This window comes from Curtobacterium sp. SORGH_AS_0776, assembly GCF_031453355.1.
In the GTDB taxonomy this organism is placed as follows: domain Bacteria; phylum Actinomycetota; class Actinomycetes; order Actinomycetales; family Microbacteriaceae; genus Curtobacterium.
Genome location: NZ_JAVIYU010000001.1, coordinates 2,436,222 through 2,549,460, shown reverse-complemented (window position 1 = coordinate 2,549,460; position 113,239 = coordinate 2,436,222). Strand labels below are relative to the sequence as shown.

104 protein-coding genes, 1 tRNA gene, 1 other RNA gene and 1 pseudogene (2 of these 107 only partly in view) are annotated in these 113,239 nt (G+C 72.3%); 44 read left to right on the top strand and 63 right to left on the bottom strand.

Annotation, left to right across the window (positions count from 1 at the left end; all coding sequences use genetic code 11):
* The 4 genes from acnA to dut form a co-directional block, all read right to left on the bottom strand.
* Positions 1–1,392, bottom strand: partial view of an aconitate hydratase AcnA gene (gene acnA, locus QE359_RS12565; protein WP_309779450.1) — the beginning only. It extends 1,425 nt beyond the left edge of the window; only the first 1,392 of its 2,817 coding nucleotides appear in the window; the start codon lies at positions 1,390–1,392; its stop codon lies off the left edge, out of view.
* Between the two features lie 129 nt (positions 1,393–1,521).
* Positions 1,522–2,274 carry a DUF3159 domain-containing protein gene (locus tag QE359_RS12560; RefSeq protein ID WP_261647204.1) on the bottom strand — a complete coding sequence of 251 codons (753 nt, stop codon included), beginning with the start codon at positions 2,272–2,274 and terminating at the stop codon, positions 1,522–1,524.
* Positions 2,275–2,299: 25 nt separating this feature from the next.
* Positions 2,300–3,022, bottom strand: a complete 723-nt coding sequence (locus QE359_RS12555) for a DUF3710 domain-containing protein (RefSeq protein WP_229086592.1) — start codon at positions 3,020–3,022, stop codon at positions 2,300–2,302.
* On the bottom strand, positions 3,019–3,510 hold the full coding sequence (dut, locus tag QE359_RS12550) for a dUTP diphosphatase (protein WP_309779449.1): 492 nt from the start codon (positions 3,508–3,510) through the stop codon (positions 3,019–3,021). The genes QE359_RS12555 and dut overlap by 4 nt, the downstream gene beginning before the upstream one ends.
* 65 nt (positions 3,511–3,575) lie before the next feature.
* On the opposite strand from dut, the gene QE359_RS12545 reads away from it, so the two are divergent.
* The gene (locus QE359_RS12545) at positions 3,576–4,007 is read left to right on the top strand and encodes a DUF3093 domain-containing protein (RefSeq protein WP_070418804.1); all 432 of its coding nucleotides are present in this window, start codon (positions 3,576–3,578) and stop codon (positions 4,005–4,007) included.
* A gap of 139 nt (positions 4,008–4,146) precedes the next feature.
* Here QE359_RS12545 and QE359_RS12540 read toward each other — a convergent pair whose 3' ends face one another.
* The gene (locus QE359_RS12540) at positions 4,147–4,446 is read right to left on the bottom strand and encodes a DUF4193 domain-containing protein (protein WP_031263038.1); all 300 of its coding nucleotides are present in this window, start codon (positions 4,444–4,446) and stop codon (positions 4,147–4,149) included.
* 265 nt (positions 4,447–4,711) lie between these two features.
* Here QE359_RS12540 and sepH point away from each other — a divergent pair, with 265 nt between their 5' ends.
* Positions 4,712–5,737 carry a septation protein SepH gene (sepH, locus tag QE359_RS12535; protein ID WP_309779448.1) on the top strand — a complete coding sequence of 342 codons (1,026 nt, stop codon included), beginning with the start codon at positions 4,712–4,714 and terminating at the stop codon, positions 5,735–5,737.
* Positions 5,738–5,761: 24 nt separating this feature from the next.
* Here the strand turns inward: sepH and QE359_RS12530 are convergent, their stop codons facing one another.
* Entirely contained in the window at positions 5,762–6,913 is a 1,152-nt protein-coding gene (locus tag QE359_RS12530; protein WP_309779447.1) for an alkaline phosphatase family protein, read from the bottom strand.
* Positions 6,914–6,939: 26 nt separating this feature from the next.
* Here QE359_RS12530 and QE359_RS12525 point away from each other — a divergent pair, with 26 nt between their 5' ends.
* Positions 6,940–9,426, top strand: coding sequence for a DNA topoisomerase IV subunit A (locus QE359_RS12525; protein ID WP_309779446.1), 2,487 nt, complete (start codon positions 6,940–6,942; stop codon positions 9,424–9,426).
* Here QE359_RS12525 and QE359_RS12520 read toward each other — a convergent pair.
* Positions 9,368–11,998: a type IIA DNA topoisomerase subunit B gene (locus QE359_RS12520; protein WP_396127735.1), complete on the bottom strand. Its 2,631-nt coding sequence runs from the start codon at positions 11,996–11,998 to the stop codon at positions 9,368–9,370. The genes QE359_RS12525 and QE359_RS12520 overlap by 59 nt on opposite strands.
* A gap of 167 nt (positions 11,999–12,165) precedes the next feature.
* On the opposite strand from QE359_RS12520, the gene QE359_RS12515 reads away from it, so the two are divergent.
* Positions 12,166–12,390, top strand: coding sequence for a hypothetical protein (locus tag QE359_RS12515; RefSeq protein ID WP_070418799.1), 225 nt, complete (start codon positions 12,166–12,168; stop codon positions 12,388–12,390).
* Positions 12,391–12,470: 80 nt separating this feature from the next.
* Here QE359_RS12515 and QE359_RS12510 read toward each other — a convergent pair whose 3' ends face one another.
* The 5 genes from QE359_RS12510 to QE359_RS12490 form a co-directional block, all read right to left on the bottom strand.
* Positions 12,471–13,244 (bottom strand): hypothetical protein, encoded by a 774-nt coding sequence (locus tag QE359_RS12510; RefSeq protein ID WP_309779445.1) that lies wholly within the window; start codon positions 13,242–13,244, stop codon positions 12,471–12,473.
* Positions 13,241–14,500, bottom strand: coding sequence for a MurT ligase domain-containing protein (locus QE359_RS12505; RefSeq protein ID WP_309779444.1), 1,260 nt, complete (start codon positions 14,498–14,500; stop codon positions 13,241–13,243). Before QE359_RS12505 ends, QE359_RS12510 begins: the two co-directional genes overlap by 4 nt.
* A 4-nt stretch (positions 14,501–14,504) precedes the next feature.
* On the bottom strand, positions 14,505–15,773 hold the full coding sequence (locus tag QE359_RS12500; RefSeq protein WP_309779443.1) for an RNA polymerase sigma factor: 1,269 nt from the start codon (positions 15,771–15,773) through the stop codon (positions 14,505–14,507).
* Between the two features lie 192 nt (positions 15,774–15,965).
* Positions 15,966–17,285 (bottom strand): nitrate/nitrite transporter, encoded by a 1,320-nt coding sequence (locus QE359_RS12495; protein ID WP_070418795.1) that lies wholly within the window; start codon positions 17,283–17,285, stop codon positions 15,966–15,968.
* 145 nt (positions 17,286–17,430) lie between these two features.
* Positions 17,431–18,363 (bottom strand): PAC2 family protein, encoded by a 933-nt coding sequence (locus tag QE359_RS12490; protein WP_309779442.1) that lies wholly within the window; start codon positions 18,361–18,363, stop codon positions 17,431–17,433.
* 76 nt (positions 18,364–18,439) lie between these two features.
* Between QE359_RS12490 and QE359_RS12485 the strand changes: the two genes are divergently transcribed.
* The 3 genes and pseudogenes from QE359_RS12485 to sucB all read left to right on the top strand — a co-directional run bounded on the left by QE359_RS12485 (position 18,440) and on the right by sucB (position 23,011).
* Positions 18,440–19,918 carry a leucyl aminopeptidase gene (locus QE359_RS12485; protein WP_071295247.1) on the top strand — a complete coding sequence of 493 codons (1,479 nt, stop codon included), beginning with the start codon at positions 18,440–18,442 and terminating at the stop codon, positions 19,916–19,918.
* Between the two features lie 154 nt (positions 19,919–20,072).
* On the top strand, positions 20,073–21,446 hold the full coding sequence (gene lpdA, locus QE359_RS12480) for a dihydrolipoyl dehydrogenase (protein WP_070418792.1): 1,374 nt from the start codon (positions 20,073–20,075) through the stop codon (positions 21,444–21,446).
* 49 nt (positions 21,447–21,495) lie between these two features.
* A pseudogene (sucB, locus tag QE359_RS12475) lies at positions 21,496–23,011 on the top strand (2-oxoglutarate dehydrogenase, E2 component, dihydrolipoamide succinyltransferase).
* A gap of 73 nt (positions 23,012–23,084) precedes the next feature.
* Here sucB and QE359_RS12470 read toward each other — a convergent pair.
* Positions 23,085–23,873: a hypothetical protein gene (locus tag QE359_RS12470; RefSeq protein WP_309779441.1), complete on the bottom strand. Its 789-nt coding sequence runs from the start codon at positions 23,871–23,873 to the stop codon at positions 23,085–23,087.
* Between the two features lie 126 nt (positions 23,874–23,999).
* On the opposite strand from QE359_RS12470, the gene QE359_RS12465 reads away from it, so the two are divergent.
* The gene (locus QE359_RS12465; protein ID WP_309779440.1) at positions 24,000–24,728 is read left to right on the top strand and encodes a DUF4191 family protein; all 729 of its coding nucleotides are present in this window, start codon (positions 24,000–24,002) and stop codon (positions 24,726–24,728) included.
* A 475-nt stretch (positions 24,729–25,203) separates the two neighbouring features.
* Here the strand turns inward: QE359_RS12465 and QE359_RS12460 are convergent, their stop codons facing one another.
* Positions 25,204–25,671 (bottom strand): RDD family protein, encoded by a 468-nt coding sequence (locus QE359_RS12460; RefSeq protein WP_070418788.1) that lies wholly within the window; start codon positions 25,669–25,671, stop codon positions 25,204–25,206.
* A 141-nt stretch (positions 25,672–25,812) separates the two neighbouring features.
* Between QE359_RS12460 and glnA (QE359_RS12455) the strand changes: the two genes are divergently transcribed.
* Positions 25,813–27,237: a type I glutamate--ammonia ligase gene (gene glnA / locus QE359_RS12455; RefSeq protein WP_070418787.1), complete on the top strand. Its 1,425-nt coding sequence runs from the start codon at positions 25,813–25,815 to the stop codon at positions 27,235–27,237.
* A 329-nt stretch (positions 27,238–27,566) separates the two neighbouring features.
* Here the strand turns inward: glnA (QE359_RS12455) and QE359_RS12450 are convergent, their stop codons facing one another.
* From QE359_RS12450 to QE359_RS12425, 6 genes are all read right to left on the bottom strand, one after another.
* A complete protein-coding gene (locus QE359_RS12450; RefSeq protein WP_070418786.1) occupies positions 27,567–28,985 on the bottom strand; it encodes a UDP-glucose/GDP-mannose dehydrogenase family protein in 1,419 nt (472 codons plus the stop codon).
* Positions 28,982–30,550 carry a glycosyl hydrolase gene (locus QE359_RS12445; RefSeq protein WP_309779439.1) on the bottom strand — a complete coding sequence of 523 codons (1,569 nt, stop codon included), beginning with the start codon at positions 30,548–30,550 and terminating at the stop codon, positions 28,982–28,984. The genes QE359_RS12450 and QE359_RS12445 overlap by 4 nt, the downstream gene beginning before the upstream one ends.
* Positions 30,543–32,141: a glycosyltransferase family 2 protein gene (locus QE359_RS12440; RefSeq protein WP_070418784.1), complete on the bottom strand. Its 1,599-nt coding sequence runs from the start codon at positions 32,139–32,141 to the stop codon at positions 30,543–30,545. Before QE359_RS12440 ends, QE359_RS12445 begins: the two co-directional genes overlap by 8 nt.
* 504 nt (positions 32,142–32,645) lie before the next feature.
* Positions 32,646–35,618, bottom strand: a complete 2,973-nt coding sequence (locus tag QE359_RS12435; protein WP_309779437.1) for a bifunctional [glutamine synthetase] adenylyltransferase/[glutamine synthetase]-adenylyl-L-tyrosine phosphorylase — start codon at positions 35,616–35,618, stop codon at positions 32,646–32,648.
* 22 nt (positions 35,619–35,640) lie between these two features.
* On the bottom strand, positions 35,641–36,978 hold the full coding sequence (glnA, locus tag QE359_RS12430; protein ID WP_070418782.1) for a type I glutamate--ammonia ligase: 1,338 nt from the start codon (positions 36,976–36,978) through the stop codon (positions 35,641–35,643).
* 45 nt (positions 36,979–37,023) lie between these two features.
* Positions 37,024–37,203 carry an SPOR domain-containing protein gene (locus QE359_RS12425; protein WP_070418781.1) on the bottom strand — a complete coding sequence of 60 codons (180 nt, stop codon included), beginning with the start codon at positions 37,201–37,203 and terminating at the stop codon, positions 37,024–37,026.
* 156 nt (positions 37,204–37,359) lie between these two features.
* Here QE359_RS12425 and map point away from each other — a divergent pair, with 156 nt between their 5' ends.
* The 3 genes from map (at position 37,360) to rnpB (ending at position 39,513) form a co-directional block, all read left to right on the top strand.
* Entirely contained in the window at positions 37,360–38,223 is an 864-nt protein-coding gene (map, locus tag QE359_RS12420; protein ID WP_071295240.1) for a type I methionyl aminopeptidase, read from the top strand.
* A 22-nt stretch (positions 38,224–38,245) separates the two neighbouring features.
* Positions 38,246–38,995 (top strand): polyphosphate--glucose phosphotransferase, encoded by a 750-nt coding sequence (gene ppgK, locus QE359_RS12415; RefSeq protein ID WP_309779436.1) that lies wholly within the window; start codon positions 38,246–38,248, stop codon positions 38,993–38,995.
* Positions 38,996–39,152: 157 nt separating this feature from the next.
* Positions 39,153–39,513: RNase P RNA component class A (gene rnpB / locus QE359_RS12410), an RNA gene on the top strand.
* 285 nt (positions 39,514–39,798) lie between these two features.
* On the opposite strand, the gene QE359_RS12405 is transcribed toward rnpB, so the two are convergent.
* The 9 genes from QE359_RS12405 to QE359_RS12365 form a co-directional block, all read right to left on the bottom strand.
* Entirely contained in the window at positions 39,799–40,533 is a 735-nt protein-coding gene (locus tag QE359_RS12405; RefSeq protein WP_309779435.1) for a hypothetical protein, read from the bottom strand.
* A gap of 2 nt (positions 40,534–40,535) precedes the next feature.
* Complete coding sequence (locus tag QE359_RS12400; RefSeq protein WP_309779434.1) at positions 40,536–41,381, bottom strand: Nif3-like dinuclear metal center hexameric protein; 846 nt, start codon at positions 41,379–41,381, stop codon at positions 40,536–40,538.
* Positions 41,382–41,485: 104 nt separating this feature from the next.
* A complete protein-coding gene (locus tag QE359_RS12395) occupies positions 41,486–42,577 on the bottom strand; it encodes a hypothetical protein (protein WP_309779433.1) in 1,092 nt (363 codons plus the stop codon).
* Positions 42,578–42,683: 106 nt separating this feature from the next.
* Positions 42,684–43,247: an alpha/beta hydrolase gene (locus QE359_RS12390; RefSeq protein WP_309779432.1), complete on the bottom strand. Its 564-nt coding sequence runs from the start codon at positions 43,245–43,247 to the stop codon at positions 42,684–42,686.
* A gap of 24 nt (positions 43,248–43,271) precedes the next feature.
* Positions 43,272–44,231, bottom strand: a complete 960-nt coding sequence (locus QE359_RS12385; protein ID WP_309779431.1) for an AraC family transcriptional regulator — start codon at positions 44,229–44,231, stop codon at positions 43,272–43,274.
* Positions 44,232–44,347: 116 nt separating this feature from the next.
* Positions 44,348–44,761: an ATP-binding protein gene (locus tag QE359_RS12380; protein WP_309779430.1), complete on the bottom strand. Its 414-nt coding sequence runs from the start codon at positions 44,759–44,761 to the stop codon at positions 44,348–44,350.
* Positions 44,758–45,096 carry an STAS domain-containing protein gene (locus tag QE359_RS12375; RefSeq protein ID WP_070418772.1) on the bottom strand — a complete coding sequence of 113 codons (339 nt, stop codon included), beginning with the start codon at positions 45,094–45,096 and terminating at the stop codon, positions 44,758–44,760. The genes QE359_RS12380 and QE359_RS12375 overlap by 4 nt, the downstream gene beginning before the upstream one ends.
* A gap of 55 nt (positions 45,097–45,151) precedes the next feature.
* Positions 45,152–46,372, bottom strand: a complete 1,221-nt coding sequence (locus QE359_RS12370) for a multidrug effflux MFS transporter (RefSeq protein ID WP_309779429.1) — start codon at positions 46,370–46,372, stop codon at positions 45,152–45,154.
* A 213-nt stretch (positions 46,373–46,585) separates the two neighbouring features.
* Positions 46,586–49,240 carry a phosphoenolpyruvate carboxylase gene (locus tag QE359_RS12365; RefSeq protein ID WP_309779428.1) on the bottom strand — a complete coding sequence of 885 codons (2,655 nt, stop codon included), beginning with the start codon at positions 49,238–49,240 and terminating at the stop codon, positions 46,586–46,588.
* A gap of 209 nt (positions 49,241–49,449) precedes the next feature.
* On the opposite strand from QE359_RS12365, the gene QE359_RS12360 reads away from it, so the two are divergent.
* Positions 49,450–51,186 carry a BCCT family transporter gene (locus tag QE359_RS12360; RefSeq protein WP_309779427.1) on the top strand — a complete coding sequence of 579 codons (1,737 nt, stop codon included), beginning with the start codon at positions 49,450–49,452 and terminating at the stop codon, positions 51,184–51,186.
* 234 nt (positions 51,187–51,420) lie between these two features.
* Here QE359_RS12360 and QE359_RS12355 read toward each other — a convergent pair whose 3' ends face one another.
* Complete coding sequence (locus QE359_RS12355) at positions 51,421–52,137, bottom strand: biliverdin-producing heme oxygenase (protein ID WP_309779426.1); 717 nt, start codon at positions 52,135–52,137, stop codon at positions 51,421–51,423.
* Between the two features lie 75 nt (positions 52,138–52,212).
* On the opposite strand from QE359_RS12355, the gene QE359_RS12350 reads away from it, so the two are divergent.
* Positions 52,213–53,058 carry a siderophore-interacting protein gene (locus QE359_RS12350; RefSeq protein ID WP_309779425.1) on the top strand — a complete coding sequence of 282 codons (846 nt, stop codon included), beginning with the start codon at positions 52,213–52,215 and terminating at the stop codon, positions 53,056–53,058.
* A gap of 52 nt (positions 53,059–53,110) precedes the next feature.
* A complete protein-coding gene (locus QE359_RS12345; protein WP_309779424.1) occupies positions 53,111–53,683 on the top strand; it encodes a GIY-YIG nuclease family protein in 573 nt (190 codons plus the stop codon).
* A 517-nt stretch (positions 53,684–54,200) separates the two neighbouring features.
* Here the strand turns inward: QE359_RS12345 and QE359_RS12340 are convergent.
* Together QE359_RS12340 and QE359_RS12335 are read right to left on the bottom strand one after the other, a co-directional pair.
* Positions 54,201–55,172: a hypothetical protein gene (locus QE359_RS12340; protein ID WP_309779423.1), complete on the bottom strand. Its 972-nt coding sequence runs from the start codon at positions 55,170–55,172 to the stop codon at positions 54,201–54,203.
* A gap of 47 nt (positions 55,173–55,219) precedes the next feature.
* Complete coding sequence (locus tag QE359_RS12335) at positions 55,220–55,471, bottom strand: DUF4287 domain-containing protein (protein ID WP_309779422.1); 252 nt, start codon at positions 55,469–55,471, stop codon at positions 55,220–55,222.
* Between the two features lie 132 nt (positions 55,472–55,603).
* On the opposite strand from QE359_RS12335, the gene QE359_RS12330 reads away from it, so the two are divergent.
* The 3 genes from QE359_RS12330 to QE359_RS12320 are packed head-to-tail and all read left to right on the top strand — an operon-like array spanning position 55,604 to position 58,529.
* The gene (locus tag QE359_RS12330) at positions 55,604–56,701 is read left to right on the top strand and encodes an amino acid ABC transporter permease (protein WP_309779421.1); all 1,098 of its coding nucleotides are present in this window, start codon (positions 55,604–55,606) and stop codon (positions 56,699–56,701) included.
* Entirely contained in the window at positions 56,701–57,474 is a 774-nt protein-coding gene (locus QE359_RS12325) for an amino acid ABC transporter ATP-binding protein (RefSeq protein WP_309779420.1), read from the top strand. The genes QE359_RS12330 and QE359_RS12325 overlap by 1 nt, the downstream gene beginning before the upstream one ends.
* A gap of 41 nt (positions 57,475–57,515) precedes the next feature.
* The gene (locus QE359_RS12320; protein ID WP_309779419.1) at positions 57,516–58,529 is read left to right on the top strand and encodes a transporter substrate-binding domain-containing protein; all 1,014 of its coding nucleotides are present in this window, start codon (positions 57,516–57,518) and stop codon (positions 58,527–58,529) included.
* Between the two features lie 333 nt (positions 58,530–58,862).
* Here the strand turns inward: QE359_RS12320 and QE359_RS12315 are convergent, their stop codons facing one another.
* From QE359_RS12315 to QE359_RS12255, 13 genes are all read right to left on the bottom strand, one after another.
* Positions 58,863–59,999, bottom strand: a complete 1,137-nt coding sequence (locus tag QE359_RS12315; RefSeq protein WP_309779418.1) for an LLM class flavin-dependent oxidoreductase — start codon at positions 59,997–59,999, stop codon at positions 58,863–58,865.
* Complete coding sequence (locus QE359_RS12310; RefSeq protein ID WP_309779417.1) at positions 59,996–61,618, bottom strand: ABC transporter substrate-binding protein; 1,623 nt, start codon at positions 61,616–61,618, stop codon at positions 59,996–59,998. The genes QE359_RS12315 and QE359_RS12310 overlap by 4 nt, the downstream gene beginning before the upstream one ends.
* Positions 61,615–63,261 (bottom strand): ABC transporter ATP-binding protein, encoded by a 1,647-nt coding sequence (locus QE359_RS12305; protein ID WP_309779416.1) that lies wholly within the window; start codon positions 63,259–63,261, stop codon positions 61,615–61,617. Before QE359_RS12305 ends, QE359_RS12310 begins: the two co-directional genes overlap by 4 nt.
* Positions 63,258–64,148 carry an ABC transporter permease gene (locus QE359_RS12300; protein WP_309779415.1) on the bottom strand — a complete coding sequence of 297 codons (891 nt, stop codon included), beginning with the start codon at positions 64,146–64,148 and terminating at the stop codon, positions 63,258–63,260. The genes QE359_RS12305 and QE359_RS12300 overlap by 4 nt, the downstream gene beginning before the upstream one ends.
* Positions 64,145–65,194: an ABC transporter permease gene (locus QE359_RS12295; RefSeq protein ID WP_309779414.1), complete on the bottom strand. Its 1,050-nt coding sequence runs from the start codon at positions 65,192–65,194 to the stop codon at positions 64,145–64,147. The genes QE359_RS12300 and QE359_RS12295 overlap by 4 nt, the downstream gene beginning before the upstream one ends.
* On the bottom strand, positions 65,191–66,213 hold the full coding sequence (locus QE359_RS12290) for an LLM class flavin-dependent oxidoreductase (RefSeq protein WP_309779413.1): 1,023 nt from the start codon (positions 66,211–66,213) through the stop codon (positions 65,191–65,193). The genes QE359_RS12295 and QE359_RS12290 overlap by 4 nt, the downstream gene beginning before the upstream one ends.
* Positions 66,210–67,565: an NtaA/DmoA family FMN-dependent monooxygenase gene (locus QE359_RS12285; protein ID WP_309779412.1), complete on the bottom strand. Its 1,356-nt coding sequence runs from the start codon at positions 67,563–67,565 to the stop codon at positions 66,210–66,212. Before QE359_RS12285 ends, QE359_RS12290 begins: the two co-directional genes overlap by 4 nt.
* Positions 67,562–68,752, bottom strand: coding sequence for an LLM class flavin-dependent oxidoreductase (locus tag QE359_RS12280; RefSeq protein WP_309779409.1), 1,191 nt, complete (start codon positions 68,750–68,752; stop codon positions 67,562–67,564). The genes QE359_RS12285 and QE359_RS12280 overlap by 4 nt, the downstream gene beginning before the upstream one ends.
* Positions 68,753–68,783: 31 nt before the next feature.
* Complete coding sequence (locus QE359_RS12275) at positions 68,784–69,161, bottom strand: carboxymuconolactone decarboxylase family protein (protein ID WP_070418756.1); 378 nt, start codon at positions 69,159–69,161, stop codon at positions 68,784–68,786.
* A gap of 123 nt (positions 69,162–69,284) precedes the next feature.
* Positions 69,285–70,559: an LLM class flavin-dependent oxidoreductase gene (locus tag QE359_RS12270; protein ID WP_309779408.1), complete on the bottom strand. Its 1,275-nt coding sequence runs from the start codon at positions 70,557–70,559 to the stop codon at positions 69,285–69,287.
* Positions 70,556–71,323: a hypothetical protein gene (locus tag QE359_RS12265; protein WP_309779407.1), complete on the bottom strand. Its 768-nt coding sequence runs from the start codon at positions 71,321–71,323 to the stop codon at positions 70,556–70,558. Before QE359_RS12265 ends, QE359_RS12270 begins: the two co-directional genes overlap by 4 nt.
* A gap of 141 nt (positions 71,324–71,464) precedes the next feature.
* Positions 71,465–72,688 carry an acyl-CoA dehydrogenase family protein gene (locus QE359_RS12260; RefSeq protein WP_309779406.1) on the bottom strand — a complete coding sequence of 408 codons (1,224 nt, stop codon included), beginning with the start codon at positions 72,686–72,688 and terminating at the stop codon, positions 71,465–71,467.
* Between the two features lie 81 nt (positions 72,689–72,769).
* Positions 72,770–74,254 carry a reverse transcriptase family protein gene (locus tag QE359_RS12255; RefSeq protein WP_309779404.1) on the bottom strand — a complete coding sequence of 495 codons (1,485 nt, stop codon included), beginning with the start codon at positions 74,252–74,254 and terminating at the stop codon, positions 72,770–72,772.
* A gap of 111 nt (positions 74,255–74,365) precedes the next feature.
* On the opposite strand from QE359_RS12255, the gene QE359_RS12250 reads away from it, so the two are divergent.
* Both QE359_RS12250 and QE359_RS12245 read left to right on the top strand, forming a co-directional pair.
* Positions 74,366–75,082: an MgtC/SapB family protein gene (locus QE359_RS12250; protein ID WP_309779398.1), complete on the top strand. Its 717-nt coding sequence runs from the start codon at positions 74,366–74,368 to the stop codon at positions 75,080–75,082.
* A gap of 4 nt (positions 75,083–75,086) precedes the next feature.
* Positions 75,087–75,647 (top strand): histidine phosphatase family protein, encoded by a 561-nt coding sequence (locus QE359_RS12245; RefSeq protein WP_309779396.1) that lies wholly within the window; start codon positions 75,087–75,089, stop codon positions 75,645–75,647.
* Between the two features lie 209 nt (positions 75,648–75,856).
* On the opposite strand, the gene QE359_RS12240 is transcribed toward QE359_RS12245, so the two are convergent.
* Together QE359_RS12240 and QE359_RS12235 are read right to left on the bottom strand one after the other, a co-directional pair.
* Entirely contained in the window at positions 75,857–76,666 is an 810-nt protein-coding gene (locus tag QE359_RS12240; protein WP_309779394.1) for a DUF1684 domain-containing protein, read from the bottom strand.
* A 96-nt stretch (positions 76,667–76,762) separates the two neighbouring features.
* Positions 76,763–77,791: a transporter gene (locus QE359_RS12235; RefSeq protein ID WP_309779392.1), complete on the bottom strand. Its 1,029-nt coding sequence runs from the start codon at positions 77,789–77,791 to the stop codon at positions 76,763–76,765.
* Between the two features lie 58 nt (positions 77,792–77,849).
* On the opposite strand from QE359_RS12235, the gene QE359_RS12230 reads away from it, so the two are divergent.
* Entirely contained in the window at positions 77,850–79,076 is a 1,227-nt protein-coding gene (locus QE359_RS12230) for a cobalamin-independent methionine synthase II family protein (protein ID WP_229085342.1), read from the top strand.
* Positions 79,077–79,232: 156 nt separating this feature from the next.
* Here QE359_RS12230 and QE359_RS12225 read toward each other — a convergent pair whose 3' ends face one another.
* The gene (locus QE359_RS12225; protein WP_309779388.1) at positions 79,233–80,480 is read right to left on the bottom strand and encodes a hypothetical protein; all 1,248 of its coding nucleotides are present in this window, start codon (positions 80,478–80,480) and stop codon (positions 79,233–79,235) included.
* A 72-nt stretch (positions 80,481–80,552) separates the two neighbouring features.
* A complete protein-coding gene (locus tag QE359_RS12220) occupies positions 80,553–81,515 on the bottom strand; it encodes an SDR family NAD(P)-dependent oxidoreductase (protein ID WP_309779386.1) in 963 nt (320 codons plus the stop codon).
* A 95-nt stretch (positions 81,516–81,610) separates the two neighbouring features.
* On the opposite strand from QE359_RS12220, the gene QE359_RS12215 reads away from it, so the two are divergent.
* The 4 genes from QE359_RS12215 to QE359_RS12200 are packed head-to-tail and all read left to right on the top strand — an operon-like array spanning position 81,611 to position 85,098.
* Complete coding sequence (locus QE359_RS12215; RefSeq protein ID WP_309779381.1) at positions 81,611–82,591, top strand: HD domain-containing protein; 981 nt, start codon at positions 81,611–81,613, stop codon at positions 82,589–82,591.
* A 26-nt stretch (positions 82,592–82,617) separates the two neighbouring features.
* Positions 82,618–82,878, top strand: coding sequence for a hypothetical protein (locus QE359_RS12210; protein WP_071301920.1), 261 nt, complete (start codon positions 82,618–82,620; stop codon positions 82,876–82,878).
* Positions 82,879–82,927: 49 nt separating this feature from the next.
* On the top strand, positions 82,928–84,238 hold the full coding sequence (locus tag QE359_RS12205) for a PP2C family protein-serine/threonine phosphatase (protein WP_309779377.1): 1,311 nt from the start codon (positions 82,928–82,930) through the stop codon (positions 84,236–84,238).
* Positions 84,239–84,264: 26 nt separating this feature from the next.
* Positions 84,265–85,098, top strand: coding sequence for a family 16 glycosylhydrolase (locus QE359_RS12200; protein ID WP_217637343.1), 834 nt, complete (start codon positions 84,265–84,267; stop codon positions 85,096–85,098).
* A gap of 3 nt (positions 85,099–85,101) precedes the next feature.
* Here the strand turns inward: QE359_RS12200 and QE359_RS12195 are convergent, their stop codons facing one another.
* Genes QE359_RS12195 through QE359_RS12185 form a run of 3 tightly spaced genes read right to left on the bottom strand, consistent with a single transcriptional unit; the run spans position 85,102 to position 85,957 of the window.
* On the bottom strand, positions 85,102–85,320 hold the full coding sequence (locus QE359_RS12195) for a hypothetical protein (protein WP_071294861.1): 219 nt from the start codon (positions 85,318–85,320) through the stop codon (positions 85,102–85,104).
* A 22-nt stretch (positions 85,321–85,342) separates the two neighbouring features.
* On the bottom strand, positions 85,343–85,597 hold the full coding sequence (locus tag QE359_RS12190; RefSeq protein ID WP_071294860.1) for a Rho termination factor N-terminal domain-containing protein: 255 nt from the start codon (positions 85,595–85,597) through the stop codon (positions 85,343–85,345).
* A 24-nt stretch (positions 85,598–85,621) separates the two neighbouring features.
* Positions 85,622–85,957, bottom strand: coding sequence for a DUF3140 domain-containing protein (locus tag QE359_RS12185; protein WP_309779375.1), 336 nt, complete (start codon positions 85,955–85,957; stop codon positions 85,622–85,624).
* Positions 85,958–86,042: 85 nt separating this feature from the next.
* Between QE359_RS12185 and QE359_RS12180 the strand changes: the two genes are divergently transcribed.
* Both QE359_RS12180 and QE359_RS12175 read left to right on the top strand, forming a co-directional pair.
* The gene (locus tag QE359_RS12180; RefSeq protein ID WP_309779373.1) at positions 86,043–86,942 is read left to right on the top strand and encodes an SDR family oxidoreductase; all 900 of its coding nucleotides are present in this window, start codon (positions 86,043–86,045) and stop codon (positions 86,940–86,942) included.
* Positions 86,943–87,030: 88 nt separating this feature from the next.
* Positions 87,031–87,168, top strand: coding sequence for a hypothetical protein (locus tag QE359_RS12175; RefSeq protein ID WP_156794898.1), 138 nt, complete (start codon positions 87,031–87,033; stop codon positions 87,166–87,168).
* Here the strand turns inward: QE359_RS12175 and QE359_RS12170 are convergent.
* Complete coding sequence (locus QE359_RS12170) at positions 87,152–87,787, bottom strand: DapH/DapD/GlmU-related protein (RefSeq protein WP_309779371.1); 636 nt, start codon at positions 87,785–87,787, stop codon at positions 87,152–87,154. The two genes, QE359_RS12175 and QE359_RS12170, sit on opposite strands and share 17 nt — an antisense overlap.
* 152 nt (positions 87,788–87,939) lie before the next feature.
* On the opposite strand from QE359_RS12170, the gene QE359_RS12165 reads away from it, so the two are divergent.
* A complete protein-coding gene (locus QE359_RS12165; RefSeq protein ID WP_309779368.1) occupies positions 87,940–88,887 on the top strand; it encodes a methyltransferase in 948 nt (315 codons plus the stop codon).
* Here QE359_RS12165 and QE359_RS12160 read toward each other — a convergent pair.
* Positions 88,868–89,287, bottom strand: a complete 420-nt coding sequence (locus QE359_RS12160) for a VOC family protein (RefSeq protein ID WP_309779365.1) — start codon at positions 89,285–89,287, stop codon at positions 88,868–88,870. The genes QE359_RS12165 and QE359_RS12160 overlap by 20 nt on opposite strands.
* A 109-nt stretch (positions 89,288–89,396) precedes the next feature.
* Between QE359_RS12160 and QE359_RS12155 the strand changes: the two genes are divergently transcribed.
* Entirely contained in the window at positions 89,397–90,074 is a 678-nt protein-coding gene (locus QE359_RS12155) for a hypothetical protein (RefSeq protein WP_309779363.1), read from the top strand.
* 156 nt (positions 90,075–90,230) lie between these two features.
* Positions 90,231–92,627, top strand: coding sequence for an excinuclease ABC subunit UvrA (locus QE359_RS12150; RefSeq protein WP_309779359.1), 2,397 nt, complete (start codon positions 90,231–90,233; stop codon positions 92,625–92,627).
* Positions 92,628–92,882: 255 nt separating this feature from the next.
* Here QE359_RS12150 and QE359_RS12145 read toward each other — a convergent pair whose 3' ends face one another.
* Positions 92,883–94,031: an epoxide hydrolase gene (locus tag QE359_RS12145; RefSeq protein ID WP_309779356.1), complete on the bottom strand. Its 1,149-nt coding sequence runs from the start codon at positions 94,029–94,031 to the stop codon at positions 92,883–92,885.
* 104 nt (positions 94,032–94,135) lie between these two features.
* Here QE359_RS12145 and QE359_RS12140 point away from each other — a divergent pair, with 104 nt between their 5' ends.
* Entirely contained in the window at positions 94,136–94,813 is a 678-nt protein-coding gene (locus QE359_RS12140) for a TetR/AcrR family transcriptional regulator (protein ID WP_309779355.1), read from the top strand.
* 148 nt (positions 94,814–94,961) lie between these two features.
* Here QE359_RS12140 and QE359_RS12135 read toward each other — a convergent pair whose 3' ends face one another.
* Positions 94,962–95,378, bottom strand: coding sequence for a YkvA family protein (locus tag QE359_RS12135; protein ID WP_396127734.1), 417 nt, complete (start codon positions 95,376–95,378; stop codon positions 94,962–94,964).
* Between the two features lie 112 nt (positions 95,379–95,490).
* Between QE359_RS12135 and QE359_RS12130 the strand changes: the two genes are divergently transcribed.
* From QE359_RS12130 to mgrA, 3 genes are read left to right on the top strand one after another with little or no spacing between them, the layout of a single operon-like run.
* Positions 95,491–95,862, top strand: a complete 372-nt coding sequence (locus tag QE359_RS12130; RefSeq protein WP_254789616.1) for a tRNA-dihydrouridine synthase — start codon at positions 95,491–95,493, stop codon at positions 95,860–95,862.
* The gene (locus tag QE359_RS12125) at positions 95,862–97,169 is read left to right on the top strand and encodes a glutathionylspermidine synthase family protein (RefSeq protein ID WP_309779351.1); all 1,308 of its coding nucleotides are present in this window, start codon (positions 95,862–95,864) and stop codon (positions 97,167–97,169) included. Before QE359_RS12130 ends, QE359_RS12125 begins: the two co-directional genes overlap by 1 nt.
* Before the next feature lie 35 nt (positions 97,170–97,204).
* Positions 97,205–98,248: an L-glyceraldehyde 3-phosphate reductase gene (gene mgrA, locus QE359_RS12120; protein ID WP_071301990.1), complete on the top strand. Its 1,044-nt coding sequence runs from the start codon at positions 97,205–97,207 to the stop codon at positions 98,246–98,248.
* An 87-nt stretch (positions 98,249–98,335) separates the two neighbouring features.
* Here mgrA and QE359_RS12115 read toward each other — a convergent pair.
* Positions 98,336–98,411: transfer RNA gene (locus tag QE359_RS12115), tRNA-Val, on the bottom strand.
* 86 nt (positions 98,412–98,497) lie between these two features.
* Here QE359_RS12115 and QE359_RS12110 point away from each other — a divergent pair.
* From QE359_RS12110 to QE359_RS12090, 5 genes are all read left to right on the top strand, one after another.
* Positions 98,498–99,142, top strand: coding sequence for a SatD family protein (locus QE359_RS12110; protein WP_309779349.1), 645 nt, complete (start codon positions 98,498–98,500; stop codon positions 99,140–99,142).
* A complete protein-coding gene (locus QE359_RS12105) occupies positions 99,142–99,999 on the top strand; it encodes a hypothetical protein (protein ID WP_309779339.1) in 858 nt (285 codons plus the stop codon). The genes QE359_RS12110 and QE359_RS12105 overlap by 1 nt, the downstream gene beginning before the upstream one ends.
* A gap of 184 nt (positions 100,000–100,183) precedes the next feature.
* Entirely contained in the window at positions 100,184–100,711 is a 528-nt protein-coding gene (locus QE359_RS12100; RefSeq protein WP_309779338.1) for a hypothetical protein, read from the top strand.
* A gap of 35 nt (positions 100,712–100,746) precedes the next feature.
* Positions 100,747–101,727 carry an aldo/keto reductase gene (locus QE359_RS12095; protein ID WP_309779337.1) on the top strand — a complete coding sequence of 327 codons (981 nt, stop codon included), beginning with the start codon at positions 100,747–100,749 and terminating at the stop codon, positions 101,725–101,727.
* A complete protein-coding gene (locus QE359_RS12090) occupies positions 101,724–102,284 on the top strand; it encodes a hypothetical protein (protein ID WP_309779336.1) in 561 nt (186 codons plus the stop codon). Before QE359_RS12095 ends, QE359_RS12090 begins: the two co-directional genes overlap by 4 nt.
* A gap of 49 nt (positions 102,285–102,333) precedes the next feature.
* Here QE359_RS12090 and QE359_RS12085 read toward each other — a convergent pair whose 3' ends face one another.
* The 3 genes from QE359_RS12085 to QE359_RS12075 are packed head-to-tail and all read right to left on the bottom strand — an operon-like array spanning position 102,334 to position 105,612.
* Entirely contained in the window at positions 102,334–102,987 is a 654-nt protein-coding gene (locus QE359_RS12085) for a hypothetical protein (RefSeq protein ID WP_309779335.1), read from the bottom strand.
* A 1-nt stretch (position 102,988) separates the two neighbouring features.
* Positions 102,989–104,563, bottom strand: a complete 1,575-nt coding sequence (locus QE359_RS12080; protein ID WP_309779333.1) for a CoF synthetase — start codon at positions 104,561–104,563, stop codon at positions 102,989–102,991.
* Positions 104,560–105,612, bottom strand: coding sequence for a hypothetical protein (locus tag QE359_RS12075; protein WP_309779332.1), 1,053 nt, complete (start codon positions 105,610–105,612; stop codon positions 104,560–104,562). The genes QE359_RS12080 and QE359_RS12075 overlap by 4 nt, the downstream gene beginning before the upstream one ends.
* 103 nt (positions 105,613–105,715) lie before the next feature.
* Between QE359_RS12075 and QE359_RS12070 the strand changes: the two genes are divergently transcribed.
* The 4 genes from QE359_RS12070 to QE359_RS12055 all read left to right on the top strand — a co-directional run bounded on the left by QE359_RS12070 (position 105,716) and on the right by QE359_RS12055 (position 110,224).
* Positions 105,716–106,093, top strand: a complete 378-nt coding sequence (locus tag QE359_RS12070) for a holo-ACP synthase (protein WP_309779331.1) — start codon at positions 105,716–105,718, stop codon at positions 106,091–106,093.
* A 113-nt stretch (positions 106,094–106,206) separates the two neighbouring features.
* Entirely contained in the window at positions 106,207–106,494 is a 288-nt protein-coding gene (locus QE359_RS12065; protein WP_309779330.1) for an acyl carrier protein, read from the top strand.
* A complete protein-coding gene (locus QE359_RS12060; protein ID WP_309779329.1) occupies positions 106,491–107,684 on the top strand; it encodes an acyl-CoA dehydrogenase family protein in 1,194 nt (397 codons plus the stop codon). The genes QE359_RS12065 and QE359_RS12060 overlap by 4 nt, the downstream gene beginning before the upstream one ends.
* On the top strand, positions 107,681–110,224 hold the full coding sequence (locus QE359_RS12055) for an alpha/beta fold hydrolase (RefSeq protein ID WP_309779328.1): 2,544 nt from the start codon (positions 107,681–107,683) through the stop codon (positions 110,222–110,224). Before QE359_RS12060 ends, QE359_RS12055 begins: the two co-directional genes overlap by 4 nt.
* Here QE359_RS12055 and pip read toward each other — a convergent pair.
* Genes pip through QE359_RS12040 form a run of 3 tightly spaced genes read right to left on the bottom strand, consistent with a single transcriptional unit; the run spans position 110,189 to position 112,656 of the window.
* Positions 110,189–111,160 carry a prolyl aminopeptidase gene (gene pip / locus QE359_RS12050; protein ID WP_309779327.1) on the bottom strand — a complete coding sequence of 324 codons (972 nt, stop codon included), beginning with the start codon at positions 111,158–111,160 and terminating at the stop codon, positions 110,189–110,191. The two genes, QE359_RS12055 and pip, sit on opposite strands and share 36 nt — an antisense overlap.
* Positions 111,161–111,169: 9 nt before the next feature.
* Complete coding sequence (locus QE359_RS12045; protein WP_309779326.1) at positions 111,170–112,114, bottom strand: alpha/beta fold hydrolase; 945 nt, start codon at positions 112,112–112,114, stop codon at positions 111,170–111,172.
* Between the two features lie 53 nt (positions 112,115–112,167).
* Entirely contained in the window at positions 112,168–112,656 is a 489-nt protein-coding gene (locus QE359_RS12040; protein ID WP_070418722.1) for a peroxiredoxin, read from the bottom strand.
* A gap of 244 nt (positions 112,657–112,900) precedes the next feature.
* On the opposite strand from QE359_RS12040, the gene aceE reads away from it, so the two are divergent.
* Positions 112,901–113,239, top strand: partial view of a pyruvate dehydrogenase (acetyl-transferring), homodimeric type gene (gene aceE / locus QE359_RS12035; RefSeq protein ID WP_070418721.1) — the 5' portion only. It continues 2,406 nt past the right edge of the window; only the first 339 of its 2,745 coding nucleotides appear in the window; the start codon lies at positions 112,901–112,903; its stop codon lies beyond the right edge, outside the window.

Here is a 113,239-nt window from a genome sequence, read left to right as displayed (position 1 = left end):
GACGGCACCGTGGTCGATCGTGAACGGGTCGGCCCCGTCCATCGCGACCTTCGTCGGCTGCGAGGCCGTCGACGGGGCGCTCGAGACGTAGACGTGCTCGTGCAGCGCGGTGTCCTCGTTCGTGGAACCGGCGGCGATCGGGTCGGAGGCCGGGAAGGTCTCCTCCACCGCGTCGTCGAGGTCTGTCTGCTCGCTCGGCGTCGTGTAGTTGCCGAGGTCGACCTCGAACTGGGTCTTCGCCTTCGAGAGCTCGATGCGGTCCTGGGGGCGCTTCGGGCCGGAGATCGAGGGGACGACCGTCGAGAGGTCGAGCTCCATGTACTCGGAGTAGTTCGGCTCGACCGCCGCGTCGTGCCAGAGGCCCTGGGTCTTGGCGTAGGCCTCGACGAGCGCGATCTGGTCCTCGGAGCGGCCGGTGAGGCGGAGGTAGTCGAGCGTCACGTCGTCGACCGGGAACATCGCCGCCGTGGAGCCGAACTCCGGCGACATGTTGCCGATGGTGGCACGGTTCGCGAGCGGGACCTCGCCGACGCCCTCGCCGTAGAACTCGACGAACTTGCCGACGACCCCGTGCTTGCGGAGCTCCTGCGTGATGGTGAGCACCACGTCGGTCGCGGTCACGCCGGCCGGGATCGACCCGGACAGCTTGAAGCCGACGACCTTCGGGATGAGCATCGACACCGGCTGGCCGAGCATCGCCGCCTCGGCCTCGATGCCGCCGACGCCCCAGCCGAGCACGCCGAGCCCGTTCACCATCGTCGTGTGCGAGTCGGTGCCGACGAGGGTGTCCGGGTAGGCGTAGGTCTCGCCGTCGAAGTCACGCGTGTAGGTGACCTTCGCCAGGTACTCGATGTTGACCTGGTGCACGATGCCGGTTCCGGGCGGGACGACCTTGAAGTCCTCGAACGCGGTCTGGCCCCAGCGGAGGAACTGGTAGCGCTCGCCGTTCCGCTCGTACTCGAGGTCGGTGTTGCGCTGGAGTGCGTCCTCGCGACCGAAGAGGTCGGCGATGACGGAGTGGTCGATGACCATCTCGGCCGGCGACAGCGGGTTGATCTTGTTCGGGTCGCCGCCGATCTCCGCCATCGCCTCGCGCATGGTGGCGAGGTCGACGATGCACGGGACGCCGGTGAAGTCCTGCATGACCACGCGGGCCGGCGAGAACTGGATCTCGGTGTCCGGCTCGGCGTCGGGCTGCCACGACCCGAGGGCGCGGATCTGGTCCTCGGTGACGTTCTTGCCGTCCTCGGTGCGGAGGAGGTTCTCGAGCAGCACCTTCAGGCTGTACGGGAGCTTCTCGTGCCCGGGCACCGTGTCGATCCGGTGGATCGCGTAGTCGACACCCCCAACCGACAGCGTGTCCTTCGAGCCGAAGCTGTTGACTGCAGCCACTGTGCCGCCTCCCTGGTTGATCGGTGTGCCCCCATCCAAGCGGGGCGCGAGGCGTCCCACCAGCAAGGCAAACCTAAACCCGCCAGCCCGGGAAGGGCCGCGGGGAATTATCTCGATGTCGAGACAACTCTACACCCGGGTGGCGTCGCCCTCGCGCTTGAACACCGTCCGGACGAGCAGCCAGGTCACCCAGAGCAGGGCTGCGTAGAGCGGGACGCCCGTGATGAGCTTGATGCCGGCGAGCAGTTCCACCTGGGCGGTCAGGTAGAGCGGCACCTCGATGAGGAGCCGGATCGCGAAGAGACCGACCCAGAGCCAGGTCGCCACGGTGAGCACGCGGCGCTTCGCCGGGTCGCGACGCCAGTCCTGTGGGGTGCCGTCCTCGTTCGGCGGGAGCAGGAACCCGACGACCAGGCCGATGAGCGGCTGCCGGATCGCCAGCGTCACGAGCAGCCCGACGAGCCACACGGCGTTGATGACGATCCCGGGGATGAAGTTGCTCTCGGCCCGCCCGGTGATGAGCGCGAGGCCGGCGGAGATCGCCACGCCGAGGATCCCCGCGAGGCTCATCACGAGCGACTGGCGCTGCAGCAGGCGGAGCACCACGAACACGACGCCGATCGCGACCGGGATCAGGACGCTCGGGACGACCTCCTTCGTGATCGCGTAGACCACCAGGAACGCGAGCCCGGGCAGGACGGACTCGACCAGGCCGCGCACGCCGCCGATGGCCGCGACGAGGGCGTGCCCCGACGGCGCCTCGCCCGGAGCGACCTTGCCGAGCCCGGTGTTGGCGACGGCGGCACGCATCTGGTCGCTGAACGAGGGCAGCGCGTCGGGCGCGTCCGCGTCGGGACGGGTGGTGTCGTCGTGGTCCGGCACCGTGCCTCCTGGTTCGGGTCGCCGGTCAGATCGCCGACTGTGTCGACTTCGGCATGTGCAGCGGGATGAGGTCGCGCGGTGGCATCGGGGTGGTCCCGCGGACCACGACGACGCTGCGGAACAGGTCCTCGATCTCGGCCGCGTCGTCGGGCTGCTCGGCGGCCTTGCCGGCGATCACACCGCGCAGGAACCATCGCGGGCCGTCGACACCGATGAACCGCGCGGGGCGGGCCCCGTCGGTGACGCCCGTGCCGTCGGAGACGACCGGGACCTGGGCGCGGAGCTCGGGGCCGAACGGACCGTCGACCTCGGACACGATGCCGCCCTGGCGCTCGATCTGCTCGGCGATCTGGGCGCGGATCTCGTGCCAGAGCCCGGTGGAGCGGGGTGCGGCGAACGGCTGCACCTGCAGCGTGGACTCGTCGTAGTCGAGCCCGACCGCGACGACGCGCTGCGAGCCCTCCTCCACCTCGAGCCGCAGGTGGAGCCCCTCGCGCGGGAGGACCTTCACGCCGCCGAGGTCGACGTACGGACGGACCAGGTTCGCCTCGGTCTCGTCGTGCGGGCCGCTCTCGGCACGGTCCTCGGGCGCGGACTTGTCGGTCGGCGCGACGGCGTCCACCTCGTCGAGGTCGGCGTCGGCGTCGATCGCGATGTCGACCTCCGGCGTCGTCTCGGCCACCTCGACCTCGTCGGCGACGGCGTCCGCCACCTCGACCTCGTCACGCTTGCGTCGGCCGAACTTCATGCGCGCGTTCCTTCCTGAGCGTTGTCCGCGGCGCCGCTGACGGCACCGCTCCGGTCACCGTAGCCCGACGAGCCGAACCCGCCCTGCCCGCGGACGCTGTCGGGCAGCTCGTCGACGCGGGTGAACGACACGCGCGGGATCGGCATGACGATCATCTGGGCGATGCGGTCGCCGACGTGCACCTCGTGCGCGGCGGCCTGGTCGGTGTTGAGCAGCGCGACCTTGATCTCGCCGCGGTACCCGGCGTCGACGGTGCCGGGGGCGTTCACGATCGTGATGCCGTGCTTGGCGGCGAGACCGCTGCGCGGGACCACGAACGCGGCGTACCCGTCCGGCAGCGCGATCTTCAGGCCCGTGCCCACGAGCCGACGCTCGCCGGGCTGCAGGACGAACGCCTCGGTCGAGACGAGGTCCGCACCGGCGTCACCGGGGTGGGCGTATCCGGGAGCGTTCTCCCCGGTCCAGAGCACGTCGACTGGTTCGGTCACGTGTCGAGGGTAGTGCAGACCGTGACCGTTCCGTGACCTGCCCGGAGTCGTGATCGAATGGTGTCGTGACCCTGTACCGCGAACGACTGTGGGCTCCGCCCGTCCTCTACCTGGCGACGGCGCTCGTCATCCCCGCCAGCCTCCTCGTGTTCCTGCCCATCAGCGTGCTCGCCGGCGTCCTCGTGGCGGTCGGCATGTACCTCGGCGTGCTCGTGCTGCTCTGGGCGCTGGCTCCGACCATCGAGGTCACCGAGACCGAGTTCCGCGCCGGTCGGGCGCACCTCCCGCGGACGCTCGTGGGCGAGGTCGAGGGCTACGAGGGCGCCGAGGCCACCACGCAGCGCGGGCCGAAGCTCGACGCCCGCGCCTGGACGCTCTTCCGCGGCTACGTGCGCGGGGTCGTCAAGGTCGAGGTGCAGGACCCCGCGGACCCGACGCCCTACTGGCTGGTCAGCGTCCGCAACCCGTCGGCCGTCGTCGCCGCCCTGCGGTCCTGAGTCCCCACCTGCGATCCAGGAGGCGCGGTGCGGGCCCGACCCGCGCCTCCTGTCCGGCACGGCGCACGTCCGAACGCCCAGCGCACGCAGAACGGCCCGTCACCTCGCGGTGACGGGCCGTTCTGGTTTCGTGCGTTCCCTAGAGCGCCGCGCACTCCGCGCAGACCGGGCCGAGCTTCGACTCGTGGTCGAGCTGCGAGCGGTGCTTCACGAGGAAGCACTCGACGCAGGTGAACTCGTCGACCTGGGGCGGGAGCACGACGACGTCGAGGTCGACGTCGCTGAGGTCCTGTCCGGCGAGCTCGAAGCTGCCGGGGTTGTCGGAATCATCGTCGACGACCCCCGACATCTTGTCGGGAACGCGCTCCTTGAGGGCCTCGATCGACTCCGAGTCGGAGTTGTCGTCGGTCTTCCGGGGGGCGTCGTAATCGGTGGCCATGCCCATCCATTTCTCGTATCGAGAGGTCGTCGCCGGTGATCGGCGGCGACAGTTTGCACCACGTCTCGCCAGAGCGCAAACCGAAGTCTCCGGCGGGTCGTTCTGGCGCTGCAACCCGTGTACCCGCCCGTCCATTCCCGCTGTCCGGAAACGCTCGCACGGGAGTCCACGGCACGCCCGTGCGCCTCCGCGGGATCGGGTCCGGACGGCTGCATACTCACGGGGTACGAGGCACGACCGTACGCGACGCTCGGAAGGCGGAACCATGCAAGACGTGAGAGTCATCGGGGTGGAGTCCGGGGCACTCCTGCTCGCGACCGACGGCGGGACCGAGTTCCGACTGCCCGTCACCTCGTCGCTGCCCGGTCAGGTCCGGCAGGCGAACCCCGAGTCCGGTCCGCACAAGCGCGTGTCCCCCAAGGACGTGCAGGCGCGGATCCGTGGCGGGGCCGACGCCGCCGAGGTCGCCCTGGCGCTCGACGTCGATGTCGAGTACGTGCGGCGATTCGAGGGCCCCGTCCTCGCCGAGCGTGCCTTCATCCTCGACGCCGCGCACCGCGTGCCGGTCACCTCGGTCGACGACGAGTCGCCCGACACCTTCGGCGAGGCGATCACCGCCAAGCTCGAGGCGGGCGAGGCCAGCGGGATCGCCTGGGCGTCGTGGAAGCACGTCGAGAGCGGCTGGCAGGTCCGCGTGCACTACACCGCCGCCGAGGTCGAGCACGACGCCCAGTGGCGCTTCGACCCGAAGACGTCGACGCTGACGCCCGACAACGGCGACGCGCACCGGCTCTCGCACACCGAGGACGAGGGCATCGCGCCGCGCCTCCGTGCGGTCGAGAACGACCACCAGGACACCGACGGGACGCGGTTCGACTCCGGCGCGTTCCGGGTCGACGAGCCCGACGAGGACGTCACGAACCCCGAGGTGCAGGAGCGTCCGCTCCGCGCGCCGCTCCCCCGCATCGGAGCCGCCGTCGAGGAACGCGCCCCCGGCAACGAGACCGCCGACCTGCTCGAGGCGCTCCGCCGCCGTCGTGGCGAGCGCGAGGCCGCGGCCTTCGGCGAACAGCCGCAGGACGACGGACGACGGACCTCGATCAGCGTCGTCGACATCCCGCTGCAGGGGTTCGAGGACTCGTCGGACACCGCGCCGCAGCCGGACGCCCGACCCACCTCCGCCCCCGAGGCCGAGGCCGGGAGGCAAGAGCGCAAGAAGCGGAACCGACGGTCGATGCCGAGCTGGGACGAGATCGTCTTCGGGACCCGGCCGGACGACGACCCGGCCTGATCCCCGGCGACGCCCGGGCTCGTGCTACTGCGCGAACGCCCCGGCGAGGCGCAGCGGCACCATGGTCTCCTCGTCGGTCATCGCACCGTGCTGGCCGATCATCCGCTTCGGTGACTCGCCGTCGCGCAGCGCCCGGTCGTCGTTGAACGCCCAGGACCCCCGTGCCACGAGCACGACGTCCCCGATGCGCGGGACGACCTCGTCCGAGACGGCGCCGAACCAGCCGGCGGCGATCGCCTCGTCTCGGCTCGCGACGTACGCCTTCTTGCCGTAGCGCGCCCGGAACTGCCCGACGAGGGAGCGGACGTCGGTGCCCGGTGCGACCGTGAGCTGCCGGCAGCGCGGGTCGCCGGCGACCCCGACGACGTCGGTCAGCAGGAGCGGGTCGAGCGCGATGTTCGCGTGGTCGGGGACGTCGAGCACGCCGTGGTCGGCCGTCACGACGATCCCGACGTCGGCGGCGGCACGGGCCTCGAGCCGAGCGAGTTCGCCGTCGAGGAGTTCGAGCGCCGCGGTCCACCGGTCGGACTGCCAGCCGTGCTTGTGCCCGATCGAGTCGAGCTCCGGGACGTAGAGGTAGACGAGCGAGCGACCCGTCGCGGTTTCGGCGAGGGCGGCGTCGACGCGCTGCGGGATCGAGTCGGCCGGGACGTAGCGCGCGCTGCCGAGGACGTTGGCGGTCATCCCCGAGGAGCGGTACCGGGCGGGTCCGACCACCACGGGGTCGACGCCGAGCGCCAGCGCCTCGGTGAACAGCGTGCGGGCGAGCAACCAGTCGGTCGGGACCTCGTCGTCCCAGCCGCTCAGCAGGTTCATCACCCGGCCGGTGTCGGGGTTCCAGCCGCTGTACCCGACCACGCCGTGGGTGCCGGGCGACCGACCGGTCGTCAGCGTGCTCAGTGCGGCCGCCGTCGTCGTCGGGAAGCCGCTGCGCAGTCGCTTCTTGCCCGCGGCGAGCCAGCGGGCGTGTCCGGCGCGCGCTGCCAGCGCGCCGGCACCGAGGCCGTCGACCAGCACGACGATCGCGGAACGGGCGGGGCGGAGGGTGATCCGCGCCTCCAGTCCGGTGGAACGCAACCAGGCGTCGTCCGCAGCGCCGAGCGCGACGAGGCAACTCGGGAAGACGTCGGCGAGGTTCGCGGTGGCGTCGGGGGCCGTCGGTACGCTTGTTCCCATCTCCCCCAGTCTCGCAGAAGGGTGCCATGGCACGCACGGAAGCAGTCGGCCTGCCCGACGGTGAACGCATCGAGGACGTCGACGTCTCCGAGGAGATGCAGGGCTCCTTCCTCGAGTACGCGTACTCCGTCATCTACTCACGGGCACTCCCCGACGCACGCGACGGCCTGAAGCCCGTGCAGCGGCGCATCCTCTACCAGATGGCCGAGATGGGGCTCCGACCCGACCGCGGCCACGTGAAGAGCGCCCGCGTCACCGGTGAGGTGATGGGCAAGCTGCACCCGCACGGCGACGGCGCGATCTACGACGCCCTCGTGCGCATGGCGCAGCCGTTCACGATGCGCGTGCCGCTCGTCGACGGACACGGCAACTTCGGCTCGCTCGACGACGGACCCGCGGCCGCCCGCTACACCGAAGCCCGCCTCGCCGAACCGTCGATGGCCATGACCGAGGGCCTGGGCGAGGACGTCGTCGACTTCGTCCCGAACTACGACAACCAGATCATGCAGCCGGGCGTGCTGCCCGCGGCGTTCCCGAACCTGCTCGTCAACGGCGCGTCGGGCATCGCGGTCGGCATGGCGACGAACATGGCGCCGCACAACCTCGGCGAGGTGGTCGAGGCGGCGAAGCACCTGCTCATGAACCCGCAGGCGACGCTCGACGAACTGATGGAGTTCGTGCCGGGCCCCGACCTGCCGTCCGGCGGCACCATCGTCGGGCTCTCCGGCGTGCGCGACGCCTACGCCAGCGGTCGCGGCTCGTTCCGGACGCGCGCGAAGGTGAGCGTCGAGAACCTCACCCCGCGCAAGGTCGGCCTCGTGGTCACCGAGCTGCCGTACCTGGTCGGCCCGGAACGCGTGATCGAGAAGATCAAGGACGGCGTCCAGTCGAAGAAGCTCGTCGGCATCTCCGACGTGAACGACCTGACCGACCGCAACCACGGGCTCCGGCTCGTCATCGGCATCAAGAGCGGCTTCAACCCCACCGCCGTGCTCGAGCAGCTGTACAAGCACACCCCGCTCGAGGACGGCTTCGGCATCAACAACGTCGCGCTGGTCGGCGGATCGCCCAAGACCCTCGGGCTGCGCGAGCTGCTCGACGTCTACGTGCAGCACCGGCTCTCGGTCGTCACACGTCGGTCGCAGTACCGCCTCGCACGCAAGAAGGAGCGACTGCACCTGGTCGAGGGGCTGCTCATCGCGATCCTCGACATCGACGAGGTCATCGAGGTCATCCGCTCCTCGGACGACTCCGAGGCGGCGCGCTCCCGCCTGCAGACGGTGTTCGACCTGTCCGAGGTGCAGGCCGAGTACATCCTCGAACTGCGGCTGCGCCGTCTAACGAAGTTCTCACGCCTCGAGCTCGAGGGCGAGCGCGACCAGCTGCTCGCCGACATCGCCGCGCTCGAGGAACTGCTCGCGTCCGACGAGCGGCTCCGTGCCCAGGTCGCGCTCGAGCTCACCGAGGTGTCCGACCGGTTCGCGACCCCGCGCCGGGCCCTGCTCACCGAGGCCGACGCCCCGGTCAAGGGTGGTCGCAAGGCCGCGGTCGACCCGGAGTCCCTGCAGATCGCCGACTCCCCGTGCCGCGTGTTGCTCTCGACCACGGGGCGGCTCATCCGCGTCGACATCCCGACGTCCGAACTCGGCATCGTCCGGGTGCCGAAGCGGTCCAAGCACGACGCCGTCCGTTCGTCGGTCGTCAGTTCGGTGCGCGGGCAGGTCGGGGCGCTCACCTCGACCGGGCGCGTGATCCGGCTCTCCCCCGTCGACGTCCCCGCCGTGCCGCCGGCCGCGGTCCGGCTCGACGCCGGCGTCCGGGTGACGGACTTCCTCGGCATCGCCCGCGGCGAGACCGTGGTCGCCCTCGTCGACCTCTCCGGCGCCTCGTCGGACTCGCTCGCCATCGGCACCGTGCAGGGCGTCGTGAAGCGCGTCGTGCCCGGAGCGTGGCCGGACAAGCCCGAGTTCCCCGCGATCGGGCTGAAGCCCGGCGACGCGGTCGTCGGTGCCGCCCAGGCGCCCGAGTCGGACGACCTCGTGTTCATCACCTCGAACGCGCAGCTGCTGCGGTTCCCCGCGTCCGGCGTCCGTGCGCAGGGTCTCCCCGCCGGTGGGGTCGCCGGCGTGGCCCTCGCCGCGGGTGCCTCGGCGATCTGGTTCGGATCCGTCGCCCGCTCCGACGACGCCGTGGTCGCGACCGTCTCGGCGTCGTCCTCGGCCCTGCCCGGCACCGACACCGGGCGCGCCAAGGTCTCGGCCCTGTCGGAGTTCCCGGCGAAGGGTCGTGCGACCCAGGGTGTGCGGGCGCACGCGTTCCTCAAGGGCGAGGACGGCCTGACGGTGGCGTGGGCGGGCATCGCTCCCCCGCACGCGGTCGGGTCGGACGGCGCTGCCCGGACGCTGCCGGACTGGCTGTCGAAGCGCGACGGGTCGGGGGCGCCGCTCGACGCTGTCATCGACTCGATCGGTGGGAGTGCGGCGGCGCTCGACGGCACCGCCGGCGAGGCGTAGGCGCGCGGCGGCGGCGCGCGCGGCGCGCGGCGCGCGGCGCGCGGCGCGCGGCGCGCGGCGGACGCCGAGACTCGGCCCCGCGGACAGTCCTCGCGCCGTCGCGGCGCGAAACCGTCCGCCCAGCCGAGACTCGCCCTCGCGTGGCCGCGCCGGCGGCGACGTTTCGCGCCAGGCGACAGTTCACGGGGCTCTCGCCGCGTGAACGGTCGCCCAGCGCGTGAACACGCGGACGGGAGGCGCGGGACGGCCCCGCACCGCGCCTCCCGTCCGCCCATGGTGACGACCACCGGACCGCGCTGCGAACTTTCGCGCCCAGCGCGTGAGGACGCGCCGCACGGCGGCGCCGAGACTCGGCCTGGCGGACAGAACTCGCGCCGCCGCGGCGCGAAAGTGTCCGGTGAGGCGAGACTCGGCGGCGCCGCGCCGCCCCGCGCGCGCAGCGCGCAGCGCCGCCTACGCGTCGATACGGTCGCGGTCGAGGCCCTCGCCCGCGAGGATGAACTCCTTGCGCGGCGCCACGTCGTTGCCCATGAGCAGCTCGAAGACCTTCGCAGCACCCTCGGCATCGGTGATGTTCACCCGGCGGCAGCGTCCGGTGCGTGCGGTCCATCGTGGTCTCCGCCAACTGGTCGGCGTCCATCTCACCGAGGCCCTTGTACCGCTGGATCGGCTCCTGGTACTTCTTGCCCTGCTTCTCGAGCTTCTTCAGCACGGCCTGCAGCTCGGCCTCGGAGTACGTGTACAGCGTGTCGTTCGCCTTGCCGCGGTTGACTACGACGACCCGGTGCAGCGGCGGCACGGCAGCGAACACCCGACCCTGCTCGATCATCGGCCGCATGTACCGGAAGAACAGCGTGAGCAGGAGTGTCCGGATGTGAGCGCCGTCGACGTCGGCGTCGGACATGATGATGACCTTGCCGTAGCGGGCCTGGTCGATCTCGAACGTCCGACCGGAGCCGGCGCCGATGACCTGGATGATCGAGGCGCACTCGGCGTTCGAGAGCATGTCCGAGACGGACGCCTTCTGCACGTTGAGGATCTTGCCGCGGATCGGCAGCAGCGCCTGGTACTCGCTGTTGCGCGCGAGCTTGGCGGTGCCGAGCGCGGAGTCGCCCTCGACGATGAAGAGCTCGGTGCCCTCGGCGTCCTGCTTGCGGCAGTCGGCGAGCTTCGTCGGCAGCGAGGAGTTCTCGAGCGCGTTCTTCCGGCGCTGGGTCTCCTTGTGCGCCCGGGCCGAGATGCGCGTCTTCATCTCGGCGACGACCTTCTCGAGCAGGGTCGCTGCCTGGGCCTTCTCGGTGCGCTGGGTCGACGTGAGGATCTCGGTGAGGCGCTTCGACACGACCTGGTCGACGATCTTGCGGACCGCCGGGGTGCCGAGGACCTCCTTCGTCTGACCTTCGAACTGCGGCTCGGGCAGGCGGACGGTGAGCACCGCGGTCATGCCGGCGAGCACGTCGTCCTTCTCGAGCTTGTCCTGCCCGACCTTGAGCTTGCGGGCGTTCGCCTCGACCTGGGCGCGCACGGCCTTGACCACGCCGGACTCGAAGCCGGCCTGGTGCGTGCCGCCCTTCGGCGTCGCGATGATGTTGACGAAGCTGCGGAACACCGTCTCGTAGCCACTGCCCCATCGCAGCGCGAGGTCGACCTCGCATTCACGTGACACGGAGGTCGACACCATGTGGCCCTTGTCGTCGAGCATCGGCACGGTCTCGGTGAAGGTGCCGGTGCCCTGGATGCGCCAGACGTCGGTGACGGCGGAGTCGAGGGCGAGGTGCTCGACGAACTCACCGATCCCGCCCTCGTACCGGAAGCGCTCGACGACGGGACCGGGCTCGACAGGAGTGCCCGTGGCCTCCGCCCGCGCGGCCGCTGCCTCGATCGAGGCGGGCCGCGCATCCGTGATGGTGATGCCGAGCCCGGGCACGAGGAAGGCCGTCTGGCGCGCTCGGCTGATGAGGTCGCTGGTGCTGAACTTCGCGTCGGAGGTGAAGATCTGCCGGTCCGCCCAGTACCGCACGCGGGACCCGGTCACGCCCTTCTTCACCTTGCCGGCGACACGCAACTCGCTGCCGGAGGTGAAGGGGGTGAACGGCGCGTCCGGCCCGTCGCCGGCGAACGTGCCCGGCTCGCCGCGGTGGAACGACATCGCGTAGGTCTTGCCGCCCCGGTCGACCTCGACGTCGAGGCGCTCCGACAGCGCGTTCACGACCGAGGCACCGACACCGTGCAGCCCACCGGACGCGGCGTACGACCCGGAGCCGAACTTGCCACCGGCGTGGAGCTTGGTGAACACCACCTCGACCCCGGTCAGACCGGTCTTCGGCTCGACGTCGACGGGGATGCCACGAGCGGTGTCGCGGACCTCGACCGAACCGTCGGGGTGCAGCAGCACGCCGATCTCGTCACCGTGCCCGGCGAGGGCTTCGTCGACGGAGTTGTCGATGATCTCCCACAGGCAGTGCATGAGCCCGCGGGAGTCCGTCGACCCGATGTACATGCCCGGACGCTTGCGGACCGCCTCGAGCCCTTCGAGGACGGAGAGATGGCGTGCGGAGTAGTCGGAGCTCACCTTCCGATGCTAGCGATCCGCACCGACACCACCGCGCGGACACTCGGACTGGGGACAGCCGATCCGCGCTGAGCGAAACGGGCGATCACAATGCGCCACTCTCAGGCATCACGTGTTGAAATAGGTGGACCAAGCCGCACCACCTGCGATCCGTGAGGAGCACAGCAATGACCCAGACCGTGCAGGACCTCTCCATCGACGAAGTCAGCAGCCACCAGCTCACCGCTGCCGACCGTTGCGACAGCTGCGGCGCGCAGGCGTACATCCGGGCCACCATGGCCAGCGGTGAGCTGTACTTCTGTGCGCACCACGGCGCCGAGTTCAAGGACAAGCTCGCGGCGACCGCCATCGAGTGGCACGACGAGAGCAGCCGACTCTACGAGTCGAAGTAGCGCCCACAGACGCGAGCGCTGAACGGACAGGAGGCGCGGTGCCAGCTGGCACCGCGCCTCCTGTCTGTCTGCGGGTCGCGTCAGGCGATCCGCTTGAACGCCTTGTCGACGTAGCGGTCGACGGTTGCCCGCGCTTCACGCGCGTAGCGGTCGATCGACGCGGTGCGCTCCGGGTCCGGTGCGTACTCGCGGCCGAGCCGAGCGGTGACCGCGGCGAGGACGCCGTCGGTCAGCTGCGGGTTGAGCGGCAGGATCGGCCCCTGCGTGTGCGTGCCGAAGGAGTTGCCGACGATCGCGCCCTCGACCGGGGCGCCCGCCTGGTTGCCGCCGCCGGAGACGACGTCGGCGAACGGCCGGACACCGGCACCGAGTTCGATCCGCGTCGCGTGGTCCTCGAAGCCGGCGAGGCGCGTCGGGGCTCCGGGGAGCAGCGGGTACGCGGTCTCGAGCACGAAGTAGTTCACCCGACGCTCGGCGCCGCGGACGGCACGTGCGTCGAAGACCCCGAAGCCGGACACGGGAGCACCGTCCGTCGGCACGACCTCGGTCGTGGCGAGGTCGAACCCGCCGCCGACGGCCACCACGGGCACCCCGGTAGCGGCGAACTCGCGGAGCGGCGCACCGATGCGTGCGATGTCGTCACCGAGCGACCGCATCGCGCTGAGCGGTCCGTTGCCGATCACGACGACGTCAGCCGTGGTGGGGAGCTCGTCACCCGGCGCGTACTCGAGCACCTCGGTGGCGATGTCCGCGGCTGCGGCCCGACGGACCAGAGCCGCCACGTTGCCGCGGTCGCCCGAGACGCCCATCTGGCGGGGGTAGACGTGCAGGATGGTCAGCCGGTCGGCCGTCATGCGGTCTTCTCCATGTCCGGGTGGCCGAGGGCCTTGCGGGCGATCATCATGATCTCGTAGTTGACGATGAAGTTCTTCGTCCCGGAGGTCGTCGAACCGAGCTGCTCCATCTGCTTGATCGCGGCCTCGACGTCGGGCTCGACCCGGCCGATGCGAACACCGGCGTGCTCGAGGGCGATCGCGATCTGCCAGGCCTTGTCGCCGGAGACGACGTCGACGTGGTCGAGCTTCGAGAAGTCGATGTCGTAGATCCAGGAGATGTCCGGCGTGCCCTCGTCGATCGCCATGAGCACCTGTTCCGGGTGGTCCGGCAGGGCGTCGAGGTTGAGCTGGAGGCTCGCGGCGTTCTTGAACATCGTGAACTCGGCGGACTCGCCCGCGATGGGGAGTCGCTCACCGCGTCCGTACGCCGGCTTCATCGTGCCGAAGGCCGACGTCACGGCGTCGGCGCGGAACTGCGCACCGAGTGCGGCACTCGCCGTCGCGGTGGCCGCTGCCGCGTCGACGGCGTAGTGCAGCCCGCGAGCCGGCAGGCGGACGGAGATCTCGGCGCCGTCGAAGCGGATGGTCGCACCGTCGCCGGTGTTCACCACGACCTCGGCGTCGGCGACGTTCGGCACGGCGTCCTGCCGGTCGAAGTCGTCGGCGTTCTGCAGGCCGTTCGGTGCGGCGGCGACGACCTCGGCGCTGGCACCGAAGCGCAGCACGCGCTGGCCGTCGGTGCCGACGTAGGCGTCGAGGAACTGGTCGTCACGGTTGGTGATGACGTTCGCGGTCGACAGCGCCGCGGTGTCGAGCATCATCGTCGCGACGCGCTCGGTCTCGAAGAACCGGTAGAGCTGGTCGACCTGGACGTTGAGCATCGTCACGGTGGACGGCGACAGGATCCCGGCGAGCTCGACCGCGAAGGCCTCGTCCACCTCGAGGATGCCGATGTCCGCCTTGAGCTTGCCGGTCAGCGACACCTCGGACAGCAGCGCCGAGGCGATGCCCTGCGGCAGGTTCGCCCCGGACGGGTTCGTGAAGACCCGCAGCCCGTGCGCCCGCACGATGTCGGAGATCATGTGGGTCGTCGTCGACTTGCCGTTCGAACCGAGCACGAAGACGACGCCGTTCGGGAACTGCGCGGTGACGTGCTGGAGGAAGTTCGGCACCAGCTTGAGCACGATGTACCCGGGGTAGGCGGATCCCCCGCCCCGCGCACGTGCGAGGGCGCGGAGGATCCGCCCGACGAGGATCGGGATGACGAAGCGCATCGGCCTACTCGAGGTAGTCGCGCAGCGACTGCGACCGCGACGGGTGGCGGAGCTTCGCCATCGTCTTGGACTCGATCTGACGGATGCGCTCACGCGTCACGCCGAACGTGTCACCGATCTGGTCGAGGGTCTTCGGCTGGCCGTCCCCGAGACCGAAGCGCATGCGGATGACGCCCGCCTCACGCTCGGACAGCGAGTCGAGCAGGCTCTCGAGCTGCTTCTGCAGCATCGTGAACCCGACGGCGTCGGCCGGGACGACTGCCTCGGTGTCCTCGATCAGGTCGCCGAACTCCGAGTCGCCGTCCTCACCCAGCGGGGTGTGGAGCGAGATGGGCTCGCGGCCGTACTTCTGCACCTCGACGACCTTCTCCGGGGTCATGTCGAGCTCGCGGGCGAGCTCTTCCGGGGTGGGTTCGCGACCGAGGTCCTGCAGCATCTGGCGCTGGACGCGGGCCAGCTTGTTGATGACCTCGACCATGTGGACCGGGATGCGGATCGTGCGGGCCTGGTCGGCCATGGCACGGGTGATCGCCTGACGGATCCACCAGGTGGCGTAGGTCGAGAACTTGAAGCCCTTGGTGTAGTCGAACTTCTCGACCGCACGGATCAGGCCCAGGTTGCCTTCCTGGATGAGGTCGAGGAACTGCATGCCGCGGCCGGTGTAGCGCTTGGCGAGCGACACGACCAGGCGGAGGTTCGCGCCGAGCAGGTGCGACTTCGCGCGCTGACCGTCACGGGCGACCCAGCGCAGCTCGCGCTCTTCCGGCTTCGAGAGCCCGGTCGAGTGCTGCAGCTTGTCCTCGGCGAACAGGCCGGCCTCGATGCGCATCGCGAGCTCGACCTCCTGCTCGGCGTTGAGGAGGGCGACCTTGCCGATCTGCTTGAGGTAGTCCTTCACCGGGTCGGCGGTGGCACCGGTGATCGTCGTGGAGTAGACCGGCGCCTCGTCGTCGTCGGACTGCGAGATGACCAGCGCACCCGCGGCGACAGCTGCTGCGGCGTCCGGCTTGGTGTCCTTCTCGTCGGTCTCGGTGTCGGCGTCGTCGGTCGCGTCGGCCTCGGCGACCGGGGTCTCCTCGTCGATGTCCTCGTCGTCGTCGGCCTTCTTCTTCGCCTTCGGGGTGGCCTTCTTCGGGGCGGCCTTCTTGGCGGTGGTCTTGGTGGCGCGCTTCTTCGGCGCGGCCGTCCCCTCGGCTTCCGCAGCGCTCTCTGCTGCGGTGCCCTCGGGCTCGGTGTCCTTCGTGGGATCGATCGTCGTGCTCCGGGCAGCCATGCGATCACCTCTCTCGTCGTGCCACGTTCGTGGGGTCGTGGCCTCCCTCGCCGCCCAGGGCCTGCGCCGCGGTCTCCCGCGTCATCAGGTCCTACCGTTCCGGGCAGCACTAGGACCCATGTCAAGTCCCCCGGTTTCTGCGGCGCACTGGAGTGCTCCGAGACACAGGAGGCCCGAACGGGTCCGCGTTCATTATTGCACGCTCCGCTTCCGCAGGCGCGCAACGAGTGCAACCCAGAGCGGCCCCACCCGTATTCCGTCCTGGGCGTGCAGCACCCGGCGCGTGCGACGACGGGCGTGCAGCAGCATCACGACGCCGATCCCGACCACGACGTACTGCACGGTGAGGGCCAGCCGGAAATTCGTCCACGCGAACACGGTCTGCCCCGACGCCGACGACGCGAGGTCGAGGATCGTGCCGATCAGGAACATCATCACGAACGCGGCGAGGAACCCGCCGACGTTGACCACGCCGTTCGCCGACCCGAGGGAGCCGACGGGGTTGAAGGACCGCGCGAAGTCGAACCCGATGAGCGACCCCGGCCCGCCGATCCCCATCACGACGACGAGCACGACGAGCAACCACGTGGGCGGCTGTCCGGGCCACACGAGCACGGCGGTCCACACCACGGCGAGGGCGACGACGATCCCGAGCACCAGGTTCGACCGCCGCAGCGGGAACCGGGCGCAGAGCACGCCGAGCACCGGCCCGACGACGAACCCGGTGACGACGATCACGGTGAGGAAGCCGGCCGCCTCGGACGGGGAGTACCCCAGCCCGCGCAGCATCGGGACGCCCCACAGCAGCGAGAAGACCGTTCCGGAGGACTGCGTGACGTAGTGGGACCAGAAGCCGAGCTGGGTACCGGGACGCCGCAGCGCGTGCCCGAAGGTGTGGAACGCGCCCCGCCAGGTGTGCGGCAGCGGGATCGTGTCGGTACGGACCGGCACGGGGCCGTTCCGGACGAAGACGAACGCCAGCACGAGGCCGACGGCACTCGCGGCCGCGGCGACGCCGAACGCCGGCGACCACCCCGCGGTGTGCAGCAGCACGGCGAAGGGGAACGCCGACAGGATCTGCCCGACCTGTCCGAGGTTGCCGGTCCACTGCGAGATCTGCGGCAGGATCGGCCCGCTGAACCACATCGGCACGAGGCGGATCACGGAGATGAAGGTCATCGCGTCCCCGGCGCCGACGAGCACACGCCCCGCGATCGCCGGCCCGATGGTGGGCGACACCGCCACCACGGCCTGGCCGGCGACGAGCAGCGCGGCCCCCAGCAGCACGAGTCGGCGCGGCCCGACGCGGTCGAGGGCGATCCCCACCGGGATCTGGAGTCCGGCGTAGACGGCGATCTGCACGACCGCGAGCGTCGACAGCACCGCCGCCGACACCGCGAAGCGGTCCTGCGCGTCGACCCCGGAGACCCCGAGCGAGGACCGCTGCACGACCGCGAGGACGTACGCGAGCACCGCGACGCCCCACACGAGGAAGGCGCGGCGGGAGTTCACGTCACCAGGCTAGCGGGGGCGGCACCGCCGCCAGGACGGGCTGTGGAGAACGTGACGAGCGGGGCGGACGGGTGTCGCGCCTCCCGTCCGACGGCCCAGGAGGCGCGACCCGCCTCCGCCATGTCGGTGCGGCTGGTCGGTACGGCTAGTCGCCGCTCGCGTCGCCGTCGGTGCGGCGGTCCGCCAGGAAGCGTTCCAGCTCCGCGGCGATCGCGTCTGCAGTGGGGACCTGCCCGTCGACGCCGGTGAGCGGCGACGCGATCGGGTTGCCCTCCATGTAGGTGTCGTGCCGTTCCTCGAGCACCCCGACCAGACGCTGCAGCTCCTCGTTGCCGGCGACCTGCTCGTCGACGCGGGTGCGGAACTCGCGTCCTTCTTCGCGCAGCTCGTCGGAGGGGAAGATGAGGCCGGTGGCAGCGGAGATGCCGGAGAGCGCCGCGACGGCGGCGTCCGGGAACTCGGTGTCGGACAGGTAGTGCGGGACGAGCAGGACGAGTCCGGTGACCTGTTCGCCGAGCTCGGACAGCCGGTGCTCGACGAGGTGCAGGACGTTCGCGGGCGCCTGGGTCTCGGGCTTCCAGACGCTCATCTGCTCGACGAGGTCGGCGCGCGTGCCGGAGACGGTGAGGCTGATCGGGCGCGTGTGCGGGACGGGCATCGGGATCGACTGGACCCACGTGGTGTCGGCGACCCGGAGCTGGGCGGCGAGGTCGGTGACCGCGCGGACAAAGCGGTTCCACTGGAAGTCTGGCTCGTACCCGGAGAGGAAGAGGAACGGCTGGCCGATCTCGTCGCGCACGAGGTGCAGTCGGAGCCGCGGGGGCTCGACGGCGGCGATGTGGTCGTGCTCGAAGGTGATCACCGGGCGGCGTGCACGCCAGTCGAGCAGGACGTCCGGGTCGAACTCGGCGACGAGCTCCGTCTCGAGGTCGTCCAGGACGGCGGCCGTCACCTGCGCCACGGCCGAGCCGGCGTCGGCGAACCCGGTGAGTCCGGCGACCAGGTGCAGCCCCTCGGGGACGGACGGCGCGTCCTCGGCGAAGGTGTAGAGCTCCTCGGGGTGGTTCACCGTCCCCATGCTAGGCGGGGAGCCGGTGTCCCCCGGTGCCGGGCGACCACGCCGACAGCGAACACCTGCTGGATAGGGTTGGGGCATGGTCCGACCGACGCTCTCCACCGACTCCTCCGCTCCCGCCTCGATCTCCGCCGACGTCCTCGTGCTCGGTGTCCGGCCCGGGTCCGACGGCGCTCCCGCGACCATCGCGACGCCGGCCACGACGCCGTTCTCCGCGCTGGACGGCATCGACCTCGCCGCCATCGGTGCGACCGGTGCGAAGGACCAACTCGTGCGCATCCCCGCCGTCGGTGTCGACGCGCAGGGCATCGCGCTCATCGGGCTCGGCTCCGGCACCGACGCAGCGGCACTCCGCTCGGCCGCCGGCAGCGCAGTCCGCCAGCTCCCCCTCGCGTCGTCGATCGTCCTCGCGCTGCCGACCGACACGACCGAGCTCGTCGACGCCGCGCTCGAGGGCGCCGCGCTCGGTGCCTACTCGTTCACCCGGCACAAGGGCGCCGGCACGACCGGTCCCGCCCGCGGGGACCAGCAGGTGACCGTGCTGGCACCCTCCGCCGCGGCCGACGCCACCGTCCGCCCGGCGATCGTCGGCGACGCCGCCACGCTCGTGCGCGACCTCGTCAACACGGCCGCCGGTGACCTCGGCCCGGCGGACGTCGCCGACGTCGCCCGTGCGCAGGCCGAGGGGCTCCCCCTCACCGTCGAGGTCCTCGACGAGACCGCGCTCGAGGAGCAGGGCTTCGGTGGCATCCTCGGTGTCGGTCGCGGCTCGGAGCGACCGCCGCGGCTCGTCGTCGTCCGGTACGCGCCGGAGTCCGCGACGAAGCACCTCGCACTCGTCGGCAAGGGCATCACGTTCGACTCGGGTGGCCTCTCGCTCAAGCCGGCCGCATCCATGCTCGGCATGAAGACCGACATGACGGGTGCCGCCACCGTCCTCGCCGCGACCGTCGCCGCCGCGCGTCTCGGACTCGACGTCCGCGTCACCGCGTGGCTGTGCCTGGCGGAGAACATGCCCTCCGGCTCGGCGACGCGCCCCGGCGACGTCCTCACGCTGAAGAACGGCAAGACCGTCGAGGTGACGAACACCGACGCCGAGGGCCGACTCGTGCTGGGTGACGGCATGGCAGCCGCGTCGCTCGAGCAGCCCGACGCCATCGTCGATGTCGCGACGCTGACCGGGGCGCAGGTCGTCGCGCTCGGCGACCGCACCACCGGCCTCATGGGCAGCGACGACCTCGTCGCGCAGGTCCGCGCGGTCGCCGGGGCCGTTGCGGAGCCGATCTGGCCGATGCCGCTCCCCGAGGAGCTCGACGCCCGACTCGCGAGCGAGGTCGCCGACATGGTCAACGCCACCGTCGGCAACCCGGCGGGCGGCATGCTGCTCGCGGGCAAGTTCCTCGAGCGCTTCGTCGGCGAGGGCATCCCGTGGGCGCACCTCGACATCGCCGGTCCGTCGGAGAACAAGGGCGGCGGCTACGGGTGGCTCGGCAAGGGCGCGACCGGCGCCATGGTCCGGACGCTCATCTCGCTCGCAGAAGAGCTCCAGGCCAAGTAGTAGGTTTGACTCCGGCGGGACGGCGCGCTCGACGCGCCCCCGCCGGAAACCAACGGGACGGGACCGGAACCATGCGGTCCGACCGTCGGACGCCGCCGCCGCGGTGTCCAGTGGGGCCCGATCGGTCCCGACACGCACGAGGGAGTTGCACCAGGTGACGGAACAGACTTACGACGTCGTGGTCCTCGGTGGCGGCAGTGGTGGCTACGCCGCTGCGCTCCGGGCCGCCGAGCTCGGCATGAGCGTCGCGCTCATCGAGGGAGACAAGCTCGGGGGGACGTGTCTGCACCGCGGCTGCATCCCGACGAAGGCGCTGCTGCACGCGGCCGAGGTCGCCGACGCGACGCGCGACGCCGAGAAGTACGGCGTCATCGCCGAGTTCGCCGGTGTCGAGGTCCCGAAGGTCATCGAGTACCAGCAGGGCGTCATCTCGTCGAAGTACAAGGGCCTCCAGGGGCTCATCAAGGCGCGCGGGATCACCGTCGTCGAGGGCTGGGGCCGCCTCACCTCGCAGAACACCGTGCAGGTCGGCGACCAGACCGTGACCGGCAAGAACATCGTGCTCGCGACCGGCTCCTACTCCAAGTCGCTCCCCGGCCTCGAGATCGGTGGTCGCGTGATCACCTCCGAGACCGCCCTGCGCATGGACTACGTGCCGAACAAGGTCGTCATCCTCGGTGGTGGCGTCATCGGCGTCGAGTTCGCCAGCGTCTGGAAGTCCTTCGGTGCCGAGGTGACGATCGTCGAGGCGCTCCCCCACCTCGTCCCGGCCGAGGACGAGTCGATGTCGAAGCAGCTCGAGCGCGCGTTCCGCAAGCGCGGCATCGAGTTCTCGCTCGGTGTCCGGTTCCAGGGCGTCGAGCAGCACGAGAACGGCGTGGTCGTCACGCTCGAGGACGGCAAGACCTTCGACGGCGACATCCTGCTCGTCGCGGTCGGCCGTGGCCCCGTGACGCAGAACGTCGGCTACGACGAGGTCGGCGTCGCGATGGACCGCGGGTTCGTCACCACGAACGAGCGCCTCGCCACGAACATCCCGAACGTGTACGCCGTCGGCGACATCGTTCCGGGCCTGCAGCTCGCGCACCGCGGCTTCCAGCAGGGCATCTTCGTCGCCGAGGAGATCGCCGGGCTCAACCCGGTCATCATCGAGGACAAGAACATCCCGAAGATCACGTACTCCGACCCCGAGGTCGCATCGGTCGGTCTCTCGCAGGCCAAGGCCGAAGAGCAGTACGGCGCCGACAAGGTGGACTCGTACGAGTACAACCTCGCCGGCAACGGAAAGAGCCACATCATCGGCACGTCCGGTTCGGTCAAGGTCGTCCGTGTGGTCGACGGCCCCGTCGTCGGCGTCAGCATGATCGGCGCCCGGGTCGGCGAGCTCATCGGCGAGGCACAGCTCGCCGTGAACTGGGAGGCCTACCCCGAGGACGTCGCGCCGCTCGTCCACGCGCACCCGACGCAGAACGAGGCACTCGGCGAGGCGTTCCTGCACCTCGCGGGCAAGCCGCTGCACGCACTGTGAACACCATGACCACCACCACGAACCACCCCTGCGAAGAGGAGTCCACCCGATGAGCGAATCCGTCAACCTCCCGGCGCTCGGCGAGAGCGTCACCGAGGGCACGGTGACTCGATGGCTGAAGAACGTCGGTGACCGGGTCGAGGTCGACGAGCCGCTGCTCGAGGTCTCGACCGACAAGGTCGACACCGAGATCCCGTCGCCGATCGCCGGCGTCGTGGAGGAGATCCTCGTGCAGGAGGACGAGACCGTCGAGGTCGGCACCGCGCTGGTGAAGATCGGCGACGGGTCGTCCGACGGTGGTTCCTCCGACGGCGGCTCCACCGAGTCGGACGAGTCCTCGAACGAGGCCGCCGCCGACGCCGAGGAGCCCGAGGCGGCACCGAGCACCGAGCAGGAGTCCGAGACCCCTGCCCCGGAGCCGACCGAGCCCGAGCCGGCCCCCGCCGGTCAGACGCAGCCCGCTGCGCCGCAGGCCCCGGCAGCACCGCCCGCCGCCGCCCCGGTGCCGCAGGCCGCTCCGGTCCCGCCGCCCGCCGCTGCCCCGCCGGCAGCGGTGCCGGCTCCGGGCCGCTGCTCCGGCTCCGGCTGCCGCCTCGGGTGGCTCGGCCGCCAGTGCCTCGGTGCCGAACCCGACGCAGGACGCCTCGGCCTCCGGCTACGTCACCCCGCTCGTGCGCAAGCTCGCGAACGAACAGGGTGTCGACCTCTCGACCGTCACCGGCTCCGGCGTCGGCGGACGCATCCGCAAGGAAGACGTCCTCGCCGCGGCCGAAGCCGCTGCGAAGGCCCCGGCCGCCGGGGGTTCCGCCGCTGCGGCCCCGGCCGGTCCGTTCGTCGCCGAGGTCTCGCCGCTGCGTGGCACCCGCGAGAAGATGACCCGCCTCCGCAAGGTCGTCGCCGAGCGCGCCGTGCAGTCGATGACCTCGACCGCGCAGCTCACCAGCGTCGTCGAGGTGGACGTGACGAAGGTCGCGCAGTTCCGTGACGCGCACAAGGGAGAGTTCCTCGAGAAGACCGGTTCGAAGCTCTCCTTCATGCCGTTCTTCGCCCTCGCGGCGTCCGAGGCGCTCAAGGCGCACCCGAAGATCAACTCGACCGTCGAGGGCGAGGAGATCGTCTACCCGGAGACCGAGAACGTCTCCATCGCGGTGGACACCGAGCGCGGCCTGCTCACCCCGGTGATCAAGGACGCGGCGTCGCTCAACCTGGCGCAGTTCTCGCAGTCGATCGCAGACCTCGCCGAGCGCACCCGCAACAACCAGCTCAAGCCGGACGAGCTCGCGGGTGGCACGTTCACGCTGACGAACACCGGTTCGCGTGGCGCGCTGTTCGACACCCCCGTGGTGTTCCTGCCGCAGTCGGCGATCCTCGGCACGGGCATCGTGACGAAGCGTCCGGCGGTCGTGAAGGTCGACGGGCAAGAGGCCATGGCGATCCGTTCGTTCGTGTACCTCGCGCTGTCGTACGACCACCGGATCATCGACGGCGCCGACGCGTCGCGCTACCTCGTCGCGGTGAAGAACCGCCTCGAGGAGGGCAACTTCGGCCCGAACCTCGGGTACTGAGCCCAGCGCTCGTCGTACTCCGGACGGCCCCGATCCCACCGTGGATCGGGGCCGTTCCCCGTTGCTGGCGTGTTCAGCCGATCGTGAAGACCACCGCCGCGGTCAGCCCCGCCGCGACCACGACTCCCACCAGCGCGCGTCGGAGCGGCAGCCGTCTCCCACCGCCGATCGGGAGGCCGTGCTCGACGACCCCGCGCAGCGCCGTCTCGAGGGAACCAGCCGGCCCCGGTGGCATCGCCGTGCGCTCGGGCAGCCCGACGAGCAGGTCGTCCGACGGCCGTTCCCAGCGGACCGGGCGCGGCGCCGCGGCCGCTCGGACCACCGCCAACGCCGCACGCACCGCCGTCGTGTCGCCGTCGAGGGCCTCGGCGAGGGCGCCATCGACGGCCGGACGGTCCGGCGCGCGTGCGTCGATCCGCTCCCACACCAGCCGGGCCGCGAGGACCAGGACCCTCGCGCCGCTCTGGTCGGACCGACGGACGCCGTCCGACCCGGGTGGCCGGTCGCACAGCACGACCGCACCGGCATCGTCCACCAGGACGTCGTCGAGCCCCGCGGAGCCGATCTGCACCGCGCCGGAGCGTTCGGTCACCGCGAGCTCGAGCATCGGGACGGTGAGCGTCACGGCGACACCGGTGGTCGGCGTGCCGAGGGTGTCGAGTGCCGCGGACAGCACCGTCCCCGCGGGACGGAGGACGTCGACGGCGAGCCGTCCGTCCGCCAGCCGGCCGACGTCGACGACCGGGACGAGGTGCCGTGCCGAGGGATCCGGGGCGATGGCGGCGCGGTCGGCGACCCAGGCGAGGAACGGCTGCTCGTCGTCCACCGCGTGCCACCGGACGTGATCGGAGAGCGTCTGCATCCGGACAGCCTGGCCGGGCCCGCCCATCCTCCGGCGGACGGGACGCCGTCCTGTGGAGAACGCTGTTCGCCCACAGCCAGAGCATCGACGGTCCTCGGAAGTCGGGACAGGCCGTATCCTGGTCGCATGGCACGCAGCAGTTCTCAAGGTACGACGGCGAAGGAGCCGGGTCGTCTCAAGCAGATGTACCAGGTCTTCACGATGACCCGTCGGGCGGACCCGAGCTCCGTCTGGTGGTTCGCCCTGGCGTTCGTCGTCCCGGTGGTGCTGGGCGTCCTGCTCGCCCTGCTGCTGCCCGGGCAGAACTGGCTCGCGGTCATCCTCTGGATCGTGGCCGGCGTGCTGCTGGGTGTGCTGCTCTTCCTGATCGTCCTCGGTCGGCTGGCCGAACGTGCCGCCTACTCGCAGATCGAGGGGCAGCCCGGTGCCGTCGGTGCCGTGCTGTCGAACTCGCTCCGCCGCCAGTGGCGCTCGAGCGAGATGCCGGTCGCGGTGCACGGTCGTTCGCAGGCCGCTGTCTACCGGGCCGTCGGCACCCCGGGCGTCGTGCTCATCACCGAGGGTCAGCGCGGCAACCTCAACCGCCAGGTCGACGAGGAGCGCCGCAAGGTCCAGCGCATCGTCCCGAACGTCCCGGTGCACGTCGTGCACGTGGCCAGCGGCAAGGACGGCGACGGTGACGACTCCGTGACGCTGCACAAGCTCCCCCGTGCCATGAACAAGTTCAAGAAGGCGCTCAACCGCAACGAGGTCCTGGCGGTCGCGAACCGGCTCGACTCCCTCACGCAGAGCCCGGCCGCGGCGATCCCGAAGGGGATGGACCCGATGCGGGCCCGCGCGGGACGTCCGCGCTGACGGACTCCCCCGCAGACGACGAACGCCCCCGACCGTGCCAGGTCGGGGGCGTTCTGCGTCCGCGGGGCGCGGGGCAGGGCGGGCGGTGGCGCGGTGGGGTCGGCGGCGTCGCGCAGTGCGGCGGCGCGCAGTACGGCGTCCGCGCGGCGTCATGCGACGTCGGCGGCCTCGCACGGTGCGGCTCTCGCCAGTCGGTGCGAGGTCGACCAGGCGGTGCGGGCTCGTCGTGCGGCGCCGAGTGGGCAACTCCACGCCCGGCGAAGCACCTCGCACCGTGCAGCGCGGGTCCCGTGCGCTGGCGGTCCGAACGTCGGCGATGGGTCGATCGCGCACCGTGCGAGGTTCGGCGCACCGTGGGACCGGTGCCTGCTCGCACTGACGACGGAACCTCGCACCGTGCTGCGCCGCGCTCTCGCGCCGCCCGCGCCACGCGCTCCGCACGGCCGCGCTCTCGCCCCTCCGTGCCACAGCCCCCTCAGCGCCGCACCAACACCGTCCCCGCGATCCGGTCGTGCGCCCCACGGCTGTCGCGGTCGATGATCAGCGCCGGCACGACGAGGCACAGCAGCACCGTCCGCACCACCGGCCGCCAGACCCCGACGTACCCGCCGCGCATCGGCACCACCCGGAGTCCGACGCACACGTGCCCGAACGACCCCGACAGCAGGCAGATGAACAGGATCTGCAGCACGGCGAAGATCGCGATCTGGATCCACGAGTGCGCGATGTCCCCCGAGCCGTTCACCGGCGACCACACACCGGTCACGTACGCCACAAGGTCGGCCAGCGCGCCGTCGATCAGCAGGGCCACGATCCGGCGGCCGATCCGCCCGACGCTGCGGGGCCCCTCTTCCGGCAGACCGAGGTCCTTGCCCGGCCAGCCGTCGGGATGCCCCGATCCCCCGGAGGACGACGCGGACGACGAACTGGTGCTGCGGGCCATGGTCCCAGCGTAGGCGAACGGGTCGACGTAACACGCACGAAACAATCCAGTCATGTCCGGGAAACTCGGTGTCAATAGCCTCGTCGGAGGGTGCCGAGATGGACCCTCCGACATCACCCAACCCATTGGAGATCGGCCCACATGTTCAGCGATTCCTCCGAGGTCCTGGCCTTCATCAAGGACACCGACGTCAAGTTCCTCGACATCCGGTTCACGGATCTGCCGGGTGTGCAGCAGCACTTCAACATCCCGGCCTCCACCGTCGACGAGGACTTCTTCTCGGTCGGCCAGCTCTTCGACGGCTCCTCGATCCGCGGCTTCGCGTCGATCCACGAGTCCGACATGCAGCTCATCCCCGACGTGACGACGGCGTACATCGACCAGTTCCGCGCCGAGCGCACGCTGATCATGATCTTCGACATCTACAACCCGCGGAACGGCGAGATCTACGGCCGTGACCCGCGTCAGGTCGCCAAGAAGGCGGAGAAGTACCTCGCGTCGACGGGCATCGCGGACACCGCGTTCTTCGCCCCCGAGGCCGAGTTCTACATCTTCGACGACGTCCGCTACTCGGTCACCCAGAACAAGTCGTTCTACTCGGTTGACTCCGAAGAGGGCGCCTGGAACACCGGTCGCGAGGAAGAGGGCGGCAACCTCGCCAACAAGACCCCCTACAAGGGCGGCTACTTCCCCGTGTCGCCGGTCGACAAGACGGCCGACCTCCGCGACGACATCACCCTCAAGCTGATCGAGGCGGGCTTCGAGCTCGAGCGCTCGCACCACGAGGTGGGCACCGGCGGCCAGCAGGAGATCAACTACAAGTTCGACACGATGGTCCACGCCGCGGACGACATCCTGAAGTTCAAGTACATCGTCAAGAACACCGCCGACCAGTGGGGCAAGGTCGCCACGTTCATGCCGAAGCCGCTCTTCGGTGACAACGGTTCGGGCATGCACACCCACCAGTCGCTCTGGAGCGACGGCAAGCCGCTGTTCTACGACGAGAACGGCTACGGCGGCCTGTCCGACCTCGCCCGCTGGTACATCGGCGGCATCCTCAAGCACGCCCCGGCGCTGCTCGCCTTCACGAACCCGTCGATCAACTCGTACCACCGTCTGGTGAAGGGCTTCGAGGCCCCGGTCAACCTGGTCTACTCGGCCGGCAACCGCTCCGCCGCGATCCGCATCCCGATCACGGGCACGAACCCCAAGGCCAAGCGCATCGAGTTCCGCGCGCCGGACGCCTCGGGCAACCCGTACCTCGCGTTCGCCGCGCAGCTGATGGCGGGCCTCGACGGCATCCAGAACCGCATCGAGCCGCACGAGCCGGTCGACAAGGACCTCTACGAGCTCCCGCCGGAAGAGGCGAAGGGCATCCCCCAGGTCCCCGGCTCCCTCGACGAGGCGCTCGAGGCGCTCGAGGCGGACCACGAGTTCCTCACGAAGGGCAACGTCTTCACCGAGGACCTCATCCAGACCTGGATCGACTACAAGCGCGAGAACGAGATCCTCCCGCTCGCGCAGCGCCCGCACCCGTTCGAGTACGAGCTCTACTTCGGCGTCTGACACGCACCGCACCACGAACGCCCCCGCACCGGTTCTCCGGTGCGGGGGCGTTCTCGCTGTGCCGACACTCGCCTGCGGGCCCGGCCACCGGGTGAGAACGTGCCTGCCTGGAGGCGCGGAGCACGCCCGGCGGGCCGGCACCGCGCCTCCAGGCGGTCGCCTCGCACGTTCCTTCCCATCACACGCGCGCTGCCATGACGAATCGGGCGTACCTGGTCGGAAGTTCCGACCAGGTACGCCCGATACGACCAGGTGCGCCCGAACGAGCAGGGCACACGAGAACGGGGCCCGTGCCGCCCCGGCACAGACCCCGCTTCGCGTCCGGGTGACTACCGCGCGGTGGCCACCGCGTCGTTCGTCCCCGCAGCGACGCTCACGGGTGCACCCGTGACCGGAGTGGGCCGTCCCAGGGAACGGACGGTCCAACCCGCCTTGACCCAGTCGGCGACCGGGAGGCAGTTGCGGGCGTCGATCACCGTGCGACGCCCGACGATCGAGGCGAGCGCCGCGGGGTCGGCAGCGATGACCTCGTCCCACTCGGTGAGGACGAGCACGACGTCGGCGTCCTCGATCGCACCCTCCATCGACGACGAGTAGGTGAGCGTCGGGAAGGAGCGGCGGGCGGTCTCCATCGCCTCCGGGTCCCACAGGGTGACCTGGGCGCCGCGGAGGTGCAGCGCAGCGGCGACGTTGAGTGCCGGCGAGTCGCGGACGTCGTCGGTGAGGGGCTTGAACGCCGCCCCGACGACGGCGACGCGACGGTTCAGCACGGAGCCGCCGAGCGCGTCGATCGTCATGTCGATGACGCGCTCACGCTGGCCCATGTTGATCTCGTCGACCTGCTGCATGAGGCCGACGACACGACCGGCACCGAGCTCGTTCGCGCGGTGCATGAGCGCCCGGATGTCCTTCGGCAGGCAGCCACCGCCGAATCCGAGGCCGGCGTTCAGGAACTTGCGGCCGATGCGGGCGTCGTGCCCGAGAGCGTCGGCAAGGGTCGACACGTCCGCACCGGTGATCGCACACATCTCGGAGATCGCGTTGATGAACGAGATCTTCGTGGCGAGGAACGCGTTCGCGCTGACCTTGACGAGCTCCGCCGTGGCGAGGTCGGTCGTGATGACCGGGGTGCCCTCGGCGATGGGAGCGGCGTAGACCTCGCGGATCACGGCGTCGGCCGATGCGGAGGCACCGCCCCAGACGAGCCGGTCCGGGTGCAGCGTGTCGTCGACGGCCTTGCCCTCGCGCAGGAACTCCGGGTTCCAGATGAGCTCGGCGTCGATGCCCGACGGGGTGAACTCGCGGACGATGCCGCGGAGCCGCTCGGCCGTGCCCACCGGGACCGTCGACTTGCCGACGATGAGGCCGGGGTGCGTCAGGTTCTCGGCGACACCGCGGGTGGCGTTCTCGACGTAGGTGAGGTTCGCGGCGTGCGACCCGGCGCGCTGCGGCGTCCCGACGCAGACGAAGTGGACGTCGGCCGCGGCCACGGCCTCGGGCAGCGACGCCGTGAAGCGGAGCTTGCCGCTGGCGACGTGCTTCGTGATGAGCTCCGGCAGTCCGGGCTCGTAGAACGGGACCTCACCGGCGGACAGGGCCGCGAGCTTGGCGGGATCGACGTCCACGCCGATGGTCTCGAAGCCCATCTCGGCCATGGCGGCCGCGTGGGTGGCACCGAGGTAGCCGGTGCCGATGACGCTGATGACGGGTGCCGGACGGGAGTCTGCGGTCTTCTTCTGAGCGGTCACTGCTTGACCTCCTGCAGGTCGTAGTCGGTGTCGGTGCGCGAGATGCCGGCCACGAAGGCCTGGAGGCTGTCGGCGCGGGAGTTGAGTCGCCAGTCGTTCGTGGTGCGGACGCCGTCCACGACCGTGGTCGCGGTCTCGCTGAAGTACGAGAAGCCGATGACGTCGTCGTTCGCCGGTTCCGCGAGGCCGTCGAAGAGCGACGTGATCCACTTCGCCTTCTGCCCGTTGGTCACGCTCGTCCCGGTCTCGGTCGCACCGATCTCACTGAGGAGGATCTTCTTGTCCGGTGCGATCTGGCGGAGCTGGGCGAGGGTCTTGCCGAACGTGTTGTCGAAGGTCGGCGACTCGGAGGCGGTGCGGTAGTACCCGCTCATCCCGACCCAGTCGACGTACTTCGACTCCGGGTAGTACTCACGCAGGTAGTCGAGCTGCATGTACTTGTCGTTGCCGAGCTTGTCGATGCGGCTTGGTGCCCAGTTCCAGATGACGTACTTGTTCGCGCCGCTGGCCTGGAAGACGTCGTGCACGTGCTGCCACATCGCCACGTAGGACCCGGCCGCGTTCTGCTGCGCCGTCCCCTCCGACCAGTTGTACCAAGAGCCGTTCATCTCGTGGTCGAGCCGGATGACCATCGGCTGCCCGTTCGCCGCGAGGGCCTTCGCGTACTTCGTGAGGTAGGCGTCGAACTTGCCGGAGACGATGTCCTCGTTCGTGTACCCGGGGACGTACTTCGCGTCGTTGCCCGTCTCGGCAGGTGCGGACTCCCAGGTCATGAGCGGCAGGCGGCCGTTCGCCCACGCGCGCTGGACGGCGGTGGCGTTGAAGTCCTGGTCGAAGCCCTGGAAGAAGCCGACCATGTTCGTGGCCTTGCCGACCTGCTGCGAGACCTCGTCGTACTCCGCCCAGTTGAAGGGCGACTGCGCGGTGTAGAGGCCGTACCAGCGAGCCGGCTGCGCCATGATCTGCGCCTTGGTGGGGACGGCGATCGGGGTCGTGCCGGGGTCCTTCGAGGGGCCGCCGTTCGGGTTCGTGACGCCGTGGTTGCCGGAACCGGAGCCGGAGCCGGAACCGTTGCCAGAGCCGCCGGAACCACCCGAGCCACTGCCCGAACCGTCGCCCGACCCGGAGCCGCCGGAACCGCTGCCGGAACCGTCGCCCGACCCTCCCGAACCCGACGCGCCGTCACCGGACCGTGCCCCGGCGGCCTTGGCAGCACCGAGGTCCGACTGCAGCGAAGCGATCTGCGCCTTGAGCTCGGCGATCTGGTCGGCACGCGAGCCGGACTGCGCGGTCGAGGAGTCGAGCTTGCCCTCGAGCGCCCAGATCTTCTCCTGGGCGGCCGTGAGCTTCGTCTGGAGCTCGGCCGCCGAGATCTTCTTCTTCGGCGGCGTCACACCGAGCGCCTGGTGGACCGCGGTGGACACCGAGCCCGCCGGAGACACCCAGACGTTCCAGGTGATGAGTCCGAGGACGAGGACGATGGCGGTGGTCCCGACCGCGGTGAGTCGTGCGTGCTTGCTGGACTGGGCCCACCAGGCACCTGAGGAGCGGATGAGGTCAGACAATGAGGAAGGCCTCCAGGGCGAAGATCGCGAAGCCGATGCAGTACGGGATCGCGGCGTACGGGTTGTACCGACGGACGCGTGCCGGGGCGGGGGCCGCCGCGGTCGCCGACTGCGACTGCGCCGCAGTGGCTGCCGAGCGGCGGGTCGCGAGCACCGTCGCGGTGGAGTTGGTGGTGGCGTCCGGGCCGAACAGGTCGTCGAACGCCCGGTCCACGGCGCGCTGGTCGTCGCCGTAGCCGGCTCCACCGGCCGGGGCCGGGGCAGCCGCGTCGATCGGGCTCACCGGGGTCTGGGTGGCGACGGCCGAGGGCTGCACCGCGTCCGCGGGGTCCTCCTCCATCGGTCCACCGGCGTACGCACCGGCACGGGTCCCCCAGCCGGACGCGTGCGCCAGGCGGAAGAAGCCGATGAGCCGGATCGGCATGAGGAAGAACGTCGACACGATGATGAACATCGGCAGGCGGAAGAAGTCGCTCGGCTTCTCGGCGAGATGCCGCATCTGCCGGATCGCCATGCTGAGCACCGACGAGACCACCATGAGGGCCGCGACGTAGACGAAGCCGGTGGAGAAGCCGTACTGCTGCAGGATCCCCTGGTAGAGGTTCTCGCCCTGTCCGGTGAAGGCGCGGTAGATCCAGCCGGCGATCACGCCGAACAGCATGAACGGCAGGATGATGTCGGTGAGGAAGAACACCGCGAGGATCGGCGCGTGGCCGAGCATCCACGGGAGCATCCGGAGCGTGTTGTACTGCGAACCACGGGCCCAGCGGAGCTGCTGCTTGAACAGCTTCTTCACCTGCAGCGGAGCGTCCGTGTAGACCAGCGACGTGTACTGGTAGACGGTCCGGTACCCCTCCTTGAGCGTGAGGTTCGTCAGCGTCCGGTCGTCGGACACCTCGAGGAACACGCCCATGAACTTCTCGTGCATGAAGCGGTCCATGACGCGCACGAGGATGTCGCGGCGGAAGGCGATCGTGCGCCCGGGCAGGCAACCGATCTGACCGAGGACGCTCTGCGCGGGCATCGAGTACAGCGCGCGGGAGTTCTCCAGCCAGTCCGCCCAGCGGGTGATCCAGCTGCGGGTCGGCTCGAGGATGCGCTGGCGCGTCGTCACGCCACCGACCGAGGCGTCCGCGAACGGCTTGAGCAGCTCGTCGAGGGTGCCGGGCGTCCACACCGTGTCCGAGTCGACGAGCACGGTGATGTCGCCGTTGGACATCTCGGTGCCGACCTTGACGGCGTTGCGCTTGCCCGGGATGGGCGTGTGCGTCCAGCGGACGAGTGGGGCGAACTCGTCACAGACCGCTTCGAGGGCCTCGTTGCGGGCGCCGTTGATGACGACGATGATCTCGCCGGGACGCTGCTCGACCATGCGGCCGATGACGTCGCGGAAGAGGTCGAGCGGTTCGTCCACGACGGGGACGACGACGCTCGTGGTGCCGGTGTAGGTGCCGGTGTAGGGGCGGTAGCGGGCGGACAGGATGACCTTGAGCAACCAGAGCAACCAGATCACCGCGGAGTACACGGCGAACAGGTAGAACTCGGGGTGCCCTTCGACCATCTGCCTGATCTGCAGAATGAAGGTGAACATCGATCCCTGCTTCAACGTTCGAGGTGGAGATTCCGCTTCGTTGGGGAATCAGGGCCGGTTCGGGTGACCCCATTGATGCAGAACCGTGACCCGGTGCGCAACGCGACCCCCGACCGGGGGCGTTACGGGCACGTTACGGGGTACACCACGGTCCCCCTCCGCGTGTGGTCATCGTGTCCGCACTGGTGCTGACAGCACTCCGGTGGACCACGTTCACCGCGCAACGCGCGTTCTGCAGACCTCCCGGGCCCGGGAGGCGCGACTCACCTCTGCAGGAAACCCCCGGTCAGCGGATGGTCACCTCGGACCGCGTTGCCTCGCCTGCCGGGCACGTTCCAGTCACCCCGGATGCTCGGTAACGACCAGGTAACGAGCGCTCATCAGTGCGCCGCCGGGGTACAGGCAGATGTCGAACGGGGGACGCTGCACGTTACGGGGAATTCACTTCCGAGGACGTGTCAACTCGCTGCGAAACACGTCGGTCCGGGCGTGTCGCGACGGGCGTCAGGCGCCGTAGAACTCGCGCTCGAAGACCTGACGTGCCCGACGGGTGACCCCGAGGTAGTCCTCCTCGAGCTCCGAGGCGGACCCTGGCGGGTACTCCATCAGACGTGCGATGCCCTCGAGCTGCACCCGGTCGACGGGCAGCACGTCCGTGGTCTTGCCCGACCAGAGCACGAGCGCGCTCCGGGTCCGCGAGGCGAAGCGCCAGGCGGCACCGAGACGCTCGGCGTCGTCGGGGGCGACGAGGCCGGCGTCGCGGGCGGCGTCGAGCGCCTCGAGCGTGGACGTCGTCCGGAGGCCCGGGATCGTCAGCGCGTGCTGCAGCTGGAGGAGCTGGACGAACCACTCGACGTCGCTCAGGGAACCGCGGCCGAGCTTGAGGTGCCGGGCGGGGTCCGCACCGCGCGGGAGGCGTTCGGACTCGACACGGGCCTTGATGCGTCGGACCTCGCGCACCTGCTGGTCGTCGATGTGCTCCGGGTAGCGCGTGCGGTCGGCGAGGTGCTCGAAGTCACGCAGGAGCTGCGCGTCCCCGACCGCCCCGCGGGCCCGGAGCAGCGCCTGGGCCTCCCACGTGAGCGACCAGCGGGCGTAGTACGCGCCGTAGGAGTCGAGCGTGCGCACCACGGGGCCGTTCTTGCCCTCGGGGCGGAGGTCGATGTCGAGGTCGAACGGGTGGATCGCGTCGTCGGTCAACCGGGCGAGCTCCCGCACGATGGTCTGCGCCGCGCGCGAAGCCTGTTCGGACGGGACGTCCTCGGTCGCCCGGTACACGTAGAGGACGTCGGCGTCCGAGCCGAAGCCGAGCTCGCGGCCGCCGTACCGCCCCATCGCGATGACGCCGAACTCCATGCCGGCCGGGGCGTCCCGTCGCGCGAGCGTGAGGGCACCGGCCAGGGTCGACTCCGTGACGTCGCTCAACGCCGGGCCGAGGGCATCGACGTCGAGGTGTCCGAGCACGGCGGCCATGCCGAGCCGGAGCGTCTCACGCCGTCGGGCGGACCGGACCAGGGCGGCCGCGCCGTCCACGTCGTCCCCGTGCCGTGCCGTCGTCGCCGTGACCTCGGCGAGCAGCGACTCGATCGGCCGGGGGCGCAGCAGCGCCTCCGGTTCGTCGAGCCAGGCCACGGCCTCGGGGAATCGTTCGAGCAGCCCGGACAGGAACGCCGACTCGGAGAGCACGGTGGTGAGCGAGTGTGCTGCGCCGGAGGAGTCCCGGAGCATGCGGAGGAACCAGCTCGACTCCCCCAGGGTGTCGCTCAGCCGACGGAAGGCCAGGAGCGCCCGGTCCGGTGCCGGTCCCTCGGCCATCCAGCGCAGGAGCACCGGCAGCAGGTTCCGCTGGATCGCCGCCCGGCGGCTGGTGCCCTGCGTCAGGGCTCGGATGTGGCCGAGTGCCCCGGCGGGGTCCGCGAAGCCGATCGCGCCGAGCCGGTCGACCGCCTGGTCGCTGGTGAGCACGATGTCGCCGTCGCTCGCGGCTACCGCGGACAGCAGGGGCCGGTAGAACAGGCGCTCGTGCAGGCCGCGCACCTCGAGCTTCACCGCACGCCACCGTGTCTCGAGCGCCGCAGCGGACCGTGCGAGACCGCTCGACCGCGCGAGGACCCGGAGCTCGTCCTCGTCGGACGGCATGAGGTGGGTGCGCTGCAGGCGGCGGAGCTGGATGCGGTGTTCGAGCAGGCGGAGCAGGGCGTAGTCCGGCCCGAAGCGGGCGGCCTCGGCACGGCCGACGTAGCCGGCGTCGGTGAGCGCGTCCATCGCCTCGAGCGTGGACCGGACCCGGACGGTCTCGTCGTCGCGGCCGTGCACGAGCTGCAGCAGCTGCACGGTGAACTCGACGTCGCGCAGACCGCCCGGCCCGAGCTTGAGCTGCCGGTCGACCTCGTCGTCGGGGATGTTGTCGGTGACCCGCTGCCGCATGCGCTGCACGGACTCGACGAACCCCGGTCGTTGCGCGGACGTCCACACGAAGCCGGCGACCGCGGTGGCGTAGCGCTCCCCCAGGTCGACCGACCCGGCGATCGGCCGCGCCTTGAGCAGGGCCTGGAACTCCCACTCCTTCGCCCAGCGCTCGTAGTACGCCACGTGGGAGTCGAGCGTCCGGACGAGTGCGCCGTCCTTGCCCTCCGGCCGGAGGTTCGCATCGACCTCCCACAGCGCCGGTTCGGCCGCGAGGTCGGTGATGGCGTGCGTGGCCGCGATCGCCAGCCGCGTGGCGATGAGCACGGCACGGTCGGTCCCCACGCCCGTGCCCGCCTCGTCGTCGTGGGTCGGTTCGGTGACGAAGATGACGTCGACGTCGCTGACGTAGTTGAGTTCGCGGGCCCCGGCCTTGCCCATCGCGATGACGGCGAGCGGCGTCGCCTCGACGTCGGCCGCGGGGAACGGGACCTCGCGTCGGGCGACGTCCACCGCGGCCTCGAGCGCGGCACCGGCGAGGTCGGCCAGCCCGGCCGCGACGGCGGGGAACGCCTCGGTCGGCGCGGCGTTCAGGACGTCGAACAGCGCGATCTGGGCCAGGTGCCGGCGGTAGCGCACCCGGAGCCGGAGCCGGGCGTCCTCGCCCGTGGCACCATCGATCGCGGCGAGCAACGAGTCGGTGTACTCCTGCTGCGACCACGGGGCCGTCACCGGCGCCAGGAGCAGGTCGATCTCCGCCGGACGTCGGTGCAGGAACTCGCCGAGCCCGACCGACGCCCCGAGGAGCCGCACGAGCCGTTCGGTGGCGGCGTCGTCGGCGAGGACCGGACGCAGTTCGTCCGGCGCGCGCTCGAGCAGCCGCTCGAGCGCGCGGAGTGCGCCGTCGGGATCGGCCGTGGACTCCCACAGTGCCGGGGACCCGCTCACCGGCACCTGCAGGTCGGGGCCGAACCGCGCCTCCAGGTCGGCGATGCGTTCCAGGGTCTCCGACAGCTCCGCGAAGCCCAGGCGGGCCAACTCGGAACGCGACGTCGTCGTCCGACCGGTCATGTGGTGCGTGCCCCCGGTGCCGTCAGAGCGCGCCGAGGTTCGTGTCGAGCTCGAACGGCGTGACCTGGTCGCGGTAGGCCTTCCACTCCTGGCGCTTGTTCAGCAGCACGAAGTTGAAGACCTGCTCGCCGAGCGTCTCCGCCACGAGTTCCGAGTCCTCCATGAGGCTCAGCGCGTGGTCGAGGCTCGCCGGCAGCTGGCTGTACCCGAGGGCACGGCGCTCGGAGTCGGACAGGCTCCAGACGTTGTCCTCGGCCTCCGGCGGGAGCTCGTAGCCCTCGTCGATGCCCTTGAGCCCCGCGGCCAGCAGCAGCGAGTACGCGAGGTACGGGTTCGCCGCCGAGTCGATGCCGCGGTACTCGATGCGGGCGGACTGGCCCTTGTTCGGCTTGTACAGCGGGACGCGCACGAGGGCCGAGCGGTTGTTGTGGCCCCAGGTCACGAACGACGGGGCCTCGTCACCGCCCCAGAGGCGCTTGTACGAGTTCACGAACTGGTTCGTGACGGCGGTGATCTCCGGCGCGTGCTTGAGGACGCCGGCGATGAAGTGCTTCGCGGTGTCGGACAGCTGGTACTGACCGCCTGCCTCGTAGAAGGCGTTCTGGTCGCCCTCGAACAGCGACACGTGCGTGTGCATGCCCGAGCCCGGCTGGCCGGAGATCGGCTTCGGCATGAACGTCGCGTAGACGCCCTGCTCGATCGCGACCTCCTTCACGACGGTGCGGAACGTCATGATGTTGTCCGCCATCGTCAGTGCGTCGGCGTAGCGGAGGTCGATCTCGTTCTGGCCGGGGCCGGCCTCGTGGTGGGAGAACTCCACCGAGATGCCGAGGTCCTCGAGCATCCGGACGGACCGGCGACGGAAGTCGTGCGCGCTGCCACCGGGGACGTTGTCGAAGTAGCCGGCACGGTCGACGGGCTGCGGGCCGCCGTCCTTCCAGTCACGGCTCTTCAGCAGGTAGAACTCGATCTCGGGGTGCGTGTAGAACGTGAAGCCGCGTTCGCTCGCCTTCGCCAGCGTGCGCTTGAGCACGTTGCGCGGGTCGGCGACGGCGGGCTGACCATCCGGCGTCGTGATGTCGCAGAACATCCGCGCGGTCGGGTCGATCTCGCCGCGCCACGGGAGGATCTGGAACGTCGACGGGTCCGGGTGGGCCAGGACGTCCGCCTCGTACGAGCGCGTGAGTCCCTCGATCGCGGAGCCGTCGAACCCGATGCCCTCGGCGAACGCGCCCTCGACCTCGGCCGGGGCGATCGCCACGGACTTCAGGGTCCCGATGACGTCCGTGAACCAGAGTCGGATGAACTTGATGCCCCGCTCCTCGATGGTGCGGAGCACGAAGTCCGTCTGCTTGTCCATTGACGCCCTTTCCGTGGTGCAGCTGGTCCAGCTGGGAGTCTCAGCCTATTGGTCTTCGTCGTCCCAACGCTCGTTGTTCGCCTTGATCCGGTCCAGGGCGTGTTGCGCTTCCTCACGCGAGGCGAACGGGCCGATCCGGTCGCGCTGCGGCGACTGCGGGCCCTGCTCGACGGCGTGCGTCTTCTCGTTGAACCACCACTGGGACTCGATGCGTTCGTCACTCATGCCGCCACCGTACCCAGGTGGGACGGCGGCGGTGCGGCCGCGCCGCGCCCCGCGCGCTGGGTGACCGCCTGGAGGCGCGGTGCCGGTCCGGCGAGCCGGCACCGCGCCTCCAGGCCCTCGCGTCCGCACCCCGCGGCCCCGGCTAGAGTGGTCCGCATGCCCCGGGACGAACACGGACACCTGACCGCCGGCCGCATCTCCCCGTTGCGGTCCGTCCCGAAGGAGATCGAGCGCCCGGAGTACGTCGGCAAGGCCGAGCCGCACGAGCACGGACTCGGCGACACGTACACCCCGGACGAGGTCGAGCGGATCCGGACCGCCGGGCGCATCGCCTCCCAGGCCATCGACGCCGTCGGCGCAGCGATCCGGCCCGGTGTCACGACGGACGAGCTCGACCGGATCGGCCACGAGTTCGTCGTCGCGCACGGCGCCTACCCCTCGACGCTCGGCTACCGCGGCTACCCGAAGTCGCTCTGCTCGAGCCTCAACGAGGTCATCTGCCACGGCATCCCCGACGACACCGTCCTGCAGGAGGGCGACCTCGTCAACATCGACATCACCGCCTACAAGGACGGGATGCACGGCGACACGAACCGCACCTTCATCGTCGGGCAGGCGTCGCAGGAGGTCGAGGACCTCGTGACCCGCACGCGACTCGCCCTCGAGCGCGGGATCAAGGCCGTCGCCCCTGGTCGGCAGGTGAACGTCATCGGCCGTGCCATCGAGGCGTACGCGAAGCGCTTCGGCTACGGCGTCGTCCGCGACTACACCGGCCACGGCGTCGGGCGGGCGTTCCACTCCGGGCTGATCATCCCCCACTACGACGCCCCGCGCTTCGACGACGTCATGGTGCCCGGCATGGTCTTCACGATCGAGCCGATGCTCACGCTCGGCGGCATCGACGCCGACATCTGGGCCGACGACTGGACCGTCTCCACCCGGGACAAGTCGTGGACCGCACAGTTCGAACACACCCTCGTCGTCACCGAGCGCGGCGCGGAACTCCTCACGGTCTCCTGACCTCCACACCGAAAGGCTCCTCATGACCACCCTCGCAGTCGGCGTCGACATCGGCGGCACGGGCATCAAGGGCGCGATCGTCGACGTCTCCACCGGCGAACTCACCACCGACCGGATCAAGAAGGCCACGCCCGAGGGCGGGAAGCCGCACGACATCGTCGCCGTGGCCGCGTCCATCCTCGACGAGCTCGCTCCGGCGTCGGACGTGCCCGTCGGGGTCTGCTTCCCGGCGATCGTCCGCGACGGCAAGACCATGTCCGCGGCGAACGTGTCGAAGAAGTGGATCGGCTTCGAGGCCGAGGCGCTCTTCGAGAAGGAGCTCGGCCGCTCCATCCACTTCGTCAACGACGCCGACGCCGCCGGGTACGCCGAGCAGCAGTTCGGTGCGGCGAAGGGCAAGGACGGCCTGGTCGTCGTCACGACGCTCGGCACGGGCATCGGCACGGCGCTCATCAACGACGGCGTGCTCATCGTGAACTCGGAGCTCGGGCACCTCGAGATCGACGGGCACGACGCCGAGTCGCGCGCCTCGTTCGCCGCGAAGGAGCGCGACGACCTGTCGTGGAAGCACTGGGCGAAGCGGCTGCAGAAGTACTACTCCACGCTCGAGGCCCTGCTCTCCCCGGAGCTCTTCGTCGTCGGCGGCGGGGTGTCGAAGCAGTACGAGGAGTTCCTGCCGCTGCTCGACCTGCAGGCGGACATCATCCCGGCGACGCTCCGGAACAACGCGGGCATCATCGGCGCCGCGACCCTGGCCGCGCGGAGCGCCTGACGCGTCGGACGCGCCTGCGTGGGCTCGCCCGGACGCCGAGGTCGCACAACACGCCGCGCGCGTCCTGCCGAGGTCGCACAAGGTGCCGCGCGCGTCTCGTCGGGACGGCACTTCGCGCGACCTCGGCGTCCGCGCCCGGTAGACTCGTGCTCGCGAATGGGTCGGTGAGACGGTCGCGTCACTCCCCCGGGAGTGCCGAGGAACGTCCGGGCTCCACAGAGCAGGGCGGTGGGTAACACCCACCCGGAGCAATCCGCGAGACAGTGCCACAGAAAGCAGACCGCCGGCGGCGACGTCGGTAAGGGTGAAACGGTGGTGTAAGAGACCACCAGGGGTCCGGGTGACCGGATCCGCTCGGTAAACCTCGCCCGGAGCAAGGTCAGACAGAGGACGCTGAGGCTGCTCGCCGAGTCCTCGGGTAGACCGCTGGAGGCCGACGGCAACGTCGGTCCGAGAGAGATGGCCGTCACCGCCGCGCGAGCGGCGGGACAGAACCCGGCGTACGGCCGGCCCATTCGCACCCCACGCCCCGGCGCGCGGGCGCCGCGGGCGCCGACCGCGGCACTGTGCGCGGGCGCACGGTGCGCGGAGGGCGAACCCGTGCCGGGTTGCGCACTCGGTGCGCCGCTTCAGCGCGCCACCGCGTGACCGACACCGCACCAGGTCGTGTGCGCCGCACCGTGCGCCCGGCCCGCGGCGGGTCGCGCGGTGCGGCCGGCCCGCCCCCGCCAGCGCACGCACACGACGGACGGGAGGCGCGGTGCCAGCCGGCACCGCGCCTCCCGTTCGTCGTCTGGTCGCGTCTAGAGCCCGGACTCCGCCGTCCGCACCAGGATCGCGTCGCTGTCGGGGCAGAGCACGACGTCGTCGGGCGCTGCCCGCCGGATCGTCTGCAGATCGGAGTTCGTGAGCGTCACGCCGGACGCCGTGGACACCCCGCCCTGCAGCAGCGAGGCACCGAACCCGTACCGTGCCCGCTGCCGGTCGTACAGCGCGAGGAGGTCCGCCGGCACCTTCGCGGCGACGGCGGTACGGCTCTGCGTGGCCGATTCACGGTCGGACTCGAGCCGGGCGATCTCGGCGTCGCGCTCGGCCACGAGCCCGGCACGCGCGGCTTCGACGTCGGCGAGCTGCGCCTCGATGTCGCCGACGCGGGCGCGGAAGCCGTCGAGGTTCTCCATGACCTCGAGTTCGGCCGTCTCGAGGTCCCCGATGCGGCGCTGCAGCGACTCGAGCTCGTTCTGGAGACCGGCGGCGTCCTTCGCGCTGGACACGTTCTGGAGCATCGTGGTGTCACGCTCCACACGGGCCTGCGCCGTGGCGGTGTCGGACTCGAGGCGGGCGAGTTCGCGCTCGGCGTCCTCGACCTCGCCGGTGGCCGCCGCGAGCTGGGCGCGCAGCCCCGCCGCCGTGGTGCCGAGCTCGGTGAGCCGGTCCCCCTTCTGCAGCGACGTGATGCGGTGCGCGATCCGGGTGACGTCGTTGTCGAGACGCTGGACGTCGAGGAGGATGACCTGGTCCTCGGGTGCTGCCTTCATGGTCAGACTCCTTGTGTGTCGGTGGTGGGTTCGGCGGCCGGCAGGACGGCGAAGTCCCACGGGTCGGTGCGGAGGTCGCTCACGGTGACGCGGACGCCCGCGGCGCGGCGGAGTTGCTCGGCGGCGACGTCGAGCCAGAGCCACTCGGTGGCCCAGTGCGAGGTGTCGATGAGGGCGGGCCCGCCGACGAGCATCGCCTGCTCGCGGAACTCGGACGCCGGGTGGTGCCGGAGGTCGCTCGTGACGTAGACGTCGGCCCCGAGCACGTCGGGGTGCCCGAGGTACGCGTCACCGGCGCCGGCGCAGAGTGCGACGGAGCGGACGGGCCGGTCGAACTCCCCCGAGACCCGGACGCCGGTCGCGGTGCCGGGCAGGAGGTCCACCAGCGCCCGGGCGAGCGCGCCGAGCGTGGTCGGTTCGGCGAGCACCCCGACGCGGCCGATGCCCGTCGACGGGTCCGCACCGGGCTCGAGCGGGCGCTGGTCGGTCAGGCCGAGCCGGTCGGCGAGCACGGCCGAGGTACCCGTCGTCACGACGTCGGCGTTGGTGTGCGCTGCGACGAGGGCTGCCCCGCCGCGCACCAGGTTGGCGAGCACGCTGCCCTTGTAGGTCGACTCGGCGATCGTGGTGACGCCGCGGAGCAGCAGCGGGTGGTGGGTGAGCAGCAGGTCAGCGCCGAGCTCGACCGTCTCGCGGGCGGTGGCCGGGACGGCGTCGACTGCGAGGTGCACGTGCTCGATCGTCTGGTCGGGGTCCCCCGCCACGAGCCCGACGGAGTCCCAGGACTCGGCGCCGGCGGCGGGCCACAGGTCTTCGATCACGGCCTGGAGTTCGCGGAGCGTCGGCATCCCGTCAGTCTACCGAGCCGCCCGGGTCGGTCCGGGCGCCCTGTGGACGACGACGGCACCGAGCAGCACTGTGGACGACGGGTGATGCGCCGCTGCCCGGTGGATCAGCGGCGACCGAACGCGCGCAGGACGACGGCGACGAAGCGCGTCCACCACCCGGCGGAGGCACGGTCCTCGGACGCGACGTCGGCTGCGTGGGCCGGGTGCCCGGCGGGCGTGTGCGCGGCGGGCGCGTGGGCGGCGGTCTCGGCGGTCGTCGGGACGACGGCCTCCGGGAGCACGACGGGCGTGCTCGCGGTCGCGCCGGCGTGCGCCGTCAGCGCGGCGGCGAACGCGGCACGGTCGATCACGGTCGGCCCGGTCGCGGGCTGGACGAGCGGCGTGGGTCGCGTGTTCGCGGACACCGGTGAGACGACCGGGAGGGACAGCACCGGACGAGCGGGCTCGTCGCGTCCCGGCGTGGTCGCCTCGGGGGCGTCGATCGCGTCCACGACCTCGGTCGCGTCCACGAGCGCTGGAGCGGGCGCGGAGCCCGTCGGGGCGACGACAGCGGTGACGACGGCGGGTGCCGGGACGGCGGCCGACGCGGGCGCGCCGGCGACCGGCACGCTGCCCGTCGCCGCACGCCGCGCCGCGGCACGGTCACGACGATCGGCCTCGAGCGCGGCATCGGCCAGCAGGTCCGCGAACACGGAGTGGGCGAACGCCCGAGCGGCCTCGACCTCGGGGTCGCGCTGTCCGGCGACGGTGGCCTCCCACGCGGCGAGGCGAGCGAGGTCCTCGTCACGACGACGGACCTCGTCCTCGAGGATCACGATGCGCTCGATCGTGCTGCGGCCGCTGGACGAGGACACCTCGACGGCGAGGTCCTCGATGCGGAGGGCGAGGCGCTCCGGCGGTTCAGGGAAGGACGGCGCGCAGACCGCGGCGTGCCGAGCACGGTCGCGGGGGCGACGGAAGGCGGAGTCGTCGGCCGGCACACCGGCGTCGACGACGGCCGCGGCGCCGCTGGTCGTGGCGGGCTCGACGGGGGCGTCCGACGCTGCGTCCGGACGCTGCACGGGCCCGGTGACCGGCGGGACCACGAGGTCCGACAGGTACGGGGCGCGCGTCGCCGGGGCGTCACGGAGCCACTCCTCGAGCTCGCGACCGAACGGGTCGACGAGGGGGGTGCGTGCACCGGACTGCGTTTCCATGATCGAAGGATAAATATCGCAACGCTCATCTCGGCGGACATCCCCGGTGTGTCGCCGGAGTCCCTGCCATATCGCCTCGAAGGTGAACGGCGTGTCGCGGGCGGGGTCAGAGCGTGCGCTCGAGGTCGTCCACGAGTGCACGGCCGGCCGACCAGGCACCGAGACCACTGGCGACGTTCACGTGGCCGAGCGCGCCGACCCGGACGGCTCCGGCACCGAGGACGTCCGCGAACGCCAGGGCCCGGTCGAGCGTGCAGTACGGGTCGTCGTCGCTGACCACCAGACGCGTCGGGACCGCAGGGGCCGCCTGGGCCACCGGCTCGACGAACCCGGCCGCTGCGGCGGGGAACCCCGGCGCGAGGGGGTCCGGCGGCGCCACGAGGAAGGCACCCGCGACCTCGGCGTGTCCGCGCTGCCCGAGCCACGCGGCGACGGCGAGGACGCCCAGGCTGTGCGCGATGAGCACCGGCGGTTCGTCGACGGCGGCCACGGCGCTGGTGATCGCGCGGGACCAGTCGTCCGGGTCGGGCTCGCTCCACGACGCCGGCGCGATCCGGACGACCGCGCCCGGGTCGTCGGCCAACCGGTCGTCCTGCCACAGCGACTGCCAGTGGTCGGGGTCGGAGTTCCAGATCCCGGGGACGATCACCCACGGTCGAGGTCTGCGCACCCTCGAAGCGTAGTGGGGGTCGGATCAGGCGTGCAGCGTGTCGCGCGGGTACTCGCCGAAGCGCGAGGCGTACGCCCCGGAGAACCGGCCGAGGTGGGCGAAGCCCCACCGCACGGCGATCGCGGCGACCGTGACGTCACCGGGCGACGAGCGGCGGAGTTCCTCGCGGACGCGGTCGAGCCGGATGCCCCGCAGCATCGCGTTGGGCGCCGTACCGACCTGCCGCTGGAACGCCTGCTGGAGCCCGCGCACGCTGAGCCCGACGTGCTCGGCCACGTCGGTCGTGCTGATCGGTGTGTGGGCGAACGCGTGCATGTACTCGACGGCCTCGCGGACCCGGCCGGTGGCGCCCTGCGGCAGGGTGATGTCCGGCGCGAGCACGGTGTGCGGGAAGGTGCGGAGGAGCGCGAGGGCGGTGTCCCGGGCGGTCTCCGCGAGGACCAGCCGTGACACCGGTGCCTCACCGAGCACGGTCTCGGCGGCCCGGCGGACCTGGGCGTTCCACCCGCGGAGGTCCTCGCGCCGCGGCGGCTGGGTGTGGTCGAACACGAGTGGGGCCGGCTGCGTCCCGTGCTCCTCGGCCGCCACGCCCTCGAGGAACGTGCGATCGAACTGCACCAGGCTCTGCCGGAGGTCCTGCAGGTCGAAGGCGAACGGTCGACCGGTCGGGAACATCATCGGCGTGCCGGGCGTGAAGGCGACCTCCTGCCGCCCGACGTCGACGGTGCCCCCACCGTCGGCGAGCCACATCACGACGTACTCGTCACCGGACTCGAGCTCGCCCTGCATCCGGGCGTCGAACCGCGTGGAGCGGAAGGACATCGTCTCGTCACCCGTGACCCGGAAGCGGTAGCTGAACGGGCGTTCCGTGCGCTCCGCTTGGAAGCCCACGCTCGCGTAAGCGTCCTCGTACATCTGGATCGCCGCCTCGAGGTCGGCCCCGGACGTCTCGAAGCTGATCCTGGGGTCGGGCTCGACGTTCATCGACTGGATCGTGACACGGCGGCACGGAACCCACGGGATGTATGCGCACGCATTGCGGATACCGGCCCACGGGCTGCGCGAAGCGGACGAACCGTTCCGTCAGACACGAGCGGCTCTCAGTGGCGCCCGCGCCGGACCGTCCACAGGTTCCGGTCCGCGACCCGTTCGTAGCGCAGGTCGTCGACCACCATCTGGACGAGCGCCAGCCCTCGCCCGCTCTCGGCCAGCGCGTCGGGGAGCTGCGCGGCGGACGGGTCGACCGGCACCGGCACACCGTCGTCGGTCAGCTGCGCCTCGACCGCGTCGGAGCCGACGTCGAGGTGGAGCGAGCACGAGACGCCGCGACCGGCCGCGCCGTGCTCGATCACGTTCGAGGTGAGTTCGACCAGCGCGAGCTCGAGGGCCATCCGGTCCTCGGCCGAGACGGTGGGCTCGGTGTCCCACACCGTCGCGAGGAACGTGTGCACCGCCGTGACGTCGTCCGGCGGGCACGCCAGGTCGAGGCTGTGCCCACCCACGGCGGCGTTCATGCCCAGTCGGTCACCGCGGCGTCCCCGTCCGGGTACGTGCGGAGGATCTTGTCCATGTTGGAGAGCTTCAGCACCATCTCGACCTGGTCGGACGGCGCCGCGATGCGGAGGTCTCCGCCGGCCTGTCGCGCGGCCTTGAGCGACCCGACGAGCGCGCCGAGACCGGAGGAGTCCATGAACTCCACCCCGGACAACTCGACGACCACGCGGGGTCGCCCGTCGCCGACGACCTTCGCGACGGTCTCGCGGAACGTCGGGGCCGACACCATGTTGAGTCGGCCGCTGCACTCGAGCACGGCGGCGCCGGCGTCCGCTTCGTGTACGACGATGTCCATGTCGGTGCCTCCTGGGATCGGTGCGGGGTGCACCCTGCAACCTACCGGGTCCGGGTCACGAACTCGTCGAGGCGCGTCCGGTCCGTCGCGTCGCCAGCAGCTGCACGACCACGGCGGCCGCCATGAGCACCGCCATCACCGACCCCATCGCGACCGCCGTCCCGCCGAGCGCTCCCGCGAGCGGCGTGCCGAGGCCGCCGAGCCCGAACGTCAGCCCGCCCTGCAGTGCTGCGGCGGTCCCCGGGTGCGCGGCACCGACGTGCTGCGTTCGGGTCATCGCCGCCGGCAGGACGAACCCCCACGCCGCGGTCACGACGGCGAGCGAGACCCAGACCGGCACCGCGCCGGCCCCGAGCAGCGCGGACACGAGGACGCCCGTCGCGCCGAGGGTCCCGAGCGCCAGGCCGAACGACAGCAGCGCGTCCTCCGAGAACCGACCGACCACGCGGCGGAACACGAGCGTCGTGACGATCATCATCGAGGCGTTCGTGGCGAACACGAGGGTGTACATCCCCTCGGAGAACCCGAAACCGGTCTGGAACACGAACGAGCTCGTGGCGATGTACGCGAAGAAGCCGATGGTCGAGAGCACCCCGGTCAGCACGTACGCACGGAACCTCGGGATGCCCATGAGCTCGCGGATGCGTCCCCAGTTCGCACCGAGGCCCACCCCGCCGCGGAACGCCCGCGGCAGGGTCTCGTGGAACCGGACGACCACGGCGACGAAGAACGCCGCACCGAGCACCGCGAGGACGACGAACATGAGTCGCCAGGTGCCGATCGTCAGCACCGCTCCCCCGGCCAGCGGGGCGACGACGGGGCCGATCGCGTTGATCGCCGCGAGGGTCCCGAACACCTTCGCCATCCGTGGCCCGTCGACCACGTCCGAGACCATCGCCCGCCCGGCGACCGCCCCGGCAGCACCCGCCAGCCCCTGGAACACCCGCGCCACGACGAGCGTCACGACGTCCGGCGCGAGCGCGCACCCGACGGAGGCGACGGCGAAGACCGCCGTGCCGACGAGCATCAGCGGACGCCGCCCGATGCCGTCGCTCACCGGTCCGGCGAGCAGCTGCCCGACGGCGAACGCGACGAGGAACGCCGTCAGGGACAGCTGCACGGCACCGGGCGTCGTGCCGAGGTCGTGCGCGATCGCCGGCAGGGCCGGGATGTACATGTCGGTCGCGAACGGCGAGACGCCGACGATCAGGGCGAGCGGCAGGATCGGTGGGAGGGCGGTCGTCCGGCTGGTCGGTCCTGTGCGCTCCGTCGTCACGTCGGCCACGCTACGCGCCCCCGAATCGATTCGACAAGGGCGGTGGTGTCGCGCTGCCGACACCGAGACGGCCAGGAGGCGGGCCCCACCAGCCGGTACCGGCGCACCGCGCCAGCGGGACGACGGCCGTGCTTGGAGGGACGGTGCCAGCTGGCACCGCGCCTCCTGGGCCCGAGGCGGTCGCGTCGACGACCGACGGCCGGTCCGCGTGGATCAGCCCGTGTTCTGCAGGCCGGCCGCGATGCCGTTCACGGTGAGGAGGAGCAGCCGGTGGTCACCGTCCGTCGGGTCCGTGCTGCCCGAGGTGCGGATCGCGCGGAGCGCCCGGAGCTGCAGGTGCGAGAGCGCGTCGACGTACGGGCTGCGGAGCCGCACGGCGCGTGCGAGGACGGGACGGTCCTCGAGGACGTCGCTCCCGCCCGAGACGCGCAGCACCCACTCGCGCGTGCGGAGCATCTCGTCGAGGACCTTCGCGGCGAGGTCGTCGCGGTCCGCGAGCTCGAGGTACCGGCGGGCGATGTGCTCGTCGGTCTTCGCGAGCGACATCTCGACGTTCTTGATCATCGCGCCGAAGAGGGGCCACTCGGCGTACGCGGTGCGGAGGAGCTCCACGTCGCCGACGGCCTCGAGCGCGGAACCGAGGCCGTACCACCCGGCGAGGTTGATGCGCGCCTGCGTCCACGAGAACACCCACGGGATCGCCCGGAGGTCCTCGAGCGACTCGACGCTCAGACCGCGGCGGGCCGGACGGGAGCCGAGCGGGAGCAGACCGATCTCCTCCATCGGGGTCACGCGCGCGAACCACGGCGCGAAGCCGTCCGCCTTCACGAGGCCGTAGAACGCCTCGCGCGAGACGTCGTCGAGCTGCTGCGCGAGGTCGGCGAAGCGCGTGGCGGCGACGGCCGTGCGGTCCTCGTTCGACGGCGAGGACGCGAACAGCGTGGCCGAGGCCATCTGCTCGAGGTGCCGCGCGGCGATGTCCTTGTCGCCGTACTGGGCGAAGATGACCTCGCCCTGCTCGGTGAGCTTGAGGCGTCCGTCGATGGAACCGCGGGGCTGCGCCAGGACGGCCTCGTTCGCCGGGCCACCACCGCGGCCGAGCGAGCCGCCGCGGCCGTGGAACAGCGTGAGCTCGACGTCGTTGTGCTTCGCCCAGTCGGCGATCCGGGCCTGTGCGTCGTAGAGCGCGAGGTTCGCCGACACCGGACCGACGTCCTTCGAGGAGTCGGAGTAGCCGAGCATGACCTCGAGGCGGCGACCGGTCGCTGCGAGGCGACGCTGGAACGGCTCGGTGCGGACGGCCTCGTCGAGGATGTCGACACTGGCGTGCAGGTCCGCGAAGGTCTCGAACAGCGGGATGACGTCGAGCACCGGGGCGGCCTCGGGTGACCCGAGTGCGGCGACCGCGAGCTCGTGGACGTTCGCGAGGTCGGCTGCCGACTGCGTGAACGACACGATGTAACGACTGGCGGCGCGGACGCCGTACCGGGCCTGCAGCGCGGCGATCGTGCGGAAGACGGCGAGGACCTCTTCCGTGGTCTCGCTCAGCTCTCCACCGGCGCGGATCTCGGCGAGGGCGTTCCGGTGCACCTGCGAGTGCTGCCGGACCTCGAGCTCGGCGAGGTGGAACCCGAAGGTCTCGACCTGCCAGACGAGGTTCTGCAGCTCGCCGTTCGCGGGACGGGTGGCCCCGGCCGCGACGAGCGAGGTCTGGATGGTGCGGAGGTCGGCCAGGAGCGCGTCCGGCCCGGGGTAGGCGAGCTCGGCCTCGCCCCGGCGTGTGGCGTCGATGCGGGCGGCGACGAACAGCAGCGCTCGACGGTGCGTCTCGTTCGGTGCACGGACCCCGATGCGCTCGGCGATTCCGGGGTCGAGGGACTCCTGCGCGGCGACGAGCGCGGTGAGACCAGCGTCCGCCGGGGTCTCGCTCGCGTCGAGGGTCAGGGTGCTGCCGATGCGGGTGGCGGCACGGGAGAGCCCGAGCAGGATGTGCTCGGCCGCGATCTCCGCCGCCTGGCGGGTGACGTCCGCGGTCACGTGCGGGTTGCCGTCGCGGTCGCCGCCGATCCAGGTGCCGAAGCGCACGAAGGCCGGTGCGGTGACCGGCACGCGGCCGGCGTCGTCGCCGAGCAGCCGGTCGTCGAGCAGGCGGTAGACCTGCGGGACGATCTCGAACAGCGTCTGGTCGAACACGCTCATCGCCGTGCGGACCTCGTCGAGCGGGGTCGGGCGGGTCGTGCGGAGCGGCGAGGTGCGCAGGAGGGTCGTGATCTCCTCGAGCAGCCGGCGCTCGTTCTCGGCGAGCCCCGTGGCGTTCGTCGTCCGGTCGCGCTCGTCGATGAGGTCGGTGATGCGCCGCACGGCCGTGGTCACCGCGCGTCGGCGGGCCTCGGTCGGGTGCGCCGTGAGGACCGGGTGGAACCGGAGTTCGCGCAGCCGGGCCGCAGCGGCCTCGTCGCCGACCTGCTCGACGAGCGAGGCGTAGGTCGCCGGGAAGGAGTCCCCCGCGAGTCCGCCGTCGTCGCCGCGGTGCCGGAGCACGCGGACGCGGTGGTGCTCCTCGGCGAGGTTCGTGAGGTGGAAGTACGTGGTGAACGCCTGGGCCACGGCCTCGGCCCGCTCGGCGGACAGCTCCGCGACGATGGCCTCGGCACGCGCGGCGCCCTCGGCCTCGCCGCCCTCGTACGCGTCGATGACCGCGGCACGGAGGCTCTCCACGTCGTGCAGGAGGTCCTCGCCGCCGGTCTCTCGCAGGACGCGTCCGAGCAACTTGCCGAGGTACCGCACGTCGGAGCGCAGGTCGCTGTCGACCGCGCCACTGACGTCGTCCCGCGCGCGTCCGTGGCGGGTCTGACCGTCGATCGTCATGTGGTCCTCTCCGGGTCTCGGCCGGGAAGGTCGTCCCGGTATCCCAGCAGCGTATCGGCCCGTCGGGACCGGTGACGACAACCGTCCGGACGGACCGCGGCGGGCGGGTGCGCGGCCTCGCTTCGTGAGCATCGCACCCGGACGGACCACGGCGAGCGTTCGTAGAATCCGGCCAGGGATGCTCCCGCATCCGTGGGTGGAGGGACGCCATGGACGAGACGGCCGAGCCGGCAGACCACGAACCCGCCACGGTGCGGGCGCAGGACGACGTGGGGACGGGATCCGCGCCTCCTGGCCCGCCGGCCGACACGGCGGTCCGGAAGCCGCCCGTCGAGCGCTGGGTCTTCTGGCCGGCCGCGGGGATCGTGCTCGCGTTCGTCGCCGTCGCGCTCGCCGCGCCGCGGGCCACCGAGGACGTCTTCTCGGCCGTCCAGGGGTGGATCGTGCGGGACTTCGGCTGGTACTACGTGATCGCCGCGGCCGCGTTCGTCGTCTTCGCGATCTGGATCGGCTTCAGCCGGTTCGGCGACATCGTGCTCGGCCAGGACGACGAGGCGCCCGAGTTCTCGACGCTCTCGTGGCTCTCGCTGCTGTTCGCCGCGGGCATGGGCATCGGGCTCGTGTTCTACGGCGTCGCCGAGCCGCTCAGCCACTTCGCCGCACCACGGCCGGGGGTGACGGGCGACGACGACGCCCTCGCACAGCAGGCGCTCACGCAGACGTTCCTGCACTGGGGTCTGCACGCGTGGGCGATCTACGTCGTGGTCGGGCTCGCCCTGGCGTACGCGATCCACCGGCGGTCGCGACCGGTGTCGATCCGCTGGGCGCTCGAGCCGCTGCTGGGCAAGCGCGTGGTGGGCGGGTGGGGCAACCTCATCGACGTCCTCGCGCTGATCGGCACGCTGTTCGGCGTCGCGACGTCGCTCGGGCTCGGCGTGCTGCAGATCGGGTCGGGGCTCGAGTACACCGGGGCGGCGGAGAACACCCGGGGCCTGCAGATCGGGTTGATCGTCGTCGTCACGCTGATCGCCGTCGGGTCGCTGCTGAGCGGCGTCGGCAAGGGCATGAAGATCCTGTCGAACATCAACCTCGTGCTGGCGGCCGTGCTGCTCGTCTTCGTCCTGTTCGTCGGGCCGACGCAGTTCCTGCTCGGCGAGTTCGTGCAGTCGATCGGGCAGTACGTGCAGGGGTTCGTCGGGCTGGCGTTCGACACGAGCGCCTTCGCGGGTCGGGCCGGGCAGGAGTGGCAGGGCGCGTGGACGACGTTCTACTGGGGCTGGTGGATGTCGTGGGCGCCGTTCGTCGGCATCTTCATCGCGCGGATCTCCCGCGGACGGACCGTCCGGCAGTTCGTGCTCGGCGTGCTGTTCGTCCCGACGCTGCTGACCTTCCTCTGGTTCGCGATCATGGGCGGGACCGCGCTGTACGACCAGCTGCACGGCGCCGGCGACCTCGTCGGGGCGGACGGCAGCGTGTCCGTCGAGCAGGTCCTGTTCCAGCTGCTCGGCGGGATGCCTGCCGGATCGGTGCTCGTGATCGGGGCGATCATCCTCATCGGGGTGTTCTTCGTGACCTCGGCGGACTCGGGTGCGCTCGTGATGGGCATGATCGCGACCGGCGGGCAGATCGAGCCGAAGAACTGGATCCGGGTGTTCTTCGCCGGGGTCACGGCCCTCGTCGCGGTGGCGCTCCTGCTCGCGGGCGGGCTGAACGCGCTGAAGACCGCGGCGATCACGACGGCGCTCCCGTTCAGCGTCGTGATGGTGCTGATGTGCTGGTCGACCGTGATCGCCTTCACGCGGGAGCGTCGGGCGTACGCGCGGGCGGAGCGTCGGGCGCTGATGGCGAACCTCGCGGACTTCTACCAGCAGGAGGTCGTCGAACCCGCGGAGCGCGCGCCGAAGACCGGCCCGATCCAGAAGCTCGCGCGCCGCATGCGGCACTGAGGCGGGGGGCGGCGGGCGGCGCTTCGTGAGCAGAAATGGTCGCGTGGGCTGCCCGCACCCGACAGTTTCTGCTCACGAAGCGCCCGCGGCGGACGGCGCGGCGCGGGCGCGGGCGCCGGCGAGGGAGCGCCGGGATCGCGGCGCGTGGCGGAAGCACCCCTGCGAAGCGACGCGCTCCGCGATCCCGGCGGGTCTGGTGGGCGGCACGTGGCCGCTCGGGTCAACTCGGCTCGGTCACGCGATCACGGCCACGTCGTCGCCCGCGCCCTGCGGCCCGTCGTCGTCGGACCACGCCCCGGGACGGCCGAGCACCGGCCCCCGCGTCGCGTCGAGCCCCGCGAGCAGCCCGCTGTCGAGCCGGTGCGCCAGCTCGACCTCGGCGATCACGCGTTCGCGTTCCTCGGCCGACCACGGAGCCGCGTCGAGCTGCGCCCGGTAGGTCTGCTCGAACGCGCTCGGGTCGGCGACCTGGTCGAAGATGTAGAACAGGACGCCGTTCGTCTCGAAGCCGAACTGCTCCGCGAGCAGCCGCCCGATGAGTCGCCCGCCGGACAGGTCGCCGAGGGACCGCGTGTAGTGGTGGGCGACGAACCCGCCGGGCCACGTCGCCGCGACCTCGTTCAGTCGTCGGACGTACGCGGTGGTCTCGGGCAGCGGGCACACGAGCTCGGACCAGTCCGGTCCGATGAGGTACTCGAGGTCCGCCCGGATCGCCGGCATCCGCGTCAACTGCGACGTGACGAAGGGGGCAGCCACGGGGTGCTCCGCCATCCGCTCGGCCGCGCGCTCGAGGGCGTCGTACACGAACGCGTACTGTCCGAGCAGGGCCGCGTACTCGCCGACGTCGCACCGGCCGGCGAGCAGGTCCTGCATGAACCCGTCGCCACCCGACCCCTGCGAGCGACGCGTGCGCCGGCGCAGCAGCTCGGAGAACGGGATGACGGTGTCCATGGAGGTAAGGCTAACCTTACTGAGCGGTACGTCAAGCACAGCGCACCCAGAAGTCGAGAGAGGAAGCTCGCACCGATGAGCTCGAAACCCAAACGCCCCCAGCACGTCTTCGTCGTCGACCGCACGGAGCGTCTCTCGCCGCACATGGTCCGCGTCCACCTCGGCGGTCCCGCCTTCGACGAGTTCGTCGCGGCGGCGGACCCGGAGCGGCTCGCCACCACGGACAAGTACGTCAAGCTCCTGCTCGCGAAGCCGTCGCTCGGGCTCACGCCGCCGTACGACCTCGAGTCGCTGCGCGAGTCGCTCCCGAAGCACGACCGGCCGGCGCGCCGCACCTACACCGTGCGCGCCGTCGACCACGAGGCGAAGGCCATCGCCGTCGACTTCGTCGTGCACGGCGACGACGGCCTCGCGGGTCCCTGGGCGGCCTCGGCGCAGCCCGGCGACCTCCTCGCCCTCTCGGGTCCCGGCGGCGGGTACACCCCGTCCACCGACCCCGCCGTCACCCACGTGCTGCTCGGCGACGACAGCGCGCTCCCCGCGATCTCCGCCGCCCTCGAGGGCATGGCCGACACCGCCACGGGCGTCGCCCTCGTCGAGGTGGCGGGTCCGGTCGACGAGCAGGACGTCGCGCACCCGGCCGGGGTCGACCTGCGGTGGCTGCACCGCGACGCCACCGGCGCCGAGCCGGGCACGCTGCTGCTGGAGGCGGCTCGCTCGCTCGAGCGCGCCTCCAGGCCGGTGCAGGTGTTCGCGCACGGCGAGCGGACCGCGATGAAGGCGATCCGTCGACTGCTGCAGGACGACTGGGGACTCGAGAAGTCCGAGATGTCGCTGTCCGCGTACTGGGCGCTCGGGCGCGCCGAGGACCGGTTCCAGGAGGAGAAGCGCGAACCGATCGGCGTCATCTTCACCGAGTAGCGCCGGCCTGGAGGCGCGGCTGGCGTCGGTGGGTCGGGCTAGCGTTCCCGGCATGGTCGCCCTCTCGTGCTGCGCGCCCGGTTGCGACGCCGGTGCGGTCGCCGGGTCGGCGGTGCCCGCGGTGCCGCTGTGCGCCGGACACGTCGCCCTCGTGGTCGACGCCGCCGCCGAGCACGTCGGCGTCGAGGACGTGCTGCCCGGCCCGTGCCCGGTGTGCGGGTCGCGGGTCGGCGTGCGCTTCCCGTCGGGTGCGGTGTGTGCGACGTGCGAGTGGCGCTGGGGCGACGTGCCGGACGGGGACCTCGCTCCCCCGCGGGTCGACGTCGTGTACTACCTGCGGATGCGGGACGACTTCGGCGACCGGATCAAGATCGGGACGACGGCGAACCCGCGGCAGCGGCTCGCGGCGATCCCGCACCAGGACCTCCTCGGCTTCGAGCGCGGCGACCGGACCCTCGAGCGGCGGCGGCACGCGCAGTTCGCCGGGTCGCGGTACCCCGGTACGGAGTGGTTCCGGGTGACGCCGGAGTTGCTCGAGCACGTCGGGGTCGTGGCCGCGGGCGTGAGCGACCCGTGGGAGCTGCACGCCCGGTGGCGGAGCGAGGCGCTGGCGCTGCGCGGGTGAGGCGCGGCGCGGTGGCCGCGGCCGGCGGCGGCCGCCGGGTGCTGCGCACAACGCAAGGCACGCCGAACCACGGGGAACCGCGGTTCGGGCGCACTTCGCGCGGCGGGCGAGCGGGCGTCGCCAACGGGCGCCCGCGCACGTCGAACCACGAAAGCGACGTCGCACCAGCCGTCGCACGCGGTTCGACGTCGCTTTCGTGGTTCGACGCGGCGCCGCCACCGGCGCGCCGGTGCTGCGCACAACGCAAGGCACGCCGAGCCGCGGGGAACCGCGGTTCCGGCGCACTGTGGTTGCGCGGCAGGCGAGCGCACGCCGCCAGCGGGCGCCCGCGCACGTCGAACCACGAAAGCGACGTCGCACCAGCCGTCGCACGCGGTTCGACGTCGTTTCCGTGGTTCGACACGGCGCCGCCGGCGGCCGGCGGGTGCTGCGCACAACGCAAGTCACGCCGAGCCGCGGGGAACCGCGGTTCCGGCGCACTGTGGTTGTGTGGCGCCGACGCCCGGGCGCCCGGGCGTCAGCGCGCGTAGGCGTCGACGAAGAGGGCGCCGCGGACCTCGCGCAGCGTGTCGGCCAGGCGGGCGATCGTCCGGCCTGAGATCCCGGAGACCTCGAGGTCGTACGGCCCCAGCGCCTGCAGCCGCCCGGTCCGGATGCGGACGACCTCCCACCCGACACCGCGCACGGCACGGTCCTTCCGGCGGTCCGTCTCCTGCCGGGGTCCGACGTGCTCGAGACCGTGACGTCCGGTGGAGTCGTACTCGATCGCGACGCGGAGCTCCGGCAGGATGATGTCCGGCCAGACCTCGACGTGGTCGAAGAACGGTCGGTCGAGGCGGATCGCGGAGTGGTCGAACGTGAAGGCGAACCGCTCGGCGAGGGCGGCCCGGAGCTCGGCCTCGACCGCGGAGGCCGTCGCCGGGGCGCACGCGCTCGTGAACGACTCCCCCGAGGGCAGCCGCGGCGTCTTCGGGCAGATCGACCGCGGGACGGCCGGGGGCCGGGGCCGGCGGGGTGCACCGGGCTCCGGGCGACGAGGGCGGGACCGCGTCGACGCCACAGCACCGGCCGGGGTCCCTCGAGCCGGAGCCGCGGGCAGCGTCTGCCGACCGGTGACGCGCACGACCCGCTGCGGGACCGGCACCGCGGCCGGCCAGTCGGACGGCAGCACGGGCCAGCGCTGCGGTTGGGCCTGGACGGCGCACTCGGGGCACCAGACCGACCGGCGTCGTTCCCGACCCGGACGGGAGCGCTGCTCACCCGGGGTCGCGACGAACACGTGCCCGACGTCGCACTCCCACGTCAGCAGGACCTCGGCAGCTGGTGGCACCTGGCTGAGGACGACGCCGTGGTTCCACTCCGGGTGGTACTGCCGGACGAGCACCGGGTACGAGGACCACTCGGCACGGAACTCCCCCACGGCGTAGGGCACCGCCACGCCGCGCGACCACTGTCGGCGGCGCCACCACGCGTCGACGGGTTCGGCCACGCTGTCACGCTAGGCAGCACCACCGACAACCGCGACGGCGAGGGGGTTCAGTTCGCGAGGGCGTTCCGCACGTAGCCGACGAGGGCGTTCGCGTGCCCGTGTCCCATGCCGTGCTCGGTCTTGAGCCAGGCGACGACCTCCATGTGCTTCTGGCCGTCGAGCCGGTCCGCGACGAGGTCCAGCCACTCCTGCACGGGGCGCCCGTAGGTCTTCTCGATGCTCGGGAAGTACGACGCCGGCCCCTTCGGCTTGCTGCCGTCGGCCGGGGGCTCCGGTGCGGTCACGCGGTGTGCGGTCATGGGGGTCACGATAGCCGCCGTCCCGCGTCACAGAGCGTCATCCGATCCCCGCGTGTGACGCCGGGTTCCCTCCCGTGCCGATGTGTTTCGCGCGGCGTTGTCGCGCCTCGGCGCACCTCCTACGGTCGCGACATGACCCAGACCACCGACACGGAGCGCCCGACCGGAAGCCCCGCCGGAACTCCGACCGGAAGCCTGACCGACGCGACCATCGACGCCGCCGGCCGCGCAGCGCTCGGCCGCCCCGTCGTCCCGCTGCGCCACCCGCCGCGGTGGATCGCCGCGGCGGTCGTCCTCGTGGTCCTCCTGAACTTCGTCGAGACGCTCTTCACCAACGAGCAGTGGGGCTGGCCGGCGGTCGGCAAGTGGCTGTTCAGCCCGGCGATCCTGACCGGCCTGCAGCTCACCCTCGTCGCGACGGCACTGAGCGCGGTGATCAGCTTCGCCGGCGGCATCGTCGTGGCGATCGGCCGGCTCTCGCGCAACCCGGTGCTGTCCGGGCTCGCCTGGGGCTACGTGTGGCTGTTCCGTTCGGTGCCGCTCATCCTGGTGCTCGTCTTCCTCTACAACCTCGGGTCGCTGTACCCGACCATCGGCATCGGCGTCCCGTTCGGACCGCAGTTCGAGGTCCCGACCGCGAACGTCCTCAGCGACCTGGCGATCGGCGTCATCGGGCTGAGCCTCAGCGAGATCGCCTACGCGTCCGAGATCGTCCGCGCCGGTGTGCTCGCCGTCGACCACGGCCAGCACGAGGCCGCGCAGGCCCTCGGGCTCCCCCGCCGCCGCCAGTTCGTGCGGGTGATCCTGCCGCAGGCGCTCCGCTCGATCGTGCCGGCCTTCGTCAACCAGATCGTCGGCCTGCTCAAGGCGTCCTCGCTGCTGTTCTACGTGTCGCTCCTCGACCTGTTCGGCGTGGTGCAGAACCTGTCGAGCACGTACCCGACGGACATCATCCCGCTGCTCGTCGTCGCGACGATCTGGTACCTCGCCCTCACGAGTGCGGTGTCGATCGTCCAGTACTACGTCGAGCGATGGACGGCGCGCGGCTCGATCCGCGCCCTCCCGCCGACGCCGTTCCAGCGGCTCCGGTCCGCGGTGCGCCGCGGTGCCGGGCGCGGCCGGGGAGGCCCAGGAGGCGCGGATCGCCCCTCCTCGTCGGCACGCGCTGCACAGGTGCTCGCCGCCAACCGCGTGGTCGCGTCCGGCCAGAACGACGGGAAGGCCATCTGATGAGCGCCACCATCGGCATCCACGGCGCCGTGAAGGCGTTCGGCGACAACGTCGTCATCGACGGCGTCGACCTGTCGCTGCCGTCCGGGAGCGTCACCGTGATCCTCGGCCCGTCCGGGTCCGGCAAGTCCACGCTGCTGCGGGCGATCAACCACCTCGAACCCCTCGACCGCGGTGTCGTCACCGTCGGCGGCGAGACCATCGGCGTCCGGGTGCGGACCGGGCGCGACGGGGTCCCCCGCTACAAGGAGCTGCCCGAGCGCCTGATCCTGCGGCAGCGCTCCCGGATCGGGTTCGTGTTCCAGCACTTCAACCTGTTCCCGCACCTCACCGCGCTCGAGAACGTGGCCGAGGGCCCGATCGCCGCCGGTGTCCCCGCCGCCACCGCGAGGGCCCGGGCCCAGACGCTGCTCGAACGCGTCGGCCTCGGCGACCGCGGCGCCACCCGCCCGCGCCAGCTCTCCGGCGGGCAGCAGCAGCGCGTGGCGATCGCCCGGGCGCTGGCGCTCGAGCCCTCGGTGGTCCTGCTGGACGAACCGACCTCGGCGCTCGACCCGGAACTGGTCGGCGAGGTGCTCGGCGTGATCACGGACCTCGCCGAGTCCGGTACGACGCTCGTCATCGTCACGCACGAAGTCGCCTTCGCCCGCGAGGTCGCCGACCACGTCGTCTTCCTCGACCACGGCCGCATCGTCGAGCAGGGCCCGCCCGCACAGCTCATCGACGATCCGCAGCACCCCCGCACGCGCGACTTCCTGTCCCGCGTCCGCTGAACTCCCCACCCGTTCCGACCCGACCCGACCCCTGGAGAACCATGTCCGCGATCACCCCCTCCCGCTGGCGGCACCGCGCCGGCGCCCTCGTCCTCGCCGCCGGCGTCGTCGTCGCCCTCGCCGGCTGCGCCGCCAACGCCAGCGCCGGCACCGGCTCGGACGACGGCACCGTCACGATCGGCGCCGCCTCGAACGGCGCCGCGACCGAGACGAAGGTCTCCGTGCAGGAGGACTCGAAGCTCCACGACGAGCTCCCCGCCGACGTCAAGCAGTCCGGCAAGCTCGTCATCGGCATCGGGGCCCTGCCGTCCGGGTACCCGCCCCTCGCCTTCACCGGCGACGACCAGAAGACGCTGACCGGCTCCGAGCCCGACCTCGGCCGTCTCGTCGCGGCGAAGCTCGGCCTCGAGCCCCAGGTGAAGAACGCCACGTGGGACAACCTGTTCGTCGGCATCGACGGCGGGTCGGTCGACGTCGGCCTGTCGAACATCACCGTGACGGAGCAGCGCAAGGAGAAGTACGACTTCGCCTCGTACCGCCAGGACAACCTCGCGCTGCAGGTGAAGGAGGGCAGCTCCCTGCGGTTCGACGGAGATCCGTCCGTGCTCGCCGGCAAGACGATCGCCACCGACTCCGGCACGAACCAGGAGAAGATCCTGCTCGGGTGGAAGGCCGACCTCGCGGAGCAGGGCAAGACCATCACGGTGAAGTACTACCCGGACGCGAACGCGAAGCTCCTCGCCGTGCAGTCCGGCAAGGTCGACGGCTACCTCGGCCCGAACCCGACGATCGCCTACCAGAACAAGCAGAACGCGGGGACGGCGAAGGCGACGACGACCGCGGGCACGTACTCGGGTGCCGGCGCCGACCTGCAGGGGCTCATCGCGGCGACCACCAAGAAGGGCGACGGGCTCGCGAAGCCGGTCCAGGAGGCCATCAACGAGCTCATCGACGACGGCACGTACGCCAAGTGGCTCACGGCCTACAACCTGTCGAGCGAGGCTGTGAAGCAGTCCGAGCTCAATCCGGAGGGCCTGCCGCTCGACGCCAGCTGATCCGGCACGCGCTGTCCGACACCCCCGTGGCCGATCTGGCCGCGGGGGTGTCGTCGCGCGTGCCCTCGGGGCGCGGTGCGGTGCGGTGCGATGCCGTGCCGTGCCGTGCCGTGCGACAAGGTCGACGTCGTACGACAGCAGTCACGTCGCTCGTTGCGCACGCGGGCATCCGCGGACGCACGACAGCGACACGGTCGACGTCGTACGACAACGACGATGTCGCGTCGGGCCGAGTCGGCAATGGACCAGCCGTGCGCGGGACGCGCGCACACGACGGACGGGAGGCGCGGTGCCAGCTGGCACCGCGCCTCCCGTCCGTCGGCCGGCCACGTCTCAGACCGCGGCCGGCACCGCCTGCTCGGCACGCCGCGCCCACTCGGCCGCGAGCAGCTCGTAGGAGCGCACCCGCGCGTCGTGGTCGTGCGTGATCGTCGTGACGAGGAGCTCGTCCGCCCCGGTGGCGCGGCGCAGCGTCTCGAGCTGGTCCGCGACCCTGCCGGCATCGCCGACGAACCGCGTGGCGATGCGGTCCGCGACCGATGCCGCCGCCGCGTCGTCCAACGGGTGCTCCCGGGCCCACTCGGGCGTCGGGTACTCGATCGCCCCGACACCGGAGCGGATCGAGTGCACCCACTGGCCGTAGCCGAGGGCGAGTCCGGACGCCTCGTCGGTGTCCCGGCCGACGACGACGTCCGCCGACACGATGACGTGCGGCGCGTCGAGCACACCGGGGCGGAACGCGTCGCGGTACGCCTCGACCGACGCCAGGACCGTGCCCGGCGACGTGTGGTAGTTCGCGCCGTAGGGCAGGCCGAGCGCGCCGGCCGCCCGTGCGCTCGCACCCCCGGTGGAGCCGTGGATCCAGAGTTCGACGGGGGTGCCGGCGGCGGGCGGCGCCTCGACGACCGCGCCGTCGTGCGACCAGGTCCCGTCGAACAGCGCCCGGATCAGGTCGAGTTCGCCCTCGAACCGGTCGACGTCGCCCGGCACGCGACCGAGCAGCTCGCCCTGCAGCGCGAACCGGCTGCGCGGGGCGATCCGGAAGTCGAACGGTGCCGGGATGAGCAGCCCGTCGACGACCTCGTCCTCGCGCGGGGCGAGCGACGGCGGCTTCGGGGCACCGGGTGCGGGGGCACCGGACCGGCCGAGACCGAGGTCGATCCGCGGCCCGTACACCGCGGCGAGCGTGCCGAAGGCCTCGGCGATCTGCAGTCCGCGGACGTTGCCGACCAGTGTCGCCGCGCTGCCGACGCGGATCGTCGAGGTCGCGGCGGCCACGGCCCCGATCACGATGTTCGGTGCGCTGCCGGCGACACCCGGGTTGAGGTGGTGCTCGGCGAGCCAGTACCGGGCGTACCCGGCACGCTCGGCGTGCTGCGCGAGGTCGATCGTGCGGTGCAGCGCCTGCGCGGCGGTGGACCCGGCGCTGACCGGGACGAGGTCGAGGACGGACAGGGGGACGGCGGTCATGCTGCGTTCGTCCAGGCGCCGGTGAGCTGGTCGAGGCGGGTGTCCGCGCCGAACGCGATGCCGTGCACGTCCTTCGTGGTGGCGATGATGCTGGTGAGTTCGTGCACGGGGACGAAGTCCACCTGCGACGCGATCCGTTCCTGGATCGCCGCGAACGTGGCCGCACGCTCGGTGGAGGACGACTGCGAGAGCTCCTTCGTGAACAGGGCGTCGAGCGTGCCGTCGGCGGCGCCGATCGACTGGGCGCCGTCGCTCGAGAACTTCGAGCGGAGGACGTCGCCGTCGGCGCGGGAGCTGTTGTCCCACGCGAGGTCCCAGTCCCCGCTACTGGTGTTGGCGAGGTACTGCGGGACGGTGCCGCTCTCGAGGGTCAGGCCGACGCCGACCTTCCGCAGCTCCTGCTGGATGAGTTCGAGCGAGGTCTGGTTCGGCCCGAAGTTCGTGATCCAGATGAGCTTGAGCCGCAGCTCCTGGCCGTCCTTCGCGCGGATGCCGTCGGAGCCGGTCTTCCACCCGGCCTCGTCGAGCGCCTGCTCGGCCGCGGCCGGGTCGTACGAGATCGCCGGGGAGGTGTCGGTGTACCCGGGGGTGGTCGAGCCGAGCACCGACGTCGCGACCTCGAACAGGTCGTTCAGGGACGTGTCCCGGACGGTCTTCGGGTCGACGGCCTGCGCGATCGCCCTGCGGACGACGAGGTCGGACACGAGCGGGCGCTTCTGGTTGAACGTGAGCCCGAACACCTGCCCGGGGTTGGCACGGGTCACGAGCTCGTACTGCGACTCGAGCGTGTCGACGTCGCTCGGCTGCACGCTGCTGATCGCGTCGAGCTGGCCGGACTGCAGGCTGCCGGTGCGGACGCTCGCCTCCGGGACGACCTGGAACGTCACCTTCGACAGGTGCGCCGCGCCGGTGTTCGACCGCGCGGCCGGGCCCCAGTCGTAGTCCTTGCGCTTCGTCAGGACGGTGGAGGTGTTCTTCGTGTACGACGACAGCGTGAACGGCCCCGTCCCGATGACGGCCGTGCCGTCGGCCCGGTCCTCGAACGGCGTCTCGGTGGTCTTCGGTGCGACGATGCCGAGCGCGACCGACGCGGTGGCGTTCGGGAACGCGGCGTTCGGCGTCGTGAAGTCGACCTCGACGGTGTCGTCGTCGACGACCTTCGTCTCCCGGTACCCCGAGAAGTACGCGGCGGCGGTGCTGGACGCCCCGGCCTTCGCGATGTCGTCGAAGGTGTCCTTCACGGCGGTGGCGTCGAAGGCCGACCCGTCGGAGAACGTCACACCGGAGCGCAGGTCGAACGTGAACGCGGTCGCGTCGGCGTTCGCCGAGTACTTCGTCGCCAGCCAGGGCTTCAGCGAGCCGTCCGACGGGTCCTGCCAGAGCAGCGAGTCGACGAGCTGCCGGGTGATGGCGAGGGTGTCGTTGCCGGCGCCGGTCCCGGTCGGGTTGAGCGTGATCGGGTCGTTGGCGATCGCGTAGGTCAGAGAGCCGCCGTCGACGGGCTTCGACGAGGACGACGACGCGGTGCCGCCCGACGAGCAGCCGGCCATCACCAGGGCCGCCGCGGTGCCGGTCGCGATCGCGACCACCAGACGGATCGGGGTGCGGTGGATGGTCATGAGACTCCTTCGGAGGGGGTGAGGGGTGCGACGCGCCGGGATCGTCCGGGGATCGCGTCGAGCAGGGCACGGGTGTACTCGTGCTGCGGGTGGTGGAGGACCTCGGCGACAGCGCCGTGCTCGACCACGCGCCCGCCCCGGAGGACGGACACCTCGTGGGCGATGCGGCGGACGACGGCGAGGTCGTGCGAGATGAACAGGTACGAGACGCCGAGTGTCTCCTGCAGCGACGCGAGCAGGTCGAGGATCTGCGCCTGGACGGACACGTCGAGCGCCGAGACCGGTTCGTCCAGGACGACGAACGACGGGTCGAGCGCGAGCGCCCGGGCGATGGCGACGCGCTGCCGCTGGCCGCCCGACAGCTCCGACGGTCGCCGCCCCGCCGCCGATGCCGGCAGTGCCACGAGGTCGAGCAGCTCCGCCGTACGGGCCGCACGCGACCGCCGGGTGCCGATCCCGAACGCCGCGAGGGGGTCGGCGATGATCGACCCGACCGACAGCCGCGGGTGCAGGGCCGCGTACGGGTTCTGCTGCACGATCTGCGCGCGTCGCCGGTACGCCCGCAGCGCCGCACCGCGGGCGGCGCTCACGTCGTCGCCGTCGAACCGGACGGTGCCCCCGTCGGCGCGCTCGAGACCGAGCACGAGGCGCGCCGTGGTCGACTTCCCGGACCCGGACTCCCCCACCAGCGCGAGGGTGCGGCCGCGCGGGACGGTCACGTCGACGCCGTCGACGGCGGCCACGCGGGCGAAGGACTTCCGCAGGCCCGTCGCGACGACGAGCGGGTCGTCACCGCCGGACGGGAGGCGCGGGTCGGCCCCCACGGACACGGTCACGTCGTCGAGACTGGGCGCCGCGGCGATGAGCGCGCGCGTGTACGCCTCGCGGGGAGCGCCGAGCACCTCGGCGGGGGTGCCCTGCTCGACGATCCGCCCCTCGGACATCACGACGATCCGGTCCGCCCGGTCCGCGGCGACCCCGAGGTCGTGCGTGATGAAGAGCACGCTCGTCCCCCGCTCGGCGACGAGTCGGTCGAGGTGGTCGAGGATCGTCCGCTGCACGGTGACGTCGAGGGCGCTCGTGGGCTCGTCGGCGACGAGGAGCTCCGGGTCGCCGATCAGTGCGATGGCGATGAGCACCCGCTGCCGCATGCCGCCGGAGAGTTCGTGCGGGTACTGCTCCGCGCGCAGTTCCGGACGGTCGATCCCGGCGCGACGGAGCTCCTCCACGGCGCGCTGGCGGGCGTCGGTCCCGGTCGCGATCCCGTGGATCTCGAGCACCTCGGCGACCTGCCGACCGATGCGCGTGACGGGGTTGAGCGAGACGGTCGGGTCCTGCGGGACGAAGCCGATCCGGACGCCGCGGACACGACGGACCTCGGCGTCGGACGCGGTGACCAGGTCGAGGTCCGCGGAACCGGCGGCGGTCCCGGAGAGCCGCACCGTGCCTCCCGTCAGCTCGGCCGCTGCGGGCAGGAGCCGCAGGACCGCGTGCGCCGTCGTCGACTTGCCCGAACCGGACTCGCCGACGATCGCGACGCGCTCGCCGCGACCGACGTCGAGGGAGACGCCGTGCAGCGCCGTCCGCGCGTGCCGGCCGTGGTCGTACGCGACCGTGAGGTCACGGATGCTGAGGAGGCTCATCGGACGGCCCGCCGTTCGGTGTCGAGTGCCCGGGCGACGCGGTTTCCGGCGAGGACCGTGACCGCGATGACGAGACCGGGGATGGTCGTCAGCCACCACGAGGTGGCGATGAAGTCGCGGCCGGTCGAGACGAGCGAGCCCCACTCCGGTGCCGGCGGCTGGGCGCCGTAGCCGAGGAAGCTCAGGCTGGAGACGGCGAGGATCGCGGTGCCGAACTCGAGCGCGGCGAGGACGAGCACCGGGCCGGCCGCGTTCGGCAGCACGTGCACGAGCAGCACCCGCCACCAGCGGTTCCCGTTCGCCGTGGCCGCCTCGACGTACGGGGCGGTGCGGACCCGGACGACCTCGGAGCGCATGATCCGGGCGATGGTGGCGATGCTCGCGACGCCGACCGCCACCGCGACGTTCACGGTGCCGAAGCCCAGGACGGTGACGATCGTCAGCGACAGCAGCAGGCTCGGGATGGCGAGCAGGACGTCCGCGATGCGCATGAGCACGGTGTCGACCACCCCGCCGACGAACCCGGCGAGGAGCCCGACCACCGAGCCGCCGACGAGCCCGATGAGGATCGCGAGGATCGCCGCCTGCAGGGTGAGCGCCGTGCCGTGCACGACGCGGGCGTACAGGTCGCGGCCGAGCTGGTCGGTGCCGAACCAGTGTGCGGCGTCGGGCGCGGTGAGCTTCACGGCGGGTTCCGCGGCGAGCGGGTCGAGGTGGGTCAGGGCGCCGGGGAGCAGCGCGGCGAGGACGACCAGGGCGAGCCAGAGCACGGCGAGCGTGAGGGTCGGCCGGGCGACGACGCCCCGGAGTGCGGTCGCGCCGCCGGGGACGCGGTCGGAGACGAGCGAAGCGGGACGGCCGATCGCGAGCTGCGTGGTCTCGGTCATGCGGGGACTCCCTGGGGTGTCGGGGCGGTGGTGCCCGTGGTGGCACCGGGGCCCGCGGCGTCGCCCGTGCCGCCGCCCGGTGTCGGGCCGTCCTGCTCCCGGAGCTTCCGGCGGCTCCCGGCCAGGACGACACGCGGGTCGAGGAGCGGGTACACGAGGTCGACGACGAGGTTCGCGACGACGAAGATCGCCGCGGCGACGAGCACGATGCCCTGGACCACGGGGATGTCCTGCCCCTGCACGGCGGTCGCGGTGACGCGGCCGAGGCCCGGGCGGGAGAACACCGTCTCGGTGACGACGGTGCCGGAGAACAACTGTCCGACGATGAGGCCGGTCACGGTGAGGGCCGGCAGCGCGGCGTTCTTCAGCGCGTGCCGGAGCTGCACCCGCCAGCGTCCGGCGCCCTTGGCGTACGCGGTGTCGACGTACGGCTCACGGAGCGTCGCGACCAGGGACTTCGACAGCAGCTGGGCGATCGTCGCGCCGGTCGGCAGCGCCAGGGTGATCGCGGGGAGGACGACCGACGACGGTCCCTCGCCGCCGAACGCCGGGAACACGTGCAGGCCGAACGAGAACCACTGCACGAGCAGCAGGGCGAACCAGAAGCCCGGGACGGCGACACCGACCGGCGGCAGTTGCAGCAGGAACTGCCCGAGGGCGCGGTTCCGGGTCCACGTGGCGAGGACCGCGAGCCCGCCGCCGAACACGATCGCGAGCAGCAGGCCGACGACGGCGATCTGCGCGGTGGGACCGACGGCCTCGCCGATGACCTCGGTGACGGGTCGTCCGACGCCGATCGAGCGGCCGAGGTCGCCCGTGAGCAGCGAACCGAGGTGCTGGAGGTACTGCACGAGCACGGGCTGGTCGAGTCCGTACTGGTGGCGGAGGGCGTCGAGCTGCGCCTGCGTCACGTCGGTGGCGTCCGGACCGAGCATGATCCGGGCGGGGTCGCTCGGCAGGACGTAGAGGACGAAGAAGGAGATCGTCCACGCCGCCCAGAGCACGAGCACCGCCTGCCCGATGCGCGAGAGCACGTACCGGGTCACGCCGCCACCACCGTCCGCGCTGGTGCCCACCCGAGGGCCGGCGCGACCCTCGACACGACGTCCGAGACGATCTGCTCGTACTCGTCGCCGGCGAACTCGTACGGCAGCTCGACCCGGAACTCGTCGACCTCGGCGAGCGTGGCGTCCCGGACGAGCTGCTCGACGATCTGCTCGGCCGATCCCACGAGGTCCGCCGAGAACAGGGTGCGCCGGGGACCCTGCGGTGCCCTCTGCCGGTCGAGACGCGACTCGTACCAGGTCCGGTAGCGCTCACGCGAGACGCGGTCGGCCGAGTCCGTCGGGACGACGCATCGTCCCCAGGCGACGCGGGGTGTCCGGCCGGACGGGAGCGCGGCGCGGTAGGCGGCGAGCTGGTTCCGCTGAGCGGTGCCGTAGTCGTTCGTGCCCTCGCCCGAGGTGAGGTTGCCGATGAGCAGGTTGAGCCCGGCGCTGCCCGCGAAGGCGGCCGACCGGAGCGATCCCCCGCCGTACCAGACCCGGTCGACGAGCCCCGGTGCGTACGGCTGCAGCCGCGGGCGCTGGACGTTGCCGGGGCTCTGGATCACGGTGTCGTCCCCGCCGAGGAAGTCCCCGCGCAGGTTGTCGACGAAGCGGGTGACCCGTCCGTAGCCGCGGTCGAAGGAGCGCCAGTCGCCGTCGAACACCAGGTCGCCGAGGATGCCCTCGTGCGGGGCGCTCGTCGACAACCCGACCTGGACCCGCCCGTGCGACAGGACGTCGGCGAGCGAGAAGTCCTCGGCGAGGCGGAACGGGCTCTCCCACCCGATCGGCACGACGGCGACGCCGAGCTCGATCGCGCTCGTGCGCTGCGAGGCCGCGGCGAGGAACACCGCCGCCGACCCGATGCCGTGCTCGAGGTGACGGTGCCGGACCCAGGCGCCGTCGACGCCGAGCCGCTCCGCCGTGGCGAAGAGGTCGAGCGTGGCCTCGAGGCCGTCGACGGGTGCGTCGTCCGCGAAGTTCCCCGGCACGAGGATCGACAGGCTGCGCACCGTCACGCGAGCACCCCCCGGCGGTCCCGGATGGTCCCGGGCAGACCGAGCGTCTCGCGGAGCGTCGCGCCCTCGGTGTAGGACTCCCGGTACACGCCGCGCTCCTGCAGCAGCGGGACGACCGTGTCGACGAACTCGTCGAGGCCGTACGGGTTGGTGTGCGGGACCACGACGAACCCGTCCGTCGCGCGTTCCTGGACGTACCGGTCGATCTCGGCGGCGATGTGCGAGGGCGTCCCGACGAACCCGCCGCGCGTCGACACCGCGATGACGAGCTCGCGGATGGACAGGTGCTCGGCCTCGGCGCGGTCGCGCCACGACCGCACGAGCGCCGGCACGTCGCGGGTGTGCCGTGCGCGGCCGCGGGTGATCGCGGCGCCCTCGAGGTCCGGCTCGACGTCGGGCAGCGGGCCGTCCACGTCGTACCCGGACAGGTCGCGGTTCCACACCTGCTCGAGGAATGCGATCGCCGTTGCCGGGCTGACCTGGGCGCGCTGGATCGCCCGGGCCCGCTCGGCGGCGTCCGCGGCGGTGTCTCCGAGGACGAACGTCGACGCGGGCAGGATGTGCAGCTCGTCCTTCGAGCGGCCGACGCGCTCGAGGCGCGCCGTGATGTCGTCGTAGTAGGACTTCGCGTCGTCGAACTCGGTGTGCAGCGAGAAGATCACCTCGGCGTGCGCCGCAGCGAGGTCGCGCCCCTCGTCGGAGTCGCCGGCCTGCACGACCACCGGGTGCCCCTGCGGGCTCCGAGGCACCGGGAACGTCCCGGTCACGTCGAACTGCGGCCCGTGGTGGTCGACGTCGCGGATCCGGGAACGGTCGGCGAACACGGCCGAGGCCACGACGGCGTCGGACTCCCACGAGTCCCAGAGCTCGCGGGACAGCTCGATGAACTCCGCCGCCCGCGTGTACCGGTCGGCGTGGTCCAGGAACCCGCCACGACGGAAGTTCGCGCCGTGGAACGCGTCCGAGCTGGTCACGACGTTCCAGCCGGCGCGTCCGTCGGTGAGGTGGTCGAGCGTCGCCAGCTGCTTCGCGAGTTCGAGCGGCTCGTTGAACGTGGTCTGCAGCGTGCCGACGAGCCCGATGTGCTCGGTGACCCCGGCGAGGGCGGCGAGGACCGCGAGCGTGTTCGGGCGCCCGACGACGTCGAGGTCGTGGATGCGCCCCTTCTGCTCGCGGAGCCGCAGGCCCTCGGCGAGGAACAGGTAGTCGAACAGCCCGCGCTCGGCGTTCCGGGCGAAGTGCTCGAACGACGAGAACGCGATCTGGCTCTCGGCCCGGTCGTCGCTCCAGATCGTGGTGTTGTTGACGCCCGGGAAGTGGGCGGCGAGGTGGACCTGACGCTTGGCGCTCATGCTGAGACCTCCACGGGGGCGGATGCGGACGCGTACCGGCTGGCCGCCGGGGCGATGCCGAGCCGCGTGCGCAGGTCGGCGGTGGGACGCGAGGCCACGTCGGCACGGAGGCCGGCCGTGACGAGCGCGGGGACGAGCTCGCGGGCGATCGCCGTGGAGTCGAGCGGGATGCGCAGCGGGCGGAGCCGGACACCGGCGAACCCGAGGTCCCGCAGGTCTCCGATGAGCGTCACGAGCTCGGGCACGGTCGTCGCCAGCACGGACGTGTCGGACGTCGACGCGTACGGGGCACCGGCAGCCGTGTCGAGCGAGGCCAGCGCGTCGGCGGCGGCGGCCGACGACGACCCGATGAGCACCGCGAGGTCGGCGAGGACCGGACGACGGACGTCCGAGCCGGCCTCCTGCTCGAGGTGACGGATCTCCGACAGCAGGTCCCGCGCCTCCCGTCCCTCGTACCCGGGCGTGACGAGCACGACGTCCGCAGCGTCCACCGCGAACGCGGCCGCGTCCGCGCGGTGCGCCAGCGAGAAGACCGGCGGACGGCCCTGCGGCGACCGCGGCACGATCGACGCGCCGTGGACCGAGAGGAAGGACCCCGCGAACTCGGCGTTGTGGATGCGGTCGCGGTCGATGAACCGGCCGGTGGTCACGTCGCGGATGATCGCGTCGTCGTCCCAGCTGTCCCAGAGTCGCGACACGACCTCGGCGACCTCGCGCGCCTCGTCGAAGAGGACGGACGCCTCGTCGCCGCCGGGACGGCGCCCGAAGAGCGCTGCCTCGCGGGGCGTCGGGCTCACCTGGATCCGCCACCCGGCTCGCCCCTGCGAGACGTGGTCGAGGGTCTGGAGGCCCGTGGCGACGTGGAACGGTTCGGTGTGCGTCACCGAGACGGTCGGCACCAGACCGAGCGCGCGCGTCGCGGGGGCGACCGCGTTCGCGACGAGGAGGGCGTCGAGGCGGCCGACGACCGTGCTCGTGTCGAGGTCGCCCGCCGCGTCCACCGGACCGGCGGTGAAGGAGTCCTCGATCGTGACGGCGTCGACGCCGAGGCGGTCCTGCTCCACGACGACGTCGCGCCAGTGCCGGAGGCTGGTGAGGCGCTGCGCCGCGGGACCGGCGGTGCGCCAGGCGGCGGGGTGCCAGCCGGCGCCCTGCAGGGCGGTGACGAGGGTGATGCGGTCGGGCATGGGGTGCGCTTCCGTCGGGTGTGGTCGGTGGTCAGTGCTGGTGCGACGCGGAGGTCGCGGAGTCGGAGGGAGCCGCGGCGTCGGCGCCGAACTTGAAGCCGAGGCGGCCGTGGGCGAACCCGCCGCCGGCGCGGATGGCCGTGGCGACCCAGGCGGCCTCGGCGAGCTCGGCCTCGTTCGCGCCGGCCGTGACCGCGCGCTGGCTGTGGCCGTCGATGCAGTAGACGCACTGCGTGGTGATGCCGACCGCCAGTGCGATGAGCTCCCGGTACTTCAGCGGGATCTCGCGACCCTCGGCCCGGAACACCGACTCGTCGAACTGCACGAAGGCCGAGAGGATGTCCGGGGTCTGCTGCTTGTAGACCTTCGTGAAGGTCTTGTCGTGCTCGCGGTCGAGGTAGTCGGTCATGGTGGCGACGCTATGACCGACCGGGCCCGGGCACGACGGGTGTTGCGGAGCGTGACCGGGCGTTGCCCCGTGTGACGCGGCGGGCCCGGTCGCCACGTCACACGGCGTCACGCGGCGGGCGCCCTACAGCCCGCGCGCCCGCGCACCGAGCCGCCCGCGCAACGTGACGTCCTCGTACTCGCGGTGGAACACACCGTGCCGCTGCAGGATCGGCACGAGCTCGTCGACCACGGTCTCGAGGCCGCGCGGGAACTCGTCGATCATCAGGTTGAAGCCGTCGGCGGCCCCGGTCCGGTACCACTCCTCGATGGTGTCGGCGGCCTGCTCCGGCGTGCCGACGACGATCCGGGCGCCGTACCCGCCGAAGCCGCGCAGGACCTCTCGCAGGGACGTGTTGTGCGCGCGGACCCAGCGCACGACGGTCTCGTGGTACCCGAGCGAGGGGCCGTAGGTGACGGGGTCGACCTCGCGGTCGAGGATCGCCGCGGGGACCGGCGCGTCCGGGTCGAGGTCGGTGAGGTCGGCGTCGAGGTGCGTCCCGAGCGCCCGCAGGGAGTAGCCGTCCGGGGCGAGTGCCTCGAGCTCGTCGAACCGCTGCTGCGCCTCGGCCTCGGTGCTGCCGAGCACGAGCGACAGCCCCGGGACGATCGCCACGTCCGCCGCCCGCCGGCCGTACGTCCGGGCCGCCTGCTTGACGGCGCGGTAGTGCTCCCGGGCGGGCTCGGGTGTCAGCTCGACGGCGAACACGCCCTCGGCGACGCGCGCGGCGAGGTCTCGTCCGTGCGGCGATCCCCCGGCCTGGAACACCACCGGGTGTCCCTGCGCCGACGGCGGGACGGTGATCGTCCCCGCGAACTCGGTGAACTCGCCGTGGTGGTCGACGGGCAGCCCGGTGGCGGCGGACCGCCAGAGCGCCTGCACGAGGTCGACGACCTCGCCGGCGCGGGCGTACCGCTCGGGTCGCTCCGGGTTCGTCGCGACGCCGAAGTTCGCCGACACCGACCGGTCGTAGGTCGTCACGGCGTTCCACGCCACGCGGCCGCCGGAGACCGTGTCGAGGGACAGGAGCCGCTCGGCGAGGTCGACCGGGTCGTTGTAGGTCGTCGACGCCGTCCCGACGAGTCCGAGGTGCGTGGTCGCGGCGGCGATCGCCCCGAGCGCCACGAACGGCTCGAGCAGCCCGTACGCGCGGACGTTCGGGTCGCCGAGCGCGGGGTGGTCCGCGAAGAACACCATGTCCAGCAGCCCGCGTTCGGCGGTCCGGCCGAGGTCCTCCCAGAACCCGGCGGTCAGCAGGTCGGTCGGCTCGACGTCCTGGGTCCGCCAGGCCGCCGGCCGCTGTCCGAAACCCTGCAGGTTGACGCCGAGGACGAGCCCGGCATCGGTGTCGGCGCTCATGCGCCGACCGGCGCGGGGACCGGCAGACCGAGCAGGTCGCGCAGCGTCCGCCGGTGGGCACCGGGGCCGGTCGGGGTCCGGGAGGCGCGACTCGGCTCCGACGCACCGGCCCCGCCCGGCAACGGGACGAGCGGGCGCGCGGCCCCGCCGAGCACCAGGTCGGCACCCTCGTGTGCGACGTCGTGCCAGACCGCGAGGACGGGTTCGCCCTGCCGGCTCGACGGCGTCGTCAACGGCCCCCGGACCCGGTACCCGTCCGGCCCGCCGTCGTGGTCGAGCGGGAGGATCCGGGTCGTGTCGGCGAACCGGCCGGCTGCGCGGTCGCCGACGATGCTGTCGAGCGGCCACGTCCGCCAGAGGCCGCGCACCACCTCGGCGAACTCGGCCGGGTCGTGCTGCTCCCCCGTCGCCGGCAGGCCGTGGTCCCGCGCTCCGACGACGAGTCCGACCCGGGCGTCCAGGACGTGGTCGAGGGACAGCACCCGGCGGGCGACGTTGTACGGGTGCTCCCGGGTCGGGGCCGCGGCGACGAGCAGCCCGTGCGTGGGCAGTGCACGGCCGAGGGCGAGCGCCGCGGTGGTCGGGTCGAGCCGGTGGCCACGACCGCGTTCGGCGTCGAACCGGTCGGTGCCGATCGCGACGACCGCGGCGCCCGAGGCCCGGATCCGGTCGGCGAGCCGGGCGATCCCACCGGGTCGGGCGACGGCGGCGGCGAGGTCGCCGTCCGGCACGGCGACGATGGTCGGTGCGGGTGTCTCGGTCACGGTGGTCCCTCCGTACGCGTGCAGAGCGGCCCGCCACCGTCGCCTCCCCAGCGTCCGTGGCGGGCCGGTGCCGACGACCGTACGGGGCAGCGCGGTCCCGGCGGGTGCAGGTGTCGTCCGGTTTCGCCTCGTGACGGCGGGTTACACGCGGTCGAGCGGGCTGGCGCCGTTCACGAGCAGGTCCCCGACGATGCGCCGCTTGTGCACGCGCGGGTTGTGCGACGCCAGGGTCCGGGCGTTCCGCCAGTGCCGGTCGAGCCCCAGGGAGCGGAACGTGCCGCTCGACCCGAGGGCGTCGAACACGAGCGTCGTCGCGTCGAGCACGGCGTCGGTGACCACCGTCTGCGCCTGGGCGACCGCGATCCAGCTCCGCTCGAGCGCGTCGCGCAGCACCGGGTCCGTCGAGGGGTCCGCCCCGGCGGCGCGGAGTCCGGTGTGGCGGTCGACGGCGGCGTCCACCGGTCCGAGGCTCGCGGTGAACGCGGCGTCGGCGGCGTACACCCGGGCCGCGACGGTGCCGATCGTGCTGAGCAGCTCGGGGTCTGCGGTCGGGTCCGTGGTCGTGCCGTTGTGGTGCCCGCGCTGCCGGGAGCGCAGCGCCTCGATCCCCTCGCGGAGGGCCGCGCGCCCGATGCCGACGAGGATCGCGTGCATCACCGTCTGGTAGTACTGCTCCTGGTACGGGTAGCGCGTCGTGTACGGCAGGACCCGCTCGTCGGGCACGTGCACGTCGGTGTACGTCACGCTCCCGCTGCCGGTGATCCGCTGGCCGAACCCGTCCCAGTCGTCGCCGATCCGCACGCCCGGGTCGCGGGCGTCCACGAGCGCGACGAACCGTGCTCCGGCGTCGTCGAGCGCCAGCACCGTGATCCACCGGGCGTAGATGCTCCCCGTCGAGTAGAACTTCCGGCCGGTGACGCGCCAGCCGCCGTCCGGGTCCGGGGTGAGCCGCGTGCTGATGTCCGCTCCGGCCGGGTTCGGCGTCTCGCTCCACCCACCGCCGACGAACTCCCCGCCACCGAGTCGTTCGACGATCGCCCGGTCGGAGGCGCTCCCCTCGGCGTGCACCCGGTCCTCGATGAACGAGAAGTGGTTCCGCCACACGTGCGCGAGGTTCGGGTCGACCTCGGCGATCTCGGCGACCGCCCGGAACACGTCCGACAGCCGTGCCCCGACCCCGCCCCACGCGACCGGGGTGCGCCAGCGCGCGAACCCGGCGTCGACGAGCCACCCGAGCTGGTCGGTGGCGAGCTGCTCCTCGCGCTCCCGCTGCCGGGCGTCGAGGGCAATCCGCTCGATCACCGGTCGCAGCGGCGCGATCAGTTCCTCGTAGCGGGCGTCGGCCGGGATCTCACTCGGGCACATGGCGGCACGCTACCGGCGGTCGGGCGTCGTGCCCGTGCCCGCTGCAACCCGGCGTCACACCCGCACGGGGACGGCCCGGGATCACCACGCGATGCGGGCGAACTCCTCGCGCAGGCGCCGTGCGCGTCCGGGGTGGACCTGCTCGACCCACCCGATCCGCCCGAGCAGGTGCGCCCGGAAGTCGGGGTGCCCAGCACGGTTCTGCGACGCCGGACCGTGCTCGGCGGCGTTGTGCAGGATCGCGTGCAGCCGGTCGACCTCGTGCCGACCCGGTGACGTCCGGTCGTTGACGACGACCCCGGTGACCGACTGCCGCGTGCCGCGTCGCCGCACCCGGGTCTTCGACGGGTTCAGCCGGAGTCCCTGCTCCGTGACGATCCGGTCGACCCCGCGCAGGAACGCGTCCGGTCGGGCCGCGAGCCGCTCGTCGCCGCTGAACGTCAGGTCGTCGGCGTACCGGGTGTAGACCGCGCCGACAGAGGCCGCCCACCCCGCGAGCCGTGCGTCCAGGTGCCGGAGTGCGGTGTTCGCCAGCGCCGGTGACGTCGGGGCGCCCTGCGGCAGGTGGGCTTCCCGGAGCATCGCGCGCAGCGCCTGCCGTTCCTCGGGGCTGCCGCCGTCCGGCATCGCGCTGAGGACGTGCACCGGCACCCGGTGCGTGCACACGCCGGTGAGGACGTGTGCGAGCGGCTCCGCGAAGCCCGCCGCGCGGAAGACCCCGTACACGGTGGGCGCGGAGACGCTCGCGAAGAAGGACGTCAGGTCGGCCGTGACGACGATCTGCCGCCCGGTGTGCGCCGCGGCTCCGGTCACGACGCTCCGACCGCCGACGAAGCCGTGCGCCGCGTCGTGCACCGGCAGCGCGGTGAGGAGCTCGTCGAGGATCGTCCGCTGCGTCCGGCGGAGCATGTCCATCGGCTTCTCGAGCAGGCGCGGCGTGCGTCCGGGTCGACGGATCCACTCGCAGCGGTGGTGGTGGAGCGAGCTCGACGACCCCGGTCGCCGGTTCCACGAGCGGGTGTCCGCGAGCCAGAGCAGCCGCCCGACGGTGAGGTCGAGCTCGCGCGCGAGCTCGGGCAGCGTGTCGACGAGCAGTCGGCTCGCGGTCTCCGGACGCGCCCGGACCGCGGTCGCCCGGCGCGCGACGACCCGGACCGGTCGGCGCGCCTCGCGTGCGCGGTGCAGCTCGGCGAGGCGCGGCGACGCCTCGAGCACCGCCGCGAGCTGTCGCGGTGCGTCGACCGGCGGTCGCGGGTGGGCCGCGAGGGCCGCCGCGACCGCGAGCCCGACGTAGGCGCGCTCGACGCCGACCACCGCCCAGCCGGCGGCGGTCAGGTCGTCCGGTCCCCAGTGCTCCGCGGTCAGGAACGCGTCGGCGAGGGCACCGGCGACGACGGTCAGGGGCGTGGGGTTCCCGGGGGACCCGTCGGTGCCTCCGTGCGGCGTCGCGCGCGGAGCGCGCCGTCCCGCTCGGGGCGTGTCGTCCTGCTGGTCCTGCGTGCCCCGGGGTGACCCCGGAGAGGTCGACGCGTCACGCGCGTCGGCCGCCTCCCCCGGGAACTCCACGCGCTCACTCTACGGCGACCCGCTGACGGACGGGAGGCGCGGGTCGGGCCCGCACCGCGCCTCCCGTCCGCCGGGTGCCGGGTGCCGGGTGCCGGCGTATCGTCGGTCGGCGTGACGATCCAACAGCTCACGGAGCCCCTCGCCGGACAGGGGTGGGTCCAGATCGGCGAGGTCCTGCTCGCGTTCGCCCTCGCGTCGCTCATCGGCCTCGAGCGGCAGCTCCGGTCGAAGAGCGCCGGCATCCGCACGCAGGCGATCGTCGGGACCGCGTCGGCCCTCATGCTGCTCGTGAGCAAGTACGGGTTCAGCGACGTCCTCGTGCCGGACCACGTCGTGCTCGACCCCTCGCGCGTCGCGGCGCAGATCGTCTCCGGGGTCGGGTTCCTCGGCGCCGGGCTGATCCTCACCCGACGTGGAGCCGTCCGGGGCCTCACCACGGCCGCCGCGGTGTGGGAGACCGCGGCGATCGGCATGGCCGCGGGTGCCGGGCTCTGGCTGCTCGCACTCGTCGTCACCGCCCTGCACTTCGTCGTCGTGTTCGGCTACACCGCGATCGTCCGCGCGCTGTCCCGCTCCGCCGAGCAGTCGATGACGCTCGACGTGGTCTACGACGCCGGCCGCGGGGTGCTGCCGGACGTGCTCGCCCTCGCGACGGCCGGCGGGTGGCGGGTCGCCCGGCTCGTGCGGCAGGACACCGACCGGGTCGACGCCACCGCGGTCCGGATCGACGTCGCCGGCCGTGCCGAGGGGACCCTGCTCATCGCCCGGATCGGCGAGGTCGACGGTGCGCGGGTCGTCGACCCGTCGGCCGCCGACGACCTGGAGTGACGCCGTGCCCTCGTTCTTCCTGACCCACGCCGAGGTGGTCGTCGACCCCGCGCGGCCGATCGAGTCGTGGGGGCTCTCCCCCGACGGGCGTGCCCGCGCTGCCGGAGCCGCGGCCGTCGCCTGGGGCCCCGGGGTCCAGCGGATCGTGTCGAGCACCGAGCAGAAGGCGGTCGACACGGCAGCGATCCTCGCGGAGGCCGTGGGGCTCGTGCCCTCGACGGACCCCGCGCTCGGCGAGATCGACCGGAGCGCGACGGGCTACCTGCCGCCCGCGGAGTTCGACGGGGTCGTCGACGCGTTCTTCGCCACGCCGGAGGACTCGGTGCGCGGGTGGGAGCGCGCCGTCGACGCTCGGGACCGCATCGTCCGTGCCGTGCGGGCGCTGACCGACGCCGGCGACGTCACGATCGTGTCGCACGGTGCGGTCGGGGCGCTGCTGCTCGCCGACCTGCGGGGTGTGCCGGTCACCCGTGCGCTCGACCAGCCGGGGATGGGCAGCGTGTTCTCGTTCGAGCCGGGCGCGTGGCGGGCGACGAGTGGTTGGGCCCGCGTCGAGGTGCCCTGAGCCGGGCGTCGCGCGCGGGTGTTTCGTGTGCCGCGGCCGCCGTGCGCGTGCCGACCCTGAACGACATTGTCGATGTCGTACGACAGCGGGCTCGTCGCAACCTGGCGTGCGCAACACCCCGCGCACGCAATCAACGACACCACCGACGTCGTACGACATCGACAACGTCGTACTGAGTCCGCGCCGCCGCGCCGCGCCGCGCCCGCGCTTCACGCCGGCAGCTGCTCCCCCGCCTCCACCGCGACGTCGAGCCGGTTCTCCGCGGGCGGCAGCGGGCACGTCGCGTGCGGCGTGTACGCGCACGGCAGGTTCGTCGCCCGGTTGAAGTCGATCGTCGTGGCGCCCGACGCGTCCGGCGCCGGGACGTCCAGGCTCCGGTTGGCCGCGTACGTCGTCACGCCGCTCGTCCGGTCGGTGAACAGCACCAGGAGCCCGTCGCCGTACCCGTTGAACGCCAGGAGCGACCGCGGCCCGTCGAGGTCGAACGTCAGCACGCCCGGCGCCTCGTACACGTGCTGCAGCCCGTCGACGACCGACCCGACGGTCACCGAGCGCGGCGCGTCGAACGGCTCGAAGTGCGCCGCGACCGCGAACGACAGGTCCGGCGAGTACGACGGTGTCCCGGTGTACCCGGTCCGCGTCGGGTTCGAGGGGTGCCGCGGTCGGAGGACGTCACTGCCGCCACGCCGGGCGACCTCGATGACGACCCGCTCGTCGCCGTCCTGCCACGCGATGGTCGTGCTCGACCGCTCGGGGAGCGGACCGAACCGGTACGTACCCGTCACCGCGACGCCGTCGACCTCGATCGACTCGCCGTCGTCGAGGGTGACGACCGGTCCCTCCTCCGAGGTCGACCACTCCCCGGGCGCGTCGTCGAAGCGCTCCGGCGTGCCCGTCAGCCACCGGATGCTCGTGATCGCGAGGAAGCCGTGCGCACTCGCGCGGGCCGCCTCGTGGGCGTCGTGCCACGCGGCCCACTCGGAGCGGAAGTCGGCTGCGGTCGGCGTCGTCGTGGTCATGCCACGACGGTACGTCGTGTCACGGCCGGGTGGCGACGCACGTCGTCTCCGGACGTCACGCGGTGCGCGCGACCGGCTCGGGAGGCGCGGTCACCTTCAGACCGTCCGGGTCGCGCCCGTCACGGGGCCCGGCTCGGCGTCCTCGTCGTCGGCGGCCTGCAGGATGCCCTCCGCCTGGGGCAGCAGGTGCCGCACGGCGAGCGCGATCGACCGCGACCCGACGACCGCGACCAGCACCGAGAGCAGGGCGAGCACCCCCGCGGTGGGGATCCACGCCCACCGCACGTCGAGCACCCGCAGCCACTCGATCGCGGCCGTCGCGACCGCCGCCGCCGGGAACACGAACGACCAGAACCCGAGCGAGAAGGGCAGCCGCACGTACCGCGGCAGCAGGGCGACCTGCACCGCGACGAGCAGCACGCCGAGCCCGGTGATCGCCTGCACCGGAACCGTGAGCACGTCGTCCGTCAGCGCGAACACCGCGACCGTGGCGACCGACGGCGGTGCGACGAGGATCGCCATCGTCGGCACGAGCGGTGCGGGCAGCGCGGGGCGGAAGGACAGCCGGATGAGCAGCAGCCCGGTCATCACGACCCAGAAGAACACGCCGACGCCGAAGCAGGCCCAGGAGAGCCAGGTGAGCCCGACCTCGTGCGTGGCGACCGAGCCGACGAGCGCCGCTGCGACGGTCGACAGGAGGTAGCCGCCGTGCACCGACTCGAGGGCGAGCCGACCCTCGAACCACGTCGCGAGGAGCCAGGCGGCGAACCCGGCGGCGACCGCCACGGCGACGAGGACGAGCACCCTCCCGCCGTCCGGCCAGCCGTGCGCGAGGTCGACCCCGAGCAGCATCGCGGTCGCCGGGACCAAGGCCGCGAGGGGACCCTGCGCGGGGTGCCGCAGTTGCTCGACGAGCCGGTCGTGCGCGCGCACCCGGACCCCGCGGACGGCGTGCGCGGCGAGCAGCCAGGTCCAGGCGACGGCGGCGATGCCCCAGAAGACCTGCGGGAGGACGGCCGGCAGGTCGAGGACGGGGGCGGCGTACGACCAGGTCTCGGCGAAGCCGGCGAGGCCGAACGGGACGGCGAGGGTAATGAGCGGGATGCGGGTGGTGGGACGGGGCACGGTGTCCCATTCTCCCGAGTCGGACCGCTCCCGGGGCCCCCGTGCCAGATTGGGCAGCATGTCCTTCGAGAACACCGACCACGTCCAGGCCACCACCGCCGGCTCGTTGCCCCGCACGCCGGAGCTCATCGCCGCGAACGCCGCCCGGCCCCTCGCCGCCGACGGCTTCACGCTGGAGACCACCGACGAGGTCCGTGCGCTCACGAGCGCCGCGGTCGACGACGTCGTCGCCCGCCAGACCGCCCTCGGCATCACGCAGCCCGGCGACGGCGAGTTCGGCAAGGCGATGTCGAACAGCGTCGACTACGGCGCCTGGTGGGGGTACTCGTTCCAGCGCGTCAGCGGCCTCAGCCTGACCGAGGAGGACATCTTCACGCAGGAGCCGGTCCGCTCCGAGCCCGGACACGTCCGGCTCACGAGCTTCCCGGACCGCCGCGACTGGACGATCTTCCGCGAGGCCTACACCGACCCGGGCTCGGGCATCGGCACGGGCAAGAACGCCACCGCGTTCCCGACGACGACCGGCCCGATCGCGTACACCGGGCACGAGGCAGCCCGGACGGACGCCGCCAACCTCCGGCACGCCGTCGAGGCGGCCGGCGCCGCGAACGGCTTCATCACGGCGCTCTCCCCCGGGTCCGCCGCCCGGGTCGCGAACGAGTACTACGCCACCGACGAGGAGCACATCTGGGCCTGGGCCGACGCCCTGCGCGAGGAGTACCGGATCATCCTCGACGCCGGCCTCGTCCTGCAGATCGACGACCCCTCGATCGCCGAGAACTGGGACCAGATCAACCCGGAGCCGAGCATCGAGGACTACCGCGCCTTCACCCGCATCCGCGTCGAGGCGCTCAACCACGCGCTGCGCGGCCTCGACACCTCGCGGGTGCGCTTCCACCTCTGCTGGGGCTCGTGGCACGGCCCGCACACGACCGACATCGAGCTCCGCCACATCGTCGACCTCATGCTCGACATCGACGCCGGCGCGTACTCGTTCGAGGCCGCCAACGCGCGCCACGAGCACGAGTGGACGGTCTGGCAGGACGTCGCGCTGCCGGACGGCAAGGTCATCGTGCCCGGCGTGGTCGGCCACGCCACGAACGTCGTCGAGCACCCGGACCTCGTCGCGCAGCGCATCGAGCGGTTCGCCTCGGTCGTCGGCCGGGAGCGCGTCATCGCCGGCACCGACTGCGGCCTCGGCGGCCGCATCCACCCGCAGATCGCCGCCGCGAAGCTCGAGTCCCTCGGCGAGGGCGCGCGCCGGGCGAGCGCGACGCTCTTCTAGCGGTCGCAGCGTGCGAGGTTCCGCGCTCGGTGCGGCCCGCACGGCCTGTCACGGTGTGCGGACGCTCGCACGGTGCGGCCTGGAGGCGCGGTGCGGGCCCGACCCGCGCCTCCGGGCCCGCAGGCGGTCGCGTCTCTCCGAGAGTGACGCCGGAGCTCAGGAGGTCTGCCAGAGCACCGACGCCCGCGCGCCGTCGCTGAAGACGTACGCCCGGCCGGCGTCGCCGAAGTCGAACCCGAGCAGACCCGGCTCGATCGACGCGACGAACTCGGTGCCCGCGGGGGTCTCGTCGTCCTGGATCCACTCCGGCAGGCCGCCGTACTGGCCCGCGACGAGGACCCCCTCGGCGGCCGCGGCCGCGAGCACTCGGTCGGGGTCCTCGTCGTCGTGGACCATCGGCACCGGCACGTGCCGGAGGAGCATCGCGTCGGCGAGGAGCGGTGGGGACGCCGGCTCCGGGTCGTCGGGATCGCCGTGCGGTGAGACGGGTCCGGCCGCGAGGTGCAGCCCTCGGAGGGAGAACACGAACGCCGCGTTCGCGCCGCTGTCGGGCTCCCACGAGGCACACGTCCCCGGGTCGAACTGACACACGAACACGCTGACGAGCGTCTCCCGGTGTTCGATCTGGGCGGTGAACTGCATCGGTTCGTCGTGGTGGGCGCACAGCGGCCACTCCCATCCCTCGGGCACCGCGGGGGCACCGCCGATGCGCGAGGCGGTGAACGGGGCCGGCGCGTCAGGTCGGTACGCCCCGAGGACGATCGTGCCGAGGTGCTCCGCCACCGACGGCGCCGTCCGGGGAACTGGGGGCTCGGTCGGATGCTCGACCAGCGTCAGCACGGTGCGCTCGGGTCCGCTCCCACGCTCGGGTCCGCTCCTGCGCTCGGCGACGACGAACCGACCGGGCTGTCGCGGCGCGAGCGGCAGTTCCCAGCGGAGGAGCGGCCAGTCGGGCATCCCACGCTCGCCGGTGCCCGGGTCGGGGCCGTTGTCCGCCGATCGGAGCATCCGCACCACGGCTGCGACGTCGAGGTCCGGGAACCCCGCCGCACGCGATTCGGTGACCACACGGGCCGCGGCGCGGTCGAAGGGGGCGTCACGACGGCGGGCGCGCGGACCGCCGGGACGGACGACGGCGGCGTGGGTGCCGTGCAGGACGAGCAGCGGCGGGAGTGTCCACGCCGATGCGATGAGGAACGAGGCGCCGACCGCCCGGTACCGGAAGGCGTTCTCGAACACCGAGATCGCGACGAAGGCGACGACGAGCACGATCCACGCGGTGACGAGCACGGTGGTCCAGGGTCCGCTGCCCGCCTTCGAGCCCGCGCGGTGCAACCGTGCACGTGCCCGGGCAGCGTCCTCGGTGTCGACCTCGACCCGTGTCGCCGGTCCTGCGTCGGCCATGCGGTCCCCCGATCCGCGAGCACCCGACGCGCTCGCGTGCAGCAGGTTAGCGGTCGGACGCGGCCGCTCCGGTCACCGGCGGGAGCGCCCGAGCAGCACGGCGCCCACGACCGCAGCCGCGCCCGCCCAGGCCAGGGGCCGGGTCACGCGGCGGCGCTTCGCGACCCAGCCGCCGTTCGTCGCGTTGCCGGCGTCGGCCGGGGTCCAGAGGTTGCCGTCGGTCGGTGCTCCCGTGCCGCGGAGCGCGAACGTCTGCACCATCGGCTTGGTGATCTTGTGGAACAGCCCGGGGAAGACGTACTGCAACGGCACGAGCGACGCCTGGATCCGGCCGACGAACCGGTAGCGCTTGGGGTGCAGTGCCGTGCGGACGACCGCGCGGCCGGCACGCTCGACGGACGCCGTCGGCGGCAGCGGGTGCGAGGTCTTGCCGGTGTAGTTGGCGCCGTTCTGGTAGATCGGCGTGTCGATGGTCGACGGCAGGAGCGCGGCGAAGCGGATGCCCGTGCCGGCGAACTCGTCGCCGAGGACGTCGACCAGGCCGAGGGCAGCGTGCTTGCTCGTCACGTAGGCGGACTGGTACGGCGCGGACAGCAGCGACTGGATCGAGCCGACGAGGACGTAGGTGCCCTCGCCCCGCTGCTTCCAGTGCGGGAGCAGGGCGGTGATCGCGTGCAGGTGGCCGTACAGGTTCGTGTCGACGACGCGCTTGAAGGCCTCGGTCGGGGTCTGCTCGAAGAGGCCGTAGACGAACAGGGCGGCGTTCCCCACGAAGACGTCGATCCGTCCGAAGCGGGTCGTGGTGGTCGCGACGAGGTCGCGGACGGCGTGCTCGTCGGCGACGTCCGTGGGGATCGCGACTGCCTCGGCCCCGAGCGCCCGGCACTCGGCGGCGGCGGCCTCGAGCGAGTCGTGGCTGCGGGCGGCCAGCACGAGCGTCGCGCCCCGCCGTGCGAACTCGTGCGCGGCGGCCCTGCCGATCCCGCTCGATGCTCCGGTGACGACGACGATCTTCCCGCGGAACCGATGTGCCATGGGTCCTTGGTACGCGGTGGCGGCTCCGTCCCCGCACAGGGCGCGTGCTGCACGGCGGGCCGGTAGCGTCGAGGGGCAGGCGACGAGGGGGAACGGTGCACGGGGACGCGGTGGACACGCTCGGGATCGACGGGGTCTGGTTCGATCCGCTCTGGCGGGTGGAGGTGCGGCTCACCCCGCTCGAACGACGACTGCTCGAAACGTGGACGGTGCGGCGGCTCGCGTTCGTCGCCCACGCCGGCGGTGCCGCGCTCACGACGACCCAGTCGTACTCGCGGCTCGAACACTCCCTCGGGGTGCTCGCGCTCGTCACCGCCTTCGCCCCGGACGACCACCTCGCCCGCACGACCGCACTCCTGCACGACGTCGGGCACCTGCCGTTCAGCCACACCTTGGAGGGCCTGGGCGGCCTCGAGCACCACTCCCTCGGACGAACCGCGATCCGGCACCTCGCGGACGAGGTCCCGGGCATCGACGCCGACCAGGTCATCGCGGTCGACGAGGGCCGCGTGCCGTCGGTGCTGACGTCGGTCCCGGGCGGACTGAAGCTCGACCACCTGGACTCGTTCCTCCGGAGCGGTCAGGCGCACGGACGGACGCAGACGCCGCCGCACGTGCTGCTCGGTCGCCTGCGGCTCGTCGGCGGGACGGTCGACGCGGATCCGGACGACGCCCTCGAGCTGGCCGACCTGGCCGTCCGCGAGGCACTCGCGCAGCGCTCCGCGGCGAACCTCGTGCCGGTGACCGTGCTCCGCGACCTCGTCGGGCGGCTGCTGGACCGCGGTGCGCTGTCGCCGACCGACCTCGCCCGGAGCACCGAGGACGAGGTCTGGGCGCGCCTCGTCGCCGACCCTGAAACCTCCTCCGACGCCGACCTCCTGCGCCGCCGACCGCAGGCGTGGCGTATGCGCACCGGCGACGGACCCGTGCCGACCGGTGCGCTCCGGCACACGGTCAGCCGTGGCTACCTCGACCTGCCGACGGTCGGAGGGCGTGCCCTGCGCGATCCGCGTGTCGAGGCGCTCGCCGCGGGCCTGCCGCTCCGGGTGGCCGTGACGCGCGACGGGGTGCGCTGACGCGGGCCGCCTGCCACGATGGGCCCATGCGCAAGGACGACCTCACCGTCGACGAGGCGACCGTCATCGCCCAGCACGCCCGCGACGGCGTGTTGGAACTCGACGACCCCGAGGTGCGCAAGGTCGTCGAGCAGGCGAACCGGGTCCTCGTCCGCGCACAGATGTGGGGCGACGAACCGAGCCCGAGGCTCCGACGCCGCCGACGGTTCATCGCGATCGGCGCCCTCGTGATGGTGCTCGTCTGGGTCGCGGGGCTGCTCGTGCCGCTCGCGGTCCGCTTCGGGTGACCCGCGCACGGGCTTGCCCTGTCGGGCCGGAACGGCTTGACTCGACCCGATGACCAGCACGGCCGGCTCGACCGCGACCCCCAGGACCTGGACCGTGACCGCACGGGAGGACACCGGGCCCATCGTGCTCGTCGGGATCCGCGCCTCGTGGGCGCCCCTGGCGAAGCAGTCCGTCGTCGCCGCCCTCGTGGTCGCCGCCGCGGTGACCAGCACGCTCACCCCCTGGCTCCCGGTCACCGACGCGCCGCGGATGTGGAACGGCGTGGCACTGGCCCTCGGCGGGCTGCTGGTGGCAGCTGTGATGGCGCGCTGGCCGGGCGCCGCCCGCGCCGAGCTGGTCGTCCCGGCGATCGACTTCATCGCGATCGGGCTGCTCCGGTACGGGACGGGTGACACCCGTTCGGTGTTCCTCGCCGTCGTCGTCCTGCCGGTGATCTGGATGGCGGCGAGCCCGGGTCGGCGCCACGTGCTGTACCCGCTGCTCGGGACCTGCGCCACGCTGCTGCTGCCGTACGTGCTGGAGCCCACCGAACCGCGTCCGAGCGAACTCGTCCGGCTCGCCTTCGCGGTCGTCGTGTACGGCGCGACGGCGGCGGTGACCAACGAGCTCGCCCGACAGGCGGACGTCCGGCTCAGCACCGCACAGCGTCGTCGTCGCTTGGCCGAGGGTGAGATCGACCGCGCCGCCCTCGTCCAGCAGTCCCTGCTGCCCGCGTCCACGGAGGGACTCCCACCGGAACTCCACGCACTCGGGGTGTGCATCCCGGCGCGGACCGTCGGCGGTGACTTCTACGACTGGTTCCCGACACCGGACGGCGCGGCCTTCACGCTCGGCGACGTGATGGGCAAGGGCGTCGGCGCAGGCATGATCGCCGCCGCGGTCCGGTCCCTCGTGCGCAGCACCGTCGACGAACCGGACGCGGCCACGGCGGTCCGTCGAGCGGCCGCCGGCCTGGCGACCGGGACGTCCGACGTCGAGAGCGCACAGTTCACGACGTGCTTCCACGTGCGGATCGACCGCGACGGCCATGCCCGCTGGGTCGACGCCGGCCACGGGTTGAGCCTGCTCCGGCGTGCCGACGGCGCCGTCCGGTCGCTGCGGTCCGGGCACCTGCCGATCGGCGTCGGGACCTCGTGGTCGAGCGAGACGACCGACCTCGAGCCCGGCGACGTCGTCGTGAGCGTCAGCGACGGTGTGCTCGACCTGTTCGGCGGGGACCTCGATGCGCTCGACCGCTTCGAGGCCTGGGTCGCCGAACGCTCGCACCCCCAGCAGCTCGTCGACGGGATCACCGAACTCGCCCACCGCGGCGAGCACCCCGACGACGTCACGGTGCTCTGCATCGCCTACCGTCCCTGACCACACCGACACACGAGGAGCACCGCATGGACGACCGCATCGACCGTCGCCGGTTCATGACCGCCGGCATCGCCGGGACCACCGCCGCGATCGTCGGCACGAGCATCGCGAGCCGCTCCACGCCGGCCGTGGCGGCAGCGGGCACCCTGCTCGCCGCGGACGAGTTCGACGGGCCAGCAGGCAGTGCACCGAACAGCGCGGTCTGGCGGTACGACCTCGGCGCGGGCGGGTGGGGCAACGGGGAACTGCAGACCTACACGGACTCCCGGCGGAACGCGGCGCTCGACGGTGCCGGCAACCTCGTGATCACCGCCCGGCGTGAGGCCGACGGTTCGTTCACCTCGGCACGACTGAAGACCGAGGGCACGTCGACGGCGCAGTACGGCCGGATCGAGGCGCGCATCCGGATCCCCCGGGGGCAGGGGATCTGGCCCGCGTTCTGGATGCTCGGCGCGGACATCGGGTCGGTCGGGTGGCCGGCCTGCGGCGAGATCGACGTGATGGAGAACGTCGGGTACGAACCGACCGTGGTCCACGGCACGGTGCACGGCCCGGGGTACTCCGGCGCGCAGGGCATCTCGGCGGCGTCCACGAACCCCACGGGGGCTCCGTTCGCCGACGACTTCCACGTGTTCGGCGTCGACTGGCGTCCGGACTCGATCACGTGGTCGGTCGACGGCACGGCGTACCGGACGCTGACCCGCGCCGACGTCGGGGCGAATCCGTGGGTGTTCGACAAGCCGTTCTTCGTCGTCCTCAACGTGGCCGTCGGCGGCTCGTGGCCCGGGTCACCCGACGCGTCGACGCGCTTCCCGCAGCAGATGACGGTGGACTGGGTGCGCGTCTTCGCGAACGCCTGAGCCTCAGGGGCGGCCGCGGCCGTTCCGCGCGACCAGCCACAGGTACGTGCTGTGCCCGATGAGGGCGAGGCCGAAGAACACCGCGGCCACGGCGTACACGCGGTCGAGCTTGCCCTGTCCGATCACGAGCATCACGACGCAGAACACGACGGCCACGGCGAGCACGCCCACCTGCACCGTCGACCAGATCCGTCGGAAGCGCGGCATGCCCGTCTCGTTCACGACTCCATGGTGCCAGATGCCGTCAGTGCTCCCGGAGCGCCTCGACGAGTTCGGCCTTCCGCTTCGACGAGTACCCGGTGATGCCGAGCTCCTTCGCGCGTCGCTTGAGGTCCGCCACGGTCCAGTCGTCGTACGACCCGGACTCGCCGCCCTTCTTCGCCACGGCGTGCTCGCCCCGCGCCGCCGCGGCGTTGCTGATGCGGGCGGCCTTCTCCTTCGAGTTGCCCTCCTTGCGGAGCTCCTCGTACATGTCCGGCTTCTTGAGTTGGTTCGGCATGGCGCACACCGTACGCCGAGACAGTCAGCCCTTCTCGGGGTCATTGCCCCAGTTCATCAGCGAGTACCGCCACGGGGTGCCGTGCACGTCGCCGCTCGGACGTTGCTCGGCATGTCGCGCGACGTAGCCGACCACCTTGCGCATGTGGGCGTAGTCGGCGTCCGTGTAGTCGCCTTGCTTCTTCTCGAGAATCCGGACGATGTGCCGCCCGCTCTCGTGCCCGGTCGATTCGCCGCCGCCGGCGGGCTTCTGTCCGACCTGCTTCGACTCGTCGGTGTCGAGCCACTTCCTGAGTTCCGACGCGGTCATGTTGACCGCCTCGTCGAAGTCCTTCCGGGTCTGCTGCTCGTCGTCGCTCATGGCCTCGACCGAACACCGCACTTCTGGGAACCGGTCCAGAGCGGGTCCGGTTTCGTGGGAGGGAACCGATGAGAGGACCCGCACCATGCCCCGCGACCAGTACGAGCCAGCCGACCCGCGTACCCGCTACCCCGACGTCCAGCCGGAGCCGCAGACGCAAGCCGAGCCGGGCCTCCAGAGCCGCATGCGGCCGGTACCGGACCTCGGTGAGGAGACCTACCGGGGAACCGGCCGGCTCGCCGGTCGGAAGGCGCTGATCACCGGCGCGGACTCCGGTATCGGTGGCGCCGTCGCCATCGCGTTCGCACGCGAGGGTGCGGACGTCGCGCTCGCGTACCTCCCGGAGGAGCAGTCCGACGCGGACCACGTCATCGAGCAGATCCGCGCCGCGGGCCGGACGGCCGTCGCGGTGCCAGGTGACCTGCGGGACCGGTCCTACGCGACCACGCTGGTGGAGCAGGCCGTCGCGGGGCTCGGCGGCATCGACGCGCTCGTGAGCGTGGCCGGCAAGCAGCGTTGGCAGCCCGAGGTCGAGGACCTCACCGACGAGCAGTTCGAGGCGACGTTCGACGTCAACGTGTTCGGGCTGTTCCGCCTGGTCCGCGCTGCGCTCCCCCACCTGCAGCCGGGGTCGACGATCACCACGACGGCGTCGATGGAGGCGTACAAGCCCGCTCCGGACCGGCTCGACTACGCGGCGTCGAAGGGCGCGATCAACAACCTCTCGAAGGGGCTGTCGCAGGCACTCGTCGAGCGCGGGATCCGGGTGAACATCGTGGCGCCCGGACCCACCTGGACCGTCCTGCAGCCGAGCGGCGGCGTCGACCCGGAGTCGCTCCCCGAGTTCGGGTCGAGCGAGTCGCCGATGGGCCGCGCGGCGCAGCCGGCCGAACTCGCGCCCGCCTACGTGTTCCTCGCCTCGCACGAGTCGAGCTACGTCGCCGGGGAGACCCTCAACGTGAACGGCGGCATGGTGACGCCGTGACCGGGCACGGCCCACGGGCTGCACGCACCCGGGAATGGAACGGGCGTCCCGGGTGTCTCATCCACCACCGAACGCGAAGGAGCACACCATGAGCCACGACCTCCACGAGAGCACGGCCGTCGACGTCCAGCGGAGCTGCACGCCGGCGACGACGGTCTCCGTCCTGCACGACGAGCGCAAGCCGTCGTTCGGCCGCTGGCTGGGCCAGATCAACCGGCAGGACTGACCGCCGGAGCGACGCTCGCGGTCGAGGCCGCGGGCGTCGCCGCCGCGGCGGCCGCAGGTGCGGGGGCTGCGCCCGGGACGCCGAGTTCGCGGATCCGTCGCGCCGGCACCCCGGCGTAGACCCCGTGGGAGGTGAGCCGCCCCCGGACGACCGCCCCGGCCGCCACCACCACGTCGTCCTCGATGACCGTCCCGGGCAGCACGACGGCACGCCCACCGATCCAGACCCGCTCGCCGATGTCGACCGACCGGCCCGAGGCGGTCTCGCTCCACGCCCCGTCGTCGCCGATCTCGTGGTGGCTCGTCATCACGAGCACCTGCATCCCGATCGCGGTGTGGTCGCCGATCCGGACCGGCGCGACGGCCTCGACCGTGACGTTCCGGTTGAAGTACACGCCCCGGCCGACCACGAGGTTCTTCGGGTCCCCCGTCAGTGAGAACAGCGGACCGGGGCTCGACGCGAGGTCGGCGCCCGCGGCGGACGCGATCAACCGGCGTACCGCACGCGGCAGGAACGGCGACCCGAGCAGCAGCGTGAACAGCGTGTACTCGCGGGCGTGGATCGCGTCGTCGCGCAGCCGTGAGCCGAACGTGGACGGAGATGCGGTGCGTGCGGACATGCCGCCTCCAGGTCTCGCAGGGGGACGTGTGCGTCCTCGCACACAGCCGGAACGGTAGGTCGGCTCGAGCACGGTCGACAACGCGGGGACCGGGGCGTTGCGCGATTCTTGCGGTGTCTGCTGCCGGGATCCTCCACTGCTACCGTGCTCGCATGTCCTGGGGCCGACGGTACTTCGCGGTCCAGTCGGTCGCGGGGGCCCTCTGGTGGATCGCGGTGTGCACCCTCCCCGGGGTCCGGTCGGCGACCCTCGGCTCGCTCGACCCCGTCGTCGTCGCGGTGTTCGACGTCCCGCTCTTCGTCGTGGCATCGGCGCTCGCAGCGGCCGGCAGTCGCGCATCCGCGGTGGTCACGACCGGGTGGACCGCGCTGGTCATGGCCGCCCTCGCCGTCTGGGCCACCGCGACGACCGAGGCCGGTGCCGGAGTGCTCGTGATGATCGGCGCGACCGTCGGGTCCGCCCTCGCCCTGGCGCTCGTCGTGCTCGGCCGGGTCCCGACCGAGTGGCTGACGACCGGCCCGCTGCGGTTCCGGACCGCCGACCCCGACGCGGGTCGCCGCCGCCATGTCCTCGGCACCGTCCTGCAGATCACCGTCTTCTGGGGGCTCTTCCTCGGGGTGCTGCCGCTCGTGATCGCCGCCGCCGAGCACCACTGGCGGCTCCACCCGACGCTGCCCGACGGCGTCGTGACCACCGCCGTCGTCACCGGAGCCGTCGCACTCGTCGCCGCGAGTGCGCTCGGCATCGCCTCCGCAGCGGCGATGTCGACGCAGGGCGCCGGGACCCCGCTGCCGTCCGCGATGCCGAACCGGCTCGTGATCGCCGGTCCGTACCGCTCGGTGCGCAACCCGATGGCGCTCGCCGGCATCGCCCAGGGCGTCGCCGTCGGACTCCTGCTCACCTCGTGGATGGTCGTCGTGTACGCGCTCGCCGGGTCGATCGTCTGGAACTGCGTCGTCCGCCCGCTCGAGGAGGCCGACCTCGACCACCGGTTCGGCGACGACTTCCGGCGCTACGCCGCACGCGTCCGGTGCTGGGTCCCCCGGTGGCCGGTCCCGGCGAGCGCCCCGGCGGACGCGATCAGCCCGCCGCGCCGCTGATGTTGACGAGCCAGGTCACGCCGAAGCGGTCGGTGACCATGCCGAACGTGTCGCCCCACGGGGCTTTCGTGAGGGGTTCGATGATCGTCTTCGCCCCGTCGGCGAGCCCGTTCCAGTAGCGCGTGAGGGCTTCTTCGTCGTCACCGCTGAGGGACACCGAGATGTTGCTGACGTCGGGGCCCTCCATGCCGGTCGGTGCGTCGGAGGCCATGAGCAGCAGAGCGTTCTCGCCCTCGAGCTGGCCGTGCATGACCTTGTCGGCGTCGGCGGGGTCCTGTGCCATCCCGGCCTCGCCGAAGGTGTTGACGGTGAGTTCGCCGCCGAAGACGCCGTGGTAGAAGTCGAGCGCGTCACGGGCCTGGTCGCGGAGGCCGATGTACGGGTTGAGTCGGACGGTCATGGTGGACTCCTCGCGGATGGTGCACGGGCGCCGTCGTCCGTGTCGCGTCGATCGTCCCAGACCGTCGGCGCGCGCGGAAGCCCGTGGGCGGGTCGTGCAGGATGGGGCGGTGGACAGCGACGACGCGTACGACGAGCACCTCAGCGCCGAGATGCCGTGGACCGAGGTGGTCCGGACACTCGAGGGCCTCGGGTGGACGCCGTGCGGCACCGGGGACTGGGCGTGCGCGTTCCGTTCTCCCTCCGGTCGGCTCGCGGCGCGGGTCAGCCCGTTCGACCCCGCCGGGCCGTACTCGGCGATGCTCTACCGGGTGGCGGCGCACACCCGTCAGGTCCCCGTGCTGGTCGACCACCGCGTGCTCGAGGGTGGGTCCGACCTCACGGTGATGGAGTACCTCGCGGCGGTGTCCGCGGCCGAAGGGGCGGCCTTCCATCGGTCGATTCGTGCCCGCGAGCCGGACGTGGCGGCGCTCGCCGAGCACATCGACGCCGTGCACGCGCGTGGCGCCCGGGAGCAGCCGTGGTGGGGTCCGCTCGACGACAACCCGGCGAACGTGATGCGTGGCTCGGACGGCCGGCTGGTCGTCGCCGACCTGTTCTACGCGGACGGCCCCGCGCTGTACGCCACGGTGCGGGACGACCCCGACCGGGTCGTGCGGGACTACCCGGAGCACCTGCGTCGGCACATGACGGAGTTGCCGCTGGCGAGTTCCGGTGGGTGGGCGGCCGGCGACGCGGAGCGGATGCGCCGGGCACTGGCGGCGGCTGACCGACGCCGGTCGGGATGACGTCCGGACGGTCCCCACACACCACCGGCACCGGGCGCTCCCCGCGCACGACCAGCACCGGACGGTCCCCGCCCACCACCAGCACCGGTCGGTCCCCGCGCACCACCAGCCCCCGAGCACCCGAGCACCCAGCCGCTTCGGCCTAGCATCGTGAGGATGCCCGACCCCCGCCCCGACGAGTTCATCCGCGTCCGCGGCGCCCGCGAGCACAACCTGCAGGACGTGGACGTCGACATCCCCCGCGACCGCATCGTCGCCTTCACCGGCGTCTCCGGCTCCGGCAAGTCGAGCCTGGCGTTCGGCACCGTGTTCGCCGAGGCGCAGCGCCGGTTCCTCGAGTCCGTCGCCCCGTACGCCCGGCGGCTCATCGCGCAGGGGTCCACCCCGCACGTGGAGTCGATCACGGGACTCCCCCCGGCCGTCGCCCTGCAGCAGCGCCGCGGTGCCCCGAGCGCCCGCTCCACCGTGGGCACGCTGACGACCCTGTCGAACTCGATGCGCATGCTCTTCTCCCGCGCCGGCACCTACCCGCCGGGAGCCGACCGGCTCGAGTCCGACTCGTTCTCGCCGAACACCGCCGCCGGGGCCTGTCCCCGCTGCCACGGACTCGGCACCGCGCACGAGGTCACCGAGGCGTCCGCGGTCCACGACGACTCGCTCAGCATCCGCGACGGCGCGATCACCGCGTGGCCCGGTGCCTGGCAGGGCAAGAACCTCCGGGACGTGACGGCGGTGCTCGGCTACGACATCGACCGGCCGTGGCGGGACCTCCCCCGCGCCGACCGCGACTGGCTGCTCTTCACCGAGGAGCAGCCGGTGGTCGAGGTGCACCCGAAGCGCGACCGGGTCGCCAAGCCCTACCGCGGTCGGTTCTGGAGCGCCCGGCAGTTCGTGCTGCACACCCTCGCGGACTCCCAGAGCGAGACCCAGCGCACCAAGGCCCTGCAGTACGTCGAGTCCGGACCGTGCGGCCTGTGCGGCGGCACCGGGCTCACCCGGGCGGCCCTCGCCGTCACGGTCGGCGGGCACAGCATCGCCGACCTCAACGCGCTGCCGATCACGGCGCTCGCCGACGTGCTCCGGCCGATCGCCGCGATCACGGACGCCTCGGCGGCGACGTCCCGTGCGTCCTCGGGCGAGCACACCGAGGTGGCCGTCGCGATCGCGGGTGACCTCGTCACGCGCCTCGACGTCCTCCTCGGCCTCGGGCTCGGGTACCTCGCGCTCGACCGGTCGACGCCGACGCTCTCCCCCGGTGAGACGCAGCGGCTCAGGATCGCGACGCAGCTCCGCTCCGGGTTGTTCGGTGTCGTGTACGTCCTCGACGAGCCGAGCGCCGGTCTGCACCCCGCCGACGCCGAGTCCCTCGTGCAGGTGCTCGACGACCTGCGCGCCGGCGGCAACAGCGTCTTCGTGGTCGAGCACGACATGAGCATCGTCCGCCGCGCCGACTGGATCGTCGACGTCGGGCCGGGCGCGGGCTCCGGTGGCGGCACCGTCCTGTACAGCGGTCCCGTCGACGGTCTCCAGCACGTCGAGGAGTCGGTGACGCGGCGGTTCCTCCACCCGGCCGGCCCACCTGCCGTCCGCACACCGCGGGAGCCGGTCGCCACCCTGGCGCTCCGCGACGTGACGCTGCACAACCTGCACGGTCTCGACGTCGACGTCCCGCTCGGGGTCCTCACCGCGGTCACGGGGGTGAGCGGCTCGGGGAAGTCCTCGCTCGTCGGTGGCGTCCTGGCCACCGAGGGCGCCTCGCACCCGCTCGTGACCCGGGTCGTCCAGGTCGACCAGAAGCCGATCGGCCGCACGCCCCGGTCGAACCTCGCCACCTACACGGGCCTGTTCGACGCCGTCCGCCAGGCCTTCGCCGCCACCGATGCCGCACGGGAGCGCGGCTGGGGCGCCGGACGGTTCTCGTTCAACGTCGCGGGCGGCCGGTGCGAGGTGTGCCAGGGCGAGGGCTCCGTCTCGGTCGAGCTGCTGTTCCTGCCCGGCAGCTGGGCGCCGTGCCCGGAGTGCCACGGTGCCCGGTACAACGCCGAGACGCTCGAGGTCCGGTGGGACGGCGCGAGCATCGCCGACGTGCTCGGCATGACCGTCGACGAGGCGGCACCGTTCCTCGCCGGCCTCCCGGCCGCGGCGCGCGGGCTCGAGACGCTGCGCCAGGTCGGTCTCGGCTACCTCCGACTCGGCCAGCCCGCCCCGGAGCTGTCCGGCGGCGAAGCGCAGCGGATCAAGCTCGCCACCGAACTGCAGCGCGCCCGGTCCGGCCACACGCTCTACCTGCTCGACGAGCCGACCACCGGCCTCCACCCGGCCGACGTCGAGCTGCTGTCCGAGCAGCTGTCGCGGCTCACGGACGCCGGCAACACGGTCGTGGTCGTCGAGCACAGCATGGACGTCGTCGCGGCGGCCGACCACGTCATCGACATGGGTCCCGCCGGCGGGGACGCGGGCGGGCAGGTGGTCGCCGCCGGCACACCGGCCGCAGTCGCGGCGTCCGCCACGAGTCGGACCGCGCCCTACCTGCGCGCGCAGCTGGGGCGGTGAACGCGACCGGGTGACGGCCTGGAGGCGCGGTGCAGGCCGGAACCGCGCCTCCAGTCCGACCCGGTGCGGGTCGCGAGCCGCAGCGCTCGCTGAGTGGCCATCAGCTTTTCATCCCTCAGGAGGATGCACCTGCGGGGCGACCGGAGCATGCTGAGCGGTGTGTGGGGAGTCCGGTCGTCCGCGACCGCGGTCGTGGGGGCCGCGGTCGCGACGCGACGGACCGTCTGATCCGACCCGGTCGGGGTCGATCCGTCCTCAGCGACGCAGCCCGCGCAGCCCGCTGCGGAGCTCGTCGACGAGGAGCTCGGGCTGCTCGAGTGCCGCGAAGTGCCCACCGCGCGGCGCCTCGCCGTAGTGGACGAGGTCCGGGTAGGCGGCCTCGATCCACGTGCGCGGCAGGAGCGGGATGTCCCGCGGGAACACGGTCACGGCGACGGGGAGGTGCAGCACCGGTCCCGCCATCGTGACGCTGCGGTTCTCCCAGTAGATCCGGGCGGACGACGCGGCGGAGTTCGTGAACCAGTACAGCGAGATCGTGTCGAGGATGTCGTCGACGTCGATGGCCTGCTCGGCGAGGCCCTGGTTGTCCGTCTTCGACTGGAACTTCTCGTAGATCCACGCTGCTTGCCCCACCGGTGAGTCCGCGAGGGCGAACCCCGGCGTCTGCGGCTTCGTGCCCTGCAGGTGGTTCGACCCGCCGAGCGGTCCCGCATAGCGCGCGAGGGTGTCGACCGCGTGCTGCTCCTCGGGCGTCCGCTCGTCCGAGATCGTCTCGGGGACGGCGTACGGGGTATTCAGGTGGATGCCCGCCAGCCCCTCCGGGCGCGCCGCCGCGAGTGCGGTCGTCACCACGGATCCCCAGTCCCCGCCGTGTGCCACCCACCGGGTGTACCCGAGTCGCCGCATCAGCTCGGCCCACGCCGTGGCCGTGCGATCGGCGTCCCACCCCGTGGTCGTCGGCTTGCCGGAGAACCCGAACCCGGGCAGCGACGGCACGACCACGTCGAAGGCGTCCGCAGGGTCACCACCGTGTGCGGCCGGGTCGGTCAGCGGACCGATGACGTCGACGAAGTCCAGGACCGACCCCGGCCAGCCGTGGCTGAGGAGGAGCGGCATCGCTCCGGGTTCGGCGGACCGGACGTGCAGGAAGTGGATGTCGATTCCGTCGATCTCGGTACGGAACTGCGGGGTGCGGTTCAGCCGTTCCTGGAACCGCACGGGGTCGTGGTCGTGCACCCAGTGGTGCACGAGGGCCCGCAGGTTCTCCGACCGGACGCCCTGCGACCAGTCCGGCACGGTCTCCGGGTCGGGCCACCGGGTCCTGGCCAGACGGGCGCGGAGGTCGTCGACATCCGCCTGCGGGACGTCGACGCGGAACGGGCGGACGGCGGTGGATGCAGTCATGGTCTGCGGTCCTCACGATGGGTGTGCGGCAGATCGTTGCACACGGTTGCGCAACGAACACCGGAACCGTAACCCATTGCACAGCAGTGTGCAATGATCGGTGCATGGCTTCCGGATCCGCACGCGACCTCGCGATGGACGAGACACGGAACCGGATCCTCGACGTCGCCCGCGAACTCCTCGGCCGGCGACCGGATGCCGGCATGGGCGAGATCGCACAGGCCGCCGGAGTGGTCCGCCGCACCGTCTACGGGCACTTCCCGGCCCGCACCGACCTCGTCCGCACGCTGGCCGAACGAGCGGGAGCGGAGATCGGTGCCATCCTCGAGCGCGCCGACGTCGACGGATCGCCCGCCGACGCCGCGTGGGCGCAGTTCGTCACCGACCTCTGGCCGCTCGCTCACCGGTACCGGGTGCTGTTGGCGCTCCGCCGCGGGCAGCAGGGCGACGAGATCCACGCCCTGCTCGGGGCGGTGGACCGGCGTCTCGCCGTGCTCGTCCAGCGGGGTCAGGACGACGGGGTCTTCGGGCGGCACCTCCCGGCGATCCCCCTCGGGCAGATCGCCTCCGCGACCGTCTTCGCCATCGCCGACGACAGCCGCTCGACGGCACCGGACGCGCCGGATGCCGGCGACGGAGCGGACGACGGCGATGCAGCGGGTGCCGCCGATGCAGCGGGTGCCGCAGATGCACTCGATCTGCGGGCCGCGGTCACCACCAGCCTCCTCGTCCTCGGCGTCCCGGCAGCACGGGCGCAGGAACTCGCTCCCGCGTCGGACTGACGGGGTCGATCGGGACCACCGTCGCCGCGCAGCACCGCCGCCAGCGACTCCGCCGCGCCCACGCCCCCACGCCCGCGCCAGCGCGCGTTCCCACGTGCACGTCCGGGCCCCGGGCCCCGGGCCCGTTCCCGGCCGGGTCTCGGCCTGGTCAGGACACCGACAGCCCCACCGCGGCGCGCACTGCACGCAGCCCCTCCGGCGTACCCGGCCAGTGCCGATCCAACGCCACCGCACCGGCCCGCCGCGTGACGAACCGGAGTACGAGCGCGACGACGATCGCGTCGTCGAGGTACCCGATGACCGGCAGGAAGTCCGGCACGAGGTCGATCGGCAGCAGCAGGTACCCGAGGAGCGCGACGAGGGCGATGCGCACCCCCCTCGGCACCGTCAGGTCGGCGACGAGCCGCCGGACCAGCCGCACGACGTCGGGGACGAGCCGGAGCGCCTCGACCAGCCGGAGGCCGTCGCCCGATCGACGTGCGGCGACCACCAGGGCGATCACCACGACGCCCCACACGATGACGAACCCGCCCAGGATCGCGATGACGACCGACCACCACTCCATGCCCCGAGCATGGCGGACACGGTGCCGCGGAAGCTGAGCGAACGGACAGGTCACGCTGCGAAGGCGGTGTCGAGCCGGAACGGTGCCGCCCGCCCCGGTACTGTTCCCGTTCGTGAGTGTTCGTCGTCGCGCGTCCCGTGTCGTCTCGATCGGGGTCGTCGCAGCCCTCGCCGCGTCGTTGACCGGCTGTGGGGAGGGGTCCGGGGTCGACAGCGACTACGCGAAGATCTGCCGCGACAACTCGACACAGAAGCGCCTGCCGGACGACGACTGCAACAACCACGGCGGGCACGCCGGCTGGTACTACCTCCCGCTCAGCGGCAGCCGGGCGACGAAGGTCCCCGCCGTCGGCGACGCCGTGTCGGGCGGCACCGCCAGCCTCCCGTCGGGCAAGACCGCGGAGTCGGGCATCTCGTCCCGCGGCAGCTCGGTGACGAAGGGCGGCTTCGGCGGGTCCGGCGAGCACGGCGGGTTCGGCGGCTGATGGAGCGCGTCGAGTTCACCGAGCGCCCGGACTGGCAGCGACGGATCCAGCAGACCGGCCTCATCTACTCACGGTCGGTGCGCGAGGACGGCACCGCGGTCGAGTACTGGAACGACGGCGCGGCGTACGTGTTCACGCTGCCCGAGGTCGAGGCGCTCGAACGGCAGACCGAGGAGCTGCACCGCATGTGCCTCGAGGCCGCCCGGTACCTCGCCTCCGGCGAACTCGGCACCCTCGGGCTCACCCGCGAGGGCTTCGACCTCGCCGCGTGGTCGCTCGAGCAGCGCGAACCGGACGTGTACGCCCGCTTCGACCTCGCGTACGCGGGCGACGGCTCCCCCGCGAAGATGCTCGAGTACAACGGCGACACCCCCACCGGGCTCATCGACGCCTCGGTGACGCAGTGGCACTGGCTGCAGGACCGCATCGCCGACGGGACGCTCCCCGCCGACACCGACCAGTGGAACGGCATCCACGAGGCGATGGTCGCCCGCTGGCGCACCCTGCTCCACGCATCGCTCCGCGCCGAGGAGGGCGGTCGGCTCTTCGTCGCCCACTCCGACCTCGACACCGCCGGCGAGGACTGGAACACCGTCGCGTACATGCGGGACCTCGCCGGCGAGGCCGGGTGGGAGCACACCGGCATCGAGATGAAGGACATCGGGTGGCACGCGGTCGCCCGGCAGTTCGTGGGCAACGCCGAGCCCGTCGGCTCGTCCCGGAGCGTCTTCACGCTGCCCGGCGACGAGGACGGCACGCAGTACCCGGTCATCCGGAACCTGTTCAAGCTCTACCCGTGGGAGGACCTCGTCTCCGGGGACGACCGCGCCCGCGGTGACCAGGAGTTCGGCGCGTTCCTCGTCAGCGACCGTGGGCGCCTCGGCCGCTGGTACGAGCCCGCGTGGAAGATGTTCCTGTCGAACAAGCTGCTGCTGGTCGCGCTCTGGCGGCTGTTCCCGGGCCACGAGAACCTGCTGCCGGCGTTCGCCGACGGCCCGAACAGCATGACGGACTTCGTCGTGAAGCCGGTGTTCGGGCGCGAGGGCGACGGCATCGCCGTGCACCGCGCGGACGGCTCGGTGACGACGAACGGCTCGGAGTACCGCCGCGCCGGCACCGGCGGCGAACGGGTCTGGCAGCAGTACCACGAGCTGCCGGACTTCCCCGGGTCACGCGGCCACAACCACCCGGTGCTCGGCTCGTGGGTGGTGGACGGCGAGTCGTACGGCGTCGGCATCCGCGAGTCCGACGGCCCCATCACCGACTACTGGTGCCGCTTCGCGCCGAACGTGATCACCGCGTCCTGAACGACGGGGCCGCGCGTCCTGCCACGATGGACGGCATGACCTACACCGCCAGCAGCGACCGCTACGACACGATGCCCTACCGCCGTACCGGGAACTCCGGCCTCGACCTGCCGCTGCTCTCGCTCGGCTACTGGCACAACTTCGGCGACGACGTCGCCTTCGAGACGCAGCGTGCCGTGAGCCGCCGCGCCTTCGACCTCGGCATCACCCACCACGACCTCGCGAACAACTACGGGCCGCCCTACGGCGCCGCCGAGGTCAACTTCGGGCGCCTCATGCGTGAGGACTTCCGGCCGTACCGCGACGAGATGATCGTGTCGACGAAGGCCGGCTGGGACATGTGGCCCGGTCCCTACGGCCAGGGCGGCGGCTCCCGCAAGTACGTCCTCGCATCCCTCGACCAGTCGCTGCAGCGCACGGGCCTCGACTACGTGGACGTCTTCTACTCGCACCGCCTCGACGCGTCCACCCCGCTCGAGGAGACGATGGGCGCCCTGCACACCGCGGTCCAGCAGGGCAAGGCGCTCTACGTCGGCATCTCGTCGTACGACGCCGAGCGCAGCCGCCAGGCCGCCGCGATCCTGCGCGACCTCGGCACGCCCCTGCTCATCCACCAGCCCTCGTACTCGATGCTGAACCGCTGGATCGAGACCGAGGGGCTGCTCGACGCCGCGAGCGAACTCGGCTTCGGCGTCATCGGCTTCACCGCGCTCGCGCAGGGGCTCCTGACCGGCAAGTACCTCGACGGCGTCCCGGAGGACTCCCGCGCCGCCGCCGGCAAGTCCCTCGACGCGTCGAGCATCACACCGGAGGTGGTCGCTCACCTCCGTGCCCTGAACGACGTCGCCGCCGCACGTGGCCAGTCCCTCGCGCAGCTCGCGCTGGCCTGGGCGCTCCGCGACGAGCGGGTCACGTCGCTCGTCATCGGCGCCTCGCGCGTGTCCCAGGTCGAGGACAACGTCGCCGCCCTGGCGAACACGTCCTTCACCGACGAGGAGCTCCGCACCATCGACGAGCACTCCGTCGGGATCGCGGACGTCGACCTGTGGGCCGGCGCGCGCGCCGGTCAGGTCTCCTGAGCGGGAACCGTCACCAGGTGGCGGACGGGAGGCGCGGTGCGGGGCCGCGCTGCGCCTCCCGTCCCGCAGGCGGTCGCGTCTGCATTCTGGTGGGCCCTGCCGGGATCGAACCGACGACATCCACGGTGTAAACGTGGCGCTCTACCAGCTGAGCTAAAGGCCCTCACGTGGAGTCTACGGCGTCGAACACCCGGCCCGATGTTCAGCCACAGGCTTACTTTCGGCGATGTGAAGTCGTATCCTTAACACGTGCACTCCGACCCCGTGATCGCGGTGATCGTCGACCTCGTCGACTCCCGCACCCTCGACGACCGCGCAGCGGCCCAGCTCGAGGTCGCGCGCGCCTTCGACGGTACCCCAGCGGTCGAGGCGGTCGATCCGCTGCGCGCCACCGTCGGCGACGAGTTCCAGGCGATCTACGCCACGCTGACCGACGCGCTCGTCGCGACCACGGCCGCGATCCTCGCCCTCCCGCCGACCGTGCAGATCCGGTTCGGGATCGGGCGCGGCACGGTGCAGACGATCGGAGCGGGTGCGGTCGGCCCCCTGCAGGACGGGCCCGGGTGGTGGTCCGCACGCGACGCCATCAACGAGACCCACCGGCGCGAGGACGGCCGGACCGCGTTCCTCCGGGCCTGGTACCACGACGCCGAGGACCGCCACGGACCGACGGAGCGACTCGTGAACGCCTACTTCCTGAGCCGCGACCACGTCGTCTCGCGCCTGACCCCGCGTGCACGGCGGATCGCCCTCGGGCTGGTCCAGGGCCGGACCCAGGCGCAGATCGCTGCTGACGAGGGCATCACGCCGTCGGCAGTGTCCCAGTCCGTGCAGAAGTCGGGCGTCGCCGCACTGGTCGAGGGCCTGCGGGTCCTCCGGGACGGGGGCCGCTGATGCTCGCCGGGGTCCTCCTCGCCCTCATCGGGACGGCCGACGTCGTGCGCACCCGGACCGGCACCGACGCCGCCCCACGCCGCGTCCTGACCGTGATCGTGGTCCTGCTGCTGTGGATCGGGGTGGCCGTCGTCGCCGTGCCGGGCCTCGGCCTCCCCGTCGGGGCGGTGGCCACCGCGATCGTGCTCGCCGCCCTGTGGATCGCCACGACGACGCCGGTGCGGCCGACCGACGCCCGGCCGTCGACCACGCCGCGACGGGTCTGGTGGCGGCGTTCGGGCTCGTGGCCGTCGGTCCTGCTCGCGGTCGCGCTCGCCGTGCTGCTGCTGACGGTCCCGTCCGTCGATCCCTCGGGGTTCGTCGTCGAGTGGCAGCGTGGTTCCGCGCCGGCCTTCGTCGCCGCCGTCCCGCTCGCCGCGATCGTCGGCGGCGTCGGAGCGGCACTGTTCCTGGTCGACTCGGCCAACGTCGTCGTCGCCCAGGCCCTCCCGCCGGGGCTCTCCCCCGACACCGTCAGCCAGTCGGTCGAGGGCGGGCCGGCGTGGCGGCTGTTCGCCCGACGACCCCGTGGCGACGCCCGTACCGCTGCGGACGGCGACGGCAGCGAGGGCACGGTCCTGCTGCAGGGCGGCCGCATGATCGGCCCGATCGAGCGTCTGCTGCTCGCCGGTTTCTCGCTGGTCGGGGCGTTCCCCGTGGTCGCTGCGCTGATCGCGGCCAAGGGCATCGTCCGCTTCCCGGAGATCCGCCGCGAGACGACCGGGTACCAGGCCGAGTACTTCCTCATCGGCAGCCTGGTGAGCTGGGCGATGGCGTTCGCCGCGGCCGGCATGTGCTGGTTGCTCGCACAGGGCTGAGGCTCGCGCTCCCCGTCGAACCGCGAATCCGACATCGAACAACCGCCTGGTCCCGGTTCGATGTCGGATCCGTGGTTCGACGCCGCCAGCGCACCGCTGTCCGGCCACGCACCGCCGACGCCACGGGTCGATCCACAGCGACCGCCCCGGGAGATCCCGGTCCTCGCCGGGTAGCGTCATCCCCGTGAACGGAGTCGGAGTCCTCGACGAGGCCGGCCGCCTGCGGCTGCTCGGGGCCGGTGCGACCGGTGCCGCCTTCGCCGTCGTGCTCGTCGTCCTCGTGGCGTCGTCGTGGACGGAACCGACCCCGGCGCTCCTCGTCGGCCTCGGCGTCCCCTCCGCAGCGGTGGGCATCGCGATCGCCGTCGTCCTGCAGCTCCGCTCCTGGCGCGCCGAGGGCGGGTACGACCGGAGCGTCGTCGTCCGCAACTGGGTGCTCGACGGCGAGGTGCCCCCGACCGTGCCGGCCGCCGAGTGGATCCCCCTCGTGCAGGCCCAGGCCGAGCGCGAGGTCGCCGGCTGGGGCAAGATCGTGCTCTCGACGATCTGGATCCTGATGACGTGGTCGATGCGGGACCAGCACGGACCGGTCATCACGACGATGCTCATCCTGCTCTGGATCGGCCTCGGCCTGCGGAGCGCACTCTGGGTGATCCCCCGCGCCCGGGCCGCCAAACGACTGCTCGGCCGCGGCGTCGCCACCCCCACCTGATCCCGCCCGGCACCGTCCTGGGTACGCTCGCCGTCATGCAGAGTCGCACCCTCGGCCGTACCGGCCGCTCCGTGTCCGTCGTCGGCCTCGGGACCTGGCAGTTCGGCGGTGACTGGGGCCCGGTGTCCGAGGCCGACGCGAACGCCGTCATGGACGCGTCCGTCGAGTCCGGCGTCACGCTGTTCGACACCGCCGACGTCTACGGCGACGGTCGGAGCGAACAGCTGATCGGCGCGTGGCGGGCGGCCAACCCCGACGTCCCCCTGACGATCGCGACGAAGATGGGTCGGCGCGCCGACCAGGTCCCGTCGAACTACATCGCCGCGAACTTCCGCGAGTGGGTGGACCGCTCGCGTCGGAACCTGCGGCAGGACACCCTCGACCTCGTCCAACTGCACTGCCCGCCGACCGAGGTCTTCTCCGACGACGCCGTGTACGACGCCCTCGACGGCCTCGTCGCCGACGGTTCCGTAGCCGCCTACGGCGTCAGCGTCGAGACCGCCGACCAGGCGCTCACCGCGATCGCCCGCCCCGGCGTCGCCACGGTCCAGATCATCCTCAACGCGTTCCGCTTCAAGCCGCTCGACCGCGTGCTGCCGGCGGCCCGGGAGGCCGGGGTCGGCATCCTCGCGCGCGTCCCGTTGGCATCGGGGTTGCTGTCCGGCAAGTACACCGCCGACACCTCCTTCGCCGAGGGCGACCACCGCAACTACAACCGCCACGGCGAGGCGTTCGACCAGGGCGAGACGTTCAGCGGCGTCGACTTCGAGGACGGCGTCCGTGCCGCACAGGTCTTCGCCGCGTCGTTGCCCGATGCCGTGTCCGTCCCGCAGGCGGCGATCGCGTGGGTCGTCGCCCAGGACGGCGTGACCGCGGCGATCCCCGGCGCCCGCAACCCGGAGCAGGCCCGGTCGAACGCCGGAGCGGGCTCGCTCCCCGAGGTGCCGGGCCTCGACGAGACGGTCCGCGAGCTGTACGACGAGTGGTTCCGCGCCGCCGTGCACGACCGGTGGTGAAGCCGGCGGCCGTCGGCGCAGCGCTCGCGGCCCTCACGGTCCTGGCGCTCGTCGCGGGCGGGACGGCACCTGCGGACGGCACCTCACGGTCCGCTCCCCCGTGGCCCGCGCCGACGGCCCTCGCCGAGCGTGCCGACGATGCCGGACTGCGCAACGTCTGGGGCGAGCGGCTCGCCGAGCACGTGCACACCCACCTGACGATCCTCGACGGCGACGTCCCCGTGACGGTGCCGGCGAACGTCGGGCACTCGGACGCCCGACGGTTCGCCGCGCAGCTGCACACGCACGACACCTCGGGCATCCTGCACGTCGAGTCCCCCACCCGGCAGACCTTCACGCTCGGGCAGTTCTTCGACGAGTGGGGCGTCTCGCTCGGCCCCGCGCACGTCGGTGGGCTCCGAGGGGAGCTGACGGTGTGGGTCGACGGCCGACGGTTCTTCGGCGACCCGCGTTCCATCGCGTTGACGAACCGCCGCGAGGTCGTGCTCGACGTCACGACGATCGGCGAGGTCCCGCACCTGCCGCCGCCCTTCGACTGGCCGCCGCAGTACCGCTGACCCGCGCCGCGCCCGGCGACGCCGCGTCAGGCGACGCCGCGCCGCGCCCTCAGTCGCCCGGTAGCCCGAGCGCGCTCCCCCGCGGGACCGGTCGCGGCTCTGGAGGGTGCACAGCCCGGAGCGCGCGAACCAGCTCGCGGTCGTGCCGGTCGGAGCCGCCGCCGACGCTCCCGAGGCCGTACCGCGCACGCAGTCGGACCGGCCCGTGGACGGTCTCGAGGCGGATGCACGACATCGTGAACGTCGGGTACCACGGAGGCCGGTACTCGCCCACGTCGATCGACGTCACGTCCACCCACCGCACGGTCGACACGGGTTCCGGTTCCTCGGGCGCCCACCCGTGCAGGCCCGCGTCGTCGACCGTCCACACCACCGGCAGCGACGTCGGCACCCCGACGGCGCGCTGTCCGGATGCCCAACGCCGCACCGGCAGCCAGAGCCGGATCGGCAGCCCACCGACCTCGTGCACCCGTCGCGCCGTCGCGCGGTCGGCATACGGGAACCACAGGTTCGGCACGACCACCACCACGCCCGTGATGATGACGGAGGCCGCGATCGCGCTGATCGTCGGTTCGGTGTGGAACGCGACGCACGCTGCGGTGCCGACCGCCACCGCGACGAGGCTCGCCACACGGAGCGGCACCGGGTCGACGAACCGGCCGTCCCGCAGCCGCTCCAGCCACGCACGAGGGTCCCCCTGCACGTCAGGCCTCCTTCGGGGCGGTCCACGCCAGGTCGAGGTCCCACGCGTCCACCGAACCGGCCGGCAGCTGCCACACGTACTCGTTCTTGAGCTTGCGGCCGTCCTCGCGGAAGGGTCCGGTGCGGTACGGGTAGAACGCCACGGTCGGCAGCGTGCCCGGTGGTGCCGTCCGGATCGCGTTCGAGAAGTCCCTGTTCAACCGCCGCAGCTCGGCGACCACCGCGCCTCGAGCACCGTCGGCGTCGAACCCCGATGCGCCGGACGCGAGCTGGAACGCGATGTGCAGCTGCCGGTCGCCCCGGTCGTCCTCGTAGCTGATCAGCCGGTGGTTCTCGACGGCCTCGAGCAGTGCCGGGTCGCCGTAGACCACGTCGCGTACGACGTCCGGCGCGACGACCGCCCCGTTGTAGTCGACGGACAGGTCGGACCGCCCGTAGTGGAACAGCAGCGGCAGGTCGAGCTCGGCGGCGTCGGCGAGCTCGTCGAACCCGTGCTCGCGCAGGGTCCGACGCAGCGAACGCATCCGCACCACGTGCCCGCGGTCGTGGATGTTGTACCGGATGCGGGGGCTGATGTTCTCGGACCGGGCGATCGTCACGACCAGCTCCCCGAGCTCGTTCGTCTCGATGAGGTACCCGAACGGGTTGAACTGGAACACCATCGGCAGCACGCCGTACTCGGCTTGCTTCGTCAGCGCGGCGGAGAGCTCCGGCGACGCCGCGATCGCCCGACGCAGCTGCACGCTGAACGGCGTCTCGATGCCGAGGTTGATCTCGAGGTCGCTCGCCCCGTACGACCCGAGCACGGCCTGCGCGTACTGCTCGATGTGCGCGCGCATGTTCTCGCTGATGCCCTCGCCGCCGAACGCCGCGACGATCGTGTACTCGCTCCAGTCCACCCGGTCGTCCTCGAACAGTGCCTTCAGGAACGGCGGGTAGCTGCAGATGATGTACGTGAAGTCGGTGCCGAACTCGCGCATCGTCTGCACGATCTTGTCGCGGTCCGGCCCGATCGACTTGATCATCGACGACTCGGTGAGCGACGCCGTCACGTTCATGCCGGTGGCCCAGGCGCCGAGGGAGAACGCGTTGAGCACGAACGGCTGCTTCGGCAGGTCCTTCGCGGTCCGCGAGAACCCGAGCTGCAGCAGCTGCCGGGTGGCCTGCCGTTCGTCGGGGCCGCGCACCCAGCTGGTCGGTGTTCCGCTGGACCCGCTCGACTCGTCGACGACGACCCCGCGCCGGGGCAGCCGACCGTCGATGCAGCGCTCGGGGATGCTCCACCGCTTGACGTACGACTCCTTGTCCATCTCGGGTAGCCCCGAGATCGCTGCGGCGATGCCGCCGCGTGTGTCCAGACGGGAGGCACGCCCCGCCTCCGCCAGGAACGCCCCGTAGGCGGGCACCCGCTTCGCAGCCCGCTCGGCCGTCCGCCACGCACGCCAGCGTCCGAGGGTCCAGCGGAGCGGCTCGATGCCCGGCGTGAGCAGGAGCTTGTGGGTGCCGACACGCGGCATGAACAGCGCCACGACCGTCTCGACGACCCAGACCACCGAGAACACCGCCGCGCGCTTCACCGGGCACCCCCGATCGTCATCGCCGCCGCGGGTCGACGGTGCGCCGGCGGTGGCGGTGCGCTGTGGCCCAAGCGGAAGAGCATCCACGCCATCCGGCCATCGGACTCGTCGACGCCCGCGCGCTCGACGAACGCGACGTGCGACCGCGGGTTCGTGATCACGGTGCCGAACGGGTGCAGGGCGACGCCCCGTGCCGTGAGCTCGAGCCAGATCCGCATGAAGGTGCGACCGGCCTCGACGTAGTCCGCCGGCGACGAGAACGGTCCCTCGAGCCACCCGAGCTGCCGGACGCCGCGCATCGTCGACAGGTACACGCGCTTGAAGACCCCGCCGAGGACGGGTGCCTCCCAGAGCCCGCGGTGCTCCATCGCGAACCGCAGCACCGGTCCGGGCATGAGCATCGTCTCCGCCGACAGCCCGTCACCGGACTCCGCCGCCTGCCGCTTCGAGAACCGCAGCCAGTGCAGGATCTCGTCGTGCACGGCGTCGTGCTGCAGGTCGTCGAACAGGGTCTCCTGGTTGACCCGGACGATCTCGTCGACGACGGCACGGTCCGAGGTGGTGCGGAAGCGGTGGCCGGCCGCCGACGCGATGGCGGACGCGGCCTCGATCGCGGACTCGTCCACCAGGGTCGCGTCGTAGGGCCTGCGCGAGGTGCGCCGTGCGAGGAAGCGGGCCAGCGCCTCCCGGTCGTCCGCCGTCGCGGCTCGCGGGCGCAACGCGACCGTGCCCAGTCGGTGCAGGTGGTCGTCGGCCGCGCCGGAACCGGCGCCGGCGTCCAGCCGCCCGAAGTCCATCTCGGCGTGGTCCAGCCGTTCCTGCACGGTGAACCCGTGCGCCCGGGCGACCACGTCGAGCCCGGCCAGGAACACCCCGGCGCAGACGTGGCCGAACGGGATGCCGAAGGACTCGGCCGGCAACCCCCTGCGCAGGTCGTAGAACACGGTCGCGGTGCGGTCGTCCTCGACGCGCACGACGATCGGTTGCGAGTTGTGCGGCGACGGGTAGTGCCGCGCGTCCTCGATGATGCCCGTCCACGGTGATGCCATCGGTTCCCCCTCGGTGGTCTGTGCCGTCGATCATACGAACGCCCGGTGACGCCCATGCCGTCCGGGGAATGCAGTGCTGTCCGAGCCCGCGTACGCTCGGCCCATGGCCACGATCCGGACCGGCACCGACCTCGCCGCGGTCGAGGACGTGATCGCCGGGATCACCGCGCACGGCGAGCGCTACCTCGCCCGGGTCTTCACCCCGCAGGAGCGCGCCGACGCCGGGGACGACCCGGAGCGCCTCGCCGCCCGCTTCGCCGGCAAGGAGGCCGTGCTGAAACTGCTCCGGCCGGAGCGTTCGGACGCCGTCCCGCTGACCGACGTCGCCGTCGTGCTCGACGCCGTCGGCGCCCCCGTCGTCGAGCTGACCGGTCGTGCGGCGGAGCTCGCCGAGGCGGTCGGCTGCACGTCGATCGCGGTCTCGTTGTCCCACGAACGGGGACTGGCGATCGCCACCGCCGTCGCCCTCTCCGAGCGCTGACGCAGCCCCCTGGGCCGCTCTCTGTCAGGGCACTCAGGTCCGGCGCGGCGCGTGCGGTTTCACGCACCCGCACGGCGGCTTTCCGGGCCGCCGTCCTCCTTATCGTTGCCAGCATGCACCAGGACCCGACCTCCGCAGCGACCGCCGTCACACTCGTCGCCCCGACGACCGAACTGGCCGTCCGGCGAGCCCTCGCCGACCACGGACGGCTCGTCGTCGACGCCATGGACGTGGCGTCGATCGCCGACCTCTACGCCCTCGGGCTGACCTCGCACGCCACCGTGAACGTGATGCTCGCGGTCGAGAACGAACTCGACGTGGAGTTCCCCGACGCCGCGCTGCACCGGTCGACCTTCGCCACCATCGAGTCCATCGCCACGGCAGCGGAGACGGCGGCGTGATCACCGAGGAGCGTCCGGCGAGCGCCGGGACGACCGTCTCCGCAGTCGACCGGTTCGCCGAGCGAACCGCCCTCGTGGTCGACATCGCCGCCCGCTACGCCGACGAGGTCGACCGTGACGCCCGCCCCCCGCGCGAAGCGATCGCCGCGATGAAGGAGCACGGTCTCCTCGCCGCGGCGGTCCCGGTGGAGCACGGCGGTGAAGGGGCCACCCTCGCCGAGCTCTCCGTCATCGCGACCGAACTCGGACGTGCGTGCGCCGCGACGGCCATGGTGTTCGCGATGCACCACGGCCAGGCCATGGCGCTCTGGCGGCACGGCGGCGTGGCCCTCGGCGTCACCGCGATGATCGAGGCCGTGCGGGACGGCGCCCTCGTCGCGTCGTCCACCACCGAGCGCGGCATCGGCGGCGATGCCCGTCGGAGCACCTGCGCGATCGAGCCCGACCAGGCCGGACGCATCCGGCTCCGCAAGGACGCCCCGGTCATCTCGTACGCGACCGAGGCCGACGCGATCCTCGTCACCGCCCGGCGCGACCTCGACGCGCCGGCGTCCGATCAACGGCTCGTCATCGCGCTGCCGGCGGAGACCACGCTCACGCAGACCTCGACCTGGGACACGCTCGGGCTCCGCGGCACGTGCAGCAACGGCTGGCTGCTCGACACCGAGACCCACGAGGACCGCGTCCTCCGCGACGACTACGCGACGATCTCCGCCCGCACCGTCCTCCCCGTGTCGCACGTGCTCTGGGCGTCGGTGTGGCTCGGCATCGCGGCGGACGCTGCGGACCGTGCCCGTCGAGCCGTCCGCAAGCAGGCGCGTGCCGCCGTCGGCCAGACCCCTCCTGGAGCCCTCCGGCTCGCCGAGCTCCTGGTCGACCTGCAGACCATGGCCGACGCCGTCCGGCACGCCGCGGCCCGGTTCGACCAGGTGGCCGACGACCCCGAGGTGCTCGAGTCGACGGCGTACGCGCTGGCTGTGAACGCGCTGAAGATCGGCTCCTCCGAGCGGGTCACCGACCTCGTCACCCAGGCGCTGCGGATCGTCGGCATCGCCGGGTTCGCCGCCACCGGGGAGCTCAGCATCGCCCGGCACCTCCGAGACGCGCACGGTGCCGCCGTGATGGTGAGCAACGACCGTCTCCTGCAGAACGACGCCGCACTGGCACTCATGACCGGAGCCATCCTGTGACCATCACCGAACCGACGACCACGACGCAGTCCGCACCCGCGTCCGACCTCGACGCCGCCCGCGCCGCGCTGCGTGCACGGCTGCTCGCCGACGGCGTGCTCATCGACCTCGGGTCGCCGGGGCTCTACGGCCGCACCGGAGTGTTCGAGCGCGTGTACACGGCGGTCGACACCGCGGCCGTGGCCAGCCAGCGGGACCTCGACGCCGAGGTGCTGCGCTTCCCGCCCGTGGAGCCGCTCGCGGCGTTCGAGCGCACCGACTACATCGCGTCCTTCCCGGACCTCGCCGCGTCGATCTCCGGCTTCACCGGTGACGACCGCACGCACCGTGCCCTGCTCGCCGCCCGTGAGCGCGGAGAGCGGTGGGAGGGCTTCCTCGAGCCGGCCGACCTGATGCTGACCCCGGCGGTCTGCCACCCGGTCTACGGGCTCGTCGGGGACCGCGTCCCGCAGGACGGCCGCACCTTCGACATCGTCGGCGACTCGTTCCGGCGCGAGCCCTCGCTCGACCCGATGCGGCTGCAGGCGTTCCACATGCACGAGTTCGTGCACATCGGCACGCCCGGCTCGGCCCAGCACCACCGTGACGACCGCATCCCGGTCATGCGCGCGCTGCTCGAGTCGTTCGGCCTCGAGATCGACGTCGTCCCCGCGAACGACCCGTTCTTCGGACGGGTCGGGCAGATGCTCGCCCGGAACCAGGTCGAGCAGGCGCTCAAGTTCGAGTTCGTCACGCCCGTCTACGGCCCGGAGCACCCGGCGACCGCGATCGGCTCGGCGAACCTGCACGAGGACCACTTCGGCACCTCGTTCGGCATCCGCAACCGCCGATGGCGAGGTCGCGCACAGTGCCTGCGTCGCCTTCGGCCTGGAGCGCATCACGATCGCCCTCTTCGCCGCACACGGCACCGACCCCGACGCGTGGCCGGCTCCGGTCCGCGCGGCCCTGGCCCTGTGAGCACCCACCACGGCTGGACGGGTCGCCCGGCCCTCCGCGTCGCCGTGCAGCTCCCCGTCGCGGCGCGCGCCGGCGTCGTGATCTGTCCGCCGCTCGGGCAGGAGGGCGTCATCGCGTACCGGACCCTGCGCCTGCTGGCGGACCGACTGGAGGCGCGTGGCGTGGCCTCGGTGCGCTACGACCCGTCCGGACGTGGTGACTCCGCACCCGACGGCGATCCCGACGCACAGGTCCGGTCGGCACGTCGCGCCGCAGCGGTGCTGCGTGGTGCCGGGGTCGAGCGGATCGCGTACGTCGGCCTGGCCTCCGCCGCGCCGATCGCCGGCGCCGCAGCCTCCGACACGGACGGCCTGGTCCTCTGGGACGCGCCCGCCTCCGGCCGCGCCTGGCTCCGGAAGCAGCGAGCACTGGCGACGATCACGATCGGCGCCGACCGCGTGGTCGACGGCGTGGAGAGCCTCGTCGGCATCGACGTCGACCCCACCGAAGCTGCAGCGCTCGGTGCGCTCACCTACCGGGCGCGCACCGGCCCGACCATCGCCCTCGTGCGCCCGGGCAGCAGCGCCCCCGCAGCGCTCGGCGACGTGGCGACGACCGAGGTCACCGGGAGCGCCGAGCTCCTCGACGGAACGAGCATGGTCGCCCGGATCCCGGGCTCCGCCGTCGACACCGTCGTGGCGTGGACGGACGCGTGGGCGCCGACGGTGGCCCTGCCGGTCCTGCCGCCGGCACTCGACGAGGTCCTCGACGTGGACGCCCGCACGTCGGAGCGCATCGTCCGGATGGGCCCGGAACGGCTCTTCGCCATCGAGACCGTCACCTCCGGCCAGCACGAGGACGCCCCGGTCGTCGTGCTGCACAACGGCGCCGCCGAGCACCACGTCGGCGCGTCCGACTACCAGGTCGCCCTCGCACGGACCCTCGCCCGCGACGGTGCCCGGGTGGTCCGGGTCGACCGCAGCGGCACTGGTGAGAGCTCCGCGGTCCACGAGGACGAGCGGTCCGCGATGTTCGCGCAGGAGTGGATCGACGACCAGCAGGCGGTGGTCGACGCCCTCGCCGTGGACTCCCGACGGCTCGTGCTCGTGGGCATGTGCGCCGGCGCGTGGCTCGCGGGGCGCTCTGCGGACGCCGCACCGCGCATGGTCCTCGAGATCAGCCCGAACGACTACCGCCGCCAGCCGGCCGCGGTGGGCGCGTACGCCGATGCCCTCCGCGCGATCGACGAACCGTCGCCGCTGCGTCTCGTGCTCCGTCGCTGGTGGAACGCCGTCGTACCCGAGTGGGTACGCGACCGGGTCGCCCGTCGCGACCGGGTCGGTGGGGTCGTCGGACACGTCCGTCCGCTCGTCGAGCACGGCACCGACGTCGTGCTCATCGCGTCGCCCGTGGACGTCGAGCTGTTCGAGCGGCTCGGTGGTCCGCGTGCCCTCCGGCGGTGGGGCACCCGGGGCCGGACCGGCAAGGTGGAACTCGTGCGGGTGCCGGACGGCGACCACTCGCTGTTCTCCCCGGTGATGCGGCAGGCCGTGCTCACCGAGGTGCGGTCACGCGTCGCGGCGACGTTCCCCGTGCACGCCTGACCGGCGAGCGAACCCGTCGATGGCGCGCTGCGCGATCGCGACCTCGGTGGGCCCGCCGTGTCCCTCGTCCTCGACGACCTCGAGGCGGCTGCCCGGCCACGCCCGGTGCAGCATCCACGGCGTGATGACCGGCCCGCTGACGTCCCGTCGCCCGTGCACGAGCACGCCGGGGATCCCGGCGAGCTCGCCGGCGCGACGGAGGACCTCGTCCGGACCGAGGAAGCAGTCGTTCGCCCAGTAGTGGGTGACCAGGGTGGCGAAGTTGCGCCGGTCCCGGGGATCGGCATGCAGCTGCCCCGGACGCCACGCCGGGTCGAGCGAGACGTGGGTCGACTCCCAAGTGTCCCAGCTGTCGGCTGCGGCGTCCCGGACGGCGGGGTCTCGCGACCGGAGCAGGCGGGCGTGGTGCTCGACCGGCCGCACCCCCGCAGGGACGTCGGCGGTGAACCGTGACCAGGCCTCCGGGAACACCGCCCCGACCCCCTCGGTGATCCAGTCGACCTCGCGACGGGAACCGGTGGTCACCGCGACGAGCACGACCTCGGTGACGCGCTCGGGGTGCTCGAGGGCGTAGGCGAGCGCGAGGGTGCTGCCCCACGAGACACCGTGCAGCAGCCAGCGCTCGACGCCGAGGTGTCGCCGCAGCGCCTCGACGTCCTCGATCAGGGCCGCCGTCGTGTTGCGGTCGAGCGACCCGAGGTCGTCGATCGCCCACGGGGTGCTCCGCCCGCACCCGCGCTGGTCGAGCCCGATGATCCGGTACACCTCGGGGTCGAACCGCTGCCGGTAGCCCCCGGCGCCGAGACCGGACCCCGGGCCGCCGTGCAGGTACAGCGCCGGGCGGCCGGTCGGGTTGCCGGACACCTCCCAGTGGATCCGGGCGCCGTCGGGGCGGTCGAGCCAGCCGTGGTCGTGGGGGTCGATGGGCGGGTGCACCCCCGGAGCCTACGACGGACGTGCGGACCGGACGAGGTCGAGCGTGCGCGCCACCGCGGTCGGGTGCTCGACGTGGGCGAAGTGCCCGCAGTCGTCGAGCAGCACCGTCCGGACGTCGGGCAGGAGGCCTCGGAGCGCCGCGAGGTCGGACACTCGGGCGAACACATCGTCCCGCCCGGCGATCGCCGTGACCTGGCACGTCACGCCGCGCCAGCGGTCCAGGTCGTAGGCGGCCGCGGCACGAGCGGCTCCGGTGAAGCCGGCCGGACGGAGCTCGTCGACGAACGCCTCGAGCACGCTCGGGTCAAGCCGGCGTACGTGCGAGAAGACGGGAGCGGCGAGGACGGGCAGGAGGCCGATCGTCCGGAGTCCGCGCAGGAGCGGCCGTGCCGTCTCCCCGGTGATCGCGAGGCCTGCCCGCAGCAGCGTGAACGCGGGGAGCGTCAGGAGCCCGCGCACGGGGTGCCGGGACGCTCCGGCGGTCGCCACGGTCGTGCCGGAGACGAGCGCGACGGAGCGCACGCGTCCGGGTGCCACGACGGCCAGGTGCATGCCGACGAAGGCACCCATCGAGTGCCCGACGACGTCGACGTCCGGGACCGCGAGGGCGTCGAGCACCGTGGTCAGCACCGACGCCGCCCGGTCGACCCCGAGCGGCTCGAGCGGTGCGGGTGACGCGCCCCAGCCCGGCAGGTCGACGAGCACGAGACCGCGGTCGTCGATGCCGTCCGCCGCCGACAGGAGCGGGGTCCACGTGGTCCACGACCCGGCGACCCCGTGCAGCAGGAGCAGCGCGGCGGGGCCGGGCCGGTGGTGCACGACGACCGGGCCGACGTCGGTCGGGACGACGGTGCGCTGCAGGCCCCACCGGTCGGCGTCTGCGGTGATCGGGAACGGCGCGTACGGCTCGGCGGTGACCACCCGCGCGGGTGGGCGGTCGTCGACGGCGTGCACCGTGCCTCCAGTCCGCGACGCGTCGTGCGTCGCCTCAGGACGTGTTCGGAACGCTAGCCGACGGGGACTGGTGCGGCGCAGGCCGCCAGGCGGTCGAGCGCGGCCTTGTACTCCGTCACGTCACGGGCGACGCCCGGCTCGGAGATGATCGAGGCCTTGATGCGGCCCTGCACGTCGATGACGAAGGTCGCGCGGGTGGCGAAGCCCTTGTGCTCGAGGAAGACGCCGTACTCCTTCGAGACGGCGCCGTGCGGCCAGAAGTCCGCGAGGAGCTCGAAGTCGTAGCCGTTCGACTCGGCGAACGATCGGAGCGTCGCCTTCGAGTCGACCGAGATGCCGACGAGCTCGACGCGCTGGTCCTGGAACATCGCGATGTTGTCCTGGAGGGCGCAGAGCTCGTTGGTGCAGGTCGACGAGAACGCGAGCGGGAAGAAGACCAGCGCGACCGGGCGGACGCCACGGAAGTCGCTGAGGCGGACGTGCTCCCCGAACTGGTTCGGGAGTTCGAAGTCCGGCGCGAGCGAGCCGATCTCCAGTGCCATCAGTGCGTTGCTTCTTCCTCGGGCGTGGGGTGTGCCCGGTGTCCTCGCGCACGCACGGGTCGCGTGTGCACGATCGGCAATCGTACGCCGACGTCACCCGAATGCAAGCACCTGTCCACCCACACGTCACCATCAGCCTCTGGGTCGGTGCGGGGGCCTAGAGTGGTCGGGGCCCCATCCGGTCGTGACCCGACCAACCGGTGGCCCGCCATGTCCACCACCACGAGAACGAACGAGGTCAAGGGTGACGGTGAACGACCAGGACCCGTACAGCCACGGCAGCAGCGACCAGGACCCGGAGGAGACCGCCGAATGGCGTGAGTCCCTCGACGGGCTGGTGCAGACCCACGGCCACCAGCGTGGCCGCGAGATCATGCTGAGCCTGCTCAAGCGGTCCAAGGAACTGCACCTCGGTGTGCCGATGGTCCCGACCACGGACTACGTGAACACCATCGCGCCGGAGAACGAGCCCGAGTTCCCGGGCGACGAGGAGCTCGAGCGCCGCTACCGCCGGTGGATCCGGTGGAACGCCGCGATCACCGTGCACCGCGCGCAGCGCCCCGGGATCGCGGTCGGCGGCCAC

Bases quoted from the DNA above. Each gene is read 5' to 3' on its own strand.
- QE359_RS12225 (WP_309779388.1), bottom strand. From the start codon at position 80,480: ATGGCCGACGCAGGACCGGCGACACGGGTCGAGGTCGACACCGAGGAC.
- QE359_RS12160 (WP_309779365.1), bottom strand. From the start codon at position 89,287: ATGACCGTCCGACTCAACCCGTACATCGGCCTCCGCGACCAGGCCCGT.
- QE359_RS12440 (WP_070418784.1), bottom strand. From the start codon at position 32,141: ATGTTCACCTTCATTCTGCAGATCAGGCAGATGGTCGAAGGGCACCCC.
- QE359_RS12075 (WP_309779332.1), bottom strand. From the start codon at position 105,612: ATGGCATCACCGTGGACGGGCATCATCGAGGACGCGCGGCACTACCCG.
- QE359_RS12325 (WP_309779420.1), top strand. From the start codon at position 56,701: ATGAGCGCCACCATCGGCATCCACGGCGCCGTGAAGGCGTTCGGCGAC.
- QE359_RS12515 (WP_070418799.1), top strand. From the start codon at position 12,166: ATGACCCAGACCGTGCAGGACCTCTCCATCGACGAAGTCAGCAGCCAC.
- QE359_RS12500 (WP_309779443.1), bottom strand. From the start codon at position 15,773: ATGGCTGCCCGGAGCACGACGATCGATCCCACGAAGGACACCGAGCCC.
- QE359_RS12205 (WP_309779377.1), top strand. From the start codon at position 82,928: ATGACCAGCACGGCCGGCTCGACCGCGACCCCCAGGACCTGGACCGTG.
- QE359_RS12105 (WP_309779339.1), top strand. From the start codon at position 99,142: ATGCTCGCCGGGGTCCTCCTCGCCCTCATCGGGACGGCCGACGTCGTG.
- QE359_RS12190 (WP_071294860.1), bottom strand. From the start codon at position 85,597: ATGCCGAACCAACTCAAGAAGCCGGACATGTACGAGGAGCTCCGCAAG.
- QE359_RS12145 (WP_309779356.1), bottom strand. From the start codon at position 94,031: ATGACTGCATCCACCGCCGTCCGCCCGTTCCGCGTCGACGTCCCGCAG.
- sepH (WP_309779448.1), top strand. From the start codon at position 4,712: ATGCAAGACGTGAGAGTCATCGGGGTGGAGTCCGGGGCACTCCTGCTC.
- QE359_RS12185 (WP_309779375.1), bottom strand. From the start codon at position 85,957: ATGAGCGACGACGAGCAGCAGACCCGGAAGGACTTCGACGAGGCGGTC.
- QE359_RS12135 (WP_396127734.1), bottom strand. From the start codon at position 95,378: ATGGAGTGGTGGTCGGTCGTCATCGCGATCCTGGGCGGGTTCGTCATC.
- QE359_RS12070 (WP_309779331.1), top strand. From the start codon at position 105,716: ATGGCCACGATCCGGACCGGCACCGACCTCGCCGCGGTCGAGGACGTG.
- QE359_RS12315 (WP_309779418.1), bottom strand. From the start codon at position 59,999: ATGACCGCCGTCCCCCTGTCCGTCCTCGACCTCGTCCCGGTCAGCGCC.
- glnA (WP_070418782.1), bottom strand. From the start codon at position 36,978: ATGGACAAGCAGACGGACTTCGTGCTCCGCACCATCGAGGAGCGGGGC.
- QE359_RS12150 (WP_309779359.1), top strand. From the start codon at position 90,231: ATGCCCGACCCCCGCCCCGACGAGTTCATCCGCGTCCGCGGCGCCCGC.
- QE359_RS12335 (WP_309779422.1), bottom strand. From the start codon at position 55,471: ATGACCGCACACCGCGTGACCGCACCGGAGCCCCCGGCCGACGGCAGC.
- QE359_RS12175 (WP_156794898.1), top strand. From the start codon at position 87,031: ATGAGCCACGACCTCCACGAGAGCACGGCCGTCGACGTCCAGCGGAGC.
- QE359_RS12240 (WP_309779394.1), bottom strand. From the start codon at position 76,666: ATGACCACGACGACGCCGACCGCAGCCGACTTCCGCTCCGAGTGGGCC.
- QE359_RS12465 (WP_309779440.1), top strand. From the start codon at position 24,000: ATGGCACGCAGCAGTTCTCAAGGTACGACGGCGAAGGAGCCGGGTCGT.
- QE359_RS12320 (WP_309779419.1), top strand. From the start codon at position 57,516: ATGTCCGCGATCACCCCCTCCCGCTGGCGGCACCGCGCCGGCGCCCTC.
- mgrA (WP_071301990.1), top strand. From the start codon at position 97,205: ATGACCTACACCGCCAGCAGCGACCGCTACGACACGATGCCCTACCGC.
- QE359_RS12040 (WP_070418722.1), bottom strand. From the start codon at position 112,656: ATGGCACTGGAGATCGGCTCGCTCGCGCCGGACTTCGAACTCCCGAAC.
- QE359_RS12095 (WP_309779337.1), top strand. From the start codon at position 100,747: ATGCAGAGTCGCACCCTCGGCCGTACCGGCCGCTCCGTGTCCGTCGTC.
- QE359_RS12305 (WP_309779416.1), bottom strand. From the start codon at position 63,261: ATGAGCCTCCTCAGCATCCGTGACCTCACGGTCGCGTACGACCACGGC.
- QE359_RS12435 (WP_309779437.1), bottom strand. From the start codon at position 35,618: ATGACCGGTCGGACGACGACGTCGCGTTCCGAGTTGGCCCGCCTGGGC.
- QE359_RS12140 (WP_309779355.1), top strand. From the start codon at position 94,136: ATGGCTTCCGGATCCGCACGCGACCTCGCGATGGACGAGACACGGAAC.
- QE359_RS12125 (WP_309779351.1), top strand. From the start codon at position 95,862: ATGGAGCGCGTCGAGTTCACCGAGCGCCCGGACTGGCAGCGACGGATC.
- QE359_RS12485 (WP_071295247.1), top strand. From the start codon at position 18,440: ATGGTCCGACCGACGCTCTCCACCGACTCCTCCGCTCCCGCCTCGATC.
- QE359_RS12200 (WP_217637343.1), top strand. From the start codon at position 84,265: ATGGACGACCGCATCGACCGTCGCCGGTTCATGACCGCCGGCATCGCC.
- ppgK (WP_309779436.1), top strand. From the start codon at position 38,246: ATGACCACCCTCGCAGTCGGCGTCGACATCGGCGGCACGGGCATCAAG.
- QE359_RS12360 (WP_309779427.1), top strand. From the start codon at position 49,450: ATGGACGAGACGGCCGAGCCGGCAGACCACGAACCCGCCACGGTGCGG.
- QE359_RS12165 (WP_309779368.1), top strand. From the start codon at position 87,940: ATGTCCTGGGGCCGACGGTACTTCGCGGTCCAGTCGGTCGCGGGGGCC.
- QE359_RS12310 (WP_309779417.1), bottom strand. From the start codon at position 61,618: ATGACCATCCACCGCACCCCGATCCGTCTGGTGGTCGCGATCGCGACC.
- QE359_RS12395 (WP_309779433.1), bottom strand. From the start codon at position 42,577: ATGGAAACGCAGTCCGGTGCACGCACCCCCCTCGTCGACCCGTTCGGT.
- QE359_RS12280 (WP_309779409.1), bottom strand. From the start codon at position 68,752: ATGCCCGACCGCATCACCCTCGTCACCGCCCTGCAGGGCGCCGGCTGG.
- QE359_RS12525 (WP_309779446.1), top strand. From the start codon at position 6,940: ATGGCACGCACGGAAGCAGTCGGCCTGCCCGACGGTGAACGCATCGAG.
- QE359_RS12220 (WP_309779386.1), bottom strand. From the start codon at position 81,515: ATGGCACATCGGTTCCGCGGGAAGATCGTCGTCGTCACCGGAGCATCG.
- QE359_RS12065 (WP_309779330.1), top strand. From the start codon at position 106,207: ATGCACCAGGACCCGACCTCCGCAGCGACCGCCGTCACACTCGTCGCC.
- QE359_RS12425 (WP_070418781.1), bottom strand. From the start codon at position 37,203: ATGAGTGACGAACGCATCGAGTCCCAGTGGTGGTTCAACGAGAAGACG.
- QE359_RS12170 (WP_309779371.1), bottom strand. From the start codon at position 87,787: ATGTCCGCACGCACCGCATCTCCGTCCACGTTCGGCTCACGGCTGCGC.
- QE359_RS12470 (WP_309779441.1), bottom strand. From the start codon at position 23,873: ATGCAGACGCTCTCCGATCACGTCCGGTGGCACGCGGTGGACGACGAG.
- QE359_RS12330 (WP_309779421.1), top strand. From the start codon at position 55,604: ATGACCCAGACCACCGACACGGAGCGCCCGACCGGAAGCCCCGCCGGA.
- QE359_RS12210 (WP_071301920.1), top strand. From the start codon at position 82,618: ATGCGCAAGGACGACCTCACCGTCGACGAGGCGACCGTCATCGCCCAG.
- QE359_RS12460 (WP_070418788.1), bottom strand. From the start codon at position 25,671: ATGGCCCGCAGCACCAGTTCGTCGTCCGCGTCGTCCTCCGGGGGATCG.
- QE359_RS12510 (WP_309779445.1), bottom strand. From the start codon at position 13,244: ATGACGGCCGACCGGCTGACCATCCTGCACGTCTACCCCCGCCAGATG.
- QE359_RS12530 (WP_309779447.1), bottom strand. From the start codon at position 6,913: ATGGGAACAAGCGTACCGACGGCCCCCGACGCCACCGCGAACCTCGCC.
- QE359_RS12180 (WP_309779373.1), top strand. From the start codon at position 86,043: ATGCCCCGCGACCAGTACGAGCCAGCCGACCCGCGTACCCGCTACCCC.
- QE359_RS12555 (WP_229086592.1), bottom strand. From the start codon at position 3,022: ATGAAGTTCGGCCGACGCAAGCGTGACGAGGTCGAGGTGGCGGACGCC.
- QE359_RS12285 (WP_309779412.1), bottom strand. From the start codon at position 67,565: ATGAGCGCCAAGCGTCAGGTCCACCTCGCCGCCCACTTCCCGGGCGTC.
- QE359_RS12385 (WP_309779431.1), bottom strand. From the start codon at position 44,231: ATGAACGTCGAGCCCGACCCCAGGATCAGCTTCGAGACGTCCGGGGCC.
- QE359_RS12350 (WP_309779425.1), top strand. From the start codon at position 52,213: ATGAGCTCGAAACCCAAACGCCCCCAGCACGTCTTCGTCGTCGACCGC.
- QE359_RS12230 (WP_229085342.1), top strand. From the start codon at position 77,850: ATGTCCTTCGAGAACACCGACCACGTCCAGGCCACCACCGCCGGCTCG.
- QE359_RS12270 (WP_309779408.1), bottom strand. From the start codon at position 70,559: ATGAGCGCCGACACCGATGCCGGGCTCGTCCTCGGCGTCAACCTGCAG.
- QE359_RS12355 (WP_309779426.1), bottom strand. From the start codon at position 52,137: ATGGACACCGTCATCCCGTTCTCCGAGCTGCTGCGCCGGCGCACGCGT.
- QE359_RS12300 (WP_309779415.1), bottom strand. From the start codon at position 64,148: ATGACCGAGACCACGCAGCTCGCGATCGGCCGTCCCGCTTCGCTCGTC.
- QE359_RS12365 (WP_309779428.1), bottom strand. From the start codon at position 49,240: ATGACGATCGACGGTCAGACCCGCCACGGACGCGCGCGGGACGACGTC.
- QE359_RS12405 (WP_309779435.1), bottom strand. From the start codon at position 40,533: ATGAAGGCAGCACCCGAGGACCAGGTCATCCTCCTCGACGTCCAGCGT.
- QE359_RS12345 (WP_309779424.1), top strand. From the start codon at position 53,111: ATGGTCGCCCTCTCGTGCTGCGCGCCCGGTTGCGACGCCGGTGCGGTC.
- QE359_RS12540 (WP_031263038.1), bottom strand. From the start codon at position 4,446: ATGGCCACCGATTACGACGCCCCCCGGAAGACCGACGACAACTCCGAC.
- QE359_RS12275 (WP_070418756.1), bottom strand. From the start codon at position 69,161: ATGACCGACTACCTCGACCGCGAGCACGACAAGACCTTCACGAAGGTC.
- QE359_RS12375 (WP_070418772.1), bottom strand. From the start codon at position 45,096: ATGGACATCGTCGTACACGAAGCGGACGCCGGCGCCGCCGTGCTCGAG.
- QE359_RS12505 (WP_309779444.1), bottom strand. From the start codon at position 14,500: ATGCGCTTCGTCATCCCGATCCTCGTCGGGCGGATCCTCCGCGCCCTC.
- glnA (WP_070418787.1), top strand. From the start codon at position 25,813: ATGTTCAGCGATTCCTCCGAGGTCCTGGCCTTCATCAAGGACACCGAC.
- map (WP_071295240.1), top strand. From the start codon at position 37,360: ATGCCCCGGGACGAACACGGACACCTGACCGCCGGCCGCATCTCCCCG.
- QE359_RS12380 (WP_309779430.1), bottom strand. From the start codon at position 44,761: ATGAACGCCGCCGTGGGTGGGCACAGCCTCGACCTGGCGTGCCCGCCG.
- QE359_RS12400 (WP_309779434.1), bottom strand. From the start codon at position 41,381: ATGCCGACGCTCCGCGAACTCCAGGCCGTGATCGAAGACCTGTGGCCC.
- QE359_RS12260 (WP_309779406.1), bottom strand. From the start codon at position 72,688: ATGTGCCCGAGTGAGATCCCGGCCGACGCCCGCTACGAGGAACTGATC.
- QE359_RS12490 (WP_309779442.1), bottom strand. From the start codon at position 18,363: ATGGGGACGGTGAACCACCCCGAGGAGCTCTACACCTTCGCCGAGGAC.